Below are 114,568 nucleotides of genomic sequence, written 5' to 3'. Positions count from 1 at the left end.
TTTCGCTTGGTCGGAACGCGACATGAAACCGCTGTATTTTGGAGCCGAGCCTTACTCGAAGGATACATGGACGAACGGCGGGGTGCCGTCGGAGACGTATTTTGATTCTCCGGAAGTGATCGCCGCCTACAATAAACTCTTCGACCTGATCTTCAAAGAGAAGGTGTCGCCGACTTCCGAGTGGAGCAAGAGCGTCGCGGGGCAGAACGGGGACCCGTTTGTGGCCGGCAAAATCGGCATGACGGTTGGGGGCTCCTGGATTCTCGCCGGCTCCAACGACTTTCCGTTTAAGGTCGGCGTGGCGGCCGTACCTTGGGGCGGGAACGACAAGGTTCGCAGCAACCTGTTTGTCGATCCGCTGATGATCCTGAAAGATTCGAAGCATCCGAAGGAAGCGTTTGAGTGGATCAAATATTTGCTGACCGACGAAATCCAGGAGAAGTCGATCGAGCTCAGCGGCGGCAACCCGCCCGTGAATACAAAGGCGGCCGAAGCGTATTATAAGCATTTTGAAGGGATCGAGCCGGAGGATGTCAAAAAGGTGATTGAAGGATCGACAAAGTATGGCTTTGAATCGTATAACCATCTCGTCGTTCATTACTCCCAAATCAACGATATGTTTATAAATGAGATGCAGCCGATCGAAACCGGGCACAAAACCGTGGAGGAAGTGATGCCGGTCATACAGAAGAAAGTAACGGAAATCCTGAACAGGTAGTTCATGGAGCAAAACGAGCCGCCCGGAAGGGCGGCTTTTTTGAGAGCGGGGTTAGCGGAAGATCTGTTGGCAATGTATACTGGGGGTAGACCCTGGGTCGGAATCTGATGCCGCAAGGAGAAATGGGAATGAAAGTTAGCATTTTTGACGTGGCCAAAAAGTCCGGACTTTCCGTAGTCACGGTATCGCGTGTGCTGAACGGGGCGGAAACGGTCCGGGAAAAGAATCGACAAAAGGTGCTGGAAGCCATCCGGGAGCTGGATTATCGCCCGAATGCCGCCGCGAGAAGTCTTGCCCGCGGCAAGACGGGGATCATCGGCTTGATCGTCACAACGCTGCAAGATTCTTTTTTCGATGCCATCGTAAAAGAAATGAATGAAGTGTTGGCCATGCACGGGTATTTTCTGGCGATCTCGGTGTCCGACGGACTCGGCAGCGACGGAAGCCACTACCTGATCCAGGAAGACCGGGTTGACGGTCTGATCCTTCTCTCACCGATGGAAGAGGACAGCTATATAGTTGAAATGAAGCGGCGGGGGATCCCTTACGTCCTGATCGATAACCAGAAGCCGGAGAACGACGCTTTTTCCGTAACGATCAACAATCTGAAGGGGGGGTACGCCGCAGCAGCACATCTGCTGGAACTCGGTCACACTTCCATCGCCCACTTGTGCGGCAACGAAACGTTCCGAAGCACCCGGGAAAGGCGTGCGGGCTTTCTTCAGGCTCTTGAGGAAAGGGGAATCGCCCCTTTTGAAATCGTTAACGGGGATTTTGAAATCGCCTTCGGATATGAGACCGGCAAGCGATGGTTGGAACAAGGGAAGCTGCCGAGTGCTGTTTTTGCGGGCGATGACAATATCGCCTTGGGCGTCGTGAACGCGCTGATGGAAGCGGGAGTCCGGGTTCCCGACCAGGTCGCGGTGGTGGGATATGACGACCAATACATCGCGTCGCAGCTGCACCCCCAGATGACGACCGTTCGCCAGCCTGCCGACAAAATCGGCCTGGCGGCCGCCGAGATGCTGCTGAAACGCATCGAGGGGAAAAACAAAAGAAGCGCGGTGCAGAGGATTGACCCGGAACTCATCGTCCGGGAGTCGACGGTCGGAATAAGCCATAGAGAACGGTGAGCGTTCTCGTTAAATCGTGTCAAGCTGGGAGGCCGCCGATGGAGCGGCCTTTTGAATTGCAGCTATGCGATTTTATTATATAATGAGAAGGTCACATAATATTCAAAATTTCCCCGGCGGAAAAGGTACTCCTTTTAGCTATAATGTTCATAGGATGTTCACTTTTTCGTCAATGATTATGATAATCATCACAGAGGAGAGTTGTTTCATGGGGAAGGCTAGACGGCCTGTTCAAATCATTATATTGGTTTTCATCGTCATTCTCGGGGGATATGCCATCAGTTCGGCCGTATTCGGCGGGGGCACCGGCAAGCCGGAACCGGGAGACAAGCCTCCTGCCGTAAAGCTGCTTGGGCTGGACGGCAAGGTACATACGCTGGAGGAGTACAAAGGGCAAGCCGTGGTCCTCAACTTTTGGGCGACTTGGTGTACCTATTGTGTCAACGAAATGCCTGCCCTGCAAGCGCAGTGGGAGAAATGGCGCGATCAAGGGGTTGTTGTGCTCGGAATCAACACCGGGGAGGATGAGATGACCGTACGGAATTTTACTGAACAATTGGGCATCGATTTTCCGATCCTGCACGATTTCGAGAACGACGCGGTCCGCAATTACGGCGTAGTGCCGATGCCGACGACCTTTTTTGTGAACAAGAAGGGCAGGATCGCCTCTATCCGCGAAGGGGAGCTGGATTTGGAGACGCTGGACGACCAAATCAAGCAACTGGTTAATCCTTAACGACGATAGGGGGCGAAGTAGCCATGATAAAAAACACGAAGTGCGAGTGCGGTCATCAGAACCGGGTCGGAACCGTTCTCTGCGAGGCGTGCGGGAAACCATTGGAAGATAACGGCGATTCCACCGAGCTGCTCGAAATGAGATATGACGGGGCCGCCCGGCGATCGCAGCGGGCCAACCCGAATTGGATCGATAAAGTTTGGAATTTCTTCTCCTCGGTGAAAGTTGCGGTATATCTGATTATATTTACCTTGATCGGGGCCATATTCGGAACGATTTTCGAACAGGAGAGCAATTTCGTCAGTTTCGATCCCTCAACGTTTTATAAAGAAAAATACGGGACGATCGGGGACCTTTATTACAAGCTGGGCCTGTCCCATACGTATGAGTCCTGGTGGTTCGTCACGCTGCTCGTCATGATCGGGGCTTCCCTGGTCATTTGCAGTCTGGACCGGGTGTTGCCGCTTTACAAAGCGCTTTCAAAGCAGAAGATCAAAAAGCATATGCAGTTCCTTACGCGCCAAAAGGTGGTTTACCAGGGACCGGTTTCGGAGAACGGTGCAGCCTGGACGCAGCGGGCGATCGCGCCGTTGAAGAAAAAAGGGTACCGGGTGCATACGGACGGCGATGCGCTGCTGGCGGAGAAGCAGCGGTTCAGCCGCTGGGGGCCTTACGTCATTCATATCGGACTGATCGTCTTCCTGCTGGCCGTGCTGTTCCGCGGTCTTCCGGGACTGCATCTTGACAAGCATTACTGGTTCCCCGAAGGCGAGATTACCAAAATTCCCGATACGAATTTGTATCTTAAAAATGAGAAGTTTACGGTGGAATACTATACGGAAGAGGAAATGTCCAAGGAATTCCGGGAAACCGGTAAAGTCGTTCCCAAGCTGTTTGAGACTAAAGCGGTGCTTTACAAATGTACGGCGAATTGCGACGACCCTTCTAAAGAGCCGGTGCTCACGGAAGTCAAACGGCATGCCATTCGCGTGAATGATCCGCTGAATTACCAGGGCTTTAAAGCCTACCAGTTCGATTTCGATCTTACGCCGAAGCTTCGGTCCGTCAAACCCGTTCTGGTCGATGTAAAAACGGGGAAACAGTACGGCAAGTTCCAATTGGACATGACCGACCCGCAGTTGAAATACGAACTCGGGCCTTACACGCTTGAACTGAAGAACAAGTTTATGGACTTTTCCCTCAATGAAAAAGGGCAGCCGGTCTCCATATCGAACAATCCGAACGCCCCGGCTTTTTTGTTTCTGGTGAAAGGCCCCGATTTGCCGCAAGAAGGGGTCCAATATATTTATTTTCCTAAAGTCATAGACAAAGAGCGGTTTCAACAGGATGCCATTAACGAGAAGCTGGGCGGACTTCAGAACAAACTTGCGCTGGATGTCCTCGGGATGGAGGATGTCGATTTTATCGAGTCTTCCAGTTATCTGAACATTCGCGTCGACCGCGCGATGCCGTTCGTATGGTTGGGTCTCGGCATTGTGATGATCGGTCTGGTTATGGGATTTTACTGGCATCACCGCCGGATCTGGCTGCGCATCGATGACGGTGTACTGACGCTCGGGGCGCATACGTCGAAGAATTGGTTCGGCCTGCGCCGGGAAGTAGCCGCGTTCCTGAAAACGATGGACGTGGATGTGGATGAGAAGGACTTGGAAAACGGAGGGAATCGGTCATGAATTTTTTGGAGATCAGCAGGCTGGCGTTTGTAACTGCCTTTTATCTTTATTGTCTTTCTTTTATCTTTTACGTAATCGCGGTCACCGGAAAAACGTGGAAAAACCGGGATCCCAAGCAGCATGAACGCAAATGGGGGCGGATTTCGTTCGCGACCTCGTCGCTCGGACTTCTGGCCCACTTGATCTATTGCGGAACCCGCTGGGCCTACAGCGGCCATATTCCGGTCAGCAACATGTACGAATTCATGACCTTCTTGTCCATGATGATCATGATCGCTTTTACGGTTGTATTCCTCATCTACCGGAAAATATTGCTCGGCATGTTCGCGCTGCCGGTCGCGATCCTCGTGATGGCGTACGCGGCGGTGTTTCCGCAGGAAGTTCAGCCTTTGATCCCGTCGCTGAGGTCCATTTGGCTATACATTCACGTCACTTTGGCGGCGACGGGCGAATCGTTCTTCGCTGTCGGTTTCGCCGCGGGACTGATGTATTTGCTGCGCACCGTCGACTTTGGCAGCCATGACAAAAGTGCCCGCCGGCAAAAAAGATGGGTTGAATTTACGCTTTTTTCTATTATTATAGTAGTGGGCTTCATTGTCTCTGTATACTCGTTCCGGGCTGCCGGATACGAGGCGGTTTTCACTCAAAATACGACAAATATTGACAGCCAAGTAGAGGAAGATAGTACAATAGGTAAAGAAGTGTACAATTTGCCGCCTATCGTGGCTCCTCATAACAGCACGATTGAATCCGTCCAGCCTTTCCTGGGGATGGATCATGCCTTATTTGAAGCTCCGTCCTGGATGAAGGGCGTGAATGCGGGACGTAAATTTAACACGGTGTTGTGGTCGATATTATCAGGTATAGTGATTTATGCTCTGTTAAGGTTGATTTTGCGCCGGCCGCTCGGTCAGTTGCTGGCTCCTACGGTGAGAGGAATTGACCCGGACGATCTCGACGAGATCAGCTATCGGGCTATCGCGATCGGTTTCCCGATCTTCACGCTGGGGGCGCTGGTCTTTGCCATGATTTGGGCACAGCAGGCTTGGGGGCGGTTTTGGGGCTGGGACCCCAAGGAGGTTTGGGCTTTGATCACGTGGCTGTATTACAGCGCGTACCTGCACCTTCGGTTATCCCGCGGGTTTCAGGGCAAGAAGGCTTCTTGGCTTGCCGTTCTCGGGTTTCTTGTCGTTATGTTTACGCTGGTCGGCGTAAACCTTATTATTGCCGGTCTTCATTCCTATGCGGGAACGGACTGAACCGGCCTAACTTCGAAGTTAGGCCGTTAAGCTGAAATGTAAGATGATGAATAGGGGTTGTTGTCCATGTCAGATCAAGAAAATCGCATCCTGGTAGTCGACGATGAAGAGCGGATTCGCCGCTTGCTTAAGATGTATTTGGAAAAAGAAGGTTATGAAATCGATGAAGCCGAAGACGGCGAAACGGCGCTGAAAAAAGCGACGGCCAATGATTACGGCCTGATTCTTCTCGATGTCATGCTGCCGGGCATCGATGGCGTGGAGGTCTGCAATCGGCTGCGGCAGGTGAAATCCACGCCGGTTCTGATGCTGACGGCCAAGGGGGAGGAAATCAACCGCGTTCAAGGGTTTGAAGTCGGCGCCGACGATTACGTGGTAAAGCCGTTCAGCCCGCGCGAAGTGATTTACCGCGTCAAGGCGATTATGCGCCGCGCTTCGGCAACCGCCTATTTGACCAAGGAAAGCGGGACCAGCAACAACATCGTGTTTCCGCATCTGGTTATCGAGCACGACGCCCACCGGGTAACGGCCAGCGGCCACGAAGTCAGTCTCACGCCGAAGGAATATGAACTTTTGCATTATTTGGCGGTATCCCCGGATAAAGTGTTTTCCCGGGAGGAGCTGTTGAAGGATGTCTGGAATTACGAGTTCTTCGGCGACCTGCGCACGGTCGATACGCATGTCAAGCGTCTTCGTGAAAAGCTGAACAAGGTTTCTCCCGAATCCGCGGCTATGATTACGACGGTGTGGGGCGTGGGGTATAAATTGGAGGTCGCGAAATAAGTGCGCTTCTGGAGAACGCTCGTCGGTAAACTATGGATTACGATCATTTGTCTGGTTGCGTTTATCCTGCTCTCCATGGGCTTGTTTCTGCTCCCGTATATCGACACCAATTTCACGAACCCCGGAGCGGTCAAACAGCTGTTCGTCATCGTAGGGATGATCGGGTTCTCTCTGACTACGTTCTTTGCCTTGTTTCTGTTTACGAAAATAACCCAGCCGATGCAGCGGCTGATCCAGGCGGCCGATTCGGTCCGGAAAGGAAAGTACGATACCCGGTTGTCGCTGCGCACGAGCGATGAAATCGGCGTGCTCTCCAACACGTTCAATCATATGGCCGAGGAACTGGAAAGGACGATCCGCAGCTTGAACCACGAGAAGGAGCATCTCTCGAGCGTGCTTCGCAGCATGAATGACGCGGTGATCACACTGGACGGAAACGGCTATGTCATCCTGACCAATCCCCCCGGGGACCGCATGCTGCAGATGTGGGGGGATTTGCCGGAGGAGGAAGGCGATCCGGCAAAGGGAAGCCCTTCGTCCCCGTCCGATTCGGGGAACGCTTCCAAGGTGCCCCGACCGTTAATGGAGATGTTCCACCGGATTTTGGCGCAGGAAGGCGACCAGAGTATGAACATCCACGTCAAGAAGGGCGTGTGGTCCGTGCATATGGCGCCGCTGACCTCCGACGGAGAGATCCGCGGGGCCGTGGCGGTGCTGAGGGACGTCACCGAGGAGGTCCGGCTGGAGAAAATGCGGCGGGATTTCGTAGCCAACGTGTCCCATGAAATTCGCACGCCGTTGTCGATGATGCAGGGATACAGCGAGGCGCTGCTGGACGGGATGGCGACATCCCCCGAGGAGAGCGCCGAACTGGTGCAGGTCATCCATGACGAGTCGCTGCGGATGGGGAGGTTGGTCCGCGACCTGCTGGACCTGGCGCGCATGGAAGCCGGCCATACCGACATGCCGATGCGCGATGTGGATTTCCGGGAACTGGCCGAAAGGGTATACCGCAAATTTCTGGTACGGGCGAAGGACCATGAAATCGCCTTGCGGCTCGAACTGGGGGAGAGCGGCCTGCTCTTGGCTCATGCGAATGAAGATCGATTGGAGCAAGTGCTGACGAACCTGCTGGATAACGCGTTTCGGCATACGCCGGATGGCGGGGAAATCGTGATCGGCGCACATAGGGAGGCGCGGCGGGAAGGACCCGCGCTTCATGTCAGCGTAAGGGACAGCGGTGTAGGCATCCCGGCGGACGATTTACCCTTCGTCTTCGAGCGGTTTTATAAAGCCGATAAAGCTCGGGTGCGCGGCGAAAGTGGCGGAACGGGGCTTGGTCTGTCCATCGTGAAAAATATTGTGGACGCTCACGGCGGAACCATATATGCCGAAAGCGAGCTCGGCAAAGGTACGGTATTTCATCTGCTTCTTCCTGTCGAGAAACCGCAGGAAAGATAAAAATGTAAAAACACCCTTTAAGAAAAGGGTGTTTTTTTGTTGAACCCGGAAGATTAATCTTGTTCAACGTGAAACATATCGGATTGAATTTTTACGCGAAAGCGATTTGCTGCGCCTTATTGATCTCCGGCAATTTCGTCAATTCGCCGAGGACTTCCTTAGGCGTTTCCTTATCGACGGTGAGGACCATGATCGCTTCGCCGCCGACGATTTTGCGTCCGACCTGCATCGCGGCGATATTGACGTCGTTCTTGCCGAGCAGCGTGCCGACGCTGCCGATGATGCCGGGTTTGTCGTTATGCGAGATGAAGATCAGATGGCCTTCGGGAGCGATGTCCACCGGGAACTTGTCGATCTGTACGATCCGGGCGCCGTAACCGTTCAGCAACGTCCCGGCTACACGGCGTTCCGCCCCGTCCTGGGTTTTCAGGGAGACGCTGATCAGGTTCGTGAACCCTTTGGTGGCCGAAGCCTGGGATACGACGACGTTCACGTCGCGGACCTTGGCCAAATGCAGCGAGTTAACGGTGTTGACGTCGCTGCCGAAATGGCGGGACAGCACCCCTTTAATAATATAGCGGGTCAGCGGCTGAGTATCGACCTCGGCCAGGTCGCCGGCGTAATCCACATGAATTTCCTGAACCGCCTCATTGTTCAGTTGAGCGGCAAATGCGCCGAGTTTCTCGCCGAGTTCGAAGTACGGCTGCAGTTTATTCATGACGCTAGGAGCGACCGGCGGCATATTGACGGCGTTTTTGAACGGTTCGTTGCGCAGGATATGCAGCACCTGCTCCGAAACGTCGATGGCCACATTTTCCTGGGCTTCGACCGTGGAAGCGCCCAAATGCGGGGTCACGATAATTTTCGGGTTATGCAGGAACGGGTGATCCGCTTCGGGCGGTTCTTTCTCGAATACGTCAAAAGCGGCACCGGCCACGATTCCTTGATCGATCGCCTCGACAAGCGCCATCTCGTCAACCACGCCGCCGCGCGCACAGTTGATGATCCGCATGCCTTTCTTCATCACTTCAAATTGCGGACGCGAAATCATATGTTTCGTCTCCGGAGTGAGCGGGGTATGCACCGTAATGAAGTCGGCGTTCCGCACGATATCATCCACCGTCGCGAGCTTGATGCCGAGTTTCTCGGCGCGCTCCTCGGTCAAGAACGGATCATAGCCGAGAATATCCATACCGAACGCTTTGGCGCGTTTGGCGACCTCGCTGCCGATCCGGCCCATACCGAGCACGCCCAATGTTTTGTTGCGCAGCTCAACCCCGAGGAATTTACGGTCCCAAGTGCCTTGAATCGTCTTGGCGTAGGCTTGCGGGATATGGCGGGCGAGGGCCATCATCATCGCGAAAGCATGCTCGCAGGTCGTAATGGTGTTGCCGTCCGGCGCGTTGATAACGACAATCCCGCGCTTCGTGGCGGCCTCCAAGTTAATGTTGTCGACGCCCACACCGGCTCGTCCGATGACCTTCAGGTTCTTGCCGGCTTCCATAATCTTCTCGGTCACTTTCGTCTGGCTGCGAACGAGCAGAGCGTCGTACTCGGGAATGATTTGAACCAGCTCATCTTCGTTGAGTCCCGTCTTTTTGTCTACGACGACGTCGCTGGCGTCCATCAGCTGTTGGATTCCCATGTCACTGATCGGATCCGATACTAACACTTTAAACATGATTTCTTCCTCCTAAGTATTTGTTTATATAGGATTGCTGTTCGAAGAGAGATCATGCCTGACGGATCCCCTTCGAAAGCACTCGCAAACATGAACACTTTTCTCCACTACCGTTATAGTGCGTCAAAGAGCGGAGGTCGGCCAAATCCGCCATTTCAAGCCTACCCGAAAACAGATGATAAAAAAACTCCCGAACCGCATACTACTGCCGTAGTAAGGGACGAGAGTTGTTCGTGGTACCACCCTAATTCGCCGCGCCTTTACAGGTCACAGCCTCAGTGTCGAAATGACGGAATGATAACGGAGTTCATCCGACTGCGCCTACTGACTTGTCGCAAGAGGTTCAACGCAGTGACTCAGGATCGCTAAAGTTGTCTTTCCGCTACCGGTTTGCAGCACCACCGGCTCTCTGAGAGCTTTCGGACGACTTCTTTTCCTTCAACGTGTTTTGCAGATCTAATTTTTCATAATGTATCATGCTGCGTAAGAACGTGTCAATACTCTTTCGGAACCCGAGCAGTCGAAGGCTTGACGGCCTTGAATCGAGGTGGCATTTTAGTTATCATTTTAGGTATGTCGAAAACTCCCGACTGAAGGCGTATGCTCAGTTCTCCATAAAGAAAGGGAGCTCGGGCAGAAGCTCGGATTTATAATACGTCGCTCTCCACTTTTTGAATTCTTTGCTTTGAACGGCTTCCGTTTCTGTGAGGATTTTCACAATGGAAGACACAGAATTTAGTTTCAGGGCGGAAGCCTTGCCGCTAGCGATCATTTGGTCGATTTTAGCCGTCATATCCTGCGGATGATAAGTTACATACAATCTGCTGTTCTGCATGATGTCCGATACCGCCTTGTTTTTCTGAGCGAGCGGGTATGTTTTCCATTGCTTGATTGTCGTGTCGGCCTGGAACGAGTATTGATCCGGAATTTGCCGATCCGTTTTGGCGCTCCATTTCAAAATCGAAGCGTAGAACTTGGTTTGAGCTTTCAATCCGTAATCCATGGCGTTTTGCGTGAATTCGTCGCCGGACAATGCCTTGGCAAGCTCGGGACCGGCTTGGCCGCTCATGAAGGATACGTTTCGGGATATGCCTTCGTCAAACAGTTTCAGGCTCTTTAAAATGTCGTTCTGGGCCTGCTTCAGCAGAGGCGAAGATCCTGAAATCGGATTGGCCGAGATCAGGCCGTATTGGTTTTGCGCGGAATTCTGCGTCTCCTTTAAAATCTTGGCCGCCGCAAGTTTGGAATCCGCTCTTTGCAGGCGATCTTCCATGCTTATGTATTCTTCTTTAAATTGCTGATAGGGTTGATAAACGACATAATAGAAAGTGACCAGATCCTGCTGTCCGTAGGAAGCCTCGGTTTCCGATTCGAGGGCGGAGGCTTTATAATTTAAATACTTGGCCTCCGTCCGGGTAATCCCCATGCTCAGCCCGAGCATGAAAGTGCCGAACGCCGCAATTAGCGTAAACAGGAATCCGAAGGTAAACCAGACCTCAAAACGCGATGATTTCTTACTGTTCATAGAACGAACGCTCCTTATCCATATTTTAGTCCGTGAGTCTGTAAGACTAGGCCGGATGCATCTTCATACCATATTCTAAAGGACAGGGTCTGACATAAACTATGAAAAAATTCAAATTCGGCAACATAAAAATTCAAAAAGTGGATCCGGCTCAGATCGACGATCGACTGCTGCTGATCAACCTGTACTTTACTCAGGGACTTGCTTTATTTATCGGCTTAATCATCCTTTTTTTTCAGAAAAGAAACCCGCTTCCCATCTTAAATTTTCCAAATGATCCAAATTTCCTATATTGGGGCGCAGGCCTGGCGGCCGCCATGTTTCTAATCGATCTGGCGCTCTCCAAATTGATCATGGAGGAAGCGATGGATGACGGCGGGATTAACAACAAGCTGTTCAGGACCCGGCCGGTTTGGCACATCGTGCTGATCGCCCTGGTCGTAGCGGTGTGCGAGGAGCTGTTGTTTCGCGGCGCCATTCAGCACGGAATCGGGCCGTATTGGACCAGCGTGCTTTTCGCGGCCATCCATATCCGTTACTTGAGGCATTGGCTGCCGACGGGCTGGGTTTTTGCCAGCAGCTACGGTCTCGGCTATATCTATGTACAAACAGGGACCCTCTGGGCCCCGATCGTTTGCCATTTTCTCATCGACCTCATCTCTGGGTTAGTGATTAAATATCGGAGGGAACCATGAACGAACGTTTAAGTAGATCGGAACGTCATAAACGGAGTCGCAAAGGAAAAAGCGCGATAGCGGAAGGCGGTGCGCTGCCATCTCGGGCCATGCCGGCGGAGCTAACCGGAGGGGTTGCTCCCGGGAGAATTACCCGCACGGGCGGGGAGGAGTCCGCCGAGGTGGAGGTGAGCAAGCTTCCGACCCGTAGGGAGCTCTACCCCTCGCAGCGCGTCAAGTGGACAAAATGGTTTTTTAATACGCTTCTTTATGTTTTCGTCGCTATCCTGCTCGTCCTGCTATGGTGGGGCCTGAGCGATTCCCCATGGGGGGAGAAGTACGGTCTCTCCGGCGGGGTTGCATTTCCGCTGGGTTTTAGTTAAAATGATAAAAATTTCAAATCCGTACTATGCCGATGAAGAGCATCCAACTCGGAGGCGTATTCGCCAGGAGAGCGTGTTATCTCCAAGTTTACCGGACCGCCCGTTATCGCGGAACCAAGCGATTGCAGTGTTTGGCTTGCTGCAATAAGTTGGGTGGCACCGCGAGCAGAGCGCTCCTCGTCCCAAGGATGAGGGCGCTCTTTGTCTTTTTATCTCAAGGAAAAGAGGCGGTGTGGGTATGTTGGATGTAAGATGGATTCGCGAACACCGGGAAGCGGTCCAATTGGCGGCGGACGCCAAAAAAATCGGCGTCTCGGTCGCGGAGCTGCTGCTATGGGACGACCGGCGGCGAGAGCTGCTGAAGCAAGCGGAGGATTTGAGGCGGCGGAAAAACGAGAGCACGAAAATGATAGCGGAATCCTCTCGGTCGGGGGAGCGGCTGAATGAGAGCGTCGATCATTCGAAAATGCAGGTCAGGCGCTGGAATGAGGCGTTGAAGGAGACCGAAAAGGCGCTGGATAAGGCCCAGCGGGAATTCGACCGGCTGATGGGCCTCATCCCTAACGTGCCATCGCCCGACACGCCGCCGGGGGACAGCGATGCGGATAATGTGGAGCTCCGGAAACATGGGGCGCCGCCAAGTTTTGACTTTCAAACTCGCGACCATGTGGAGCTGGGTCTTATGCACGGCATGCTGGATATTCCACGCGGGGTCAAGGTTGGCGGCAGCCGGAGTTATTTTCTGCGAGGGCCTGGAGTGATGCTTCATCGGGCGGTTCAGCAGCTAGCTCTGGATCTGGTGATGGAGGCTGGGTTCCAGCCGGTGGAGGTCCCCATGCTTGTGAGAGGGGAGCAAATGTGGAACACGGGATTTTTTCCGCTGGGCGCAGACCAGGCCTATCAAATCCATGGGGAAGATTTATGGCTCGCAGGCACTTCGGAGGTTCCGCTTATTTCGTTTTTTCAAAATGAGATCGTGGATGTGAGCGAGCCGATCAAGCTGGCTGCGGTCTCGACTTGCTTCCGTAACGAAGTAGGGTCGGCGGGGCGGGATGTCCGCGGGTTGTATCGGGTTCACCAATTCTCAAAGGTGGAAATGGTCGTAGTGTGCCGACCGGATCCCGCCGTGTCGGAATCGCTTCACCAGGAAATTACCCGGCACGCGGAACGCTTGCTGGAGTTGCTGGAGCTTCCGTATCGGGTTATGGCGGTCTGTGCCGGGGACATGTCGCAGAAAACGTACAAGCAGTATGATATTGAAACCTGGATGCCCAGCCGTGGGGCATACGGCGAGACGCATTCGTCTTCGAATTTGCACGGCTTTCAAGCGCGCAGATCGAACATTCGCTGCCGGAACGAGGCGGGGAAGCTTGAATATTGCCACACCCTCAACAATACGGCCGTCGCGTCGCCGCGAATCCTGATTCCTTTACTCGAGAACCACCAGCGGGAGGACGGTTCGATCCACATCCCGCAGGCATTGCGCAAGTATATGGCCGGGATGGACATATTAAAGCCGAATTTATAAGCTTAAAAAAGGGGCCGACTGAAGGCATGCTTCAGTTCGGCCCCTTTTTTGGATATGTTCCTTTCTTTGGCTCAAAGTTTACTGACCGGCAACCGGCTTGTCTCCGATGCTGCGGGGATCCGCAAAACCGTAGCCCTTGGCCTCCAGCTTCGTCAGCAGTTCGTCGAGGGCTTCCACCGTCCACGGCAGTTCGTGCATAAGGATGTTGCTGCCGGGATGAAGCTGGTCAAGCACATTCTGGATGACCGCCTCCGGTTTGTTCTTGTTTTTGGAATCCCAGTCCAAGGAACCGTTTGACCAGGTCATATAGATCATGTCGTTCTCCTCGACAATTTGATGAAGCCGGTCGTTTCCGGAGCCGAACGGCGGCCGGAAAAAGCGCGGGCGCTCTCCGATCGTTTTCTCCACAATGTCCTGAACGTCCTCCACCTGTTTGCGGGCGCTTGCCGCCGATTCTTTCTTCAGATCGATATGATCCCAGCTGTGGTTCCCGATAATCTGCCCCCGCTCGTGAATCAGGGTTAGAAGCTCCGGATGCGCCTTGACACGATACCCGTTCACGAAAAAGATCGCCTTCGCCTGATGTTTGTCCAGCGTATCGATCAATCCCTCGATCATTTCCTTCTCCTTTGGACCGTCGTCGAAAGTCAGCAATACGACTTTTTTCTCGGTTCCGTCTTCATTCGGCTTCACATTGTAGGCCTTATCGATATGATAAAGCAATGGCGGGAGTTCCGTATCCTTCGTCGGTTCGGCGTTCGGCTTGTCCGAATCGCCGGCTTGCGCCGGGGTCTCTTCTTGCACCGTTTGACTGTCGCTCGTGTCGCCGGCGGATGGAGCGTTTGCCGGAACGGTTTGTGCCTGAGTCGTTTGCTCCGCTTGGGGAGGTTCGTCCTGTTTCTGGGCACACGAGCTTAACAACAGACACAAGGCTGCGATGAGCAGCGCTTTCTTGCTGATCAAGCGTATCAACTCGCTTTCCTGTATTTAAGCCGCATGAGTTTGTTGTAAAGCGCGAACACTACAACTGATTTTAACATATCTAAGGAGGTTGTTTAGGTGAAATCTTCCTCGTTTTTATTTGGCGTTATCCTAGGCGCCGTGGCGACGGGCTTGGCATCCCGGCGAAAAGGCGGTTGGATGTCCATGCTTAGCGAAGCGGGATCCATGATTAAACTGCCGGCGATCCAGGATGGGAACAACGATGACAAAACGTCGCATGCAGCCTCGAATTCAGTTTCGGGAAAAAATGGAGCCGACCCCACGGCCCAGGTGTATCCCAGTTCGGTTTCAAAGGCAGATGCGGGTCATTCGAAAGAATACAGTCTGAAGCAGATCACCGATTTCATTAAAGGGGACGCCGATGTCCGCCGCGAGGTCGAGGCGATCCTCAAAGAAACCCGTTCGGCCATTCCCGGCATCTAATTTCGGCACGCTTAAGAATCATTTTTCGCGTCCTTTGGAGGAATGCGGAAAATGATTCTTTTTTGATTATTTTATTACGTGCATTTAGAGAAAATTAATGATAACATACTTACAAAGAACCATTTCCAGCACATATTACAGCAGGTTTCATAATCTGTTATAACAAGGCATGGAGAGGAGGATCCTGTATGAGGATTGAAAGACTTGGTCAGGATAAAATACGGATTTTCCTCACGTTTGACGATCTGAGCGAACGCGGTATTCAGAAAGAGGATATGTGGCAGGAAATTCCGAAGGTCCACGATCTGTTCACGGAGATGATGGATCAGGCTTACAACGAAGTGGGCTTTGATGCTACGGGTCCTTTGGCGGTCGAAGTGTTCGCGCTTCCTGCTCAAGGTATGGTCGTCATCGTTACACGAGGCAAATACGATCACCATCATTTTGGAGCAAGTTCGCCTTATGAAGACGAACTGCCCGAGGAAGTGTACGAGATGGAAGTGACGCTGGAACAGAGCGATACGATTCTCTACTCTTTCGATGATTTTGAGGTGCTGATTGAAGCGGCTCACGTTCTCCGGCCTATGCTAGACGACGCCGGGAGACTGTATAAATATAACGGGAAATGGGTTCTGAGGCTGGAACCTGACGAGCTTGACGAGACGAAAGTGCCGGCATTGATTGCCGTTCTCGCCGAATTTGGCGAGGCTACCTCCGTAACATCGGCCATGCTGGACGAATACGGAGACGTGATCATGGCGGAGAACGCGATCGGCGTCATCTGCAGCCATTTTAAACGTCAGGATTGAAGATAGCTGTTTCTTGCGTGAACGAGTCACGGGAGAGAAGACGGTCATTGAGGAAGGTAAGGGGGGATACCGTTGCTCTTTTTCTCGATTGCCACAGCAGCGGTTGCTCCCGGTATTGCTCTCTTGACCTATTTTTATTTGAAGGACAAGTATGATGCCGAACCACTGCATATGGTTATTAAAGTGTTTCTGCTCGGTTTTCTGATCGTTCTGCCGGTAATGATCGTGCAGCGCGGCATCGCGATTTGGTTGGGGGAAGGTCCGCTTATTTCGGCCTTCGGTATTTCCGCCGGGGTGGAGGAAACCCTAAAGTGGTTTGTTCTTTTCCATATGATCTACAATCACACCGAATTTGACGAGCCCTATGACGGCATTTTATATGCGGCCGCGATATCCTTGGGTTTTGCCACCGTGGAGAACGTCATTTATGCGTTCGCCAGCCACGCTTCGATCGGCACGTTGATCGTGCGGGCGCTGCTTCCGGTGTCAGGGCATGCGATGTTCGGCGTGATGATGGGATATTACATGGGAAGGGCGAAATTCTCCACCGGGCGGAAGAGCACCAAGTTCTTGATTTATTCCTTGTTGCTCCCGCTTTTGTGGCACGGGGTCTACGACTGGATCCTGGACAATGTGACGCATTATTGGATTTGGTACATCGTCCCTCTGATGGCTTTTTTATGGTACGGAGGGATCGGCAAAATGTACCGCGCCAACAACCGGTCTCCTTTCCGTCTCACGGAAGCCAGGGGACAAGATTAAGATGAATTCAAAGAGGGCATCCTTTATTTTGGAAGCGCGGCTGATGGCCGGTATTCTGAAAGGGGTGCTTTTTTTGTGCGCGTAAAAGTGAAAATTTTATGCAAGAACTGCGGGGAAAGGTTTATTCTCCGCGGGAAGAAAGAGAAGGGACAGATTGATACGGGTTTTAAGCAGTGTGTCTGCGACAACCGCCACGCTTTTGAAATCGAGGAGGAGCACCTCTAGGCGTGAGCAGGATGAACGGTTCTTCTCTTCTGAAGTTATGAATGCATAAACCTCCCAGCTTCTAGTCAAACTACCCTCAGACAGTTGAAGAAGGGAGTCCGATTACCGATGTATAAACGATTGAGTGCTATACTTTTTCCGGTTGCCACGATACTATTGATCGGCGCCCTGGTTTGGGGCTATCAGGAGAACCAGGAAAAAAACGCGATTTTGATCAAGGCGGAAAACCAGTACCAACGGGCGTTTCATGATTTGTCCTTCCATGTGGACAAACTCCACAGGGAGCTCGGGAATACGTTGGCGGTACATACCGCATCCACAGGTTCGCACCGGAAAGGCCTGGTTAACGTATGGCGGATTACGAGCGAAGCCCAGAATGAAATCAATCAACTGCCGCTGACGCTGCTGCCGTTTAACAAAACCGAGGAGTTCCTGTCGCGCATTTCCAAGTTTTCTTATCAGACGGCAATTCGGGATTTAACGAAGCAGCCTTTGACCGACGGCGAGCTTAAAAACCTGAAGGAACTTTATAAAAGTTCCGCTGAGATCTCCAAGAATCTTCAGGAAGTTCAGAACAAGGTTATCAGCAACCGTCTGCGCTGGATGGACGTGGAGACGGCCTTGGCGAGCCAAAGGGAACCTAATGACAACACCATCATCGACGGTTTCAAAACCGTTGACAAGAAGGTGGGCGAATATCCCGAGTTGGATTGGGGTCCATCCGTCTCAAGCATGTACAATAAACGGTCGGTCAAGAAATTGGGGGGAGCCCCGGTGACCGAGCAGAAGATCAAAACGGAAGCCGCCCGCTTTACGGGCACGCCGGATGCGAATTCGTTTAAAGTAGTCGAAAACGGCCGCGGCACCGAGTGGGCTTCGTTTACGGCGCAGCGGCAAGGCAATCAGGGGGAAAGGGTCACCCTGGACTATACCCGAAACGGAGGTTACCTGATTTCCTACGTGCATGACCGAAATATCGGGCCTAAAGCGGTCGGTACCGGCAAAGCCAGAGCGTCCGCGGAAAAATTTCTGCAGGAAAAGGGATATCCGGATCTTACTCCCGTTTCCTATGACGAGTATGACAACATTGGCACCTTTACTTTTGTATCCAAGCAGGATGGCGTGTTGCTGTACCCCGAGAAGTTAACCGTAAGGGTGGGTCTGGATAACGGCCAAGTGACGGGCTTGCAGGCCAGCGATTACGTGTACGAACGGGAAAATCGGGAGCAAGTGCCCAAACCGAAGCTGACGCTGCAGCAAGCGCGGAAATTCCTGAACTCGGAATTTAAGGAGAAATACCATCGTCTGGCCCTGATCGAGAACGACATGTCGGAAAAGGTGCTTACCTACGAATTCGGGGGATCGATCAACGGCTCGGATTATAAGATTTTCATCAATGCGGAAACGGGGACCGAAGAAACCGTTGAAGAAATTCGCAGCCGCGGACAGGGAACCCGTTCATAAGTGAATAACGGTTTAAAGAAGGAGGCCCGGCATCGGGTTCTCCTTTATTGTTTTTTGGGAATAGTCTCAATAAAGGGTTTCTTGTAATTCGCCGGTACAAAACTCTCCTCCATCGACCCGGCTCATGATATAATCGTTTAAGTGACGAAAAGCAGCAAGATGAATAAAGGGGTCGGTGGAAACGTTGTTGCCAAAAGTAAATGATTTGATTTATATCCAGGTCGCCTCTGCGGATAAAAAGGAAGATGACAAGGAATGCAAATCCCGAATCGCGGACCTCGGGGATGAGTTTTACTTGATCGAGGTGCCGATCGAAGTCGGCAGCGGAAGAATAAGAAGGCTATTTGCGGGAGACGAGCTGTCCGTCTATTTTTTAACCGAAGACGGTGTGAAAAATTATTTTAATACATATGTCCTCGGCTACGCGGACGATGTCGTTCAATTGGTCCGGATTCGCAAACCGGAACCGGAGGCGATCACCAAAATTCAACGCCGGCATTATTTGCGGGTCGTTGCCGAGCTGGAAATCGCGGTTCGGGTGCAGGACAACACCCGCTTTGTGGCGCTGACCGAAGATGTTGGCGGCGGTGGGGTTTCGATGATTTGCGACGGTAAGTACAGATTAAAAGAAGGCGACCCTTTATATTGTTGGCTGCTGTTGCCTTATAAGAACGGGAGCATTGAACACGCTCCGTTTGAAGCCGAAGTCGTGCGGACCAAGAAACTGGAAACGGGGAAAGACCTCGTGATGTTGAAATTTGTCAGCATTTCCGATATGGAGCGGCAGAAGATTATCCGCTACTGCTTTGAGCGGCAATTTGATTTCCGAAACCGCTAATTATCGGTATCTCCGGGCGGATGCAAGGTTCTGCCTTTTTTTGGGCAACCTGTTGGGACAGGGTGACTTTTTCGGAAAAAGGTGAAACTTCATGCGCGAAAATAAAGATCGGGAAATTTACGTATCGCTGTTCCTGCAATTTTCGGACAGGGTGGAGCATGGGCTACGCAAGGCGCTGATCGTCCTGCTATGCTGTCTGATTCTGTCTCAGGCGCTCATGTCCTTTCCGGTCATTCGACATCTTTTGGCATCCGCCGAAAAATACGAAGGAACTCCGATTCGCCGCGCGGAAAACCGTTAAAATCTGCCTTTTCGCGCGGAAGGCTTTTGCATCCCATTGCTTTGTGTGGTATAATTTTCACGTCGCAGGCAATGCCTGCTTTTTTCTTGAGACCGTCTTCTGAGGAGGAATCCCCTTTTGGTTAGCGGAGCGTCATCATCATCTGGCAAAATCAACATCGCGATCGACGGACCGGCCGGAGCCGGCAAAAGTACGATCGCCCGCAGGGTTGCAGGCATGCTGTCATACATATACGTCGACACCGGTGCGATGTACCGGGCGGCAACCTGGTATTTTCAGCAGCTTGGAATCGAACCGGAAGACGAAGAAAAAGTGCTTCAAACGGTGCCCAACCTGGTTATTGAATTAATACCCGGAGAAGATGGGCAACGGGTTAGCGTCAACGGGCAAGAGGCGACGGAGGAGATCCGTTCCCTTGCGGTGAACGCCCAGGTGTCCCGATATGCTCAAATCGAGGGGCTGCGAGGCAGGCTTGTCTCTCTGCAGCGGCAAATGGCTTTGCGCAAAGGCGTCGTCATGGACGGTCGCGATATCGGTACAACGGTTCTTCCCGATGCGGAGGTCAAGGTTTTTATGACGGCTAGCGTCGAGGAACGCGCCCGGCGGCGTTACAAAGAGATGAAGGAACGGGATCAGATCACCTTGGATCAGCTCATTCGCGATATAGACGAGCGGGACCGGCTGGATCGGGAAAGGGAAATTTCCCCGCTCCGGCAGGCGGAAGACGCCGTCCTGCTGGATACCACGAACATGACGCCGGACGAGGTGGCCGAGGCCATCGTTTCCATGTGCAGAACTTATGTTAGAAAGAGAGAAACGGAATGATCTACAGTTTTTGCCGGGGTGCGCTGCGCCTCATTTACAAGCTGTTGTTCCGCTTGGAGGCCCACGGCTTGGAACATATTCCGGCCGAAGGGGGAGTGCTGTTGTGCTCCAATCACCTAAGCAATCTTGATCCGCCGACCATAGGCATTTTGCTTCAGCGGAAGGTGCATTTTATGGCCAAGAAAGAGCTGTTCGACATCTTCGGTTTAGGCTGGCTTATCAAGCAGCTCGGAGCTTTCCCGGTTAAACGGGGCGGAGTAAGCAAGGAGTCGATCAAGACCGCGCTCACCCTGCTTCGTGAAGGGCATGTCATGGGGATTTTTCCGGAAGGGACCCGAAACAAAGGGGAAGACGCGAGCATCGGCAAACGAGGAGCCGCTACATTCGCGCTCCGGAGCGACGCTGCCGTTATACCGGTGGCGATTATTGGGAATTACAAGCTTTTTCGCAAAATGAAAGTGGTTTACGGTCCGCCTGTCGATCTGTCGGCCTTCAAGGAAGACAAGGGCGCGGACGCCGCCGAAATGGCCACCGAAGCGATTATGGCGCGTATTGCGGAATTGAAATCACGCGGCTGACCGCCTCCCTTTTCATGCATGAAGGCAGGAGGTATTTGGCAAGCTAGGAATGAATGTTTTGAACTTCGCTTCAGGCGGGTTTAAATAAATGGGTTTTCTGAATTGAGGAGGGTATTCACATGTCGGAAGAAACAAAAAACGAGTTTGAAGCTGCCGAAACGGCAAGCCAGGAAGAAATGGAACAAATCGTATCCTTGAAAAAAGGGGACACCGTAAAAGGAACGATCGTCAAAATTGAAGATAACCAGGCTTATGTAAGCATTGGATATAAATACGACGGCGTTATTCCTATTCGTGAATTGTCCTCGGTTCACCTGGACAACGCAGCCGATGCCGTTCAAGTGGGACAGGAAGTGGAAACCAAAGTTGTCAGCATCGACGACGAGAAAGAGCGTCTGGTTCTGTCCAAGCGCGCGATCGATAGCGAGAATGCTTGGGAAGAGCTGAAGAAGCGCTTCGAAAGTCAAGAGACGTTCGAAGTTACGGTCGCCGATGTCGTAAAAGGCGGAATCGTGGCGGACGTCGGCGTACGCGGATTCATTCCGGCCTCGATGGTAGAGCGTCATTTCGTGGAAGATTTCAGCGACTATAAAGGACGCACTCTGCGTGTTAAAGTCAAGGAAATCGATCCGGAGAACAACAAAGTCATCCTTTCCCAAAAGGATGTGCTGGACGAAGAGTTTGAAGCCAACAAGCTGAAAGTCATGAGCGAACTGAAGGAAGGCGAAGTGCTGGAAGGTACGGTACAACGCTTGACTCAATTCGGCGCATTTGTGGACGTAGGCGGGGTGGACGGACTGGTCCATGTATCTGAAATCGCTTGGAACCATGTCGACAAACCGGCTGATGTTCTCTCCGAAGGCGACAAGGTGAAGGTAAAAGTGTTGAAGGTTGATCCGGAGAAGGGCAAAATCAGCCTTAGCATCAAAGCCGCTACACCGGGACCATGGGAGACGGCTGCCGAGAAGTTCCACACCGGGGACATCGTAAGCGGTGAAGTGAAGCGTCTGGTTAATTTCGGGGCCTTCGTGGAAATCGCGCCTGGGGTTGAAGGACTTGTTCATATCTCTCAAATTTCGCATAAACATATCGGCACGCCTCATGAAGTGCTGAAAGAAGGTCAAACCGTTCAAGTGAAAGTGCTGGATGTTAATCCGGCCGAGAAGCGGGTAAGCCTTAGCATTAAGGAAACCGAAGAAGCTCCTGCTCCGGCTCCTAGAAGCGAGAAGCCTTCCAAAGGCAGCAGCGTGAGAAAAGAAGATTTGGGCGACAACCCGAACGTTTCGCTGAGCAACCAAGGACTGAGCATCACGCTGGGTGAACGTTTCGGCGATAAGCTGAGCAAACTGAAATAAGCGGGATACAGGCAGACGAATGGATCGGCGGACCCTTGCAAGCGGGTTCGCCGATTTTATTTAGGCAAAGGGAAATAGCGAAGTCGGCCCGGTTCGCCAATCGTGGTTTTTTTTGCTATGATGTTCTAGGTATAACGAAAAAAGGACACGAAAAATTAAAATATAGACGAATGGTTAGGGAGGAATGCGTATGGCAAGACCTGTAGTGGCCATTGTGGGCAGGCCGAACGTCGGCAAATCGACGATTTTTAACCGTATTATCGGCGACCGCTTGGCCATCGTGGAAGACAAACCGGGGATTACCCGGGACCGGATTTACGGAGCCGCCGAATGGAACGGTAAAGCTTTCAGCATTATCGATACGGGCGGAATTGAGCTGGATGACGAGGAGCCGATTCTGAAGTCGATCCGGATGCAGGCCGAACTCGCTATTGAAGAAGCGGATGTCATCGTCTTTATGTGCGACGCCAAGGCCGGTGTCATCGGCTCCGATGAAGAGGTGGCCGGAATGCTCTACCGCTCCGGCAAGCCGGTGATCGTGGCCGTAAATAAAGTCGATAATATCGGGCGGATGGACAATATTTACGAGTTCTACAATCTTGGATTCGGCGACCCGATCGGCGTGTCGGGCAGCCATGGCACCGGGGTCGGCGATCTGCTGGACGCCATCGCCGAGAACTTGCCGGAGCTGCCGGACGACGAGTATGAAGACGATGTAATCCGCGTCGCGTTAATCGGTCGCCCGAATGTCGGTAAATCTTCGCTCGTCAACGCCATACTCGGCGAGGAGCGGGTCATCGTCAGCGACATTGCCGGTACGACCCGGGACGCGATCGATACCCCTTTCGAGAAGGACGGGCAGAAGTTCGTGCTGATCGATACGGCGGGGATGCGCAAGCGCGGCAAGGTCTATGAAACGACCGAGAAGTACAGCGTGATGCGGGCGATGAAAGCCATTGAGCGCGCCGATGTCGTCCTGGTCCTCATCAACGGGGAGGAAGGGATTATCGAGCAGGATAAACATATCGCCGGTTACGCTTATGAAGCGGGGAAAGCCTCGGTATTCGTCGTAAACAAATGGGATGTCGTGGAGAAGGACGATAAAACAATGCACCAATTCGAGCAAAAAATCCGCGACCATTTCCTGTTTATGACTTATGCGCCGGTGGTGTTTTTGTCCGCCAAAACCAAGCAGCGCCTGCATAAGTTGCTTCCGGTGGTTCAGCATGTCGCAGACCAGCATACGAAACGTGTGCAGACGCATTTGCTGAACGACGTCGTCTCCGACGCGATTGCGATCAATCCTCCGCCGACCGACAAAGGGCGCCGTCTGCGGATTAATTACGTGACGCAAGTGTCGGTCAAGCCGCCTACCATCGTAGTTTTCGTGAACGATCCGGAGCTGATGCATTTCTCGTACGAACGGTACCTGGAGAACAAAATCAGAGCCGCCTTCGACTTTGAAGGCACGCCGATCCGGTTGTTCACGCGGCGCAAGTCAGATGAAGGTTAGGGGAGTAGAGGCGAAGTGATTTTACCTGTCGTAGCTGTAATTGTGTGTTATCTGCTGGGCTCCGTCAGCTTCAGCGTACTGCTGGCCAAGTCGCTGAAAGGGATCGATATCCGCCAGCACGGGAGCGGGAATGCCGGCGCAACCAATACGCTCCGCGTCCTCGGCAAAGGTCCGGCCATTCTTGTGCTGGCCTTGGACGTGCTCAAGGGGATCGCGGCCGTATGGATCGGACGCTGGCTGGGCGGCGACTCCGCCTGGGTCGCCTCGCTTAGCGGAATCGCCGCGATCATCGGGCATAACTGGCCGGTTTACTTCCGCTTTCGCGGCGGAAAAGGCATCGCCACGACCATCGGGGTCATGGCGACCCTGGTTTTCTTTCCGGCCTTGTATGCCGGAATCATCGCGATTCTTTCGATCGTGTTTACGAGATACGTCTCGTTGGGCTCTTTGATTTTCGTGTTTTTGACGCCGGTTTTTCTTGCGGTGACAGGCGAATTCGGCCCCTATTTCTGGGCAAGTCTGGTCATTTGCGTTTTCGCCTTTTGGAGACACCGCACCAACATCGTGAAAATCGCCCAGGGCAAAGAGAACAAGCTGGGCTCCAAAGGAGGAAAACGCGTTGTCTGACAAAGCTGCTGTGCTGGTGGCAGGGAGTTGGGGAACGGCCCTCGCCAGCGTATTGGCTGACAAGAAAATGGATGTCATGGTATGGACCCGGAACGCAGCGCAACGGGATGAGATCAACGATTTGCACCGTAATGAGCGCTTTTTGCCGGGCGTGGAACTACCGCCCCATCTGCGCGCAACCACGGACATGAAGGAAGCCGTCGAAGGCGCCAAAGCGGTGGTCATTGTGGCACCTTCTTCGGCCGTACGGGAGGTTGCCCGCTCCTTGAAGCCGCATTGGACGGAAGATATGCTGATCGTCCACGCCACCAAAGGGTTTGAAACCGAGAGCTTAAAACGGATCTCCACGGTTATTGCCGAGGAACTCGGCTGCGAGGAGGGCCGGATTGTCGTGCTGTCCGGTCCGAGCCACGCGGAGGAAGTGGTGAAACGATGTCCGACGACGGTGGTCGTAGCCTCGTTGGATGAATCGCAGGCCTCCGCGGCCCAAGACTTATTCATGAATTCCTATTTCCGGGTATATACGAACCGGGATTTGGTCGGCGTTGAACTGGCCGGGGCTTTGAAGAACATTATCGCCCTGGGCGCGGGCATGTCCGACGGACTCGGATATGGGGACAACGCCAAGGCGGCGCTCTTGACCCGGGGCTTGGCCGAAATTACCCGGATCGGGGTGGAGATGGGCGCGAATCCGCTCACCTTCGCCGGATTGGCCGGCATCGGCGACCTTGTGGTAACGGCAACGAGCCGGCACAGCCGGAACTGGCGGGCCGGCTATTTGCTCGGGGAAGGCAAATCGCTGGAGGAGGTGCTGGGCTCGATGGGGATGGTTGTCGAAGGCATACGGACGACGAAAGCGGCCCACACCATCTCCGAGAAATACCAGGTCCAGATGCCGATCGCCAAACAGCTTTTCCACGTGCTGTTCGAAGGAATGGATCCCAGAACCGCGGTGGAGGCGCTGATGGGACGGGACCGCAAAACCGAAATGGAGGTCATGTCGCTGGAAACCTGGGAGCAGTGGCATACCTGAGTTATCTAAAGGGCATCGGGGATCATCCGCTAAGGCCTAGGACCTTTTCCTGCTCCTTCTCATAAACTGTTGGGGAGGACAATGGAGGAGGCGAGAATATGGGCAAAGTTTCCAAGGATGCCTTGGATGCCATCAATAAGAAGACCGGGAAGAAGATTTCGGAAGGCGCGGTCAAAAAGCTGGCCAGCACGGTAAAGCCCTCGACGATGCAGAGCGAGGCCGAACTGAGAAAGCTGATCAAGCAGGTTTCCGCGATGGCCAAGGTCCCCGTCTCGGAGAGCACCGTCAACGAAATTGTCGGTGCTGTCAAGAAAAGCGGCATGAATCCCAACAATATGGAAGCCTTAATGAAAATGATGATAAAGAAATAAATATGAGATGGCTGCCCGAATGGGCAGAGCTGCCGCCTATGGCAGCTTTTTTTATTAGACTCTCGTTTACATAGCCTGTACGCTTCGGAGATGCTATAATAATCATCATAATCATGCCGTGAATTCAGATAGGGAGTGTACCGATCATGGACGCAATGACTAAAATGTGGCTGTCCTTGGCCGCGATTCTTGTCATGGGCTTGTCTGTATTTTTGATTACGTTTGCCCGGACCAAAACGAAAGGGATCCTGCGCGGCGTTCTTTCCTTGGTCGCCTTCGTCATTATGCTGGCGGGTTTTCTAACGGGACTCGTATCGATCACCTAGAATTTCTGGGATAAGAGAAGAGGATTAAATATGGACTTGGATATGAAGGGATTCAATGAAAAATTCCCGGATATCAGCCGCGCTCTCCAGTCGCTTGCGCAGCGGTGTGAGGGAGCGAAGGAAGCTTGGCTGCTTGGGGGAAGCTGCGGACTTTGGCTGCAGGGCGTACCCCTGGATACTTCGCCCCGGGATATCGACATTTATGCGGATATGACCGGAGCGGAGGAACTGCACGGCCTGTTGGCTGAAAGTGCCTTGGACGAACCGCGCCTGGACCAAAGCGGACTTTACGTGTCCCAACTCAGCCATTACCGGCTGAACGAATGGACTTTGGAGCTGGTCGGCGGTTTTCAGGTGAAAACCGAAGGGGCCGTATACCGGACGGAAGTGGACGAAGTTTTGGCGCCCGGCGCGCCGATGGTAAGGTTGGGCGAGTCGGAACTACGCCTGATGCCCTTAAGTCATGAATTTGTGTTCAACCTCTTGAGAGGTCGCCCGGATCGCTATTTGAACATCGCCAGTGTCATGCGCCGGAACGCCGAGGGGCATCTTCCGCTGCTCTATCAACTGCTGCGTCGGAACCGGTGGTCGGCAGAGGTTGTTGCGAGAATGGCGGAGCTTTTGAATCAGCCGCTGCTGTCGGGCCCGTGGGGCGAACTGGAGAACGCCCGCCGATAAGGAGGTATTCCGAGAATGGAGCCGCAAGTCACCTTTTTGCCGGGTAATCGAACGTTAAAAGTACGCTCCGGCACGAATCTCCTGCAGGCGGCCCGAAAAGCCCGGATTCATATTCCGACCCGCTGCGGCGGAAATGCGGGCTGCCTGATGTGTAAAGTGGAGGTTAGGAGCACGGACGGGACGCCGGCTGGACTTACGCCTCCCGGCGAGGCGGAACGCCGCAAGCTGGGCCCCCTGCTGGAACAGGGGATCCGCTTGGCCTGCCAGGCCAAGGTTGTGGGACCCGCCACGGTCAGTTTGCCGGAAAATCCGCTGAAGGCGGCGATCCGCAAGCAGCTGGAAGCTCAAAACGAGGAAGACAGCCTTTGGTGACCCGTCCGGCGAAAGAGTATAAAATGAAGGAGCTTGAATTGAACCATGCAGAATCGAAAACGACGGGGCGGAAGGATGTACCGCCGTTTTGCGTGCGGATTGACGATATTTTTATTATCGGGGTTGCTGTCGGGCTGTTTGTATCGGGGAGAACCGCAGGAAAGGCGGGTTTCGTACATTGAAAGCGTTGACAGGGTGCAAAGGGCCATCGACCGATTCCAAGAAGATCAGGGGATTTTGCCGATTATAACGGCGGGTGAAGAGACGCCAAGATACGAGAAATTCAGAATCAATTTGGACCAGTTGAATCAACAGGGGTATTTGGAGCAAATCCCGCAGGCCGCCTTCGAAAAAGGGGGGAGCGTCTATTTTCTCGTGATCAATGAGGAAATTGATCCCACGGTCAAGGTGATGGATTTGGCTACCGTGCAAAAGGTCAATGACGTACAGCGGGCGGTCGATCTATACCGGAGCAAGCGGGATGGTAAACTTCCCGTTCAGGAGAACGGCGAGATTTCCCCGGGCGTGTACAGGATCGACCTGGAAGCGGCCGGAGCGGAAAACTATAGCCTCAAAAGCGTTTATTCCGGTCAGCCTCTAGACTATCTCGTGGACAAGGCCGGCCGCGTTTATGTAGATTATGCATTCGATATTATGCAAGCGTTGGACCAAACGGGCGCAAAGCCCGGGGAAGATAAAGATTTAAGGGAGATTTTGACCGACCAGTCCTATTTCGTTCCGGTCAAGTCGCTCCCTTACCGCTGGGTCGACGGTACTCCCGTACCGCAAATCGAATAAGTTATCTTCATTTCGCAGCCGCCGGCTGCGGTTTTTTTTGCCCAAAAATACATATTGGAAACGATAGATTCATAACTATTCAATATGGCGGGAGATGGCCCGTCATATTCGCGACGAAGCGAGGCGCGAAAAAAAGCTGGCTCGGACGGTCTAAACCGTCATAATTCCGCATCTGGTACATATGATTTTACTAGTCCAAATGCATGTACGAGTTACGCCGCTTCGTTGCTGTTCTCTCCACCCGGGTTTGCGGCGGCGGACACAGGTACAAAGGAGCTGCCGCTCCTAACCGTAGCTATGATTTCAAATTATTGGCGAATAACGAAGCGGATGCTCGGCGAGCATTTTTCCTTCGGCGAATTTTGAGGAGGGGATATCATTGGTATTGGAGAAAGTGGACATTTTTAAGGACATTGCCGAACGTACCGGAGGGGATATTTATCTGGGTGTCGTCGGAGCTGTCCGCACCGGCAAATCTACATTTATCAAAAGATTTATGGAAACGGTGGTGCTCCCGAACATCGCGAGTGAAGCCGATCGGGCGCGTGCGGTGGATGAACTTCCGCAAAGCGCCGCCGGCAAAACGATCATGACGACCGAACCGAAATTCGTGCCGAACAACGCGGTGCAAATCAAGGTGGCCGAAGGGCTTGAAGTGAATGTCAGACTGGTGGATTGCGTAGGTTACGCCGTGGAAGGCGCCAAGGGATATGAGGATGAAAACGGTCCCCGTATGATTTCGACGCCGTGGTTCGAAGAGCCGATTCCGTTCCAGGAGGCGGCGGAAATCGGAACGCGCAAGGTGATTCAGGAGCATTCCACGCTGGGCGTCGTCGTCACCACGGACGGTACGATCGCGGATATTCCACGCTACTCGTACGTCGAATCGGAAGAGCGGGTCGTGGCCGAACTGAAGGAGGTCGGCAAGCCGTTCGTGCTCGTCATTAACTCGACGCGCCCGAACAGCGAGGAAACGCAGCAGCTCCGGGGCGAACTGGCCGCGAAGTACGACATTCCGGTCATTACTCTCAGCGCGGCTACGATGACCGAGGAGGACGTCACGGGCGTCCTGCGCGAGGTCCTGTACGAGTTCCCGGTGCACGAGGTCAACGTCAATCTCCCGAGCTGGGTCATGGTGCTGAATGAGAACCATTGGCTCCGCAGCAACTATGAAAATTCCGTACGCGACACGGTCAAGGACATCCGCCGTCTGCGCGACGTGGACCGGGTCGTCAGCAACTTCATGGAGTACGACTTTATCGAGCGGGCTGGGCTCAGCGGGTTGAACATGGGGCAAGGCGTCGCCGAGATCGATCTTTACGCGCCGGACGATTTGTACGACCGGATTTTGATGGAAGTGGTCGGCGTGGAAATCCGGGGCAAAGATCATTTGCTTCAGCTCATGCAGGAATTTACGCATGCCAAGAAGGAGTATGACCGATTCGCGGAAGCGCTGGAGATGGTCAAGACGACGGGATACGGGATCGCGGCTCCGTCGCTGGCGGAAATGGCGCTCGACGAGCCGGAACTGATCCGTCAAGGCTCCAGGTTCGGGGTTCGCCTGAAAGCGACCGCGCCTTCGATCCACATGATCCGCGTCGATGTCGAGTCCGAATTCGCGCCGATCATCGGAACGGAGAAGCAGAGCGAGGAACTGGTCCGCTATTTGATGCAGGATTTCGAAAACGATCCGATCAAGATTTGGGAGTCCGATATATTCGGCCGCTCGCTGCATTCGATCGTCCGGGAAGGCATCCAGGGCAAAATCGCCATGATGCCGGATAATGCCCGCTATAAACTGCAAGAGACGCTGGGGAGAATTATTAACGAAGGTTCGGGCGGCTTGATCGCCATCATCCTTTGATCGATAGACATCAAACGCGTTTGGCTGGGAACAAGAGCCAAACGCGTTTTTTGCGTTAAATTAATAAAACCGATTTACATACTTGGTATTTGGCATTATAGTAATCTATAAAGATTTTTACATATCATAATTCAGGGGGAGAAACGATGAAGAAAATCACAGATTTGAAAAAAACGGGCTTCGTCCTGCTGCTGCTTGCGCTTGTGTTGACGATCAGCGCCTGCGGCATCAAGAAAATGCCCGCCGAAAATAGCGGGACCACCGAACCGGCAGCGGCCGCCCAGGCGGAGGGGGAAGGGAATACCGCGGAAGGCAAAGAACTGGCCGGCAAACGGATCGCATTGATCATGGAATTCAATACCGGCACCTTTTCACAGCAGTACGTACAGGGCGTCACGGAAGAAGTGAAAAAATTCGGCGGGGAACTGACGACCTTCGTCGCGGAGAACAATCGGGCCAAAATGGCTGACTTGCTGGAGTCGGCGATCAATCAGAAGTTCGATGTCATTTTGACGGATCACGGTTCGGCGGAATTTTTGGAACCCGGCATCAAGAAGGCGGTCGAGCAGAAGATCGCGGTCGTGGTGTTCGATGCGCTGGTAAACGTTCCGGGGGCCACGGTGCTGTCCCAGGATGACCAGAGTCTCGCGGCGCTTACCCTGGACAAATTGAAACAGGACAGCGGCGGCAAGGGCAACATCGTCAAGGTGTGGGTAGCGGGTTTTGCGCCGATGGAACGGCGCGAGCAGGAGTATAAGAAGTTCCTTGCGGAAAATCCCGAAATCAAGGAAATCGCCGCGTTCGGCAATGCGTCCAATCCGGCGCTGGACAGCCAAACGCAAATGGAAGCGGTGCTGAAGCAGTATCCGAAGGGCGAAATCACCGCGGTATGGGCCGCCTGGGATGAATTCGCCAAAGGCGCGGCCCGGGCGATTCAATTGGCGGGCCGCGATGAGATCAAGGTGTACGGCATGGACCTTAGCGATGAAGATCTGCAGATGATCCAGGATCCGAAGAGCCCGTGGGTCGCATCGGCGGCGGTGGATCCGAAGGATATCGGACGGATTCAGGTCCGCTACGCTTATCAGAAGCTGCATGGCGATGCGACGGACGATCAGGTGGTCTTGAAGGCCGTTCTGGTTACGCGCGAGGCTTTGCCGGAACAGCAGATTTCCACCGATGAACTGTCGCAGTATGTGGAAGGCTGGGGCGGATCGAAGCAAGGGATTCAGGAATGGATGAAGGAATACGGCGTGGAATAACGCGGTAAACCTATAATTTTCGGAGAATACCAAGGCGCGCCGTCCGGCAACGGACGGCGCCGCCTTTTCCCGGTGAAAGGAGGAAGACTTGGAGATGTCATTATCACCGAAGGTGCTGGAGATGCGGGAAATCACGAAATCGTTTGCCGGAGTGACCGCCTTGAACGGAGTGGACTTGACGCTGGAAGGCGGGCAGATCCACGCTTTGCTCGGGGCGAACGGCGCCGGAAAAAGCACGTTGATGAAGATCTTGTCGGGCGCCTATGGGCGGGACGGAGGCAGCATGAAGCTGCTGGGGCAGGAGGTCCGCTTTCAAGGACCCTCCGACGCCAAACTGCACGGCGTCCACTGCGTATATCAGGAGGTGGACGCCGCCCTGGTGCCCCAACTGACGGTGGCGGAGAACGTTATGCTGGACGAGCTCGCCAAGCCCGGGGCGAAAACCTGGATCTCCCCGGGCGAGACCGCCCGCCGGGCCGAAGCTGTGCTGGCGCGGCTTAAGGTCAACGTTCCGGTCAAGCGAAAAGTGGCGGAGCTGAGCATCGCGGAGAAACAGATGATCCTGCTGGCGCGCATTTTGTCCCAGGATGCGAAGGTGATCATCTTTGATGAACCGACAGCGCCGCTCAGCGGAGCGGAGGCGGAGAGCTTCTTCCGGATCCTTCATGAACTGAAGGATCAAGGCGTTGCGTGCGTATTCATTACGCACCGCTTGCAGGAGGTCGTGGATCATGCCGACCGGGTGACGGTCATGCGGGACGGCCGGGTGGTTTATACCGGCCCTCTGGGGGATGCCGGAGGGATCGACGGCCTCATTTCACACATGCTCGGCAAAACCTTTGCCGAGGAATTCCCCAAGGTTCCCGCGGAGATCGGCGACGTGCTGCTGCGCGTCAACGGTTTGAAACGGGGAACCAAGGTGCGCGGCGTCGACCTGGAGGTGCGCCGCGGCCAGATCGTGGCCGTCGTCGGACTGGTCGGCGCCGGAAAGAGCGAGCTGGCCCGCCTTCTGGCTGGCGCGGATCGCCCCGATGCCGGGACGATCGAATTGAAGGGGCGGGCCTTCCGCTTCAGCCAGCCGGCCGACGCGGTCCAAGCCGGCATCGTCAGCATTCCCGAGGAGCGGCGCAAGCAGGGGATCGTCATCCAGGACAGCGTGGAGCGGAATCTCAGCCTGCCGCTGCTCGGCCAATTAAGCCGCCTCGGCGTCATGTCCGCCCGCAGGGAGCGCAGCTTGGCGGAGAGGGTCATCTCCGCGCTCGGCATCAAAACCTCGAGCCCCAAGCTGGAGGTTAAATACTTGAGCGGCGGCAACCAGCAAAAGGTCGCCATCGGCAAATGGCTGGAGCGGGGGGCCGAGGTGCTGGTCTTCGACGAACCCACCAAAGGGGTGGATATCGGCGCGAAAAGCGATATTTTCCGGATCATCGGCAACCTGGCCGCCCAGGGCAAAGGCATCGTTTATTTCACGAGCGAGCTGGATGAAGGCCTCGGGATCGGTGATCGGATCGCCGTCATGGTTGACGGCCGGATCGCGGGCGTGTTCGAGCGGGGAGAAATCACACAGGAACAAGCGTTGTTTTACGCTAGCGGGGGACGGAGGGAACAACTGTCATGAGAGAGAAATTGCTTAACTTGTCGTTTAGATACGGGGCGTTGGTCGTGGTTGTGCTGGTTTTCGCCTTTTTTTCGTTCCGGCTGCCTTACTTTTTCACCTACAGCAATATATCCGATATTTTAAATTCGATCGCCATCGTAACCTTTGTGGCGATCGGGGTTACCTTGTCGCTGGCGGTCGACGGGTTTGATTTGTCCGTAGGCTCCACGGTGTCGCTTAGCACCGTCGTTACGGCCACTCTAATGATCTGGTACCAGATGCCGCTGTACATCGTTCTAATCGTGCCGCTGGCGATCGGGGCGATTATCGGCCTGCTCAATGCGTTTCTCATCGTCAAAATGCGGATTCCCGATCTCCTTGCCACGTTGGCGATGATGTACATCGTGGGCGGAATCCATAAAACATATGCCCAAGGCTACACGATTTATAATCATATGCAATTCCCGGACGGCAGTAAGGCGGCGGGAGAAATGGACAAAACTTTCCTGCTGCTGGGACAGGGGAAATGGCTGGGAATCCCGATTTCCGTCATCCTGCTTCTGATTTTCGTCGTGCTGGTCCACTTTTTCCTCACCCGGACCAAATACGGCCGCCAGATTTATGTAACGGGGGGCAACGAGGAAGCGGCGCGTCTGTCCGGGATCAAAGTCAAAAAAGTGCGGACCCTGGCGTATGTCGCATCCGGCGTATTCGCCGCGATCGGGGGGATTCTGTTCGCTTCCCGGGTAGGTTCAGGGCAGATCGATGCCGGAGCTCCGCTGCTGATGGAGGCCGTAGCGGCGGTTTTTGTCGGTTTTTCGGTTCTCGGGGCAGGGAAACCGAATATCATCGGCACCTTTGTGGGCTCCGTACTGATCGGGGTGCTCGTGAACGGGTTAACGATGATGAATGTCCAGTATTTTGCGCATGACATCGTCAAAGGGGCTGTTCTGGTACTCGCGCTGTCCGTAACTTTCTATGTCCTGAACCGGTCCAAAACTTAAAAAACTTGAAAATATCTTTTGACTGTATTACTATAAGTTTGTTCCGCAGGCCCTAAACCTCGTCAAAACCCGATTTTTTCGGGAAATTCCAAGGTTTATGCGCGGTTCCACGTATATTCTACGGCAAAACGGAAACACAGAATATCAGAATGGTCTATTAAATTTGGTAGGGAGGTGAACCCTGATGAACAAATCCGACTTGATCTCTCAAGTGGCGGAAAGTGCAGAATTGTCCAAGAAAGACGCGACCAAAGCGGTCGACGCGGTTTTTGACGCAATCTCTGAGGCTCTGCAAAACGGAGACAAAGTACAATTGGTAGGTTTCGGAAACTTTGAAGTGCGCGAGCGTTCCGCACGTAAAGGCCGCAACCCGCAAACCGGAGAAGAAATCGAAATCCCTGCGAGCAAAATTCCAGCATTCAAACCAGGCAAAGCGCTCAAAGACGGAATTAAATAAAGATTTCTACATATTTTCCGTGTTGAAAGAGTCCGTGGGCATTTTTGTTCACGGCCTTTTCTTTTAACATCAACAGTGTGCTAATATTTGTCGGGGAGGAATGCCGTTCATGAATCAGGAGCAACAGTCCAAATCCGGCGGAGCCGAACAGGGGACGGGCAGCGGCGATTATTTCGTCGTCAAGGCCAAGGAACAAGGGGTAACGGTCATCGGCTTGACCCGTGGCAAGGATACCCGGTTTCACCATACGGAAAAGCTGGATAAGGGCGAGGTGCTGATCGCCCAGTTCACCGACCATACTTCGGCCGTCAAGGTCAGGGGCAAAGCGGTCGTTTATACGAAGCACGGGATCATCGACACGGACGAATGAATATCAATTTGCAGGCATAGCCTGCTTTTTTCTTTTGTAGAATGGGATATGAACCTTTAAGGATGTCCGGGAGATCCGGTGAAAATCGAAGGGGGATTCCCGTGAAGTCGAATTGGATGATGCGAGCCCTGCTGCTGACCTGCGGCGTGGCCGTCGCTTTGGCTCTGATGACGAGAGAAGGAGGCCCCTTGTACGAACAGGGGCGGCTTGTCGCCGAGGTTTTCTCGGAGACCGGCAAGCCCGTCGAATTGACCGACGACAATCTGGTCGACAGCTTGTCTTCCCTTGAACTGAATGTCCCAATTGCGAAGGTGGATTTGAATGGCGGGATTCTCTCGGTCGATCTCAAGGTGAAGGATGAACGGCTGACTAAAGGTGAATTGTATGCCGGAATGGCGGAGCTGATTTCATTTGCGTTTGCTCGGACGCCCAACATCGACCAACTGCTGCTTCGCCTCATCGCGGAGGACCGGTGGCTCGGAAGCCGGTATTTGCTGGTAGCCGCGGATGTACGCCGCGGGGAATGGCCGGCCGACGCGCCGGAGCGGCTTCGCAAGACCGGAGACGGAGAAATCCCGGCGGATTTGAAGCGGTGGTTCCGTCTGACGGAGACGGCGTTGTGGAGGGATAAAATCCATTAAGCCCCTCCGTGCGCTCCCAAATAACATATGCTATAATAGACAAGATTGTGACATCTTTGTTTCCAGAGTGTAAACGAAGATGTCAGTATTAGCGGCTCGGAGGCAGAGGATGAGACCTGATCGCATAACAGAACTGGCCCAAAAGTATGTCGAATACGACATGATTACGACCCACACGGAGCTACCGGTTTTCCCGGTTACCCGTGTTCGTTTGCTTTATACGTTTTTAAAGGATTCGGCCCGTCTGCCGGAACGCTCGGGGGAAACCTGCGCGCTTGCGGCTTTCCTCGTTCAGTTGGGGCTCGATACGCATGACATGATCGATGTCGGGGATTTCCGGATGGAAGAAAAGGAAATGCGTTCGCGGCAATTGAAGGTGCTGGCCGGTGATTACTTCAGCAGCGTTTTTTATCAGCAGTTGGCGCAGGAGGGGCTGATCGGCATGATCTCCGCTTTGAGTGCGGCGATCTGCGAAGTCAACCGGATCAAAGTCCGGCTTTATATGGGACTTAGGAATATGCGGATTTCCGCGGAGGAGTACATAAAACAGCGCGTTCGGGTGAAAAGCGAGTTATTTCATGCGTTTACCGATCAATTGGACAAGTCGGCGCAGAACATTTGGTCGCTGCTGTTAACCGAATTAAGCCGTTGCGAAGTGGCGCTGGACGAACTGAGTCTCGGTCCGGAAGCTCCGGAGGAACGGAAGGGTTACGCTTATTTGCGGATCTGGGAGACCTGCACCTCGGAAGACAAAGCGAAGCTCGCTCAAAACGCGCTGGAGGCGGGAGAGTGGCACCGGCTGCTTCAGAAATACCGGATTGACAAGCAATTGACCGCCATGCTGCACCAATCTTTGGAGAACGTAAAAAATCTGGTCCCCGAGTGCGGGGGAGAACAAACCCGCACCGAGATCGGCGCGATCCTGGAGCCGATGGTCGCCGTACTGGCGTCCCGGTCTCCCGCAATTCAGGAAGGGTAAGGTGAAGGGCTTAAATGAATAATCCGTCCTCCAAACCGAAGGAAGAGTTCGTACATTCCGTGTTTCAAAGCGTGGCACCGAAGTACGATCTTATGAACGATATTATCAGCTTTGGCCGCCATAGGGCCTGGCGGAAATTCACGATGAACAAGATGAATATGGCGCCGGGGGATACGGCGATCGACTTGTGCTGCGGCACTTGCGATTGGACGATCAGCATGGCGGAGGCGAGCGGGGGCCCGATTACGGGCCTGGATTTCAGCGAAAATATGCTGAAGATCGGCCGCCGCAAAGTCGAGGAGCGCGGGCTGGACCGCTCGATTCGGCTCGTCCAGGGCAACGCGATGGACCTCCCGTTCGAAGACGACACCTTCCATTTTGCCACGATCGGGTTCGGCCTTCGCAATGTACCCGATCCGCGCCGGGTGCTTGCCGAAATGACCAGAGTGGTCAAGCCCGGCGGCAAAGTGGTCTGCCTGGAGCTGTCGAAACCGACCTGGCAGCCGTTTAAAGGGCTGTATTATTTCTATTTCAGATATCTGATGCCGATGCTAGGCAAGCTGATCGCCAAGCGGTACTCGCAATACAAGTGGCTTCCGGAATCGCTGATACAGTTCCCGGGCCGCAAAGAGCTTGCGGGAATTTATACGGAAGTCGGGCTGTCCAACGTCGAAGTGTATCCTTTTTTCGGCGGTATTGCCGCACTGCATATCGGGACGAAGGAGAAGCAAGATGTTTAGGAAAATTGGAATATTTCTACAGATGATTAAGTTTGAACACACGGTATTTGCACTTCCTTTTGCCTTCATGGGGGCTCTGCTCGGCTCCGTGGCGATTCACCAACACCTTCCGTCATGGGCCGAAATCGGTTGGGTGCTGCTGGCGATGTTCGGAGCGCGCAGCGCGGCGATGGGGCTCAACCGGCTGATCGACCGCGTCAGCGACGCCAAAAACCCGCGTACCGCCAACCGGGCGATCCCGGCCGGCCTGCTGAAGATCGGCGAGGTCGTCGTGTTTATTATTTGTTCTTTCGCCTTGCTGTTCTGGGCGGCCGCGGAATTGAACCCGCTGGCGATGAAGCTGCTGCCGATCGCCGTGTTCATGCTTGTGTTTTATTCTTACACCAAACGTTTCACCTGGCTGTGTCATGTGGTACTCGGTATTACGATCGCCTTGGCTCCGCTGGGCGGATGGGTGGCCGTGGCCGGGAAGGTCGACGCTGCGGCTCTGGTCTTTTACGTAACGATTATTTTTTGGATTGCCGGCTTCGATATTATTTATTCTTGTCAGGATGTGGAGTTTGACACCAAAGAAGGGCTCCATTCGATTCCCGTCCGATTCGGGGTCGCGAAATCCCTGAAAATCGCGCAAGCCTTCCATATCGTCACGGCGATCGGATTTATCGCGCTGCTGCTGATGAGCGATTTGGGCTGGTGGTATATCGCGGGCATGATTATCGCATATCTGATCCTTTTCTATGAGCATCATATCGTTTCTCCCGGCGATTTAAGCCGGCTGCAAACGGCATTTTTCACCATGAACGGGGTATTGAGTATCGTTGTCTTTTCCTTCACCCTGATCGATTTGGTGGTGCGCCATTCCTGATGCATGAGAACGCGAAGAAGAACAGGGGACTCGTTGTAGGAATTACCGGGGCCAGCGGCTCCGCTTATGGCGTCAAGCTGGTGCAAACGCTGCTGGATCTCGGTTTCACCGTTCATCTCGTTATTTCAAATGCGGGCTGGCGGGTGTTGAAGGAGGAGCTGGGTTGGGAAACGACGGATCGTGAAGCCGCATTGCGCAAGCATTTGCGCGAGACCGCCGGCAACTGGGTGTACCATCCAATTGCGGATATCGGCGCCTCGATCGCCAGCGGTTCTTTTTTGGCGATGGGAATGATCATTATGCCTTGCTCCATGGGGACGCTCTCCTCGATCGCGAACGGTGCGTCGGACAATCTGATGACCCGGGCGGCCGATGTCATGATGAAGGAAGGGCGCCCGCTGGTGCTGGTTCCCCGCGAAACTCCGCTTCACGCGATCCATCTCGAAAACATGTTGAAGCTGGCCAGGCTCGGCGTACGCTTGATTCCGGCGATGCCCGCTTTTTATTTTGGCCCCAAAACCATTGACGATCTGGTCGCTTTCCTGGTGGGCAAAGTACTGGACAATTTGAACATCGAACATGCGCTATTTAAAAGATGGGGGGATCATGATGAACAACCGGGAGAATGACGACATCCTCATCGGAAAAATCAAATATACGAATGTATGGCCCGTTTTTCATCATTTTGACGCGAAAGGCCTGTCGCGACCCGTCACGATGGTGACGGACGTGCCTTCGGCGCTGAACCGCCGGATGCTGGGCGGCTCGCTTGACCTGTCGCCCGTTTCGTCGTTTGCCTTCGGTTACGGGGCGGAGAATTTGGTGCTTCTGCCCGAGCTATCCGTAAGCTCGGACGGTCCGGTAAACTCGATTCTGCTGTTTTCCCGGAAACCTCCGGAAGAAATTCGCAACGGGGTCATCGCGCTTACGAATACTTCGGCGACCTCGATCAATTTGTTGAAAATCATTATGGAGAAGGCCTATGAAGGCAAGCCGACCTATTGGGAAAGCGAGCCCGTGCTGGATCAGATGATGGAACGCAGCGACGCCGCGCTGCTGATCGGCGACCACGCCATCCAGGCTTCCTGGCGGGATCACGGTTATATCGTTACGGATTTGGGGGAAGTCTGGAAGCAATGGACCGGTTACGGCATGACGTTCGCGGTTTGGGCCGTGCAGCGGACGTTTGCGGATTCCCATCCCGATTTTTTGTCCGAAGTCCTGGGCGCCTTCGCGGCGAGCAAACGTCAAAGCCTGGGGAATTTGACGCCGCTGGTGGACAAAGCCATCGATGAGATCGGAGGCACGAGGGAGTATTGGGAACATTATTTCCGGAACTTGTGTTATGATTTTAGTGAACAGCGGCAGAAGGGACTGGCCTTATACTTTACGTACGCCCACGAAATGGGGCTTCTGCCGAAGGAAGTACGGATGGATATTTGGAGTGAGAATAAGCTGACACGGGTGAAAGAATGAAATTAATGGATATTTTCGGCGCGCTGAAAAGGGATATGGATTTTATTGAGCGGCAGCTGTACCGGAGCATCGAAGGCGATGAGGAGCTGCTGAGCGAAACGTCTCTGCACCTGCTGAAGGCGGGAGGTAAACGGCTGCGCCCGGTTTTCGTTCTGCTCGGCGGGAAATTCGGGACCTACGATTTGGAGAAGCTGCAGCATGTGGCGGTACCCCTGGAGTTGATTCACTCGGCGACGCTCGTCCATGACGATGTCATCGACGATGCCGGAACCCGAAGAGGGAAGCCTACGGTAAAGGCCAAATGGGACAATAAAATCGCGATGTATACCGGCGATTTCCTCTATGCGAAAGCGTTGACGCTGGCCACCCGGCTCCCGATTCCGGAGCTGCACCGCATTCTGGCCAAAGCGATGGTGCAGATGTCGATCGGGGAAATGGAGCAGATCCGCGATTTTTTCAACACGGAGCAGTCGGTCCGGCAATATCTGCTGCGCATTCGCCGCAAGACGGCGCTGTTGATCGCGATCAGCTGTCAGCTCGGCGCTTTGGCCTCGGAAGCTTCGTCCCGAATTCATACCCAGCTCTATCGGTACGGGTACAATGTCGGGATGGCTTTTCAAATCCGGGACGATCTGCTGGATTTGTGCGGTACGGAAAAAAGCTTGGGCAAACCGCCGGGCAGCGACATGCGGCAAGGGAACATCACTTTGCCGGTCATTTATGCGCTGCAGGACCCGGAGATCCGCGAGCCGCTTCTGGCGGAACTCGAAGTGATCCGGTCGAACGGAATGGAGGCGGATGCCGGCCGGGCGATCGGGATGATCCTGTCGAGTCCGGGCATCCGTCGGGCGGAAGAACTGGCGGACCGGTTTATCGGAAAAGCTCTCGACGCCTTGGAAGGGCTTCCGGAAAGCAAATCCAAAACCCATCTCAAAGAGATAGCCCTCTTTGTAAATAAACGCTCCTATTGAGAATCAAGCTTACCAGCACCCCGTTTTTTTGGTAGAATGGTAATAAACTCACCTGTTGAGCCAGATTTTTCATGGATTACCAAGTTGTCGATATCGGGAGGAGAAGCATGGAACGTACTTTTTTGATGGTTAAACCGGACGGCGTTCAGAGAGGTTTGATCGGGCGCATTATCAGCCGTTTTGAGGACAAAGGCTTTAAGCTGGTTGCCGGAAAGTTTGTTCAGGTTACCCCGGAGCAAGCGAAAAGGCATTATGCGGAGCATGAAGGAAAGCCATTCTTTGACAGTCTTGTGAGCTTCATCACCTCCGGGCCGGTGTTTGCCATGGTCTGGGAAGGGGATGACATCGTGGCGTTATCCCGTGCGGTCATCGGGAAGACCAAAGTCACGGAGGCGGCGCCAGGCACGATTCGCGGAGACTTTGCGGCCCATACCCCTTACAATTTGATTCACGGTTCGGACGGCCCCGAAAGCGCGGAGCGGGAGATCGCGAACTTCTTTGAGCCTCACGAAATCGTAGCCTATTCGAAGACGATTACGCCATGGATTTAATCTCGGCAAAAACGCCCATGGGCCAAGAGGAATCGGGCGTTCCGGATCCCGATTACACCGCGTTCATCCTTCATATCAAGAAAAGTACGGGGATCGACCTGGCCCAATATAAAGAAGCGCAGATGAAGCGCCGCTTGACGACCCTCCGCAACAAGAACGGATTTTCATCCTTCGATGCTTTTTATCATGCCATGATGGCAAACAAAACGCTATTCTACGAATTTCTGGACAAGATGACGATTAATGTCTCCGAATTCTGGCGCAATCCGAATCGTTGGGAAGTGTTAAGGGATGTCGTCCTTCCCGGACTTACCGCCGGCAAATCCAAGCTTCGCGTTTGGAGCGCGGCTTGTTCCACCGGTGAGGAGCCGTATACACTCTCCATGATTTTGGCGGATCAAGGGCTGTTGACGAGTACATACTTGCTGGCGAGCGATATCGATGAGGGTGCGCTGGCCAAGGCTGCGGAAGGTCTGTATCTGGAGCGGTCGCTCAAGGACGTTCCGCCGGAGGTGGCGAAACGTTACTTTACTCCCGAAGGGGCCATGTACCGTTTTGACCCCAAACTCAAAAAAGCGGTTACCTTCAAGAAGCAGAATCTGCTGCTCGATCCGTTCGAGGATAATTTCGATTTGATCGTTTGCCGTAACGTCATGATTTATTTTACCGAGGAAGCGAAGCACGGGCTTTATCATAAATTCGCTCAAGCGCTGCGTCCGGGCGGTATTCTGTTCGTCGGCAGCACGGAACAGATCTTTTCACCGTCCCAGTACGGGTTGGAATCGGCGGAAACGTTTTTTTACAGAAAAAAGGCGTGAAATTCGGTATAAACCTTCGGCACTTTCCCCATAATGACTGACAACAGGGTTTAGGGAGGTCGCTGAATGGATAAAAGAAAGGTCATCGACGCCTATCGCCGAGGCTTCCTTACACCGCAGGAATGCGCCCAGGTTCTTGGCGTGGAGAAGGGCCAGTTGATGCGTCTGCTGGAGCAGCCCGGGGGCACCGGAACGGAGAAACGGCATTTGGATAACCAGCCGGCCTCGGGAAACTAATAGCGCGGAAATAAACCGATCCACAACCCAAATCGAAGTTTAAATCAAACGTGCGTTTTTTCGCGTTCAGCGGAGGGGCGCGCGTTTTTTTCATGAAGGGGGATGTGCCCCGATTAAATGAAAAACGGAAGCAAAAATAATCCGGTAATAAAGCGAAGTGGTACGCGTTGCCGGAAAAAGCGTCGGCGTGGAAAAAAGCCTGGGAAGAATCCAAATTGTCTATAAGTCGACGCATTGGCGGGCATTCCGTTCATATGACCGATCATTTCGTTTGAAGGAATTGCAAGAGTAATGTAGTCTTGGTCAACATGTGCAATAAACCCATCGTGAGACTGGCCGTCAGAAGTGGTTATACCAACATATTTATTCATACAGCTCATTGCGACTTGTTGATAATGGGTGTCCATGGATAACGATAACCTCCTAAAATCAAAATATACTCGACAATAGTCTATGGACTACAACCTACTTTGATCGCGGCATCTGCCTATAGGTCAAAAAATTTCATAGCGTTGACGGGGGGATGATCCATGCGTTTGGGGGGGACAATTAAAAATCCAGAAAAAATACGGACGTGACAAGACATTAGTACTAATATTATAATGAGCAAAGAAATCATCGGATTTTAGCTCTTTACAGTTTAACAGTTTAAAGGGGGAACGCATCATGACATTACGTTACTTGACTGCCGGGGAAACGCACGGTCCCCAGCTTACGGCGATTATTGAAGGTTTGCCCAGCAATTTGAAGCTGGATTTCGAGAAGCTTAATTTTGAACTGGCCCGCCGCCAGAAGGGATACGGACGAGGGCGTCGGATGCAAATCGAGAAGGACACGGCGCAAATTGTCGGCGGCGTACGTCACGGAAATACGACCGGCGCGCCGGTGGCGCTGGTTGTCGCCAACAATGACTGGACGCATTGGCGGAACATTATGAATATCGAGCCCATCGAAGGAACGGATGAGGAGAAGCGCCGGGTTCACCGGCCGCGCCCGGGTCATGCGGATCTGAACGGCGGATTGAAATATAACCTCAAAGATTTACGCAACGTGCTGGAACGCTCCAGCGCTCGGGAAACGGCGATTCGCGTCGCCGTCGGTGCGGTGGCGAAGCAGCTTCTGGAGAAATTCGGCATCCGTATCGCCGGTCAGGTGATCCGGATCGGGGAAATCGAAGCCCCTCCGCATAATCTGTCTTTGGAAGAGATGGCCCGCCTTACGGAAGAGTCCTCCGTCCGGGTGGTCGATCCGGAAACGGAGAAGAAGATGGAGGCCTACATCGACAAAATCAAGGAAGAAGGCGACTCCATCGGCGGCATCGTGGAATGCATCGTCGAAGGCGTGCCGGTGGGATTGGGCAGCCATGTGCAGTACGACCGCAAGCTGGACGGCAGAATCGCCCAGGCGGTAATGTCGATCAACGCTTTTAAGGGCGTTGAGATCGGAATCGGTTTTGAAGCCGGAAAATTACCGGGCTCGAAGGTCCATGACGAGATTCTGTACAGCGAGGAACGGGGCTATTACCGGGCGACGAATCGCCTGGGAGGCTTTGAGGGCGGTATGACCAACGGCATGCCGATCGTGGTGCGCGGTGTGATGAAACCGATCCCGACCTTGTACAAGCCGCTCCAAAGCGTGGATATCGATACGAAAGAACCTTTCACGGCTCAAGTGGAACGTTCCGACGCCTGCGCGGTTCCGGCGGCGAGCGTCGTTCTGGAGCATGTGGTGGCTTGGGAAGTGGCCAAGGCGTTCCTGGAGAAATTCGGCGGCGATTCCATCGAGGAAATCGAACGCAATGTGCAGAGCTACAAGGCTCAGTTGGAGAGCTACTGATGCGTACGCTACAAGTGGATTTGGGGGACCGGTCCTATCCGATATATATCGGCAGCGGCCTGCTAAACGAAGCGGGCCTGATCTTCGCCAAGCATCAATTGAGCAAGAAAAGCCCGGTCCTGATCGTTACGGACGACCATGTAGCCCCGCTTTATTTGAAGCGGGTGGAAGAGAACCTGCAAGCCGAAGGCTACCGGACCGTCAGCAAAGTCGTTAAGGCCGGAGAGAAGGCAAAATCCCTGGACGTATTCCATGATGTGATGACGGCCGCCATCGAAGGCGGCCTGGACCGGCGCTCCGCCGTTGTCGCGCTAGGCGGCGGCGTGGTCGGCGATCTGGCGGGATTCGTGGCCGCGACTTATATGCGCGGCGTGCCGTTCGTCCAGATGCCGACGACCATTTTGGCGCACGACAGCAGCGTGGGCGGCAAGGTGGCGATCAACCATCCGCTCGCGAAGAACATGATCGGCGCCTTCCACCAGCCGGAACTCGTCCTGTACGACGTCGATACCCTTCGGACGCTGCCCGAACGTGAAATCCGGGCCGGGCTGTCCGAGATGGTCAAGCACGGTCTGATCTGGGACGCCGAGTTCGCGGCATGGTGCGGGGAGAATACCGACCGACTGCTCGCGCTCGATCCCGAGACATTGAGCTACGGTCTCACGATGGGCTGCTCGATCAAGGCGCAAGTCGTGTCCCAGGACGAGCGGGAGCTGGGATTGCGGGCGATTTTGAATTTGGGTCATACGATCGGTCACGCGCTTGAAGCGATCGGCGGGTATGGCGAATTTTTGCACGGGGAAGCGATCTCCATAGGAATGGCGGCTTCGGCGCTGATCGCCGTCAACCGCGGCGCCGACCGGGCGTTGTACGCGGAGACTGTCCGATTGCTTGGCGGCTTCGGGCTGCCGACGGTCATGCCGGAGCATCTGGATGAAGAACGCATTATCGGCGCGATGATGCATGACAAGAAGTTCAAGGAGCAGCAGCTCGTTTTTGTGCTTCCGGTTGCGATCGGCCAAGTGGAAATCGTATCGGATGTGAAGGTGGAGGAGGTCCGCCGGGTCATTCGGGAATTAAAAAAGGAGGGGCCTCATGTATAACCGGGGAATTCGCGGAGCCACAACGGTAAACCGCAACGAAGAGAAAGAGATTCTGGATGCGACGGCCGAACTTCTTCAGGAAGTCGTTCGACGGAACGAAATCGTACCGGAGGATATTTGCAGCGTTTGGATCACCGTCACGCCCGATCTGGACGCCACTTTTCCGGCTAAAGCCATCCGGGATTTAAACGGCTGGGATATGGTGCCCTTGATGTGTTCGACGGAAATTCCGGTGAAGGGCGGGCTGCCGAAATGCATCCGCCTGCTCCTGCATGTAAACACGACCAAAGGGCAGCGGGAAATGAAGCACATTTACATGAACGAGGCGCAAAGCTTGCGCCCCGATCTGAGCGGATCGGAGTCCTAAGACGGGCTTTCGCGAAATAGAAGTTGCAAGACGGACGTTGTTGCGTTATATTATTTTTAAGATTTTCACGAAAGCGTCGTGAAGAGAAGAGATCATCCTTTCGGATGAAGAGAAGAGCAGTTTGAGACGAAGATTGCAATATGTTTAGAGTTGAGTAGAGCTGAGCTGAGATGAGCAGAGACGAGTTGAGTTTGGAGCGAGGAATTGCTTCGATGTGATCAGAGTATGATGGCGATAGGGATAAGGCGCTCGTAAACACCACGAAAGTCCACAGCGGACACCGGGGTTGCGTTCGGTTTATTTCGCATGAGCCAGTCGTGTACCTGAATCATGGGAGCATCCATAATACCGTTCCTACAACTTTACTGCATGGAAGCAAACCTCTACTTAGGTAGAGGTTTTTTTGTTTTTTTAATATATGTTTTTTCATTTTAAAGCCGAAAAGGAAGGGTGCTATTATGACGACTCCCCACGTTGAACAGGTCATCGCCATGGCCAAGGACTACAATTTGATTCCGATCGTTCGGACGCTGCTGGCCGATTTGGAGACACCGATCCGGATATTCCGGCGGTTCGCCCGGCGCGATCGGGCATTTTTACTTGAAAGCGTGGAGGGCGGCATTCAATGGGCCCGCTATTCCTTTATCGGAACCGATCCTTTTCTGATGATCACGGCCAAAAAAGGCGAGATGGTGATGGAGCGGCAAGGAGAAAAACAGATCTTCGCTTCCCGGAGGCCCGTGGATGAGCTGAAGGCGGTGCTCCGCGGTTACCGCAGCCCCAAGCTCCCGGAGATGCCGCCCTTTACCGGGGGGGCGATCGGATTTTTCGGTTATGACCTTTTGCAGTACTATGAAAAGCTTCCGGCCCATCGGGTGGATGATCTCGGGATGCAGGATATGCAGTTTATGTTTTGCGACCAGGTCATCGTCTTCGACCACGTCAAGCAGCGGATCATGCTGGTGGCCAATGTGCATATCCGTGAGGGTGACCGGGACGAGGATATCCGCAAGGCGTACGAGGCGGCGGAAAAGAAGCTGGACGAAGCGGCGGATCTCCTGCAGCAGGAAGGTCCCGGAGAAAACTTCAACCGCACCCCCATTCCAGGGAACGTGGATCTCGGCGATGTGCGCTCCAACCTGACGAAGGAGCAATTTTTGGCCAACGTGGAGAAGGGGAAAGAGTATATCCGAGCGGGCGACATTTTTCAGGTGGTGCTGTCCCAGCGCTTTCACATCGAAACCGAGGTGGACCCGCTTCATGTGTACCGCGTGCTGCGCACGTTGAATCCTTCGCCGTATATGTATTACCTCAAAATGGACGATGAAATCATCGTCGGTACCTCGCCGGAAGCTTTGGTCAAGGTGGAGGGCGACCGAGTGGAGACGAGGCCGATCGCCGGCACCCGGCCGCGAGGCGCGACGGGCGAGGAGGATGACGCTCTGGAAGCGGAGCTGCTGCAAGATGAGAAAGAGCGGGCGGAGCATTTGATGCTGGTGGATTTGGGCCGCAATGATCTAGGCCGCGTTTCGGAATTCGGTACGGTCAAATGCGATTCGTACATGGAAATTGAACGGTACTCCCATGTCATGCATATGGTCTCCAAGGTTTCCGGCAAGCTTGCGGAGGACAAAGATTTCTTCGACGCCTTTCTGTCCTGTCTGCCGGCGGGGACTGTATCCGGTGCGCCCAAACTGCGGGCGATGGAGATCATCGCCGAGCTGGAGAATGAAGCGCGGGGAACTTATGCCGGAGCCATCGGGTATCTGGGCTTTTCCGGGAACATGGACTCCTGCATTACGATTCGGACGATAGTGTTTAAGCAAGGAAAAGCCTACGTTCAGGCGGGCGGGGGCATCGTATGGGATTCCGTACCGGAAAACGAATACCAGGAATCGGTAAACAAGGCCAAGGCGCTGCTGACGGCGATCCGCACGGCGGAGCAGATGTTTCCGTCGCCGGCCCGGAACGACGGCGTGATTAACCAGGATTATCTTTACGAATACACCCCGCGGGGATAAGGAGGAAACAATCATGAACGGAATGATGGACGGGACGCGGAGCGGACAGGAAGCGGTGCAGTACGGGATCGGCCGTCTCATTGAAGGCCGGAATCTGGAGCGTACGGAAGCCCGCGGCATTATGGAGGCGATCATGAAAGGTGAATCGACGCCCGCCCAGATCGGAGGATTGTTGACCGCTCTCCGGATCAAAGGGGAGACGGTCGAGGAGATCACCGGTTTTGCGGAAGCGATGAGAAGCCATGCGAGCCGTTTGCAAACGGAAAGCCGCCAACTATTGGACACGTGCGGCACAGGCGGATCGGGGATTCATAAATTCAACATCTCCACGACCTCGGCGATCGTGGCGGCTTCGGTCTCCGTGCGGGTCGCCAAGCACGGCAACCGTTCGGCTTCGGGGCGTGCGGGCAGCGCGGACGTGCTGGAGTCGCTGGGGGTAAACATTCATTTGAACGCCGAACAGGCCAAGCGGTGCCTGGATGAAATCGGAATCTGCTTCCTGTTCGCGCAGGTTTACCATCCGTCGATGCGCCATGCGGCCGCGCCGCGCAAAGAACTCGGGGTGAGAACTGTCTTCAATATGCTGGGGCCGCTGACGAATCCGGCCGGGGCGGACCGCCAGGTGCTCGGCATCTATGATGCGGGCAAAACCGAGACGATCGCCAAGGTGCTTAACGAATTGGGCTCCAAGCGGGCGTTGGTCGTGACAAGCCGCGAAGGTTTGGATGAGATCAGCATTTCATCGCCGACCAAGGTGTCCGAACTCAAAAACGGCGTGATTACGACCTATGAATTGCGGCCCGAGGATCTGGGCTTAAGAACTTATCCGTTGAACGAAATGATCGGCGGCGATCCGGCGACGAACGCTGAGATTATCCGCCGCGTGCTGGAAGGTGAGAAAGGGGCCTACCGCGACGTTGTACTGGCAAACGCCGGGGCATGTATTTACGTTTCGGGCCTGGCGGACAGTATGGCCGAAGGCGTAAAAATTGCGGCGGAGTCGATTGATTCCGGACGGGCGATGACGAAGTTGGAGCAATTAATTCAGACGACGGGAGAATTGAGCTATGTATCTTGATCGCATTGTAGAGACGAAAAGAAAAGAGGTCGAACGCTTGGCGGCAAGCTTGTCACGGTCCGCGGCGGAGCGGGACATTGCGGCGCTGCCGCCGACCCGGGGCTTTCATGACGCCTTGATGCGGCGGCGGAAGCGGGAGATCGGGTTGATCGCCGAGGTGAAGAAAGCCTCGCCGTCCAAAGGATTGATCCGTCCGGATTTTCACCCGGTCAGCCTGGCCGACGCTTACGTCAGCGCCGGGGCCGACTGCATTTCGGTGCTGACGGACGAAACGTATTTTCAGGGTAGCGCCGCCTATTTGTCCGCCATTCGCGAAGCGGTTGACGTACCGCTGCTCCGCAAGGACTTCATTATCGACGACCGCCAGGTTTACGAAGCGCGGTTAATGGGCGCGGACGCTGTACTGCTGATCGCCGCCATTCTGACGGATGATCAGCTCGCCAGTTATTCCGTCTTGGCGAAGGACCTTGGGCTCGATGTCCTGCTGGAGGTCCATGATCAAGCGGAGTTGGAACGAGCCCTGGAATTCGGGTCCACCACCCTGATCGGGGTAAATAACCGGAACCTGCGGACCTTCGAAACTTCATTGGAGACCACGGCTTCTCTATCGGAACGCGTACCCGCCAACATTACGCTGATCAGCGAAAGCGGAATTCGAACCCGGGAGGATATCGCTTATTTGTCGGGAGCCGGGGCACGCGGCGTGCTGATCGGTGAAACTTTTATGCGGCGGGAACGAGTGGACGAAGCGGTGTTCGAATTGTTGGGCCCGCTTGGCGGGACCTTGTCGGGTTCGCCCCGCACCGAAGGGAGCAGGATCTGAAATGGGACACACGGCCGTAAAAATTTGTGGACTTCAAAGCGTTGAAGTGCTAAAATCTATGATAAACTTGCCGGTGGATTTCATCGGCTACGTATTTGCGGAGAGCCGCAGAAAGGTCAGTCCGGCCAAGGCCGCCGAGTTGACCGCTGCGCTGAACAGCCTCGGGAACGGCAAGGTTCCGGAGACCGTTGGCGTATTTGTCAATCCGACGCTGGAGGAGCTTGAAGAAGTATTGTCCGAAGCCCGTTTGGATGTGGTTCAGCTGCATGGAACGGAAGCTCCGGAGTTTTGCGGGGAAGTCAAACGGCGTTTTGGCGTAAAGGTGTTCAAAGCGTTTTCCGTCAAACCGGACGGGATTCTGCACGGAGAACTTTCTTTGGAAGCCTATGAAGGCGTTATCGACGGAATTTTACTGGATACTTACGACCCCCGTTATGGGGGCGGTTCGGGGACGGCTTTCGCTTGGGAGTATGCCGCCTATTACCGGGATTGGGCGAGAGAACGCGGGATCTTGTTCCTGGCGGCCGGAGGTTTGCACCCGGAGAATGTCCGGGACGCTATTGCGGAAATGGAGCCCGACGGCGTTGACGTCTCCAGCGGGGTAGAAAGCGAAGGCGTCAAAGACCCCGTGAAAATCGCGGCATTTGTGGAAAGGGTGAAGGGGAACATGACGCAAGAGAATAAGCAGGTACCGGATGAGCACGGCCGCTTCGGTCCTTTCGGCGGCCGTTATGTGCCGGAAACGCTGATGAACGCCTTGATCGAACTCGAGGAATCCTACCGCAAATTTCAGGACGATCCTGAATTTCGGGAGGAGATCGCCTATTTGCTTAAACAATATTCCGGCAGAGAAACGCCGCTGTATTACGCGGAGCGGCTGTCCGAGCATTTGGGCGGGGCCAAGATTTACCTGAAGCGCGAGGATCTGAACCATACGGGGGCGCACAAAATCAACAATGCGATCGGGCAGGGGATTTTGGCCAAACGCATGGGCAAGCGAAAGGTGATTGCCGAAACCGGTGCCGGTCAGCACGGGGTGGCGACAGCCACGGTAGCCGCGCTGCTTGGCCTTGAGTGCAAGGTGTTTATGGGCGAGGAGGATACGAAGCGTCAGCAGCTGAACGTATTCCGGATGAAGCTGCTCGGCGCCGAGGTCGTTCCGGTTCTTTCCGGTACGCGGACGCTGAAGGACGCTTGCAATGAGGCGCTCCGCTATTGGGTTAGCCATGTTCAGGATACATTTTATATTCTCGGCTCCGCGACGGGACCTCATCCTTACCCGATGATGGTCCGCAATTTCCAGCGGATCATCGGCGATGAAACACGCCGGCAAATCCTCGAGACGGAAGGGCGGCTGCCCGATATGCTGATCGCCGCCGTCGGCGGCGGCAGCAACGCGATCGGGATGTTCTATCCTTTCGTGGGGGATGAAAGCGTGAAGCTTGTCGGTGTGGAAGCGGCGGGCAGAGGCGTTGACACGGAGTTCCACGCGGCCACGATGACCAAGGGCACGAAGGGCGTATTCCAGGGAAGCATGAGCTATTTGCTGCAGGACGCCTTCGGTCAGGTTCTGCCCGCGCATTCCATTTCGGCAGGGTTAGACTATCCGGGGATCGGGCCGGAGCATTCGTATCTCAAGGATATCGAGCGCGCGCAATATTATCCGATTACCGACAGGGAAGCGCTCGACGCGCTGCAGCTCTTAAGCCGGCTGGAGGGGATCATTCCCGCCTTGGAATCCGCGCATGCGGTGGCGCAGGCGGTTAAACTGGCGCCGGGCATGAGCCGGGACGAGATCGTCGTCATCTGCCTCTCCGGCCGCGGAGACAAGGATGTCGAGTCGATCATGGCGTACACGGAAGGAGGGGCCGAGCTATGAGCGGCGCTACAACGGTCAATCTGATGGATAAGACATTCGCCGACCTAAAGGCCGCCGGGAAAACCGCGCTTATCCCGTTTATAACGGTGGGCGATCCCGATCCCGACACCACGGTCGATATTATCGTTGAACTGGAGCGGGCGGGAGCCGATATATTGGAGCTCGGCGTTCCGTATTCCGATCCGCTGGCCGACGGCCCCGTGATCCAGCGGGCTTCGGAGCGGGCGCTGGTCCGCCGGATTACGGTGGAGACCTGCATCGACACGGCGCGCAAAGCCAGGGAGCGCGGCGTCAAGATGCCGTTCGTTCTTTTCACGTATTACAATCCGGTGCTTCAGACAGGTTTGGAGCGGTTCTTCCCGCTGCTGCAGGAAGCCGGAATCAGCGGCGTTATTATTCCCGATCTTCCTTATGAGGAGGCCGAAGAGGCCTTGAAGCTGGCCGACGCGGCCGGCGTTCAGCTTGTCCCGCTGGTCGCTCCGACATCGGAAAGCCGGATCGCGAAGATTTTGTTCCGGGCCAGAGGTTTTATTTACTGTGTATCCTCGCTCGGCGTTACCGGAGAGCGGAGCACTTTTCACCGGCAGGTGGACGAATTTATCGCTTCGGTCAAAGCGCAGACCGATTTGCCGGTCGCCGTCGGCTTCGGGATCTCCAATCGCGAACAGGTGCTTCGTTTCTCGGAACTCTGCGATGGGGTCGTCGTCGGAAGCGCCATCGTCCGCAAGATCGAAGAGAGCTTGCCTCTTCTGAAAAATGAGGCCACCCGAGAACAGGGCTTGTTGCAAATCCGCGACTTTGTGGCACAATTAAACATAAAAGACTAGCGAAATGGGTGCTGTACCCGATTTTGCCTGAGAGAGGAAGGTATTACATGCAGCCAAAACCGAACATCGTGGACTTACCGGTGTACCAGCCGGGCAAACCGATTGAAGAAGTAAAGCGTGAGCTGGGTTTGACGGAAGTGATCAAGCTCGCATCGAACGAGAATCCCTTCGGCTGCTCGCCGCGCGTCCGCCAGGCGATCGAAGCGGAGCTGTCCCAAATCAGCCTTTACCCGGACGGCAGCGCCGCCGAATTGAGAGAGGCTTTGGCGGCTTATCACGGAGTGGACCGGGATCAGCTGATCTTCGGATGCGGGTCCGATGAAATTATCGCGCTGATTACCCGCGCTTTTATCGTGCGGGGCGATGAGACCGTCATGGCGGATCAGACGTTTTCGGTGTACAAGACGAACGCCGATATCGAAGGAGCGGTCAGCATCGAAGTGCCGTTGAAGGATGGCGCTCATGATCTGGAAGGCATGTTGGATAAAATCGGCGATAAGACGAAAATTGTCTGGGTCTGCAATCCGAACAATCCGACGGGAACGATCGTTTCCAATGACGCTTTAATCTCCTTCCTGGACCGGGTTCCGGGACATGTGCTGGTTGTTCTGGATGAAGCTTATGCCGAATATGTCACCGATCCTTCGTATACGAATGGAGTTAAGCTGCTGCCGAAATATCCGAACCTGATCGTGCTCCGGACCTTCTCCAAAATTTACGGGCTGGCCTCGCTGCGGATAGGCTACGGAATCGGGCAGCCGAACGTAGTTAAGTTGATTAATCAGGTTCGCGAACCGTTTAATACGTCCCGGATCGGTCAGGCGGCCGCGCTGGCTTCCCTGGGCGACGACAGCTTTGTCGCAGAATGCCGGAGCAGAAACAGCGAAGGGATTCAATACCTCACCGGGCAATTTGAACGGCTGAATTTGTCCCATTTTCCGGCACACGGCAATTTCATCATGGTGGATGTCAAAATGCCGGCGACGGAGATGTTCCAATCGCTGCTGAAGCTGGGCATTATCGTTCGCGCCGGGTTCGGGAAATATCCGGAGCATATTCGGGTTACGGTGGGATCCTCCGAACAGAACGCCAAATTTATCGCAGCTTTGGAGCGAGTTCTCTCCGCGCAGAAGGCCGGAGTCTAGCGCTTGCCGACTATAAAATCAGAAATCGAGTGAATGCATATGACGATGAAAGTTGCTATCTTCGGCGTTGGCTTAATCGGCGGATCGCTGGGGCTTTGCCTTAAAGGCAAGCCCGGCATCACCGTCGTCGGACACAGCCATCGCCCCGGTTCCCTAAACCGGATGATCGAACGCGGGGTCGTGGATGCCGCTACCCTTTCCATGGAGGAAGCGGCCGCCGACGCCGATTTTATATTTTTATGCGTCCCGGTCGGAAATTTGGAAGAATATCTGGAGAAGCTGTACGCCCTGCCTTTAAAGCCGGGCTGCATCATCACGGATGTCGGCAGTACGAAGGCTTCCGTCACGGAGCGCGCACGGAGCTTGTCCGCTTCGGGCGTATATTTTATCGGTGGACATCCTATGGCGGGATCGGAGCGCTCCGGGGTGGATGCGGCGTCGACTTTGCTGTTCGAAAACGCCTATTACGTCCTGACGCCGTCTCCCGACGTTCCGGAAGAGGCCTACTTGCGGCTGGAACGGTTACTTGCCCATACCCGGGCGCAAATCGTACGCGTCGACGCGGTCATGCACGACCGGATCGTCGGGGCGATTAGCCATCTTCCCCACATTATCGCTGTGGCGCTGGTGAACCAGGTGTGCGATTATAACGCCGATAACGGGCTGTACCGGACGCTGGCCGCCGGGGGATTCCGCGATATTACGCGCATCGCTTCGAGCGATCCCCTGATCTGGAGGGATATTCTCCTCAGCAACCAAGAGGTGCTGCTATCGCTGCTACGGGATTGGAACGAGGAAATCGCCGGCTTTATCCGGCTGCTTGAAGCGCAGGACGGGGACGGGATCAAGCAAGCTTTTGAAAAAGCCAACCAGTTCCGCGGCGAATTGCCGGAACGGCGCAAGGGGGCGATTACATCTTTGTTTGATTTGCACATCGACGTTCCCGATCATCCTGGAATCATCGGACAGATCGCCACCCAGCTCGGCGTCAATCAAATCAATTTGAGTAATATGCAAATTATCGAAAGCCGGGAGGATGTGCCGGGCGTGCTGCGGCTGTCGTTCCGTCAAGAAGCGGAGATGGAACGGGCCAAAGACCATTTGCTTACGCTGGGGTATACGGTTTACGTTTGAAATTTGGAGGGGGAAACCCTCTTCCTAACCGTATCATGTAAACGCTTAAAAAAAGTGTTGACAGAATGAAAACGGATACATATAATAAAAGTACAGTATGGTTTCTCTCCACTCCTATCCAATAACTGTATTGCTCTGAAAATGAGCAATGGGCCGCGATCAGCGGCCTTTTTTTTGTTCTTTTTTAGGGATGGGCGATTTATTTGGCACGAGATTGCGATGTGCTGCAACCTAAAGCCAAGAGCGTTCGTCTATGCATATATATGAAGGATGACGGGTAGCTCGTGGTAAGATTCCCTATTTTTTGTTATCATTTAGGAGAAGCTGTGAAGTTGAAGGCTGATCATGATTTGGGTTAACAATGTTTGAAAGTCCGAATATGCTAAGAGCGGATGATACGGACATTTTACATAGTTACTAAGGGGGTTCCGAAATATGGATCTCGGTTTAAAGGGCAAGAAAGCAATCGTTACGGGGGGCAGCAAAGGGATCGGGTTGGCCACGGCGCTGACGTTGGCTTCCGAAGGGGCCGAGGTGGCGATCGTGGCGAGAGATCCGGAAGGGCTGAAAAGCGCCGCGCAATTGATCAAGGAGCGGACGGGTAAGGTTCCGCTCTGGATATCCGCGGACGTTTCACACAAGCAGGAAGCGGAGAAGGCGGTCGAAACGACCGTGGACGGTCTCGGCGGCCTGGATATCCTGGTCAACAATGCGGGGACCTCGGCGGCCCGGCCTTTCCACGAGGTCGATACGGCGGACTGGACGGCGGATTTGGATCTCAAGCTGTTTGCGGCCGTCCATTTTTCCAAGTTTGCCCTGCCTTACCTTCGCCAAGCCCAGGGGGGCGGTGCGATTGTTAATGTCACTTCCGTCGGCGGAAAGTCGCCGGGCGCGTCGTCCCTGCCGACCTCGGTAAGCCGTGCGGCCGGTTTGGCTTTGACCAAAGCGATGAGCAAGGATCTGGCGGGGGACGGGATACGCGTCAACGCGGTATGCATCGGTCTGATTCACAGCGCGCAAATCGAACGGAAATGGAAGAGCGTTGCGCCCGAGCTGTCGTGGGAGGAATTTGCGCGCGATCCGAGGCACGGAATTCCGCTCGGCCGGATCGGGGAAGCCCAGGAAGCTGCCAATGCCATCGCCTTTCTGGTTTCGCAGGCGGCCTCGTATATTACCGGTACCGCGGTCAATATCGACGGAGGGCTTTCGGCCGCTCTTTAAAGCGAATGCGAATCAAGGCGGAAGCTTCTTTGGATTCGGGAAGGTCATGAGTTTTTTTAATTTTTCCAGATTTCATGATATACTAGTCGTTGATTGTTAAAAAGTAATGGCGTTTTGATTATAACTTTGTCGTGACTCTTGAATTTATTGAATTTGTTACATAAGCAGCGCAACTTTTTTCTTTCCGTTCGGTAATAATGTGTGTAGGATCGAACGGGGAAAGCGTATGGATGGGCGAGGAGGATCGCACTCAGATGACGGATTCCCAAATGATTCGTGAAATTAAGGAAGGCAATACGGAGCTGTACTCGGAGTTGATGAGACGCTACCAGCGTAAAATATTGGCCTTTGTCTACCACATGTTGAAGAGCGCCCACCTGGAGCTGCTCGCAGAAGATATATGCTCGGAAACGTTCTATAAAGCATTTCGCAGCTTGCATTCCTTTCGGGAAGTGGATGCTTCCTTTTCGACCTGGCTTTATACCATTGCCAGAAATACGGTGCTCAGCGAGCTGCGCAAGCAGCGTGGCGCCAATGTTCCTTTGGAAGAGAGCGGAATCGTCCCGGTTGCGCCGGGCGATGTTGTGCCGGAGCAGGCCGTTCTCCGGAGCGAGAAGGTCGGCAAGGTCCGCGAAGCGATTAACAATCTTCCGGAGAAACAGCGTTCCGCTTTAATTTTGCGCGAATACGACCAGTTGGACTATCAGGAAATCGCGACGATTCTCGGACAGAGCGTAAGCGCGGTGAAATCCCTTTTGTTCCGGGCGCGGAGTAGCGTAAAGAGTCAGCTTGAACCCTACTTTTACGAACCGATTTACGAGCATTACGAGGGGATGAAAAGCAGATGAATTGTAAAGAGGCCCAAGAATTGTTCGGTGTGATGCCCGATTTGCCGGAGCATCATCCACAGCGCAAAATGCTGGAATGGCATATTTTGGGCTGCGAGTCCTGCGCGGCAGAATATCAGATTTGGACAGAAAGCCTAGACGCCGTTCAGGCCCTGCCTATCGAAGTCAGCGAGGAAGAAGCGGAGGCCGTCAACCGCCGGGTAATGGACCGTATCTATGCGGAGTCGCCTTGGCTTGCGCCCGACATCCGGGATAAAGACTATTCCCGGCGGATCCGCCGCCGCGTAACCCTTTGGTCGGCTTGTTTTCTGGCCGTCTTCCTTGTGAGTACCTTATTGTTCTTTATCGGCGGTACCATGGAGAAGAAGGAAGCCAACAAACCGGCTACCGGCATCGTCCCTGCGGCCGTGGTCACAACGGATACGGAAATTCCGGAGGATTTCACCTTTGAGCTGCCCAGCGTCTCCCGCGGGGTTGTCGAACCGTTTGTCGTTCAACTGGGACCGGCTTATCCGCAATACTGGATGCTGCTGTCCATGGCCGGAATGGTGCTTGCCCTGGTGTCCTGGAAGGGAATCAGGCGGTCCCGAAGATGACCGTTTTCAACTAACGCTTCTTCCGAATTTTTAATCGGATGAGGCGTTTTGTTGTTTGAATGATATAATATGATATACACTAGATCATTACTGACCAAGGAGGGGGAACCATGCTAGTTGGATTGATCCGCCACGGACTTACGGATTGGAACGCGGCAGGGAGAATTCAGGGGCAGAGCGATATCCCGCTGAACGATGAGGGGCGGAGACAAGCGGTCCGGTTGGCTGAGCGTTTGAAGGAGGACAAAGGAATCCGGTGGGATTTCGTCATTACGAGCGGGCTTAAGCGAGCCGAAGAAACGGGCGAGATTATCGCCAATCGCCTGGGTATACCCCTTTATGAACCCGATCCGCGGATCATGGAAAGGTCATTCGGGCAAGCGGAGGGGTTGACCGCCTTGGAGCGAGAGTCTAAATGGGGCAAGGACTGGGATCTTCAGGAGCTGGGCCAGGAGAAAATCGAGGCGATTCGGCAGCGTGCGCTCTCGTTCTTAAGCGAACTCGGGGAACGTTACGGAGATCAAAATGTGCTTGTGGTCAGTCATGGCGGGCTGCTCGCCCAATTGTTCGCGGCGTTGTATCAGGACCAATGTACGGAAAGAATCGGCAACTTATCGTTGACCATCCTGGAAAAGAACGAAACGAGTTGGGATTTGCGTCTCTATAATTGCCTCCGGCATTTGGAAGAGATCATAGAGGAAATGAAATAGGTCATATCGGGCAATCCGGAAGATTCCGGGTTGCTTTTTTTTATCCTCTACGGAATAAATGTTGAAAAAAATCCCATAATGGTAGTAAAACGGCGAGGCGGTATGATATGAATCTGGCGGATATGCTTACTTATGCCGACATCGGACAGCTTAGCAGAATAGCAGACCATTACCATTGCGAATGCAACGGGAATTCCAAACACGAATTAATTCAATCGATCCTGCAAACGATCGGACGAAAGGAATTTATCGAATCCCATGTGGAAGGGATGAGTTTGGAAGATTTGCGCTTTCTGAACGGCCTGATCTTTGAAGGACGCCGTCAGTTCAGTTTGGAAGAATTGATCGCCTGCGCCCAGCAGTCGCGTTATACGGAGGACGCCAGAGAAAGGGAAACTCCGCGGGATGTGATCGCCCGGTTCAGACAACGGGGATGGCTGTTCCCGGGAATGACCCACAACACGAAGTATTTGTTTGAGGTTCCGGAGGATTTGAAGCGCCGTTTCCGAGAAGCGCTGGAGCGCCGTTTCAAGTCCGGAGTCGTGACCCGCTCCGAAGATCCGGCCATGTACCGGGAGGAACCCGATCTACTCTCCGAAGATCTGATTCTGTTTCTGCGCTATGTGGAGAAACAGGAAATCCCTCTGAACAGCGAGGGGGTCATGTATCGCCGGAACCAGCAGCAGATTCTGGAGAGCTTTCATATTTCGGAACCGCTGGTCGGCAAGGGATGGCGATTCGGTTACGGTCGGCGTTTCAAAGATTACCCGAGCCGGTTTGCGTTGTTGTATGATTACGCCTGCCATGCCAAATGGATCCGCGAAGACGGGGACCGCCTCCGATTGACGCCCGCGGGGGAGGCGTTTTTGGCCGAAGAAACACGGGAACCGATGATACAGTTCGTCACGTTTTGGTTAAGACTTTATAAAGGGCCGATCCCTAACTTACTCTCTTTGGTCTACTGGATCGAAAGGTGCAGCAGAGAGTGGGTTACCGCATCCTCGCTGTATGACAGAATGTCGTCCCTGATTAAACCCTTTTACTACGATTCGCCCGAGTCCATCTTTGAGGAACGCATTCTCCGGATGATGCTTCACTTGGGGATGGTGCGAATCGGTGACGACGGCCGGGGGGAAAGGTACGTGCAGACGACTCCTTTTGGGAAATCTGCAGTACATCGGCTTCATAAAGGCTGATCATCGTCCCAGACCAGGATCGGTTGGCCACATGGTTTTTGGTCCACGTCTGTACTTTAGGCCAAGGCACATTAATCGGTATGGGGGCTATCGTCTTAAACGGAGCCGAGATCGGTGAATATGCTTTAGTAGGAGCAGGTTACTTCGATACGGAAAACAAAAAATCCACCCTATACTCTTTCCCCGGGACTTCCGGGAAGGAATATAGGATCACTAAACAGTAGGTTGGAGGTGCATCCTATGGATCAGATGAAGGTTACTTATGAAGCGATGCTCAGTTTAGCGGCGGAAATGGTTTGGGACGAGGCGTTACGCAAACATCGGTCGGAGCAGATTTACACTGAGATCGACAACGCTCTGGCGCAAGGCGATGAGGTGGCCTTCCGGCTTCTGACGGATGAACTGAAGACATTGGAGAAATAAAAGAAATGCCCGCGGGCATTTCTTTTTCATTGCTGCCGAAATGGTCAAGTCCGACTCTTTTCTATATTATAATGGGAGCAGAGAGAAAGGGGCGAATGCAATGAAGTTTAGTGAAATCGAACCGGGGACATGGGAGGAATTGCGTCCCTACTTGGACACCTGCCTGATTCCGGTCACGGGGCTGACGGGGACGGAACAGCCGTACGAAGTGGTGGAAGCTTTGGAGAAGTTGCGGGATGTCATGGATTGGGTGGAGGTCCCTTTTCACGGAAGAGTGGTGACATATCCCTCGTTCCAATATGGCGAAGGGGAAATGATGCCTCATATCAATGAAGTATGCCGTCGTCTGAAACGGTCCGGGTTTGCCTATGCGATCGTCATATCAGACCGGTTGGAATTGCGCCGGGAGCAACTGCCCGATGCGGATTTGTTAATCACCCCGGCGCTGTTTCTCCCTACGGAAGGCAAATTGTCGAAGCAGAGAGTGATGGAGGAGGTTCAGCTGCTTTGGCAAGAAGGAAGCAAGTGATGAATGTGACAAATTATCGACATTTCCAAAGCGATACCAATTTGGTCGGCGGAAAAAATGTGTCTAATTCTTGACGCTCTTGGAAGCCTAATATATTATTAATATGTCTTACACAACGATGTGATAATTGTCATTGAAACGGAGAGAGAATTGGTAGGCAAAGGGGGTTGAAGACTGTATGAGCAATCAGCACGAAGAGCATGAAGCATCGCATAAACCGCCCATTCGTAAGGAAATGTCACGGCGGCAGTTTCTTACATATACATTGGGAGGCGCAACCGCCTTTATGGCAGCAGGTGTGACGCTTCCGATGGTTCGATTTGCCGTGGATCCGATTCTGCAAAAGAAAGGTGAAGGCGCGTTTGTTAAAGTGGTAGAGGTCAGCAAAATCACGAACGAGCCTCAGGAATTTACCTTCGAACTGAAGCAGCAGGACGGCTGGTACCTTAGTACCGCGAATTTGACGGCCTGGATCCGTAAAGACGAGAGCGGAAAAATTTATGCGCTTTCACCGATCTGTAAGCACTTGGGCTGTACGATCGGCTGGAACACCAATGCGAATTTTCCGGACCAATATCATTGCCCTTGTCATGGAGCGCACTACACCAAGGAAGGCAAGCAGCTTGCCGTTGCGTCGAAGCCGCTTGATGAATACAAGGTGATGATCAAGGACGATTGGGTTTATTTGGGTGAGATTATCCCGAATACGATCGTGAAATAAGGAGGCGTAGATTCAGATGTTTAAAAATGTTTACAACTGGATTGACGAACGTCTAGATATCACGCCGATCTGGAGAGATGTTGCGGACCATGAAGTTCCGGAGCACGTAAACCCGGCGCACCATTTCTCGGCATTTGTCTACTGCTTCGGCGGCTTGACGTTTTTTATTACCGTGATCCAGATTTTATCGGGCATGTTTCTGACGATGTATTACGTTCCCGATATCATCAACGCCTACAACAGCGTTGAATTTTTGCAGACCCAGGTCGCTTTCGGGCAAATTGTCCGGGGGATGCATCACTGGGGCGCGAGCCTTGTCATCGTCATGATGTTCCTGCATACGCTCCGCGTATTCTTCACCGGTTCTTACAAAGCGCCGCGTGAGATGAACTGGGTAGTCGGCATGCTGATTTTCTTCGTGATGATTGGACTCGGTTTGACGGGCTATCTGCTTCCTTGGGATAACAAAGCCTACTTTGCAACGAAGGTAACGTTGGAAATCGCAAACTCGGTTCCCGTGCTTGGACCGGTCATCAAGGAACTGCTGCAAGGCGGTACGATCGTCGGCGCCGAGACGCTTACCCGTTTCTTCGCGATTCACGTGTTCTTCCTTCCGGCGGTGCTGCTGATCCTTCTGGTGGGACACTTCATTATGATCCGCAGACAGGGGATTTCGGGCCCGTTGTAAAATCGAACAAAAGGGTTTGCCTTTACAGGCAAACACCATAATTTTGAGAAGGGAGGCAATCATATGGCCCATGGTGACAAATCGAAACAGGAAAAAGTCGTATTTGTCGGCGATTCTCGCGTACGCAAAGGGAACGGCTTCATCACACCTCCCGACTATACGGCGTATCCGGGGAAATCGGAGGCTTTTATTCCGAACTTCCTGCTCAAGGAGTGGATGGTGGGCGTCGTCGTCCTCGTCGGTTTTCTGGTGCTGACGATTTCGGAGCCGGCTCCGCTCGGATTCCCGGCAAATCCCAGCGCATCGGTTATCCCGATGCCTGACTGGTACTTCCTGTTTCTGTACCAATATTTGAAATATCCTTACGCTTCCGGTGATTACGTGGTTCTCGGCACGTTGGGAATCCCGACCGTTGCTTTCGGGGCATTGCTGCTGGCTCCGTTTCTGGACCGCGGCAAGGAGCGGCGTTTTTACAAGCGGCCGATCGCTTCGGCACTGATGTTCCTTTCCCTGGCTTCGCTGGTGTACCTTACGAACTTCGCTTGGACGCACTATAAGCATGAACTGGAAGCTACCGGTACGCAGCCGGAGCATATCCAGCGCGAGGAGAAGGCGCGGGAAAACCGCGAAAAGGGCTTGCCGACTTCAAGCGGGATCAAGCCCAAAGATGTCGCGATTGTCGATAAGGACGATCCGGCAATGGAGACCTACAAAAAGGCGACCTGCGTATCCTGTCATGGCGCCGACTTGAAAGGGGCCAGCGGTCCCGCTCTGCGCGGTGTTGGCGACAAGCACGATAAGGACGCGATCCTTTCCATTATTAAAGAAGGCTATAACGGAAAGATGCCGCCGATGTATGATACGGCGATCAGCGCCGGCCTGACGGACCAAGATATCGACCATTTGGCCGAATGGCTTGCGAAACAAAAAACGGAACAGTAAAATAGCATTAAAAGAAAACCTGATCGTTTCGGCGGTCAGGTTTTTTAGTATCATCGGATCATAAGCCAAATTTGAGGAAATGAGGTCAGTTTTTTGAAATTGTCTTTTTTCTGGAGCCGGGCACTGCTCTCCTCACGACTGCTGCTCTGGCCGCTATTCATTTGCAACTTGCTGGGAACGGTCTACGGATACATATGGTACGATGCGCAGCTTCGGGAAACCTGGCTTACCCATCCGCATTGGCGGATTATTTTTGTGCCCGACAGCCCTACGGCCAGTCTTTTTTTCACGTTATCGCTTCTGTTTTTGTTATTCCCGAAACGATTGGGCCGATTTGGCGGAGTACGCAGGCTGCTTGAGGGACTGGCTGTCGTCACCAGCGTGAAATACGGGGTTTGGGCGGTCAGCATGATCTTTGCCGGAGCGTATCAGGGGGGCGACCTCGGGTGGCAGGATTGGATGCTGGTGGGCTCCCACTTGGCGATGGCGGTGGAGGCCTTGCTGTATGTCCGGTTATTCCGGTTCGGGACGGGTATGCTGATCGCGGCCGGTTGTTGGACATTGTTGAACGATACGGTCGATTACACTTACGAAGTATATCCTTGGCTTCCAAGGACCTTATGGGATGATGTTTCTTCCGTAATGGTATTTACGTTTTGTCTTACATTGGCCAGCGTGGCCGCCGGATGGCTGGCGCTCAAGGGGGCGGGCCGAACGAAAGCCGAGTTCTAACGATGGACAGCCCGCCATACCATGGAGGTAAGGGGGGATTGTCCGTGAAAAGGAGGAAAACCATAGGTTTCATCCTGTTGTTGATGGGGCTGGTCATACTCGTCGGTCTGCCGTCTCCATGGTCCGGAATTGCGAAAGCGGATACCGCTGTGCCGGCGGCTGGCGGATCGGAGAATGGCGGAACGGGGCCGGAAAAGCGCGAGGAGAAGCTTGCCCGGTTCGAGCAGGCGGCGGAGGCCCTGTACAGGAGCATGCAGGAAGGGCATACGCAGAAGGCTTTGGAGGATATGGAAAGGCTGACGGACACGTTGACGGGCCTCTCGTTTAAAGGCCTTACCACGGTAGAAGGAATTCATGCTCTGGCCGAAAGCGTGATGGATGTGCAGCACACCCTCGTCCGTGCGGAGATTTCGCCCGAGGATTGGACATATGTATCGGCGAAGCTCCGGCTGGCGGTCAACAGTCTCATTCATCGCGATAAAGCGCTTTGGCTTCAATATTACAAAGTTATGCGCGAGGAACTGGATAAAATCGAGAGCGGGCGAATTTCGGGCAGCCGGACGGCCGTACGCGAAGCGTTTCTGGCGCTGAAACGGCATTATGATGTGATCCGGCCGGCCGCGGTCATTCGGAGAGAAGCTTGGGAGATCAGCCGGTTCGACTCCTGGATGTCGCATCTGGAAGGACTAAGTGAAGAGGGTGCGCCGAAGGGCGACGCTTTGGGCCGGGCCCTTAAACAGGGGGATAGGTATCTTAAGGAGCTGTTCGGCAAAACGGAAGACCCCGTATTTCTTCCAGTTACCGGATACGGAAAACCGATTTACTGGAGCTTGCTGATCGGCGGATGGATCGTGTTGGCGCTTGCTTACACGGGGCTGCGAAAGTATAGGGCGGATCAAACGGTGATGGCCGCCCATGCGCCGAAAGACCGGGAGGACGGCTACAGGTTTTAAGGCTTGATGAAGCCGTGAGCAAAAAGAAAAGATGCGTGTTGTAACGGAGCCGGGCTCCTTTACAGCACGCATCTTTTTTTGATCGTCAGGGATTCGTGCTAATCCTCCCGGAAGCCTTCGCCATGGACATCGTGAACATCGCTGATAATGATAAACGCCCGAGGGTCGATGGATTTGGCGATTCCATTCAACCTGCGGATTTCCGTGCGGGAAACAACGCAGTAAGCCATATGCTTCGCCTGCTTGGAATAAGCCCCGATCGCGGGGATCAGGGTGACGCCCCGGTCCATCTCTTTTGTGATCGTATCGGCGATTTCCGGCGCTCGGTCGCTTATGATCGTGAACGCCTTGGCCGCGTAGGCCCCTTCCTGGATAAAATCGATGACCCGAGAGGCGATAAAGACCGCGACCAACGTATAAAGGATATTTTCGATCGCCACGTAAAACAGGGAAAGCCCGATGATGATCACATCGATCGTCAGAATGATCTGTCCCATGCTAAACCCGTATTTCTTGCCGAGAATCCGCGCGACAATATCGGAGCCGCCCGTGGTTCCGCCGAACCGGAAGACGATGCCGAGACCGGCCCCGAGCGTTACCCCGGCATATAAAGAGGCCAAGATATAATCGGTGGCGAACGTCTTGATCCAGCCCGATTCCATCATTTTTTCAAAAATCCAGAGAAAGAAAGAGAGCGACCCGATCCCGATGCCTGTATATATGATTTGTCTTCCCCCAAGGATTCTCCACCCGAGAAGAAACAGCGGAATGTTCAGCACCAAGTTGGAAATCGAAGGGGAGATGCCGAACGCATACTTCAGCAAAATCGTTACGCCGGTAACGCCGCCTTCCATGAGTTGATTGGGTATAATGAAATAAAGAAGTCCAAAGGCGTATATGGCGGTCCCCAACAGAATGGGGAGCACGATTTTCATATAGCCTCCCAATTTGCTCGTGCCCATGCGATAATCCCTCACCCATAAATGAAATTTTTTTACGCATTCTTTCTTAGTATACCTTTTTGTGGAGCGATTAAAAAATGATTTGTCATCAAATTGTCTTTACGATAACATAGGTATGATAACTGACCACTGACGGAGGGATGGCCCTTGAAAGAAAAGTCTCTAGCCGAACTGCAGCGGGAAGTGGACCAATACATATCCCAATTTAAAGAAGGTTATTTCAGTCCTCTGTCCATGCTGGCACGGATGAGCGAAGAGGTTGGCGAACTGGCCCGCGAAGTCAATCACCGCTTCGGCGAGAAACCCAAAAAAGCAAGCGAAGCCGATAATTCGATTGAATTGGAGCTTGGCGATATTTTATTCATTACGATCTGCTTTGCGAATTCGCTTGGCATCGACTTGACGGAAGCGCACGACAAAGTGATGCATAAATTCAATACCCGGGATGCAAACCGGTGGACCAAAAAGGACACCGAATAGGTCCTTTCTTCATATGCTGTAGTAATATCAGCCCATCAACGGGGGGAAGGCAGATGAAGGCGGAGGACTGTTTAAAAAAAGCATACCGCAGCATTTATGAGAACGATTTTGAACAAGCGATCCAGTGGTTTGAGCAGGCTCTGGTACTTGCGCCCGATAACGCGGATATTCACTACAGATGCTCGATCACCTGCGCAAGAAGCGGGCGGCTGGAAAAAGCGCTGGCCCACGCCAGGCTGGCTTCCGCTCTCGTACCGGAGCAGGAGGAATATAAGCTTCACTTTGACCGTTTGCAATCCATGGAGTTGACCCTCATGGCCAAACGGTTGTTGGAGGGGGAATCCGCAGGCAGCGCAGTGGGCGCCGGCTCAACCTCTAAGCCCGCGGCCAGTTTGCTGGAGCGGGCGGTCCGGCTGGATCCGCTGTCCGTGGACGCACAGGTTTGGCTGGCGATCGCTTATACCGAATTGGAACAGTATGACCGTGCCTTAAGCGCCGTTCAGGAGGCATCCGTTTTACCGCAGGACGTTGGAATTGCGAAACAGCTGCAAGAGTTGGAACAACGCATCAGAAAACATATGAAATAGCAACTATTCCAGGAAATGTGGGGGATCTGATATGGAGGAGCAAATAAGAGTCGCTGTAGCAGGTGCGGCCGGAAGAATGGGCAGAGAAGTAGTCAAAATGGTTTTGGAGGATCCGTCGCTTCAGTTGGTGGCGGCCATCGGTCTCAAGAATGAAGGTACCGACGCGGCTGTCCTGGTCGGTATGCCCGAGTGCGGGGTACCGATCACCTCGAATCTGGAGCGGGCGCTCACGGAGAGCCGGCCGCACGTCATGGTCGATTTTACGACGCCGGCATCGGTATACGACAACACCGAGACGGCCATCCGTCACGGCGTGGCCCCCGTCGTCGGTACGACAGGGTTTACGCCGGAGCAAATCGACCTTCTGGACAAGCAGTGCCGGGAGAAAGGCATCGGCGGGCTAATCGCCCCGAACTTCTCGATCGGCGCGATCCTGATGATGAAGTTCGCGGCGCAGGCGGCCAAATATTTCCCTCATTTGGAGATCATCGAATATCACGGCGATCAGAAGCTGGACGCCCCTTCGGGCACGGCGATCAAAACGGCCGAGCTCATCGCGATGAACCGCGAAGAAATGAGACAGGGGAACCCGCAGGAGGAAGAGACGATCGAGGGATCGAGAGGCGGTTATTATAACGGATTCCGGATTCACAGCGTCCGCCTTCCCGGCGTTTTTGCCCAGCAGGAAGTCGTGTTCGGCGGCTACGGACAAACGCTCAAGATCCGTCATGATTCCTATGAACGCGCCGGGTATATGCCGGGCGTCAATCTGGCGATCAAGAAAGTGTTGGAATATCAAGGCATGATTTACGGTTTCGATCATTTTGTGGATGCATAAGGGGTGTAAATATGTTGAACATTGCATTTATTGCGCACGACCGGAAGAAAGAAGACATCGTTAATTTTGTCATTGCGTACGAGCATGTATTCAAGGATAAGAAACTATATTCCACGGGAACGACGGGAACCCGAATCATGGAAGCGACAAGCTTGAAGATTCACCGCTTCCTCTCGGGTCCGTTGGGAGGGGATCAACAGATCGGCTCGCTGATTGCCCAAAACGAGATGGATCTCGTTCTGTTCTTCCGCGATCCGTTGATGGCTCAGCCCCATGAACCCGATATTACCGCGCTGCTACGCCTGTGCGATGTGCACGGCATCCCTGTCGCGACCAATCTGGCGACGGCGGAGATTCTGGTCCGCGCGCTGGACCGCGGCGATTTTGCCTGGAGAGAACTGGTGGAATTGAACAAGCCGGGGTTGGGCCAATGAATTTGGATATCCTGATTTTCGGCGCGCATGCCGACGATGCGGAGATCGGCATGGCCGGGACGATCGCCAAGCAGGTTGCCGCGGGGTATAAGGTAGGGCTTTGCGACTTGACCCGGGCCGAGCTGTCCTCCAATGGAAACGTCGAACTTCGATTGCAGGAAGCCGATGCGGCGTCCCGCGTGCTCGGCGTATCCCGGCGCATCAATTTGGGCCTGCCCGACCGCGGGTTAAGCGGAACCCCGGAGCAAATCGTCGCGGTGACGGAAGTGATCCGGGAATACGCGCCCCAAGTGATTTTTGCCCCTTACTGGGAAGATCGCCATCCGGATCATGTCGCTTGCAGCAAATTGGTGGAGGAGGCGGCTTTTAACGCCAAGCTTCGCCGATATATGCCCGACAAACCGGCCGTGTCCGCACCGGAATTGTATTATTATTTTATTAACGATTGGAAAACTCCGGATCTGCTCTTGGATGTTACGGATTTTTACCCCGTCAAGGAAGAGGCCCTGGGGTGCTATAAATCCCAATTCGGACAAGCTGTAGGCGACGAAGATATCGCTCCGACGCCCCTTAACCAGGGGTATGTCGAACGGGTGAAGGCCAGGGACGCGCTGCTCGGCCAGCGCAGACTCATCCCGTATGCGGAAGGATTTGCGGTAAAAACACCCTATCTGGTTCACCTATTCGGATCTGCCCGAACATAGATTAGAAACAGAACGGTTTGAAAAGGAGGCCCCCGCCAGATGGATTCATTTTTGAAAATCGGAATTACCTGCTACCCTTCGTTGGGAGGTTCGGGGGTTGTTGCAACCGAGCTGGGCAAACTGCTTGCGGAAAAGGGTCATGAAGTTCATTTCATCTCCCATAGTGTCCCTTTCCGGCTGGGCAGTTTCCATAAGAACATTAAATACCATGAGGTAGACGTCAGCGATTACTATGTGTTCCGGTACCCGCCGTACGATCTTTCGCTGGCGACAAAAATGGCCCAAGTTGCCAAAGCGCAGAACCTCGACGTGCTGCATGTTCATTATGCGGTGCCGCATGCGGTTTGCGCTTTTTTGGCCAAACAGATGGTGGGAGACAAGCTGAAGATCGTGACGACGCTGCACGGTACCGATATTACGGTGTTGGCCCAAGACGAATCGTTGAAGGATTTGATCCGTCTCGCCATCAACGAGAGCGACGCCGTAACGAGCGTGTCCCGCGATTTGATGCGCGAAACACGCGAGGTATTGGATATTACCCGCGACATCGACCTGACCTACAATTTCGTGGATGAAAGAGTATACTATCCGCGGGAATGCTGTGATTGCAAAGCGGATTTTGCCGATCCGGGGGAAAAGGTGCTGATGCACATTTCCAATTTCCGGCCGGTGAAACGGGTCAGCGACGTGGTGGACGTATTCGAGATGGTCAACCGGAAGGTCCCTTCCAAGCTGCTCTTTGTCGGCGAAGGGCCGGATCTGCCGAAGATCCAGTGGAAGATCAAGGAAATGGGGCTCGAAGACCGCGTCCATTTCCTCGGGAAACAGGATGATATCGCCCAGGTGATTTCCATGGCGGACATCCTGCTGCTGCCGTCGGAAAAAGAGAGTTTCGGCCTTGTGGCTCTGGAGGCGATGGCTTGCGGCGTTCCGACCGTCGGCTCGATCGCCGGCGGGATTCCCGAGCTCGTCGCTCATGGGGAGACCGGGTTTCTGGCGCCGATCGGCGATACCCGCCTGATGGCGGATTACTGCATCTCCCTATTGACGGATGACGAGCTTACGAGCAGGGTACGCGAAGCCTGCTTGCAGCGGGCCAAAACGGAATTCAGCAGCGACATCATTACGGCGGCCTACGAAGCGATTTATTATCGCGTGTTGAATCGCAAGCTGCCCCGCTTAAAACCCGCCTGCGGATAAGCGATTGTAAAGCGGAGACGGAACCGAAATTGCTGCCGTATGGAGGTTTGTGCAGAAATGAGTTTTTGGAGATTGGTTCCCCCCCTGATGCAACGTCAGGGGGAATACGTGCTTAAACGGCTGCAGGAACACGGGCATCAAGCCTACTTCGTCGGAGGATGCGTGCGCGACGAAATCATGGGCCGGCCGGTGCATGACATGGATATAGCTACCTCGGCAAGACCGGAGCAAGTGATCGACATGTTCGAGCACACCGTGCCGACGGGGCTTCAGCATGGCACGGTTACCGTAGTGGCCGAACGGGAAATGTTCGAAGTGACGACCTTCCGCAAGGAGGCGGACTACGAAGATCACCGTCACCCGACCCGGGTGGAATTCGTGGACGGGCTGCTGGAGGATTTGCGCCGGAGGGACTTTACGATGAACGCGATCGCCGGCGATGCGGGTGGAAATCTGATCGATCCCTTTGACGGAAAGCGAGACATCGAGGCACGAATTCTCCGCTGCGTGGGAAACGCCGACGAGAGGTTCGACGAGGACGCGCTGCGGATGATGCGGGCGATTCGATTCGCTTCCGTCTTCGGATTCCGCCCGGTCAAAAGCTTGTGGAAGGCGCTAAAGTTCAGCCGATCCAAAATTTCGTTCATCGCCATCGAACGGATTCGGGTGGAGTTCGAAAAGATGCTGCTTGGGCCCGATCCGCTGCGCGGACTGGCTCTACTGCAGCGAAGCGGTCTACTCCCTTATATCAAGGCCCCGGTGCCGTCCGCCGCGCTCCGTCCGCTTGCCGGAGAAGCGGCGTTAACGGCGATGAGGACGCTGGCCGCGGTGCCGCCGGAAGAGTTTCCCGAACTTAGGTACGCCTTGCTTTTGCAAGGGATCGGCGTCGGGGGCGATGAGGCCGCCGATCTGATGAAGCGGTGGACGTTTCCGAACGCCATCGCCCAGCGGACCGCCGATCTGATCCGGTTTGACGAGCTATGGAAGAACCGGAGAGCCGAAGCGGGCGGAAGCGGCCCGCTTAGGAAACAGTGGGTTGAGCTCCAGCTCCGCTTTGGCAAACAAATGGCGGCGCTATGGCTGAAGCGGGAGCGAACCAGGCTGGCCGTGGAGTTTACGGAAGACCCGGACAAGCTGCAGGCGGAGCTGGAGCTTATGAAGCAATCCGAAGCCCGCTGGCATGAGGAGGTCCCGGTTCACACGCTCAAGGAGCTGGCCATCCGCGGCGAGGACGTCATTCGAAGCATGGGCAGGAAAGGCGGACCGTGGCTCGGAATGCTGATGGGCCGGCTTCTGTTCCTGGTCGCCTCGGGGGAGTTAGCCAATGAGCGGGAAATCTTGCTGGAGCAAGCGAAAGTAGTGGTGAATGAAGATGGAACATCCTAAGTTGTTGGAGATATTCCGGCAAAACGAAGGGAAATACCTGTCGGGGGAAGAGATCAGCAAGCGGCTGTCGATCAGCCGTACGGCGGTGTGGAAACAGATTAACAAGCTGCGCGAGGAAGGCTTTGAGTTCGAAGCCGTCTCCCGCAAGGGTTACCGTTTAATCCACTCGCCGGATAAGCTCGAACCGCAAGCGGTACTGCAGGGCTTGCGCACCCGGTCTTTCGGCCGCAGCCTAAAGATCGTGGAGGTTACAACCTCCACCCAGGAGGAGGTGCGGCTGCTTGCGGAACAGGGGACGCCCTCGGGTGCGCTCGTCCTCGCCGAGGAACAGACGGGAGGCAGGGGCCGACAGGGCCGCAAATGGTTCTCGCCGCCGCGTAAAGGCGTGTGGATGAGCTTGCTTCTGCGGCCGGAACGGCCGCTTTCTTTCGCCCCTCAGCTGACGCTGCTTATCGCGGTGGCGGTCTGCCGGGCGATCCGGAAAACAAGCGGCGTGGATGCGGGCATTAAATGGCCTAACGACCTGCTCGTGCAGGGCAAAAAAGTATGCGGCATTCTTGTGGAATCCGTCAGCGAAGATGAGCGGATTCGTTATTGCATCGCAGGGATCGGCATCGATGTGAATGTCGAGGCCCATGAGCTGCCCGCCGATTTGCAGGCGGTAGCGACCTCGTTGAAGATCGAAAGCGGCAGGAACCAGGATCGGGTTGCCTTGATCACGGCCGTCATGAATGAGCTGGAGGATTTGTACACCCTTTATGAGCAGGAAGGCTTTACGCCGATCAAACATCTCTGGGAGGCGCTGTCGGTTACGCTCGGAAAACGGGTGGCGGTAAAGACGCCCCAAGGGGAGATTTCGGGCGTGGCCGATGCTTTGGACGAGTCCGGTGCGCTGATTCTTTTGGATGACAAAGGGATGCCTTTTCCGCTTTTTTCCGGGGAAGTCCATCTTGCCTGATGAAAAATGTAACGCAATTTGTTATACTGTCCTCATGAGGCGATATCGAGGTTTCGAATTGCACTCATGAGGGCACAATACAGCTGCATGAACATTTAGGGTTCCACAAATGACGTTGGATTCTGCTCTGAGCCGAAGAGGACCGAGACAGAAAGAACGAGCGCTAGTGACTCTTCTTTGGATTTCGGACCTTTTTAGTGCGTAAACTAAAAGGTTTTTTTGTCGTGCCATCCTGCGCGATGTGACGAACGGGAAACCGGAGGAGATGGGGAAAACCATGGCAGTGAAGCAAGCTTTAAACATTGTGAAGTTGAAAAAAATGAAGCAGGAAGGCCAGCCGATCACCATGATCACCGCTTATGATTATCCATCGGCCAAACTGGCCGAGGAGGCGGGGATCGATGTGCTGCTGATCGGGGATTCGCTCGGCAATGTCGTACTCGGTTACGACTCGACGATTCCCGTGACGACGGAGGATATCGTCTACCATACCAGGGCCGTAGCCCGCGGTGCGCAGCACACGTTTATCGTGGCCGACCTGCCTTTTATGACATATCACGGCGGTATTGACGAGACGCTGCGAACGGTGCGGCGGATTATGCAGGAGGGCCATGCCCACGCCGTAAAGATGGAAGGTGGCGCCGAGATCGCGGATACGGTCCGTGCGATCGTCCAAGCCGGCGTGCCGGTGCTGGGGCATATCGGTCTGACGCCGCAGTCCGTTAATCAGATCGGCGGGTACCGCGTCCAGGGGAAGGACGAACGGGATGCCAGACGGTTGCTGGCCGATGCCAAAGCGCTGGAGCAAGCCGGCGTGTTCGGGATCGTCCTGGAACTTGTGACGGAAGAGGTGGCCGGAGCGATCACGTCCGAAATCGGCGTGCCTACCATCGGAATCGGCGCCGGACGGAAGGTGGACGGCCAGGTGCTGGTCTTTCACGATGTGCTGAAATATGACCCCGATTACCGCGAGAAGCGCTTCGTCAAAACGTACGCGGATATCGGATCGGAGATTCGAAAAGGGATCGCCGCTTACGTAAATGAAGTGAAGGATCGCGCTTTTCCGGCGGAGCGGCATGTGTTCGCCGCCGAGGAAGGCGTACTCGAAAGTCTATACGGTCCGGGAAAGGCGGGTTCGCGGTCATGAAAGTGTTTCGAAACATCGGCGAGTTGACCCGCTTTCTGGGCGAAGAGCGTTTTGAAGCGGCGGTAAGGGAAGGCAAAAAGATCAAAACCGGCTTCGTGCCCACGATGGGGTACCTGCATGAAGGCCACGCCAGCCTGCTACGGAGGGCACGCGGAGAGAATGACCTGGTCGTGCTGAGCATCTTCGTCAACCCGATCCAGTTTGGGCCGAACGAGGATTTCGAACGTTATCCCCGTAACGAGAAACAGGATTTAGCCTTGGCTGAACGCGAGGGCGTGGACGCGGTGTTTCTGCCTTCGGTGGAAGAGATGTATCCTAAGCCTACCCGTACGAAAATCAAGGTGGAAGGGTTGACCGACACGCTGTGCGGCGCCTCCCGGCCGGGCCATTTCGACGGAGTCACCACGGTAGTGGGGAAATTGCTGCATATCGTCCAGCCGGACCGGGCCTATTTCGGACAGAAAGACGCCCAGCAGGCCGCCGTTGTAGCGCAGATGGTGGAGGATTTGAATTTTCCCGTCCGCATCGTGCCGTGCCCGATTATCCGGGAAAACGACGGTTTGGCGCTGAGCTCCCGGAATGTTTATTTGAGCCCGGAGGAGCGCCGGGCGGCGTTGGTTCTTTCCAAAAGCCTGCTCAAGCTTCAGGCTGAAGTGGAAGCCGGAGAGCGAAAGACCGCCGCGGAAGCCCAAAGGGCTATCGTCCTGGCGATCGAGGCCGAGCCGCTTGCCTCCATCGATTATGTGGAGATTGTCCGTTTTCCGTCATTGGAACCGCTGGAAGGCGGGGCCGACCTTGGAGAAACCGCGGAGCGGGAAGGCGTACTTGTTGCGCTGGCGGTGAAATTCGGCAAAACGCGCTTGATCGACAACGTGATTTTTATGAATAAGGGGGAGCAGAATGTTTAGAACGATGATGAAGTCGAAGATCCACCGGGCCACCGTAACGGAGGCCAATCTGAATTATGTGGGCAGCATCACGATCGATGAGGATCTTATGGAATCGGCCGATCTCCTTGAGAACGAAAAGGTGCAGATCGTTAATAACAATAACGGCGCTCGTTTGGAAACCTATGTTATCCCGGGGCCGCGCGGCAGCGGGGTCATTTGCCTGAACGGCGCGGCGGCCCGTCTGGTCCAGCCGGGAGACCAGGTGATCATCATTTCCTATGCGATGCTGTCGGCCGAAGAAGTACGGAGCCATAAGCCTACCGTCGTGTTTGTCGACCAGAACAACCGGCCCGTCGAGAAAGCGAACCAGGAACTGCACGCCACGGTACGATAAACGTTTGTAGTCCGCAAGCAATTAATCCCTTCGGGAATGAAATGTCCGCCTTCAACAAAAAATGAACGTAAGGCTCGCACTGACTTCATTTCGTTAGGGGTGGATGGTGATGATGTTTCAGCACATGTTTGCGGAAATGAATGAGATGTTGGATGAGGTTATTCAATTTTATCCAATCGCCCATGGCACCCAGAAACAGGATTTGGCCAAGAAGTGGAATTTGCTTCAACAGATGAGCGACTTAATTATTGAAGAGTGGCTGAATTTTGAAGAGAAAATGGGCGTATTCCGGCAGAGCTCCGCGAGTCCCCAAGGGAGTTCGGCCGCCAACCTGCCCGAATTGGATTGCGACGCGTTTGTCAAAGGACAGGGGTATTACAAACTTATGATGTTCCCGCAGGCGCTTGCCCAGTTTAAGGAGGCCTTGGAGCAATTTCCGGACAGTCCCTCGGCGCGCACGTATCTGGCGATGTGTCATATGCATCTGGAGGAAATGGACGAAGCCATCCCGCACTTTTGGCGCGTGCTTGAAGGCACGGAAAATAAACGGCTCCGGTCGATTATTTACAATGCTCTGGGCTGCATTGAGGCCCAAAGAGGCGGGCGCGCCAAAGCCAAGGAATATTTTACCTTGGCGCACTATCATGACCCTTCGCTGGCCGAACCGCTGTCGAACCTGGAAGCCTGCATGCGGAGCACCGGGAAACTGAAATACGGCAATGAACTGACCTCCCTGCTTTAAACAAGGAACTGATTCGGATTTATCCTATTTTGATCCATTTGGAAGAAACGGTGTGTCCCAAAATCGCGGGAGACATCGTTTTTTTTCTGGAGGGGGGCCTTTGGAGCGCTTCACACAATTTTCAAATCGGGCCACTTCTGTTATGCTGTAAAAGAGACTGGAACGAAAGGGACTTAGGAATCAATGAAATATGCCGTACTCGATTTTGAAACGACAGGAAACCAGTCCTCTGATGAAATTATTCAAGTAGGGCTTGCCATTATAGATGAAGAACAGAATATTTCCCAAGTTTATCGTTCCTTCGTAAAGCCGGGGATTCCGATCCCCCCGTTCATTACGAACCTGACGGGGATTACGGAAGAGGATGTCCAAGACGCGCCGGAACTGGATGAAGTCATGGTGGACCTGGTTCCTCTTTTGAGCGATACCGTGCTCGTCGGGCATAACGTCGCTTTTGATTTTAATTATTTGCAGAGCGCGCTCGATAAAACGGGATATTTACCGTTTACGGGGCGGATTCTCGATACGATGGATTTCTTGAAAATCTTTTTTCCTTCCCTGACCACCTATCAATTGGGGATGGTGGCCGCCGAGTTCGGCGTGGAGCATGAACGCCCGCATCAGGCCGACAGCGACGCCTTGGCGACGGCTCTGATCTTCCTGAAATGCCTGGACGAGCTCAAGGAACTGCCGCTAATCGTGGTGCAGCGTCTGGCGGACCTGTTCGCCGGCGAGGACAGCGATCTCGGCTGGTTCTTCGACGCCATGCTGCAGGAGAAGGAACGGGAGGGGGAAGCGAGTCCGGACGGCTTCGTGTATTACCGCCAGTTTGCGCTGCAGGTCGACGACTGGATGGATATCGAACCGGCCAGAAGTGATCTGGTTCACAACCCGCTCAAGGACGTTTCATTCGAGCAGTTTATGGAACAGGTCCGGGACCGCCTCAAGACGAAGCTGCCGGACTACGAGGAACGCGAAGCGCAGAATATGATGCTGTCCGAAGTCAGCAAGGCGTTTGCCGAGGACAAGCATCTGCTGATCGAAGCCGGGACAGGGACGGGAAAGTCGCTGGGGTACCTTTTGCCGGCCATTTATCACAGTGTAAAGCAGGATGAGAAGGTGATGGTCAGCACGCACACGATCAATCTGCAGGAGCAGCTGAGGGAAAGGGATGTTCCCCTGCTTACCGAAGCGGTTCCGTTCCCATTCCGGGCCGCCGTGTTCAAAGGGCGACAGCACTATTTGTGTTTGCGCAAATTTGAACATAAAATTAATAGAAGAGACTTTGCTTCACCTAAAGAAGAAATCATCACCGCCGCCCAGATGATCGTGTGGTTGGCGCAAACCGAGACGGGCGACGACGAGGAGCTGAACCTCGGAAACCGTGGAGGAGATTTCTGGGAAACCGTGGCGAGCGAGTCGGACTCCTGCCTCGGCCGATCCTGTCCATGGTTTCGCAAGTGCTATTATCACAAAGCGAAGCATGAAGCCGGCGTAGCGGACGTCGTCATCACCAACCATTCCAAACTGTTTACCGATATTCAGGCCGGACACCAGCTGCTTCCGGGTTACGAACGGTTGGTCATCGATGAAGCCCATCATTTGGAGGAAGTCGCCGGGAAACACCTGGGGCTCCAGATGAAGTATTTCACCGTTGTTCACACGCTCACCCGGTTATTCAAGGACAGCAAGACCGGGCAATTCCCGAATTTGCGCATGATGTTGGATCAGTCGGGAAGCGAAAAGTCGGGCGAGTGGTGCTCCGTCATCGACGGGCTGTATCCGACCCTGGTCGATGTGAAGGAAGTCTGGGACCGCCTGGCGGATCAGATGTTCAGCCTAATGCCGGAACGCAGCGACGCGGCGCCTGGAGATCCGGGGCAATTCGTGCTGCGCCTGCTGCCCCAGAAGAGACCGAAGCAATGGGATACGCTGGCTGAGCTGGAGAACCAGATTTATGTCGCTCTGGGCGACGTGATCCGCAAAGCGGAAAGGCTGATCGGCGAGTTGAAGGACGATGAGCATGACTTCGGCTATGACAGCCTGATCACCGATATCGGCGGCTTATTGAAGGACCTTGCCACCGAGCGGGAGGCGCTCCGCTTCTTTATCAAGCTGGAAGACGCGAATACCGTCTACTGGATCGAAGGCAACGGGAATTACCGCAGCAAATCGCTGCAAATTTTTGCGGTGCCGATCGATGTGAGCGCCCAATTGAAGGAATTTTTCTTCAACAAGAAGAAGAGTGTAGTGATGACCTCGGCGACCCTCTCGGTCGACAAGTCTTTCCAGTATATGATCGATCAATTGGGGCTTGCCGAAGCGGCGGAGCAGGATCGGCTCAATACCGCCATGCTCCCGTCCCCGTTCAATTACAGGGAGCAGGCGCTGCTGGTCATTCCGCGGGATTTTCCAAGTGTGAAAGGCAGCGTCGGAGACGACTATTTTGTTTCCACGCTCGTTCGGTCCCTGGCCGATACGGCGACCGCCACCCATGGCAGGATGCTGGTTCTGTTTACGTCCTACCGAATGCTGCGGCAGGTGTATGACCCGCTGAAGGAATTGCTTTCCGAGCGGGGCATCACCGTGATCGGGCAAGGGATGGACAGCGGGAGCCGGACGAAGCTGACCCGCAGGTTCCAAGGGCAGCACGCTTCGGTTTTGCTCGGCACGAGCAGTTTCTGGGAAGGCGTCGATATACCCGGGGAGGCTTTAACGAGTCTAGCCATCGTCCGGCTGCCGTTCCAACCGCCGAACCATCCGCTGGTGGAAGCCAAGAGCGAGCGGCTGCAGCAAGAGAAGAAGAACCCGTTCATGAAGCTATCCGTTCCCCAGGCCGTCATCCGTTTTAAACAAGGTTTCGGCAGATTGGTCCGCTCTTCGCAGGATCGCGGGATCGTGGTGGTTTATGATACTCGGATCTTGGAATCTTATTACGGTAAATACTTTTTATATTCTTTGCCCGGACCGAAAATGGAGCATATGCCGCTGGAGCAGATGGTGCCGCGGATTTCGGAATGGCTCAACGCCGGGGAATCTTAAGTGTTCCTCAAATCGTGTACGTAGGGGGAAATTTGATGAAATCGGAAAAAATCTCGGATGCGGTGGTTCGCCGCCTGCCGGTGTACCTGCGTTTTCTCAATGAACTCAGCCGCCGGGAGGTGCCGACGGTATCCTCGCAGGAGCTTGGGCAGAAGCTGGATCTGAATCCGGCTCAAATCCGCAAAGACCTGGCTTATTTCGGCGATTTCGGCCGCAAAGGGATCGGCTACGACGTATCGTATCTGATCGAGAAAATCCGTCAAATTCTGAATTTGGATCAGCAGATTAACGTCGCTTTAATCGGGGCCGGTAACCTGGGCCAAGCGTTGTCGAATTATAACGCGTACTTGAAAGATAATATGAAGATTGTGGCGGTTTTTGACGCATCCCCTCACAAGATCGGGACGCAGATCAACAATATTACGATTCAGCCGATCGACGAGTTGGTCGATACGGTCCGAAGCAACAACATCCGAATCGGGATCATCACCGTTCCCGATGTGGAGGCGCAGCGGGTTGCCGATCAATTGGTGGCTGCGGGAATCGGAGCGATTCTGAATTTCGCGCCGACCATCTTAAAGGTACCCTCCGAAGTGCGCGTTCATGCGGCGGATTTCACAACCGATTTGATGAGTTTGGCCTATTATCTGGATGCTGGAAAGGAACATACGGAACATGACGCGAAAATGGCTGATTAAAGACGGGACCTTTGCGGTGCAGGATCAGAAGACCCCTGTCATTCGGGGCTATATGCTGGTCGAAGGAGACCGGATCACATATGTCGGAACGGAGCGGCCGCAGGGCGTGGAAGGGGCCGAGACGTTTGACGGCAAGGGCCTGTTGTTTCTCCCCGGCTTGATTAATACGCACGGTCACGCGGCGATGTCGCTTTTGCGCGGCTACGGCGACGACATGGTGCTTCAGGAGTGGCTGCAGGAGAAGATGTGGCCGATGGAAGCGAAATTTACCGGCGAGGATGTTTATTGGGGAACGGCGTTGTCCGTGCTGGAGATGTTGAAAGGCGGGACCACCACCTTTTTGGATATGTACGACCATATGGACCAGGCGGCTGCCGTGGTCGAAAAATCGGGAATCCGCGCCGTTCTAACGCGCGGTGTCATCGGGCTCTGCCCGCCTGAAGTGCAGCAAAGCAAGCTGAACGAGGCGGTCAATTTTGCGCGCGAGTGGCACGGCAAGGCCGACGGGAGAATCACCACGATGATTTCGCCGCATTCTCCATATACTTGTCCTCCGGATTACATTGAAAAAATTGTGCAAGCGGCGCATGATCTCGATTTGCCGATGCACACGCACATGTCGGAGACGAGAGCCGAGGTGGAGCAAAATGTGGCCGACTACGGCGTCCGCCCGGTTCAGCACCTGCTGAATCTCGGCATGTTCAGCCGGCCGACGCTGCTGGCCCATGCCGTCCACTTGACGGACGAGGAAATCGGCGTTTTGGCCGAGCACCGGGTCGCGATATCTCATAATCCCGGAAGCAACCTGAAGCTGGCTAGCGGCGTGGCCCGCGTTCCCGAGCTGCTCAAGGCCGGGGTTACCGTATCGCTGGGTACGGATGGACCTGCCAGCAACAATAACCTCGATATGTTCGAGGAAATTCGTCTGGCGGCACTGATTCATAAAGGCGTATCGGGAGACCCGACGGCAGTTCCGGCGGCTGAGGCGCTGCGCATGGGGACGGAATACGGGGCGAAGTCGTTATTTCTCCAGGATACGGGTCGACTCGCTGCCGGCATGAAGGCGGATTTTATCGCCCTGAACACGGAACAGGCGCATTTTCTGCCTCGTACGGACTATATTTCCCATATCGTGTATTCGGCAGGGCCGAAAGATGTGGAGCATGTTTGGGTGAACGGCAAGCAAGTGGTCAAACATGGCGCTTGTCTCACGCTCGACGAGGAGAAAGTAAGGTTTGAAGCCCAAGCAGCGTTTGAGCGCCTTCTCGGCCGATAAGACGATCTATAGGATGTTGATACTACGCCGATCGGGGAAAGGAAGAGAAGGTTGAGAAACAGAACCAAATGGATCTTGCTCTCCCTTCTGATACTGGGGCTCGTCCTCATCGGGCTTCACCGCTACTATCTTTTTGTTGAGCAGGATTTATGGCGGGGAGAGAAGCAAGCGATTCAGCGGGCGATGCAAGAAACTGGGCTGACGGAGGCCGATGAGGTGTGGAAATCCGTCTGGGATCAGGTATGCTGGGTCGTGCAGGGGAAGGACGAAAACGGCCGGGAAGTGATGGTCTGGCTGCCGGAAAAGGGGACTCCGGAAGTGAAACCCATGGACGAGGGCGTATCGGAAAGTCAGATCCGGAAAATCATTAAAGACAAATTTCCCGGGATCACCCCTGTACGACTGATGCCGGGCATTTACAACGACCAATATGTATGGCAGCTCTTTTACAAAGAGAAAGCTCATCATTATTACCGGTTCTTCCGTTTCAGCGATGGAGAGCCGTTGGAAGAAGTGTTTACTTTGCCCAACCGGTAACATATTATTTCGATTGAACGGATGAATAAATTTGTGTTTTTGCCAAAAAGCAGTCCTTCGGGGCTGTTTTTTTGATAAAATTTAAAATAAATTCACAACTTGATTCGAAATCGTATATACGATGTGATATACTCATCTTTGTAAGTTTATTTTGCATACTCGTCTACTATTCACTGATATACTATTCATTTATATTTTTGTACACCAAGGAGGACATCAACGTGAAATTGCGTGTTGGACCGATTGTGGCTAGTGTGGCCGTATCCGCACTGTTGTTGTTCGGAGGATGGTTTGCATATCGACATTGGGCTGTGGAGAGCCCGTTTGAACATAAAGTCAACGCTATGGAAGGTGTAAGAAGTGTACAAACGAATATTACCCCAAAACAGGTGGAGTTGAAACTCGATTTGGAACCCGGGACGGATTTGGGGAGCCTCGTTCAGCAAATTGAGCGGGAGGGCGGCAAGTGGATCGGGAGCCGCGAGGTGAAGGTGGTCGTGGAAGACAAAGCCTCCGAGAAGCTGAACGATTTGTGGGACAAGGCTTTGTTCCCGATTGCCCAAGCTATGGAAAAGAAGGAGTACACCGATATAACGACTACACTGGATGAACTGCAAAAGCAGGTTAAAGGCGTTTCGGCCAAAGCGGAAATGGACGAGAACAACGTGTACATTACACTGACGGATGGTCAGGCGAGCAAGTTTGTCATCTTGCCTCGCGTACCGCAAACTTTGGGGGTGTGGCCTAATGCGTAAATGGATGATCGAAGTTGCGGTTGGGTTCGTTCCCGTCCTGCTCATATTTTTAGCTTTTGTCGGTTTTAATGTCATTCCGCTGCTCGTCGGCCTCGTGATGGTCGGTGCGCTGCTGACAGCCGTTAAAATGCGCGGCGGAATCGTCGCCACCGCTTCCCAGGAACGCAAGCGGAAGAAGGTGGCGTCGCCCGGTTTGACATTTGAAGAAATCGGCGGCCAAGACAGTGCCAAGCAGGAGCTTCGTGAAGCCCTCGACTTTATGGTGCGTCATGAAGAGATCAAGAAGTTCGGCATCCGCCCGCTGAAAGGGATTCTGCTGACCGGCCCTCCGGGGACGGGGAAAACGCTGATGGCGAAAGCGGCGGCCCAGTACACGAACGCCGTGTTTGTCGCGGCATCGGGCAGTGAATTTGTGGAGATGTATGTAGGCGTGGGGGCCAGCCGGATCCGCGACTTGTTCAAGGACGCCCGCACGCGCGCGGCGAAGGAAAACAAGGAGAATGCCGTCATCTTTATCGATGAAATCGATGTGATCGGCGGCAAACGCGAAGGCGGCCAGCAGCGGGAGTATGATCAAACGCTGAACCAGCTGCTGACGGAAATGGACGGCATTTACACGTCCGACACGCCGCGGATTTTGTTGATCGCCGCCACGAACCGCAAAGAGATGCTGGACAGTGCGCTGCTGCGTCCGGGACGCTTTGACCGCCATATCCAGGTCGATCTGCCGGACAAGAAGGGCCGTCGTCATATACTCGAAATCCACGCGAAGAACAAACCGCTGGCGCCGGAAGTGAATCTGGATAAGGTCGCGGAGGAATCCTACGGCTTCTCCGGGGCACAGCTGGAGAGCGTGATGAACGAAGCGGCGATTTACGCGATGCGCGATCAATTGGAGGAAATCAAGCAGAGCCATCTTTCGATGGCGATCGATAAAGTGATGATGGGCGAAAAGACCGACCGTCAATCGACCGAAGAAGAGAAACGGCGCGTAGCCGTCCATGAGCTTGGCCATGCGGTCGCCGCGGAGGTCGTCGCTCCGGGAAGCGTCAACCAGGTTGCGCTTAGTCCGCGCGGCAGGGCCTTGGGATACGTGCGGCATAATCCCCAGGAGGAAAAGTACCTGTACACCAAGCCGTATATTGAGGGGCAGATTATCATCGCGCTCGCGGGGGCAGCGGCGGAGGAAATTTACTACGGCGGACGCAGTACCGGTTCCAGCAACGACTTCGAACAGGCGCTGAACCTGGTTCAGACGATGATGACGTCCGGGTTGACCTCGCTCGGCATCATAAATATGGACATGGTGACCAAAGAGGTTCTCATGAAGGAAAACGCCAAAATTCTGGACGAGCTTGCGGCTCGGACCAAACAGATTTTGATCGACCATGCGGCCGTGTTCGACCGCTCCCTGGAAATTTTGCTCAAAGAAGAGCGCCTTTCCGGCGATCAGTTCCGTTGTCAATTTCGTGACAGCTTCAATTTACCGGCATGATTTATCATGCCGGTTATTTTTTTTTACTTTTTGCTCGTGCTAAGATATTATTATATGTTGGGTATAAAATGATGTATTATTCGACATCAGGGGTACAATATTATGGAGAGACCATGAAAGGATGGAGCGAGAGAACCATGAACTTCAAAAGAATAGGTGTCATTGGTGGCGGCACGATGGGCCAAGGCATCAGCGAAATGCTGGCGGCCAAGGGTCTGGATGTGCTACTCGTGGAAGAAACGACGGAGAAATTAAACCATGCGTACAGCATGATCGAAACGAGCCTGGACAAGCAGCTTGAGAAATGGGCGATTACCAAGGCGGAGAAGAAGCTGATCTTATCCAAAATTCATAAGGTGACTCATTTTGCCGAACTCGGTACCTGCGATATGGTCATCGAGACCATTTCGGAGGATTTGAATGCCAAGCGGGAGGTATTCAAACAGCTCGATCAAGTTTGTCCAAGCAATATTATTCTGGCCAGCAACACATCGACGCTCAGCTTGACGGAAATCGCCGGTTCGACGATGTATCCGGAGCGCGTGATCGGCATGCACTTTATTTATCCCGTAGCCAAAATCAACCTGGTGGAAATTATCCGCGGCTTGAAAACTTCGGATTCCACGTTTGAAGAAACAAAGCGGTTTGTGGAGGAAGTTGTCGATAAGCGCGGAATTATGGTATACGAATCCCCGGGCTTTGTGACTTCCCGGATTATCTGCCTGATGATCAACGAAGCGCTGCATGTGCTTGGTGAAGGCGTGGCCACCGCCGAGGACATCGATGACTCGATGCGCATCGGGTACCAGTTCCAATATGGTCCGCTCGAAATGGCCGACCGTTTCGGTCTCGATTCCGTCCTTGCCGCTCTGGAGCGGATGTTCCGCGAGTTCGGAGAACTGAAATACCGCCCTTCGTTTGTGCTGAAAAAAATGGTTCGCGCGGGCTCACTCGGTGTGAAGACGGGCGAAGGCTTTTTCAAATACGACAAGGATGGTGACCGGATATGAAAATTCTAGTTATTAACGCGGGAAGCTCCTCGTTGAAATATCAGCTGTACGATATGACGGACGAATCCGTGATGGCCAAGGGGCTTGTGGAACGGATCGGGATGGACTCCTCGATTCTGACGCATAAACCGACGGGCAAAGAAGAAGTAACCGAAGTCAGCGATATTCTGGAGCATACGACGGCGATTCGCAAAGTATTGGATAAACTGACCGATAAAGTACACGGCGTGCTGGAGTCGATCGACGAAATCGATGCCGTCGGCCATCGCGTCGTTCATGGTGGGGAAGCGTTCAAGAGTTCCGCGCTGATTACCGGTGAAGTCAAATCGGAAATCCGCCGGCTGTTCGACCTGGCTCCGCTGCACAATCCGCCAAGCATGATGGGGATCACGGCGGCTGAAGCCAACTTGCCGAATGTACCGCACACCGTCGTATTCGATACGGCTTTCCACCAAACGATGCCGGAGAAAGCTTATCTTTATGCGATTCCGAAGGTGCTTTACAAGAAACATAAAGTGCGCCGGTACGGGTTCCACGGGACGTCGCACGCTTATGTAAGCAAGGCGGCGGCCGAGTTCTTGAACCGTCCGATCGAAGATTTGAAAATCATTACCTGCCACATCGGGAATGGCGCGAGTTTGACAGCCGTCAAGGACGGTGTTTCCGTGGATACGTCCATGGGGATGACCCCGCTGGAAGGTTTGATTATGGGTACGCGCAGCGGTGACCTTGATCCAGCGATCGTCCCTTTTGTCATGAACAAAGAAGAGTTGACCATTAATGAAGTAAACTCCATGCTCAACAAACATAGCGGGCTGCTGGCGATTTCCGGAGCAAGCAGCGATATGCGCGATATTACGGACGGTATGGCGGCGGGCGAGCCGAACGCTACGCTGGCTTTTGAAATGTACGAATACCGTCTGCGCAAATACATCGGTTCGTATGCGGCGGCCATGAACGGGGTCGACGTGATCGTCTTCACGGCGGGTGTCGGCGAGAACTCCGCGGTCGTACGCGAGAAAGTATGCGAGAACCTGACCTATCTCGGCGTGGAAATCGACAAAGCGTTGAACCAGGTCCGTTCGGGTGATCCTCGCCGGATTTCGACGCCGAACTCCAAGGTCGAGGTACTTGTCGTACCGACGAACGAAGAGCTCGTGATCGCCCGCGATACGTTGCGTATCGTCAATGAAATGAAGTAATCTGGGGTAGAGCGTTTTATTATCTGGTGTGTTGGAGGAGATTAGAGCATGGCGATCAAAACAGTGATCCGTCAGGTGAAAGAGCATGTCGGCGAGACCGTCGTCATCGGAAGCTGGCTGAACAACAAACGTTCGAGCGGAAAAATCCAGTTTTTGCAGCTTCGGGACGGAACCGGCTATATTCAAGCGGTTGTCGTAAAGAGTGAGGTGTCGGAGGAAACCTGGAACCATGCCAAGAGCCTGACCCAAGAATCCTCGATGTATGTGACCGGCGTGATCCGTGAGGAGCCGCGCAGTCAATCCGGTTATGAGATGACGGTAACGGATTTGGAGATCATCCATTTGACCGAGAACTACCCGATTACACCGAAAGAGCATGGCGTAGATTTCCTGATGGACCATCGTCATCTCTGGCTGCGTTCGACGAAACAGCGCGCCATTATGGTGATCCGTGCGGAAATTATCCGTGCGGTTCAGGAGTTCTTTGACAAAAACGGGTTTACGCTGGTGGATCCCCCGATTTTGACCCCGACCAGTGCGGAAGGAACGACGAATTTATTCCATACGAAATATTTCGAGGAAGACGCCTACCTGACCCAAAGCGGCCAATTGTATATGGAAGCCGCCGCGATGGCGCTGGGCAAGGTTTATTCCTTTGGCCCGACCTTCCGGGCGGAGAAATCCAAAACGCGCCGTCACCTGATCGAGTTCTGGATGATCGAGCCGGAGATGGCGTTCACGGATCATGAAGAGAGCTTGAAGGTTCAGGAGCAATTCATTACCCATGTCGTACAATCGGTCCTCGCGAATTGTCGGGCCGAGCTGGAAGCGGTGGGACGGGATGTCTCCAAGCTGGAGAACATCCAGGCACCTTTCCCGCGAATTACGTACGATGACGCGATTGAGTTTTTGCACACCCAGGGCTTTGACATCCCTTGGGGCGAAGATTTTGGAGCGCCGCACGAAACGGCGATCGCCGAACGTTACGACAAACCGGTCTTCATTACGCATTATCCCGCAGGAATTAAGGCGTTCTATATGAAACCGGACCCGAATCGTCCGGAAGTAGTGCTGTGCGCCGATATGATCGCGCCGGAGGGCTACGGGGAAATCATCGGCGGTTCGCAGCGGATCGACGACCCGGAGCTGATGTTAGCCCGGTTTAAGGAGCATCATCTTTCCGAGGAAACCTATCAATGGTATCTCGATTTGAGAAAATACGGTTCCGTCCCTCACTCCGGCTTCGGATTGGGGCTGGAGCGGACGGTAGCCTGGATTTGCGGACTGGATCATGTTCGGGAGACGATTCCGTTCCCTCGTATGCTGTACCGCCTTTATCCATAAGAAGGGTGAGAACTAGAAGGGATGACCGATAGCTGGAAAATATGGGCCAGAGGAATATCGTTCGGCCTGGAATCCGGGACGGTGAATGTTCCGCATGCGCTGCTGGCGCATTACCGGGATCTGCGCTTGTCCGACAAAGAGGTCATGCTGCTTCTCCAGCTGCTCGCCTTTAAACAGGAGCGCAACGATTTTCCGACCCTGGATCAATTGGAACGGCGGATGGGGATCGCTCCGGATGAGCTGTCCCAAATGATCCGCAAGCTGCTGAAGGACGGTTGGCTCAGCATTGATGAAGAGGAAGAGACCGCGACCGGTATTCGCTCGGAGTGTTATAACCTGGCCGGCATGTACGAGAAGTTGGGGATGCATCTGGCGCAGCTGCGGGCCGCAGCGGCCAAACAGCAAGCCCAAGAACGCATTTTGCCGGAAGCCGCGAAAGAGGAGCAGGAGCGGAATCTCTTTGTCATTTTTGAGAAAGAGTTCGCCCGTCCTTTGTCTCCGATGGAATGCGAGACCATTTCCGGTTGGGTGGATCAGGACGGCTACGCGGAGGAATTGATCCTGCTGGCATTGAAGGAAGCGGTGTTTGCCGGAAAAGTCCATTTCCGCTATATCGACCGCATCCTGCTGGAATGGAGCCGCAACCGCGTAAAAACGGCGGCGGATGCGAAGGCGTATACGCAGCGATTCCGGGCGGGCGGACGGTAATATAACGAATGTTTCAAGATCGAAAACCTTATTCTGGTGACGAACCGGAATAAGGTTTTTTTATGTCAGATTGATCTCTTAAAAAATAAAATAAAAAAATTTCGATAAGGAATTGTCATCCAATGAAGGAAGTGGTATTATAGTCAATGACCAAATGACCAAAATTACAAAGTGGTCAGTAAGTCCATTTTCTTGTAAGGAGGGGTATTTTTTGGCGGAAGCAGTAAATCGTCGTGACTGGGTAGTGGAGGCGGCCGAACGGTCATTTTCACTATTTGGCTATAAAGCAACGACTATGGACCAGGTAGCCAAAATTGCAAATGTGGCCAAAGGAACTATCTACACTTTTTTTTCGAATAAAGAAGAACTTTTTGATGAAATTCTCAGTTCGATTATTGCGGAGATGAAGCTCATTGTCGATCGAACAGTTAGAGAGGATAAGCCGTTTTTTGAGAACTTGTACCAAAGCATGGATGCCCTATTGGAATACAGAAGCAAGCATGAACTTCTGGCAAAATTGTTCCAAGAGGTCCGTAGTTTTGGGACACAGCAAGCTAAAGAAGGATTGGATAAAGTAGAGAGTGCAATTTTAGGCTACTTGGAGAAACAGATTGCGATCGCCGGCCAAAATGGGGAAATCCAGTCTTTCGATCCGAAAATCGTCTCATTTGTGATGCTGAAGCTATACATAGCCTTGACTGTGGATTGGAACCAAAATAATGAACCTTTAACTAAAGAACAGATAAAGGAATTCGTTGAGGTTTTTCTGGCTGGAGGACTTTCGGTAAAGAATCGTAAATAAAGAGAAATATAATGCGGATGCGGGAGAGAACGAATATGGGAAAAATTAATTTATCATGGATTGCTAAGGCGTCGATTTATGTAGTTATTTGTGCGTTGATCGCGACTGGTATTTGGATAGTAAGTTCAAATCAAATTACAATGGGCAGCGAGCAGGTTAACCGCCCTACCGCTTTTATAGCGGCTGATCAATCCAGTGTTAGCTTTAAAGTAGGTGGACGTATTAAGCAAATTTTGGTCGAAGAAGGCGACCAGGTTAAAAAAGGGGACGTGCTCGCTTATATCGAAAGCGAGGAAATTAATGCCAAGGTTGCTCAAGCTAAGGCTGCTGTGGCAGTGACTGAAGGGCAAATCGGGCAGGCTCAAGCTTCCATCAATGCAGCCAAGACCAAGAAGCAACAAGGGAAAGGTGCGGTTTCGCTCACGTCAGATACCATTGATAAGCAAATCGAGCAAGCCGAGGCCGTCGTTGCAGCGGCTCAAGCTAAGGTGGATGCGCTAAAAGCGGGAGCTCGGCCGCAAGAAATCAATCAGGCTCAAATTCAGGTGGACGCAACAAACAAAGCTTTGGAAGTGGCGAAAGATACTTTGACTCGTACAGAAGACCTCTATGCGCAGGGATTGGTTAGTCAGGCTGATCTGGATAAAGCTAAAGTAGCAAATGTACAAGCGGAAGCTTCTTATAACGCTGCCGTCGAACAGCTTGCATTGGCTAAGGAAGGCGCGCGTACAGAAGAGATCAAAGCGGCCGAGGCAGCACTTCACCAAGCGCAGGCCGCTTTAGGTTTGGCAAAGGCAAACAAGGCACAGGTGGCCATCAAAGAACAGGATGTGGATGCGGCGGATGCGATGGTTCAACAAGCTGAAGCGGCGTTACAGACGGCACAGTCGGGCAAACAACAAGCATCTGCCGCTTTGGCCGAAGCGAAGACGTATCTGAGCTATACTAAATTGTTTGCCCCGGCGGACGGGTATATCGTATCACAATCCGCACAACTGGGCGAAATTGTGGGCTCTGGTTTTCCGGTATTTACGCTGCAGGAAACCAATAGCATCAAAACCGCTAAATTTTATTTGCCGGAAACAGAAATGGTGGGAATCGAAAAGGGAAACATTGTAAAGGTCAAGTTGGTGTCAAGCGGTAAAATGATTAAAGGCAAAGTGGTTTCCGTTGCCCAAGCGGCCACATTCGCTTCGCAGAAGGCAACTCAGAATACGGGCGACTTCGATATTCGTTCTTTTGGTGTCAAAGTGCAGTTGATGGATTTGCCTTCAAGCGTCCCGGTCGGTATGACAGTAGAATGGTACGGCAAGGAAAACGGAACGTCCCAAGGAGAAAAAGCAGGTGAAGTCAAGTGAACAACATTACAGTAGGAAGCGCCCTGTATGATGAATGGAAGAAAATCCTGCGAGATCGGGTTATTTTTGTAATTCTCCTTATCGGGCCAATTTTTTATACGTTTTTCTTTGCATCTCTATATAATCAGCGTGCCGTAACGGAAATTCCTACTATCGTTTATGATGAGGATCACAGTGAGTTAAGCCAGGAAATCATCCAGGCGATGGATGCGCATCAATCGATTAAAATCGTCGGGGAAGTTTATTCGAATAAGGAAGTAAGGGAAGCTATCGACAATGGAAAGGCTAGAGCTGCCGTCGTTATCCCTTATGATTTAGAAGCCAAATTGAAGCATGGAACGGTAACACCGGTCATTACCTTTGTTGACGGGACGAACCTGATGATCACAAACTCCGTGATTAAAGGGGCCAATGAAGTTATCGCTACCTACAGTTTTGGGGCCTCCTCGAAAAAATTGCAGCAACAGGGGCTTCAGGATGAGCAGATCAGCACGACTTTATCAAACATTCCATTTAGCGCCCGGACTTTGTACAATCCAACGTTTGATTATGAGGATTTTCTGGTGATCGGGATGGCGGCCACGACGTTACAGCAGGTGATATTCATGGCCGTCGGGATGTCCGTGGCGAGGGAAAAAGAAGATCAAACTTGGGACAGATTTGCCGTATGGAAAAGAAGTCCTTGGAAGATAGCGTTTGTGAAGATGTTTCCATACTTTATTGTCAGTGTACTAAATGTCTTTGTAGTATTGTCCATCCTTACATCGGTGTTTAAGTTGTCATTCCATGGATCGGTATGGTCTATCCTGTTGGCGGGGGTCGTGTTCTCTTTCACGGTGAGTTCCATTGGTTATTTTCTCAGCCTGGTCGCTCCTAACAAAATTGTGGCCCTGCAGGTTTCGATGCTGGTCGCCCTCCCGTCGTTTTCTTTATCGGGTCATTCTTGGCCGTTGGAAGCCATGCCTAAATTCCTGGCATTCATAGCGCATGGATTGCCGTTAACATATTTTCTCGATTCATTGCGGACAGTTATGTTAAAGGGATTGCCAACCCATCACATTTTGAACAATTGTGTTGCCACTGCTGTAATCGGATTAATCACCTTGTTGACAGCACTGCTTTATTCCCGGTTTATCTCCTTTCGCAAACTGGATGAAGGGCAACAAACGGACATGGCTGACCATGCAGCTCCGCTTACTACACAGTCGTTCAGTGCTGCGCCATCCACAACTACTTCTGTTTAGATGATATGTTTAGGAATAGTCCGAATATAGTTGAGAGGAAGCATTCTAATGAAAAAAGGGATTCTTGTATTTGCAACTTTGCTGCTATTTCTCGGAAATGGTCCGGTTTCAGCAGATAATAATCCGTTAACCGATTTGAAAAAGGTAGACCGTTTGGATTTGGAGACCGCTATTAAAATGACGGTCGATAATTCTTATAATTTGTCTCTTTTGCAGTTGAAATTCAATGCCTTGGATAACAAGCAGGATGATTTGAAGGCTCAAATGAAAGATCTGCCTGAGCCTGGTTCTGTATCTTCCTACAGGCTGCCAACGAGCCCAGCCGATATCGTGAGCGATCCCAAATACGGCATTCCCAATACGGCTAATCCTGAGCAATTGCTTTGGCTAGGTCCCACGATTGAGGCGAATACGGTTATCAACAAAATGATGGACGGGATGGGGGATATCGTTGAAGGGATGAACAAGTTAATACGTTCTCAGCGAAATCAATTGGAAATTGCGATCGAGCAAATGGATACCAACAAAAAGACAACACTGGTGGAGACTGATAAAGCTAAAGAGGCTGCGAAATTACAAATGACTTCGGAGTATGTGACACTGTTGTCCAAAAAGGAACAGATCGAAACAACCAAAGAATATATCGAATTGCTTGAGAATGATGTAGTGAGGGCTCAAAGCCTCGAAAAGTCGGGGGGCGGATCTAAAGAAAACATAGTGAAGACGACCCGGGCTGTTCGCGAGCAAAAGGAGCAACTGGAAATTTTGGAAAAGGCCTATCAAGTCGATTTGGTGCAACTCAGTTTTGATTTGGGCATCGAATACAAGCCGGACTTGATTCTCGAAGAGGTCACCCTGACGGAACCCCAGCCTGTCGAGCGAAAAGAAAGGAACCAGATTCTGGCTAAATCTTACGATATAAAAATAAAATATAATGATATCGAGCAAGCGAGATGGGAAGAAATTCATACGAATACTTCAGGTGAGGACGGGAAGGATTACTTGGATATAAGTACCCGGATTAAGGAGATGCAAGGGGAACAACTGTTGGTAGAACAAGCCAAGAAAATCGATCAAGTCTATAACGAAGCGGAAACCGCGTATCTTCAGGTGTTGTCAGCGACTGAACAGAGCAAGGATGCTCTGGAGGATTACAACAACAATTATATCCGGTTTGAGAAAGGATTTATCTCCGCTTTTGATATGAATAAACTGAAGTTTACTCTTACGCAGGCTCAAACTAAAGAAAAGTTGGCTAAGTTGAAGTACTTTGCTCTGACCCAAAAGGTATCGTCCATGGAGAATGGTCTGATCATTTAGTATGAACCGGGGCCTTAAATGCTATTTTTTACATGAAGTACACATTCGTATCATATATATCTAGAAGTGATATGGTAGATTAAATATATGTAAATCTAGCAAATTCCGAAAGGGGATCGCCGTTTGATAGGCTGGATTATTTACAAGCATTTGCCCCAGGATGTAAAGCCGGAAATGTATGAGATTCGGCGCCTTGTCGAGGAGGCGGAGCGGCAGGGAATCGAAATCCGCGTGCTGGCTCCGGAGCAGTTTGAACTGATCGTGACGCGGGACGACCGCAAGAGCGTGATGGTGGACGGGGAAGTATTGCAACTGCCCGACTTTGTTTTACCTCGGATGGGAGCGGGAACGAACTATTTTGGGCTCGCCTTGATCCGGCATCTCGAGAGGCTCGGCGTGCGGACGTTCAATTCCTCGCAAAGCATCGATACGGTCAAGGATAAGTTGTTTACCCAGCAGATTTTGGCGGAGCATAACTTGCCGGTTCCTAAGACGATGCTGATCCGTTCCAAAGTGGACGTTAACTTGGTGGAGAAACACCTTGGGTTTCCGGTCGTGGTCAAAACGATTTCGGGGTCCCAGGGAAGCGGCGTATTTTTGGCCGAGACGAAATCCAAATTTATCGACCTGCTGGAGATGATCAACGCCTACAAGGAAAATGCGACGATGATTCTGCAGGAATTTGTCGAATCTAGTCGCGGCATGGATTTGCGGGTGCTGACCATCGGAGGGCGGGCCGTGGCTGCGATGAAGCGAAGCTCGGGGAACGACAGCTTTAAGGCGAATTATTCGCGGGGCGGGACTGTGGAGCCCTATGAGATCACGCCCGAAATGGAGTGGCTGGCGTTGGAAACGGCGCGGCTGCTGAATTTGGATATCGCGGGCATCGATCTGCTGTTTGACGGGGATCACTACAAAATCTGCGAAGCGAATTCCTCCCCGGGATTTGAAGGGATCGAATCCTGCTGCAGTGTGAATATCGCGGAGGAGATTTATAATTTTCTGCGCGTTCGCTTGAACCGTTTTGATGAATAACGCGGATGCTGCGATCCGAAGGTATGGATGAAAAAAAGCGGGCCGCCCGGGATAATATCCCGGGCGGCCCGCTTTTCGCGGCTTCTCGCTATGATTTGCGGATGTTTTTGTTACGGCAGCAGCAGGCTCACCAGTTTTGCGGCTTCTGCGCGTGTCGCCGGCATTCCGGGACGCAGGCTGCCATCGACGTATCCTTTTAAGAAGCCGAGCCGCTGTGCCTGGGCAAACGAATCCTTCGCCCAGGCCGGCACTTGATCCGCGTCGCTCGCGTTTAAAGCGGAGGCGGCGGGCAGCCCGTTTGAACGGCTGTTTGCGTAAGCCTGCATGAACAGCGTGAACATTTGAGCGCGGGTAATCGGCTGCGCGGCCGCGGCCGCGTTTGTGTCCCCGCCCTCTTCCGGAAGGCCTTGCGCGCGGGCCAGGGCCGAAACGAAATCGGCGCGCGTGATAGGCTCGGCAGGACTGAATTCGGTGTCCGAGCTCCCGGATAAAAGGCCGTAGGATATGGCTTTTTCGATTTCCGCCTTGGCCCAGTGATGATCCGGCACGTCGAGGAAACGGGTGACGGCCATTTGCGGTTGGCCGGCCGCGGATTGCTGCAAAAATCCGTAGATCGCCTTGGCGATCTCTTGGACCACCGGGTTGCCGATGGCTTGCGCCTCGTCGAAGTCTTCGGTCGTCGTCACCTCCGTCAGCACCGCCACCGCCATTTCGCGGCCCGGAACGAGAAAGTAGCCGGTATCGTGCGTGACATTGGCGTTTTCGCCGGTTTTATGGGCGATTTTCGCGCCTTGGAGGGCGGCCCCGAATTTCGTGTCGACTTCCTGGGCGAGCATCCAGCCGATGATCGTATCCTTTGATTTCTCCGTTAAAAAGCTATGCTTATAAATGCGATCCAGCAAGGTTATCAGATCGGCCGCGTTAATGAAGTTGTCCTGCTCCGGCGTGGGTGCGGCCGCGAACATTTTCCGGCCGAGATGCATGACCTCCAGGTTTAGTTGATCCATCAGTTCCTGTACCCGCTTGAGGCCGACGACGTCGATCAAGACGTTGGTCGCCGTATTGTCGGATTGGGTAATCATCAGGCGGGCCAGCCGTTCCAAGCTGACCTCCTGGGGGAATTTCTCCTTCTGAAGCGAGCCGGTGCCTCCGACCACATCATCGGGTTCGACGGTAACGGTATCTTCCAGTGTGAGGGCGCCCCGGTCCACTTGCTGCATCAAAGCGGCCACCAGTGCCAACTTGATGGTGCTTGCGGGCTTGTAGGCTTCCTTGGACCCGAGGAGCGTCTCCTCGTTCCCGAAATAGCCGCTCAAATCCTTTAACCCGACGGAAACCCGGATGCCTTTGGTCGCCGCTTCATCAATGAGAGCTTGAACCGACCTCTTCAAGTCACTTATGTCAGCTGCCGCGGAGGCGGCGGGAACCGCCCCCGGGGTGATGATCGTCAGCAGCATGGAGAGTGTGAGAGTTGCTGTAATCAGTAACTTTTTGCGCCTCTGTAACGTTTTGTTCATGTAGGCTTCCTCCCGGTAATTAGAATGGGTGTGCGGAGTGTCGAATTATTTAGCCGGGAGTTCGATCTGCCCGTAGCCGTAAGTATCGAACCAGTTTTGAAGGGTCGCGAAATCTTTCGTAAACGACAGACCGAGCAGCAGCATCATTCTGGCATGTTGGGCATTCAGGTTGTCGCCCGCGATGATGCCTTTGCCTTCGGAATAGTTGCTGCCCGAGCCCGTGCGTGTCGTCGTCACGAATACGACGCCTTGCTCGATCGCTTTGGCGCGCTCTTCGCTCATCGCTTTGGAGATGCCTCCGGCGCCCGTGCCGGCCGTGACGATCCCTTTGGCCCCGCCAGCAACAAAAGCGCTGATGGCGCCTGAACCGGCATCCTGATAGGAGTAGGCGATTTCCACTTTGGCCAAATCATTTTTGGTAATTTTGGTGAGGTCAAACGGCGTCGCCCAATCCTTTGCGGCTTTTAGGGCACGGAAGGGAGCACGGTAAACTCGGATGTTGTTTTCGTCGATATAACCTAAAGCGCCGATTTGGGGCGTGACGAAGGTATCGGTCCGGTAAGAATTCGTCTTGGTTACTTCGCGAGCGGCATGAAATTCATCATTCAGCATCAATACGGTGCCGAAATATCGGGTTTTTCCGCTGGCGGCCAATTTAATGGCGTTGTACAGGTTGGCCTGAGCGTCGGATCCGATTACCGTCCATGGACGCATGGACCCGGTTACCACGACCGGTTTCGGACTCCGGACCGTGAGGTCGAGGAAATAGGCGATCTCTTCCATCGTATCCGTTCCGCTGGTCACGACGACGCCGTCCTGGGTTTTTAGCGCTTCATCGACCTTGAGGGACAAGTCGTATAATTGCTGAATCGTATAGGCGCTGGATCCCGAATTTCCGAATTGATGCGTAGTGACTTCGGCGATCTTATCCTTGTTCGGCAGCGCCCGGACCATATCTTCGATCAGAAGGGTTCCCGCTTTGTAATTCGTAAAGCTCGTTTCGTCTACCGATTTCCCGGCCAGCGTACCGCCGGTGGCGATGACCTGAACCTTGGGCAGTGACTTGGCGGTTTGGGCGTTCGCCGCGGATGCGCCCGATTCGGCGGCGGAAGCGCGGGGCAGCGGAATGGCCGGGAGACCGGCGGCCGTGAAAGCGAGACCGGCGGCGAGTATCCATTTCAAGGTATGGGATTTCCAAGTGTTCATAAGATCAACCTCCATGATGTGATTTGTTAACCGTATGTAATATAAACTAACATTGAATTGGTTAACTGACTGGATTATAGAATGATGTGAGGTTTTTTAACAAGTGAGGAATATAGCGAAGTAAGCGTTGTAAACCTAGTTTTCCTGCAAATATCGTTTATATTCATGTAATCACGGCATAGTTTTACGGTTGTGCAGAACCAGGAAGTTCATGTTATATAAAATTACACTACTATCCTTGGGCTCTCAGCTAAGTTTTGCAAGTTAACGGTCAGGGTACTAACCAAATATAACTTATGCTAAAATCGAGAAGAACAAGTTGTGGAGGGATAATATTGTCTGAGGAACCGCCTTTTCACCAAGGCGGTTTTCTTATGGTCGAATATTAAAATTAGAATTTAACATTGCCTAAATAAAAAAAGAACCCGGGTGCAGGGGCAGGGGCGTTTATCATCGTCTATTGTTTTGGAGAGGAGGGGAGAGCTATTGGCGAGGAGTTAATCGAAAAGATGAAAAAGGGCGACCGGTCAGCTTTTCACGAATTTGTGAAGCTTTACGGACAGACGGTGTTCCGTATCGCCTACTCGGTCCTCCATGACGAGAAAGAGGCGGAGGATGCCGCCCAGGAAACTTTTCTTCAAGTCTATAAGTCTCTCTCCGCTTACCGTTCACAGGGAATCAAGTCTTGGTTATCCCGCATCACCGTTAACAAGGCGATTGATTTAAAAAGACGGCGGGACCGGCGGCGCGAGGATCATTGGGATCCCGCCGATGTGGCGGACAAGATTCCCGCCCAGGAAGATGAATTGCTGGAGGACATGCTAAGCCAGGAGCGCAGAAACGAGCTGCAATCCAAACTGTCGGAGCTCCCTCCGGGCCATCGGCAGGTGGTGACCGCTTTTTACTTCGAAGGGAAAAGCCATGAGCAGATCGCCTCGGAGCTTGCGTTGAGCGTCAAGACGATCGAGTCGAAGCTATATCGGGCCAGGGCCTGGATCCGTGAGCACTGGAAGGAGGAGGAATGGCAATGAACGAACCGGAATCGCAGCGGAGGCTGTGGCGGAAGTATATTCTCGGCGAACTCCCGAAAGAGGACGCCGACAAAATGGAAGCGCTGATGCGGGCCGACGATCGGCAGTTTGAACTCTATCTGGAAGTATTTATGTCGGTCGAGTCCGAATTGCCGGCGCTACCCGATGAGGAACGTTTCGCGAGCGACGTCATGGTCCGGCTTCCCGCCCAGCAGGCGAACGGAACTGCGAAAGGAAACAGGAAGAAATGGGGATGGGACCGCCCGGTATTGCATTATGTTATCGCCGCGTCCATCACCTTCCTCTTGCTGGGAGGCGGTGTGTTTGATCTGTTGGCGGCGGGAACCAGCGTGGCCGTAGAAAACCAGGGCAGCGGGTCTCCGTTGAGCGAGCGGCTTATGGAACGGGCCTCGTTGTGGATGGACCGGATCGGTACTCCGACCGGCGGCAACTAGGGAAGACGGGCAAATTCACCTGGAAAGGATGATGACATTGACTTACTATCGCAGCAGAATGCTGGCGTTTATATTGAATGTGATCCCCGGATTGGGGCACTTTTATTGGGGAAAGAAGGGAAGGGGCATCTTCTACCCGCTCTTCTTCTTCGGCGGAATTTTTGGCGGATTTCTGATCGCGATGGCCACGAATGAAGGCGAATTCTTTCTCGCCGTTCTGATCGCGGAGTTGATTCTATGGGCCGTCAGCATGCTGGATCTTCTTATCGTGATGCTGAGGGAGCCGGCGGCTCAGGAAAGGTCGACGCATGATTATATGGCTGCACCGCGCCGCGGGGAAGCCGAGACCGAACGTTTCTTTACCATTCTTCTCTCTTTCGTTCCGGGATTGGGGCATTTCCAAATGGGGTTAATGCAGCGGGGGCTGTCTTTTCTGATCCTGTTCTTCGGGCTGATCACGATGATGTTCTTTTTGACCGGCGTCACGCACGAAACGGTATTTCTGCTGTTTCTGGGTTTATTGCCGATCATCTGGCTTTACTGCATGTTCGACGCCGTCCAGCTTATTCACCGTAAGCAGGCCGGGGAGCCGCTGCAGGACCGGTCGCTCTTGGACGAATGGGAATCGGGCCGGATCGAGGGGCGCCGCAGCAAGGTACTGGCCACGCTCTTGTCCGCTTTTCCCGGTGCGGGTCAAATGTATCTTGGCTTGCAAAAACGCGGCCTGCAAATGATGGTCCTGTTTCTTGGGAGCTTTTATATTATCGATGTGCTTCGTTTGTCCGTATTTCTGTTCGTGGTCCCCGTGATCTGGTTTTACTGTTTTTTTGACGGACTTCAGCAGACGAGCCGGTACGGCATCCTGCCGATGGAGGATATTCCGTTGATCCGAAGCAAGGGGGGCAGCCAGCATTGGCTGGGAATCGCTCTTTTATTGATGGGAGTCTATTATGTGGGTGTGGAATTCATAGTTCCCGCGCTGGACCGTTGGTTCCCTTACCTGCAAATGCGCTATTTGATCGATGAATATTTGAGGCCGGTGCTGGTCGCGGCCATCCTCATCGGAGGGGGTCTCAAACTGCTTTCCGGACGCCGGAAGGAATCGGATTGGGGCGGTAAGGAACAACTATAAACGATCCCCCATTGGGATCGGGCGGAAAGAGGGCTGCAGGAGGTCTGCGGCTCTCTTTTTTTATTTCGGAATCTATTTTTGTTACAATGCAGACAGATGAATCGTTTGATAGAAGGAGAAGACCGGATGTTTAAAATATATGTCGTGGAAGATGATCGGCAGCTTGCCGGATTGCTGGAAAACTATTTGCAGAGGTTCGGCTACGCCACCTGTACGGCTGCGAATTTCGAACGGATCAAGGAGGAATTTGAACGTGAAGCGCCGCATCTGGTGCTGCTTGACGTGAATCTGCCGAAGTTTGACGGGTATTACTGGTGCAGGCAGATCCGCAATTTGTCCACCTGCCCGATTATTTTTATTTCCGCCAGGGAGGGGAAAATGGACCAGGTTATGGCGTTGGAAAACGGAGCGGATGATTACATTACGAAACCCTTCGACTATGATATCGTTTTGGCTAAAATCCGCAGCCAGCTGCGCAGAACTTATGGAGACTACGCCGCGGCCGGCGGGGATCGAGCGGTTCAACTGGAAGGTCTCAAGCTGGACAAAGACCGCTTGTACTTGAGTTTGGGGGACCGGAAGGTCGAACTCAGTCTTACCGAAGTCAAAATGCTGGAGGAACTGATGCGCAGGGGGGAAGAGGTGGTAAGCCGGGATCGCCTGTTGGAGAAAATTTGGGACGACCAGGTTTTTGTCGACGATAACACCTTGAACGTATATGTCACGCGGGTTCGGAAAAAGCTGGCCGCCCTGGGGATTGAGGAAGCCCTTCAAACCGTGCGCGGTCAGGGTTACAGGCTTGTGCCCCGCTGGGAGGAGGCGCGATGAAGCTTTTTCTGAAAGATCACCGGGCACTCGTCGCCGTGTACGCCCTGCAGTTGCTGGCCGTTTCCGGGGTGTACTGGCTGGACGGATACCGCGATGGCTATGTCGTACTGTACGCCGGGCTGCTGAGCGGCTGCTTGCTGGCGGGTTATTTGCTCGTCCGGTTTCTGACCCACCGTTCGTTCTATGCTTGCCTGGAACAGGACGGAGCGATGGACGCATTCAAAGAAGTGGAGCCGAGAACGCCCTTGTCCGAATCGCTCTACCGGCTGTTAAAAAAACAATACCGGGCTTACGTTACTGAAATCAACGCCCAACAATACAAAATTACCCGCCACCTTCAGTTTATCAGCCAGTGGGTGCATCAGATGAAAACCCCGGTTTCGGTTATACATCTTCTGGTGCAGGATAGCGACGACGCGCGTTTCGTCGCGGTGGGGGACGAGGTGGACCGGCTTCGCAAGGGGCTGGACCTCGTGTTGTATACGACGAGGCTGGACGGTTTCGCGCAGGATTTCATGGTTGAGAAACTGGAGCTGGAGGCGTTAGTCCGTTCCGTCGTTTCGGAACAGAAACGGCTATTTATCCGCAGCAAGGTGTTTCCCCGCATGCAGTTCCCTTCCGGCGAACGTCTGTTCATTGCCACCGACGAGAAGTGGCTTTCATTTGCGTTGACCCAAGTATTAACCAACGCGGTCCGGTATACGACCAAAGAAAATGCGAATTTGACACTGAGAGCCTACCGGCGGGACGAAGAAACCGTCCTGGAGATTTCGGATGAGGGGGTGGGCATCCCGGCCAGCGACGTCCCGCGTGTCTTTGAGGCTTATTTTACGGGGGAGAACGGCAGGAACTTCAGGGAGTCCACGGGCATGGGGCTGTATCTCGTCAAGCAGATTTGCGATCAACTCGGCCATCGGGTCGAGATCGAGTCGGCCGTCATGGAAGGGACTACGATTCGGATTCGATTTGGGGGCCGGCGGACGGAAACCTTACAAGGAAGTAAGGAAGTGTAAGATTAAGCCATGGGATTCCGCGGTCGCTCCCAAGTATAATGAAGCTATCCGCGGAAGGAGGGGGAAGGATGCCGATTTTACAAGTGCGGGAAGTATCGAAAATCTACGAGGGCAAAATTTCCACCAAGGCGCTTGACCATGTCAGCTTTCGGATGGAGGAAGGCGAATTCGTCGGGATTATGGGACCCTCCGGCAGCGGGAAAACCTCGCTGCTCAATGTCATCGCCACCATCGACGAACCTACTTCCGGAACCGTATGCATCGCCGGGCAAAATCCGCATGAATTGGATCAGGAGCGGATGGCTCTTTTTCGCCGAAGACGACTGGGCTTTATTTTTCAGCACTTTAACCTGCTCGATACGTTGACCGTCGAAGAAAATATCGTGCTCCCGCTTACGCTCGAAGGTACGCCGGTGCAGGAAATGAAGCGGAATGCGGCGGATTTGGCGGAAAGGCTGGGGATCGCCCGCGTGCTGGACAAATTTCCGCATGAGATTTCCGGGGGACAAATGCAGCGGACCGCGATCGCGCGGGCGATGATCCACCATCCCTCGCTGCTTCTGGCCGACGAGCCCACCGGGAACCTGGATTCCAAGTCCTCCCGGGACGTCATGGAGGCGTTTGCGATGGTCAATGAGGCGAAGCGGGCGGCCATTTTGATGGTGACGCACGACGCTTTTGCCGCGAGCTTTTGCCATCGGGTGATCTTCATCAAGGACGGAAGCATGTACAACGAAATTTACCGGGGCGACAACCGCCAGGCGTTCTTCCAAAAAATCATCGACATGATGTCGCTGCTGGGAGGGGATACGGATCACCTTTCGTCAGCTCGCCTTTAATCATGTATTAAGAAAGAAACGCACTTATGCGGCCTATTTTTTGAGCAGTACGTTTTCCGTAATGGTCTTTTTCGTGTGCGCCGTATTCCTGTTCCATCCGGAGCTGCGGGACCGGGTAGCCTGGCAGTCGGCGCTGCTTGTGCTCGGTCAGGCGGAAGCCATCATGTTCGTCTTCTGCTTCTTGTTTGTCCTTTATTCCGTCGGCTCATTTCTTCGTTCCCGGAAGCGGGAATTCGGGGTGCTGCTGCTGCACGGAATGACCGTAAAACAGCTCCGCAAGATGGTGTTCACGGAGAATATGCTGGTGGGCCTCGGCGCGCTTGGCGCGGGGATTTTGGGAGGTTTGCTGACGGCCAAGCTCTTCCTGATGGCAGGCGCAAATCTGCTGGGGATCGAAGAGCTGTCCTTCCATATTTCGCCCTGGAGCGTGCTCTTGACTTTGGCGGCGTTCCTGCTGCTGTTTCTGTCGATTTCCTCCTTTACGACGATGCTGCTCGGCTCGACCCGGCTGATCGATTTGTTTCAATCCGGCGCAAAAAGGGAAGGCCAGCCCCGGTTCTCCAAAGGGCTGTCCCTGTTGGCGGCCACGCTGCTCATCGCAAGCTATACCTTGGCCGTGACGGCATCGGCGTCGACCGTCAAGCTTCGCGTGGTCCCGGTGACCCTGATGACGATGCTCGGCACCTATTTGTTTTTCTCGCAAGCTGGTCTGGCCGTCATTCACCTATTAAAAAGAAACCTGGCGAGGTACTGGCACAGGACGAACCTGATTCTGATTTCAAATTTATCGTACCGGCTGAAAGAGAACGCCTGGATGTTTTTTCTCGTCGCGATGATCTCGACGATCACGTTTTGCGCGGTCGGCGTATTCGCCTCCGTCAACCGGCTGTCCGCGGAGTTCGACCGGGACCACCCGGCCGAGATCGGCTATGTGGCCAAGCCGGGCGGCAACGTAAGCGCCGGGCATCTTCGTCAGATCCGGGAGGAGCTCGCGGCGCGAGGTCTCGCCTTTCACGAGGAGGAGACGGATTTGCTGCTTGCGGAGGTTGCCTCCACGACGCTGGCGGGGGCGCCGGATCAGTTGGCGCTGCTCTCTTTTTCCGATTATACCAAGCTGGTGGCCGCGGCGGGGATGACGACCCGGGAGGAGCCTCCGGACGCCGACGGGGCTTTGGTGCTCATGAGCTCGCAGCGGGAAAAGCTGCTCTTGCAAGAACGGGAACCGGCAAGCTATACGCTCGGTGCGGGCGGAATACGGCTGGACGAAGAAGGGGTTACACAGCACGTGCCCATCTCCGATTATTTAACACCGGAGCTCGGGGATTTCCGGGGAGGGAATTTTTCCGGACTTGTCGTGAGCGATGCGACGTGGGAGAAGTTGGCCCCGAATTTCGGCCGGGCGGTTTACACGGCGTTTTATTCGGACGCCGGTTTGGAGGCCACCGTCGATATCGCAAAGAATTTGACCGAAAACGGAAAGATGAAGTACGAAACCGGTCTGGATTACGCCATGGCGGTGAGCGGGACTTTGTTCGAGGTTCAACGAACCACCTATGGAGCGCTGTTGTTCTTTGCGCTGCTGGTCGGTACCGTGTTTTTTATGTCGGCGGGGAGCTTCCTGTACTTCCGGTTATACAGCGATCTGGACTACGACCGGCGTCAATATGCCGCGCTGACCAAGCTGGGCGTGACCCGCAGGGAAATGGAGCGGATCGTAACCGCTCAACTGGGGTTGATGTTCTTTTTGCCGGTGGGAGTGGCGCTCGTTCACAGTATCTTCGCGTTCATCGCGCTGCAAAGTTATCTGTTTATCCCGATCGCTTGGGAGGCTTGCTTGATCCTGTTCAGCTTTTGTTTTGTGCAGGGGATGTATTTTTATTTCATTCGCGCGCGATATTTGCGGAATTTGCAAAAAGGTTATCTATAATCGATATGGAGGTATCTCGTGGAAAATTGGATTACGAATATAATGGAGCAATTCGGCTATGCCGGCATCTTGCTGCTGATCGCGCTGGAAAATGTGTTTCCGCCGATTCCGTCGGAGGTGATTCTCACCTTCGGGGGCTTTATGACAACATACACCAGTCTGACGGTCGTGGGGGTCATTATCGCGGCTACGGTAGGCTCGGTGCTCGGCGCGGTCATTTTGTACGGGATCGGCTATTTGATCAATGTCGATAAACTGGAAGGCTGGGTGGACCGGTACGGGAAATTTTTGCGCCTGAAAAAAGAAGATATCCGTAGGGCAGACGCTTGGTTCGACAAATACGGCTATTGGACGGTGCTGTTTTGCCGGATGATTCCGTTGATCCGGAGTCTGATTTCCATTCCCGCGGGGATGTCCAAAATGAAGTTCGGTCTATTCCTCTTGTTTACGACGATCGGTACCTTGATCTGGAACGTCATTCTGGTCTCCGTAGGCGCCGCGGTGGGCGGGTCCTGGGAGAAAATCGTCGAGTTTATGGACGTTTACTCCAACATCGCTTACGCTTTGATCGCGGTTATTGGGATCGGCGGCGTATTTTGGTTTCTGCGGACAAGAAAAAAGGGCTGATCCGAAAAGGCGGCGTTTACTGCCGTACTCCACAATAGACAAAAAGCGGCGTTACGCTGATGAGAAGAGAGGTTTCGCATGGAATTTATCGATTTGATTAAAGCGGTAGTTCTCGGCTTGGTCGAGGGGTTGACGGAATTTGCCCCCGTTTCTTCGACGGGACATATGATCATCGTGGATGATATGTGGTTGAAGACTGAGCAGTTGCTGCATTCCAAATATGTGGCCAACACGTTTAAAGTCGTCGTCCAGTTAGGCTCCATTCTGGCGGTGCTTGTCGTCTTCCGGGAGCGGTTTATGGATCTGCTGGGCATTTCCCGAATGAAGCGGCGCGGGGAGGAAGGGGGCGGAGCTGCGGCTTCCCGTCATGGCGGGGAACCGCGGCTGAAGCTGGCCCAGGTACTGGTCGGCTTGGTCCCGGCGGGAATTCTCGGCGTTTTGCTGGAGGACTATGTCGATGAGTACTTGTTCTCCACCGCCACGGTATTGATCGGTCTGGTTATCGGAGCGCTGCTGATGATCGCGGCGGACCGCTTCGGACCGAAGCGGCCGGCCGTGGAGTCCGTCGACCAGATCACCTACAGGCAGGCGTTTACGATCGGCTTGTTTCAATGCCTTTCGATCTGGCCGGGATTCTCCCGGTCGGGCTCGACGATTTCCGGAGGGGTTCTGCTGGGACTGAGCCATCGGGCGGCGGCCGATTTTACGTTTATTATGGCCGTGCCGATCATGGCGGGGGCCAGCGGGCTGTCCCTGCTGAAAAATTGGGAGTATTTCACGATGGACGCACTCCCGTTCTTTATCGCCGGCTTTATAAGCGCTTTTGTGTTCGCGCTGTTGTCGATCCGCTTTTTCCTCAAGCTGATCAACCGAATCCGGCTTGTCCCGTTTGCGGTTTACCGTTTGGTATTGGCCGCGGTTATCGGGGCGCTGTATTTCTGGTAAGCATGCGAAAGAGCCGTCCGACGGGGTTCTGTCGGGCGGCAGCCCGCCGCTATGGCATCTTTGGGCCAGCGTTTCGCCGTGGGCGCCGCATCTTTCCGTGAAGTGTAATCCATGTCTAACCTCCTCAAAATATGCAAAATGAATGAATCACAATGCAAGTTGAAGAACCCCCGCCCGCCGCGGCTGTCCAGAAACCGGGTGGGTGGGGGCATAGTAGCAAATCACACTTAAGAGTGCGGGCGGGGAGGCAGAAGCAGGGAACGGTAAAGCACTTCGAAAATAAACTCGAAGGCCTCCAAATGGCGCTTGGCCTCAAAGGCGTTGGCTCCCCAGGCATAAATCCCGTGGTTGCGCAGCAGGATGCCGGGGATTTCCGGCTTGAGCGTACCGGGAATCAGCTTGGCGATCGAAGGAATATCCGCGTAATTCGGGAGAACAGGAATCCGGATGGCGGCATTTTCCTCCCAAATGCCGAGACCTTTAATCAGTTCGATGCCTTGAGCCGGTACATATCCTTCGTCACCGTAATACTCGCTGATCAGGTTGTTGTATACGGTATGCACGTGGAAAATGGCGCCGCATCCCGTCATCCGGTAAATTTTGGCGTGAATCAGCGTTTCGGCGCTCGGCTTAAGCGCAGTCGTTTCGCAGGCTTCTCCGTTGGCGTCCACAAAAAGGAAATCCTCCGGAGTATGAACCGATTTATCCTTCCCGCTCGAAGTGACCGCAAAATGAAACCGGTCCGGCGTGAAGGCGCCGACCCGAACGGACAGATTGCCGCTCGTTCCGGGGAACCAGCCCCGGGCGGCAAATTGCTCTTTGATGTTCCGGAGCTCGCCCAGCGCCTTCTGTTTTTCCTCCAGGGAGATGTCTGAAAATGTCATTTAATTCGCTCCTTCCCGCCTCATCAAGTCGGTCTTAATCTCCGTAAACGTTTCAAATGGGGTATGGGAAATACCCAGCTCGCGGCATTTCTCGGTCAGTTTGGACCGGGAGTATACCCGGTCCGCCAGCTTGGCGCCCTCGAAATCGGTCAAGCTGTCCCCGATCAGAATCCGCTCATACTGCTCCGGCGGATACCGGCGCATGACCGCGGCCTTGCACATGCCGCAATCGTTCGTGCAGTGCTCGTCGCAAGGGTGGGGCCATAAGATAGCGATATTCTCCCCGGTAAAGTCCGCGGAATTGCAAAAAATATGATCCTGCGGAATATCGAAGGGGGCGAGCAGCGGCTCAAGAAAAAAATCAATGCCCCCGCTCGTCACGTAAAAAGGAATCGACCGCTGCTTCAAGTAGGCGAGAAATTCCCGGAAGCCCTCGCGGATGCCGGCTTGTCCGACGACGAACGCGGTGATCTCCTCCCGCATCGAAGCCGGGAAGAGGGCGAACATCGCCCCGACGCCTTCCCGGATCGAAATTTCATGGGAGAGGATACGCTGCATAATCGGCTCGTATCCTTCCGGTTCGAAATGCCGCATGATCGCTACGATATTGTCGCTATTGGTAATCGTCCCGTCGAAATCGCAGAAGACGACGGGCTGTTTGCCGCGGTTCATCGCTGCCCTCCCCAAAGGTCAAGGGCAGCTTTCAATTCGGGCAGGCTCGCCGACGCCTGCTCCAGGGAGACGCCGTTCATCGCGGCGTCAATCGCCTGCAGGAAGGCGCGGCCGCCGGCGCTCGCGCCGCCCGGATGCCCGTGAATGCCGCCGCCGGCATTCACGACCACATCGGTGCCGAAGTCGTCCAGAATCCGGGGTACCAGCCCCGGATGGATGCCGGCCGACGGCACCGGGAAGCTGGCGCGCTGCGGCAGCCCCTCGGCGGTGAGCTCGCGGCGGATCGCCAGGTTCTCCTCCCTCGGCATAACGACCGAGCCGTAAGGCGAAGGGAACAGCACGAGGTCGGCCCCGGCGATCCGCATCAGCTTGCCGAGCAGCAGGGAAGCGGCGATGCCGTAATGCGGCGACGGATACAACGCTCCGGCGAGCGAAGGGTGGGCCGCAATCGGTACGGTGATGTCCGGGTCGGAGCTCAGCTCGTGCAGGACATCAAAGCCGTAAGGCAGCACGCTGAACAAGAGGGCGGACGCCCCGGCATCGATGGCGCGCAGCGCTTGCTCTTTCAGCTTCGAAGTCGGCCCCGTGAGATTCGTCGCGTAGAGCAGCTTTTTGCCCGTCACGCGCTCGGCCTCTTCCGCGGCTTCGCGGCAAACGCGCACGCGCTGATCGATCGGTGTCAGCGGATTCTCAAACAGGATCTCGTCATCCTTGATCAAGTCGACGCCGCCGAGCGCCTGGGCCAGAAATTGCTCCTTGAGGCCGTTCAGATCGTAACCGACGACCGATTTGAAGATGCTCATCAAGAGCGGACGGTCCTTGACGCCCAGCAGATCCCTTACGCCGTTCAGGCCGAATTTCGGGCCGGGAAAGGCGCTGAGAAACGAATCCGAAAATTCCAGGTCCAGCAGTTTGATTTTACCGTCCATCGATATTTTGCCGAACACGGTGATCAGCAGGGCGGGGAGATCCCGGGTAAAATTGACGTCGGGATATGAAATCGACACATCCGCGTAACGTTCGGTTTCGGACCCGGTTTCCGGCTCGTGAACCTGGATTCGTTCCACCCGGCCCAAATGACGGCGCATTTCCTCCTGTTTGATTTGGGGCAGCTCGGTCCAAGTCCCGACCGTCATGCCGATGGCGATGGACTGGGCCTTGCGCTCAAAATCGGCTTTAGGATCATAAATCCGGTAAGTTGCAGTACAATAACTCACGATAATGCCTCCTTTACCGCCTCGCCCATTTCGCGAGAGCGTTCCGCACAGCGGTGAACGGCCGCTTTGACGGCCGCCTCAAAACCACGGTCGGCCAAAACCTCCAGTGCGGCCTGGGTCGATCCGTTGGGCGAAGTGATGTCTTTACGCAGTTTTTCCGGCGCTTCGCCGGTTTCCTTCATCATTACCGCCGCGCCCAGCACGGTTTGCACCGTCAGCTCGCGGGCCTGCTCGGGGGTGAGTCCGCCTTCGATGCCGGCGGCGATCATCGCTTCCATCATGTAGTAGAAATAAGCGGGGCCGCTGCCGGAAATTCCGGTCAAAATGTCCATTCTCTCCTCGGGGATCACCTGGACGGTACCGACCGCTTCAAACATCGAGAGCACCTGGCGACGCTGCTCTTCGGCGGTCTCGGCGGAGAAGGAGATGCCGGTGGCGCCTTGACCGATCGAGCTCGACGTATTCGGCATCGTTCTCGCCACCGGCGCGTTGACGCCCAGCAGCCCCTGAATCGTGGCGATGGACAGGCCGGCGATCACGGAGATGATGAGCTGGCCATCACGCCATTTCGGGCCCAGTGCTTTCAAGGCCTCGCCGGCATCCTTCGGCTTCATGGCCAGGACGATGACGGACGCTTCGTTCAAGTATTTCGCGGTTTTCTCTTCGCCGTTTCCGGTAACTACGCCGTACTGTTCCTCCAGGTATGCCAGCCGTTCGGCGCTGCTCCGGTTCAGCATGACGATCTGTTCCGGTGCGGCTACCTGTTTATGAATCAAGCCGCGGACGATCGCTTCGGCCATGGAACCGGCGCCGTAAAAACAGATGGCCGGTCTGCTAGCGTTGGATTCGTTTAGCATGGATTTTCGCCTCCTCTAGAGCTGCTTTTTACTTCCGGATTTGTCCGTTTCCGTGGATGATATATTTGCTGGAAGTCAGTGCGGGCAATCCCATCGGACCGCGGGCATGCAGTTTTTGCGTGCTGATTCCGATTTCCGCGCCGAAGCCGAATTCAAACCCGTCCGTAAAGCGGGTCGATGCGTTATGATACACGGCCGCGGCATCGACTTCCTGCTGAAAGCGGGCGGCGTTCCCGCCGTTTTCCGTTACGATACACTCGGAATGCTTTGTGCCGAAGCGGGCGATATGGGCAAGAGCCTCGTCCAGATCGTCCACGATTTTCACATTCAAAATATAGTCATTGTACTCGGTCGCATAGTCTTCCTCGGTGGCCGGATTGGCCCAAGCGACGAGTTTGCGGGTAGTTTCGCAGCCACGCAGTTCCACGCCCGCCTCCCGGAATTTTTCCGCGAGATCGGCCAAATGGCGATTTGCGTAGGAGCGGTGGACCAGCAGCGTTTCCATCGAGTTGCAAACGGAGGGGCGCTGCACCTTGGCGTTTAAGGCGATCTCTTCCGCCATGGCCGGATCGGCCGTTTCATCCAGAAACGTGTGGCAGATCCCGGCGCCCGTTTCGATCACCGGCACGGTGGCATTTTGCACAACGGTTTGGATCAACGAGCTGCCCCCCCGGGGGATTACCACATCCAGCAACCCGTTTAATTTCAACATCTCGTCCACGGAGGAACGGTTCGGATCTTCGATCAACTGAACGGCGTTCTTCGGAACGGTCGTTTGCTCAAGCGTCCGGTGGATGATTTCGACGATTTTCCGGTTGGAGGAGAGGGCGGAGGAGCCTCCGCGCAGGACGACGGCATTGCCGGTTTTCAGGCAAAGGCCGACGGCATCCACCGTGACGTTGGGACGGGCTTCGTAAATGATGCCGATGACGCCGAGGGGAACGCGCTGTTGAACGATATGCAACCCGTTCGGCCGATCGATCGTAGCGAGCACATCGCCAACGGGATCGGGGAGTTCCACGATTTGGCGCAGCCCTTCCGCGATGCCGGCGATCCGGCTTTCGTTCAGGGCGAGGCGGTCGAGCAGCGATTCGGACGTGCCGTTTTGCCGGCCGCGTTCCAAATCCTCGCGATTCGCGGCGATGATCTCCGCGGCTTGTTCCTCAAGGGCCTTGGCCGCGGCGAGCAGGGCCTCGTTTTTGGCCTCCGTTCCGAGCCCGCCCAGGATGGCTGCCGTTTTGCCGGCTAATACCGCTTTTTCTCTTACTTCACTCATGGTTTAACCTCCTTATGGATTCCAGTATATTTAAGATTTTAAGGAAATCCATTCGTCCCGATGAATGACCTCTAGACGGTGGACTTCGTTTAACCGTTTCATCACTTCCGTACTGGGCAAGCCCAGTACGTCCCGGAGCTGAGCGGCGTCATAGTTGACGATGCCTCTCCCGAGCACTTCCCCCTGGCCGTTCAGCACTTCAACCACATCTCCGGTTTGGAAGTGGCCTTCGGCCCCGCGGACGCCGACGGGGAGCAGGCTGCGCCCGCCGTGGATCAGCGCCTCTTCGGCCCCCGCGTCGACGATCAAAGCGCCGATCGGGGTGGACATAAATCCGAGCCATTGTTTTTTGCGCGGCAAGGCGGAACTGTGCGTTTCAAAATAGGTTCCCCGGCCGCGGTCTTCCAGCGTTTGGCGTAGGTCGCCGGGGCGGTCGGCCTTGCCGACGAAGACGGGGATACCGCCGCGTGAGGCGATTTTGGCCGCGTCGATTTTGGAGCGCATGCCGCCCGTCCCCACGCTGGAGCCCGCTCCGCCGGCGATGGCGTACAGATCCTTATTGATCTCCGCGACCCGTTCGATGCGGACGGCCGCGGGGTTGATCCGCGGGTCGGCGGTGTACAGGCCGTCCGTATCGGTGAGAATGATGAGCTGATCGGCTTTGATCAGATTGGCGACCAGCGCGGATAACGTATCGTTATCCCCGAATTTCAATTCATCGACCGAGACGGTGTCGTTTTCATTAATGATCGGGAGGACGCCGCGGCTCAGCAGTTCTTCCAGCGCCATGCTGGCGTTGCCCATCCGGCTTCTGTTCTGGAAGTCGGAGCGGGTGAGGAGGATTTGCGCCGCGGAAATGCCGTGTTCGGCCAGTTCCTCGCGGTAGGTTTGCATCAGCAGCGCCTGCCCGACGGCGGCGGAGGCTTGTTTTTCATGAAGCAGCTTCGGCCGTTCCGGGTATCCGATTTCCCGAAAACCCGCGGCGACGGCGCCGGAGGAGACGAGCAGGACCTGGGTGTCCGCCGAACGTAAAGCGGCGAGCTCGAAGGCAAAATATCGGATCGCTTCCCGGTTTAATCCGCCCTCGGGCGAGGTTAGCGAACTGCTTCCGATTTTAACGACAATGCGGCGTTGCATGGAGACCACTCCTTAAAAAATCATAGCGTAAATTTTTCGTAAAACAAAAAAACTCCCGCCTTTGCATGCAAAGGACGAAAGTTTCACTTCCGCGGTACCACCTTTATTGATGATTCATCATCCGACTTGGGTTGCCCGGTAACAGGGGCGCTGTCCGGTTTATGGCCGGCCGTTCGGGGATAGGGTTCAAAGCGGGCGGGCCGCAAATTCTCACAGCCGAAGGAATCTGCTCTCTGGGGGCCGCACCGGTCTTCTACTGGTCCCGTCATTACGTTTAATGATAGAAAGGTTGTTATGAATCGTATCAGATAACGAACTGTTTGTTGAATTACTGATAGAATACCATGCGAATCCTGCCTTTGCAAAAGAAAATGACCTTACGGCCTCAAAAGAGGCCGAGCTTGCCGATCCGATGGACGGCTTCCGTAAGCCGGTCCTCGTCGGTAAGCAGTCCGAGCCGCACGTATCCTTCGCCATGCCGGCCAAAGCCGATACCGGGCGCAACCGCAACTTTGGCCCGCTCCAGCAGCAGCTGGGCGAAAGCGGAAGAGTCCGTACCCTTCGGCACCGGAAGCCAGGTAAAGAAGGAACCTGACGGTTTGCGGGCTTCCCAGCCGATTTCGCCCAGAGCTTTAAACAAGGCGTTTCTTCTGGACTCATAGACGGACACCAAATCGGCCACACACTGCTGCGAATCGGATAAGGCAACCTTGGCCGCTTCCTGAACCGCGCCGAACAGGCTGACATAAATGTGGTCCTGGAGCAGGTTGATCAGGGAGATGATCTCCTTGTTGCCAAGGGCGAATCCGACCCGCCAGCCGGCCATATTATACGTTTTGGACATGGTGTAGTACTCGACGCCGACTTCTTTGGCGCCTTCCGCTTGCAGGAAGCTTACGGGGCGCCGCCCGTCAAAGCCGATCGCGCCGTAGGCGAAATCGCTGGCGACGACGATGCCGTGGGTCGCTGCGAATTTCACCGTATCCTCATAAAAGGACAGCGGGGCCGTGGCTGCCGTCGGGTTGTTCGGATAGTTCAGAAACATCAGCTTGGCCCGCTTTTTATCGCGATCGGAAATGGCGTCGTAGTCGGGCAGGAAGTCATTCTCTTCCCGCAGGGGCATGAACGACATTTCCGCGCCGGCCAGCGCGGTCCCCGACCAGTAGTCCGGGTAACCCGGATCGGGCACCAGGCAGAGGTCGCCCGGGTTCAGCAAAATTTGGCTGATCTGAACAAGCCCGGTTTTGCCGCCGAACAGGATGGCTACCTCGGTTTCCGGGTCCAGGCTGACGCCGTAGTCCTCGAGGTATCGCTGGGCCGCGGCTTCTTTCAAGAAATGATAACCCCGAAACGGGGAGTATTTGTGATACTGGGGATTCGCCACGGCGGCCTGGGCGGCGCGCACAATATGCTCCGGCGTGGGACGATCCGGATTGCCCTGGCCGAGATTGATGACATCGTGCCCCGCGGCGATCTCCCGGTTTACGCTGGCGACCAGCGAAGCGAAGAACTGCTTGGGCAGGTTATTCATGATATCGGCCGGGCGGATCGAAAAAGGAACCGTCCCCCGGTTAGGTTGATTTGATTTCATAGGTCGCACTCTCCGGTCTGTGAACGCCACTAAACAACGATATTACTGCGCTGAGCGGCACTTCAAAAATAATATGTTTTAATTTAACACGATTTAACCTAGCTGCATAGATGGAATTTCACGGGGGAAAGCCTTGCGCGTCACTACCCGACCGATTATGATGAGAGTCAAGTACAGTCGGCCGGCTGAAGGTTGCCGCCCGATGCGAAAGGGAGGATAAATGACCATGAGCGATAAAACAAAGGCTTGGAACGTGGCTTTGATTCAAAGCGATATCGTCCTGGGGCAGCCGGCGCAAAACCGCGAAAGAATGGAAACAAGAATGGAGCAGGCGGTATCCGCTCCGGAAAAGCCCGATGTGATCGTCCTGCCGGAAATGTGGAACACGGGCTATGACCTGAACCAGATCGGAAGTCTGGCCGACCCCGACGGGAAAGAGTCCAGAGCCTGGCTCGCCTCCTTTGCCCGCACGCATGGCGTTCACATCGTCGCGGGATCGATCGCGGAGAAAAGAGGGGACAAGGTGTATAACACCATGCTTGTCTTCGATCGGACGGGACGGGAGGTCGCATCCTATTCCAAAATCCATCTGTTTCGGCTGATGGAGGAGGAGAAGCATCTTGCTCCGGGCGATCGGGCCGTTAAATTCGAGCTGGACGGTATCCCGTCCGGTGCGTCGATTTGCTACGATATCCGGTTTCCGGAGCTTGCGCGCACGCTGTCGTTGAACGGAACCGAAGTGCTGTTCGTTCCGGCGGAATGGCCGCATCCCCGCCTTCATCATTGGCGGACGCTGCTCATGGCCCGGGCGATCGAAAACCAAATGTACGTCATCGCCTGCAACCGGACGGGAACCGGCGGCCGCGACGTGTTCTTCGGCCATTCCCTCATCATCGACCCTTGGGGAGAAATCGTGGCCGAGGGCGGGGAAGAGGAGGAAATCGTCACCGGCCGCGTGGACCTGGGACTTGTCGCCGAGGTTCGCGGGCGGATTCCGGTCTTCAGCGACCGCCGTCCGTCCCTCTACGAACTTTAGCGCTCCGCCAGCGTCGCTTTGAAGGTGTCGATGAAGGCTTCGGCCGCCTTGGACAGGTATCTGCCTTTCCGGTAGGCGATAACGAGGGTACGGCTCGGTGAAGAGGCCAGCGGAACGTAAACCGGGATCAGCTCGCTCCGTTTGGCCCGGGCGATAAATCTGGGCACAAGGGTGATTCCCATGCCGGCCGCCACCAAAGACTGCACGGTCTCGATATTGTTGCTTTCAAATACGACGTTCGGCTCGAACCCGGCGCTTTTGCACAAGTCGATGGTCAATTTGCGGAATCCCTGTCCTTTTTTTAGAACGATAAACGGCTCGTCTTTCAGTTCCTCGAGCGAAACGCCGCCCGGCTTGTCTTCAAGCGCGGCCAGCCGGTGATCGGGCGGAACGGCCAGGTCGATAATCTCTTCGCCGATCGGTTCATAGGTGAGCGTCGGTTCCTGCAGCGGAAGCGAAAGCAGGCTAAGATCGGTTCCGCCGCCGGCGGTCAGCTTTTCCAGATTCAGCGACGTATCCTCCAGAAGGGTGATCTGGATTTCGGGGTAGGCCGCCTTAAAGGCCGGCAGCACGTACGGGAGCAAATGCGAGCCGGTGATCGGCATGCTCCCGATCACGACGCGTCCCGCTCTAAGTTGGGAGATATCGTCCATCTCCTGGCGAAGCTGCTCCACCGCGTCCATGATTTTTCGGGCATGCTCGATAAAGCTCGCTCCCGCATGCGTCAGCTCGACGGTGCTCGTGTTCCGTTGAAACAATTTGACGCCCAGTTCTTGCTCCAGCTTGGACAGCTGCTGGCTTAAGGAAGGCTGGGCGATATGAAGTTTGTCCGCCGCGCGGGAGAAATTCCGTTCCTCGGCAATTTGCAGCGTATATTGTAGTTGTCGAAGCTCCACAGGGTTCACCTCTTCTGCTGTTTTCTTATAAGCCAAACCTATTAATATTATATACTATAATAGGTTTGGCTTGATGCTGTTTTCAAGGTATAATAATAGAAAAAGTTGTTGTGGAGGTTTGAGTCTTGAAAAAGGTTTGGAAAGAGATTCAGGGATGGGGAATTTCGATCATCATCGGCTTCGTACTCAGTATGTTCATCGGCATATTCGTTATTCAACCATACAGAGTGGACGGTCATTCCATGGAACCGACGCTGAACGACAACCAGCGGATCTATGCGTGGAAGCTGGTTCATTCCTTCGACAAGCTGCCGAAGTACGGCGATATCGTCATTATCGACAGCCGGGTCGACCGGGAGAGATCGTTTATGGATGACGTTAAGGAACATCCGCTAATCCGGCTGCTTTCGGGCGCCGAAGAACAGGAGATTTTTTATGTGAAGCGGGTGATCGGCCTGCCGGGCGATACGATTGAAATCAAGGATGGGCAGGTGTACCGAAACGGGGAAGCGCTCCATGAACCTTACATCAAGGAAGCGATGAACGCGGGAATGAACCAGTCCTGGGAAATCCCCGCCGGCCATGTGTTTGTAATGGGCGACAATCGCAACAACAGTAATGACAGCAGAAATATCGGCCCCGTCCCCCAGGACCATGTGATGGGGATCGACTCTTTCTGATTGATTATCGCATCTGACTTAAGGAGAGAAGAGAATGACGGATGTCTGGGAACGCTGTCCCAAATGCAAATCCGACCAGGTCGTTACGCGGGGCAAGCTCTTTTATTTTCTAATCTGGTTTGCGGCGGGCGGTTGCCTGTTGTGGCTGGGATTATTGTTCTTCTGGCCCCTGCTGGTCGTGGGATTTATTCCGATCGTCGTTTCCCTGTTCAGTTTTATGAAGGCCAAGGTTAACCGATGCACGGCCTGCGGTCATAAATGGAAACCATAGCATAGTGTCAATGTTCGGACATCAGACAGATCAAGCGATTGATCTGTTTTTTTGTTAGTGGCTTTAGCCAGTTGGGCACGCGAAGCGTGAAAAAACAACAAACCACCTGCTATGCGGGTGGTGTAGTGATGCTTATAGCAAAAACACCTGAAGGGTTCGTTATCAAAGGAGTGTTCAAGCTACGATGTATAACGAAAGGAAAAGGTGGCTTTATGGCTAATCGAAGTGATATGTCACATCCAAAGAGGCGCCTAGCGTTCTTCCAAGCTTCGAACTCCAAAAAGATGCAAATCTGCAGGTATTTAAGCCGATTCCCGAGGGAATGCGAAAAAAGATGCAAATCTGCAGGTATTTCCAGAGATTTTAGAGAAACCGAGCAGCAATCTTGCAAAAAAAATGACATAACAAGTAAGAAGAATAATTTACAAAAAAAGGAGACCCCAGTTATCGTAGAATTGTACAGATACATACGAAAGGAGGTCTCCTTGAATACAAAGATACCTA

Annotated in this window: 120 protein-coding genes, 2 pseudogenes and 1 other annotated feature (1 of these 123 cut by a window edge); of the genes and pseudogenes, 107 read left to right on the top strand and 15 right to left on the bottom strand. The window is 54.0% G+C overall.

Going from position 1 to position 114,568, the window contains the following annotated elements; all coding sequences use genetic code 11:
• The 7 genes from LBW89_RS17115 to LBW89_RS17085 all read left to right on the top strand — a co-directional run.
• Positions 1-718 carry the 3' portion of an ABC transporter substrate-binding protein gene (locus tag LBW89_RS17115; protein ID WP_148451868.1) on the top strand. It extends 662 nt beyond the left edge of the window, so the window shows 718 of its 1,380 coding nt (coding positions 663-1,380); its start codon lies off the left edge, out of view; the stop codon is at positions 716-718.
• Between the two features lie 128 nt (positions 719-846).
• Entirely contained in the window at positions 847-1,851 is a 1,005-nt protein-coding gene (locus LBW89_RS17110; RefSeq protein WP_148451869.1) for a LacI family DNA-binding transcriptional regulator, read from the top strand.
• A 208-nt stretch (positions 1,852-2,059) separates the two neighbouring features.
• Entirely contained in the window at positions 2,060-2,587 is a 528-nt protein-coding gene (locus LBW89_RS17105) for a peroxiredoxin family protein (protein ID WP_148451870.1), read from the top strand.
• Between the two features lie 23 nt (positions 2,588-2,610).
• The gene (locus LBW89_RS17100) at positions 2,611-4,281 is read left to right on the top strand and encodes a cytochrome c biogenesis protein ResB (RefSeq protein ID WP_148451871.1); all 1,671 of its coding nucleotides are present in this window, start codon (positions 2,611-2,613) and stop codon (positions 4,279-4,281) included.
• Positions 4,278-5,540, top strand: coding sequence for a cytochrome c biogenesis protein CcsA (gene ccsA / locus LBW89_RS17095; RefSeq protein ID WP_225039624.1), 1,263 nt, complete (start codon positions 4,278-4,280; stop codon positions 5,538-5,540). Before LBW89_RS17100 ends, ccsA begins: the two co-directional genes overlap by 4 nt.
• A gap of 66 nt (positions 5,541-5,606) precedes the next feature.
• Positions 5,607-6,323 carry a response regulator transcription factor gene (locus tag LBW89_RS17090; protein ID WP_148451873.1) on the top strand — a complete coding sequence of 239 codons (717 nt, stop codon included), beginning with the start codon at positions 5,607-5,609 and terminating at the stop codon, positions 6,321-6,323.
• A complete protein-coding gene (locus LBW89_RS17085) occupies positions 6,324-7,784 on the top strand; it encodes an ATP-binding protein (protein ID WP_213504613.1) in 1,461 nt (486 codons plus the stop codon).
• 91 nt (positions 7,785-7,875) lie between these two features.
• Here LBW89_RS17085 and serA read toward each other — a convergent pair whose 3' ends face one another.
• Entirely contained in the window at positions 7,876-9,465 is a 1,590-nt protein-coding gene (gene serA / locus LBW89_RS17080) for a phosphoglycerate dehydrogenase (protein WP_148451875.1), read from the bottom strand.
• 213 nt (positions 9,466-9,678) lie between these two features.
• Positions 9,679-9,916: a binding site (T-box leader), on the bottom strand.
• 153 nt (positions 9,917-10,069) lie between these two features.
• The gene (locus LBW89_RS17075) at positions 10,070-10,990 is read right to left on the bottom strand and encodes a hypothetical protein (protein ID WP_148451876.1); all 921 of its coding nucleotides are present in this window, start codon (positions 10,988-10,990) and stop codon (positions 10,070-10,072) included.
• Between the two features lie 101 nt (positions 10,991-11,091).
• Here LBW89_RS17075 and LBW89_RS17070 point away from each other — a divergent pair, with 101 nt between their 5' ends.
• The 3 genes from LBW89_RS17070 to serS all read left to right on the top strand — a co-directional run bounded on the left by LBW89_RS17070 (position 11,092) and on the right by serS (position 13,575).
• Positions 11,092-11,685, top strand: a complete 594-nt coding sequence (locus tag LBW89_RS17070; protein ID WP_225039622.1) for a CPBP family intramembrane glutamic endopeptidase — start codon at positions 11,092-11,094, stop codon at positions 11,683-11,685.
• Positions 11,682-12,047, top strand: a complete 366-nt coding sequence (locus LBW89_RS17065) for a hypothetical protein (RefSeq protein ID WP_148451878.1) — start codon at positions 11,682-11,684, stop codon at positions 12,045-12,047. The genes LBW89_RS17070 and LBW89_RS17065 overlap by 4 nt, the downstream gene beginning before the upstream one ends.
• A 238-nt stretch (positions 12,048-12,285) precedes the next feature.
• Positions 12,286-13,575, top strand: a complete 1,290-nt coding sequence (gene serS / locus LBW89_RS17060) for a serine--tRNA ligase (protein WP_148451879.1) — start codon at positions 12,286-12,288, stop codon at positions 13,573-13,575.
• Positions 13,576-13,653: 78 nt separating this feature from the next.
• On the opposite strand, the gene LBW89_RS17055 is transcribed toward serS, so the two are convergent.
• Positions 13,654-14,538, bottom strand: coding sequence for a polysaccharide deacetylase family protein (locus LBW89_RS17055; protein WP_148451880.1), 885 nt, complete (start codon positions 14,536-14,538; stop codon positions 13,654-13,656).
• A 96-nt stretch (positions 14,539-14,634) separates the two neighbouring features.
• Between LBW89_RS17055 and LBW89_RS17050 the strand changes: the two genes are divergently transcribed.
• The 33 genes from LBW89_RS17050 (at position 14,635) to LBW89_RS16890 (ending at position 41,707) form a co-directional block, all read left to right on the top strand.
• Positions 14,635-15,000: a hypothetical protein gene (locus tag LBW89_RS17050; protein ID WP_148451881.1), complete on the top strand. Its 366-nt coding sequence runs from the start codon at positions 14,635-14,637 to the stop codon at positions 14,998-15,000.
• 188 nt (positions 15,001-15,188) lie between these two features.
• Positions 15,189-15,809: a genetic competence negative regulator gene (locus LBW89_RS17045; RefSeq protein WP_148451882.1), complete on the top strand. Its 621-nt coding sequence runs from the start codon at positions 15,189-15,191 to the stop codon at positions 15,807-15,809.
• Positions 15,810-15,881: 72 nt separating this feature from the next.
• Positions 15,882-16,571, top strand: a complete 690-nt coding sequence (gene prsW / locus LBW89_RS17040) for a glutamic-type intramembrane protease PrsW (RefSeq protein WP_148451883.1) — start codon at positions 15,882-15,884, stop codon at positions 16,569-16,571.
• A gap of 333 nt (positions 16,572-16,904) precedes the next feature.
• The gene (gene ypeB / locus LBW89_RS17035; protein WP_148451884.1) at positions 16,905-18,260 is read left to right on the top strand and encodes a germination protein YpeB; all 1,356 of its coding nucleotides are present in this window, start codon (positions 16,905-16,907) and stop codon (positions 18,258-18,260) included.
• A gap of 184 nt (positions 18,261-18,444) precedes the next feature.
• On the top strand, positions 18,445-19,098 hold the full coding sequence (locus LBW89_RS17030) for a flagellar brake protein (protein ID WP_211373283.1): 654 nt from the start codon (positions 18,445-18,447) through the stop codon (positions 19,096-19,098).
• A 91-nt stretch (positions 19,099-19,189) separates the two neighbouring features.
• On the top strand, positions 19,190-19,399 hold the full coding sequence (locus LBW89_RS17025) for a hypothetical protein (protein WP_148451886.1): 210 nt from the start codon (positions 19,190-19,192) through the stop codon (positions 19,397-19,399).
• A gap of 117 nt (positions 19,400-19,516) precedes the next feature.
• The gene (gene cmk, locus LBW89_RS17020) at positions 19,517-20,224 is read left to right on the top strand and encodes a (d)CMP kinase (RefSeq protein WP_148451887.1); all 708 of its coding nucleotides are present in this window, start codon (positions 19,517-19,519) and stop codon (positions 20,222-20,224) included.
• Entirely contained in the window at positions 20,221-20,802 is a 582-nt protein-coding gene (locus LBW89_RS17015) for a lysophospholipid acyltransferase family protein (RefSeq protein ID WP_148451888.1), read from the top strand. Before cmk ends, LBW89_RS17015 begins: the two co-directional genes overlap by 4 nt.
• A 119-nt stretch (positions 20,803-20,921) precedes the next feature.
• The gene (rpsA, locus tag LBW89_RS17010) at positions 20,922-22,157 is read left to right on the top strand and encodes a 30S ribosomal protein S1 (protein WP_148451889.1); all 1,236 of its coding nucleotides are present in this window, start codon (positions 20,922-20,924) and stop codon (positions 22,155-22,157) included.
• Between the two features lie 190 nt (positions 22,158-22,347).
• The gene (gene der, locus LBW89_RS17005; protein ID WP_148451890.1) at positions 22,348-23,670 is read left to right on the top strand and encodes a ribosome biogenesis GTPase Der; all 1,323 of its coding nucleotides are present in this window, start codon (positions 22,348-22,350) and stop codon (positions 23,668-23,670) included.
• A 15-nt stretch (positions 23,671-23,685) separates the two neighbouring features.
• On the top strand, positions 23,686-24,297 hold the full coding sequence (gene plsY, locus LBW89_RS17000) for a glycerol-3-phosphate 1-O-acyltransferase PlsY (protein ID WP_148451891.1): 612 nt from the start codon (positions 23,686-23,688) through the stop codon (positions 24,295-24,297).
• Positions 24,290-25,330 carry an NAD(P)H-dependent glycerol-3-phosphate dehydrogenase gene (locus LBW89_RS16995; RefSeq protein WP_148451892.1) on the top strand — a complete coding sequence of 347 codons (1,041 nt, stop codon included), beginning with the start codon at positions 24,290-24,292 and terminating at the stop codon, positions 25,328-25,330. Before plsY ends, LBW89_RS16995 begins: the two co-directional genes overlap by 8 nt.
• A 98-nt stretch (positions 25,331-25,428) precedes the next feature.
• Positions 25,429-25,701 carry a stage VI sporulation protein F gene (locus LBW89_RS16990; protein WP_148451893.1) on the top strand — a complete coding sequence of 91 codons (273 nt, stop codon included), beginning with the start codon at positions 25,429-25,431 and terminating at the stop codon, positions 25,699-25,701.
• A gap of 146 nt (positions 25,702-25,847) precedes the next feature.
• Entirely contained in the window at positions 25,848-26,027 is a 180-nt protein-coding gene (locus tag LBW89_RS16985; RefSeq protein ID WP_148451894.1) for a DUF2768 family protein, read from the top strand.
• Positions 26,028-26,057: 30 nt separating this feature from the next.
• Entirely contained in the window at positions 26,058-26,705 is a 648-nt protein-coding gene (locus tag LBW89_RS16980) for a hypothetical protein (protein WP_225039621.1), read from the top strand.
• A 15-nt stretch (positions 26,706-26,720) separates the two neighbouring features.
• Entirely contained in the window at positions 26,721-27,077 is a 357-nt protein-coding gene (locus tag LBW89_RS16975) for a 2Fe-2S iron-sulfur cluster-binding protein (RefSeq protein ID WP_148451895.1), read from the top strand.
• Between the two features lie 45 nt (positions 27,078-27,122).
• Positions 27,123-27,875: a DUF3939 domain-containing protein gene (locus LBW89_RS16970; RefSeq protein ID WP_225039619.1), complete on the top strand. Its 753-nt coding sequence runs from the start codon at positions 27,123-27,125 to the stop codon at positions 27,873-27,875.
• A gap of 385 nt (positions 27,876-28,260) precedes the next feature.
• Positions 28,261-29,739: a stage IV sporulation protein A gene (gene spoIVA / locus LBW89_RS16965; RefSeq protein ID WP_148452687.1), complete on the top strand. Its 1,479-nt coding sequence runs from the start codon at positions 28,261-28,263 to the stop codon at positions 29,737-29,739.
• 146 nt (positions 29,740-29,885) lie between these two features.
• On the top strand, positions 29,886-31,001 hold the full coding sequence (locus tag LBW89_RS16960; RefSeq protein ID WP_225039617.1) for a sugar ABC transporter substrate-binding protein: 1,116 nt from the start codon (positions 29,886-29,888) through the stop codon (positions 30,999-31,001).
• 94 nt (positions 31,002-31,095) lie between these two features.
• Positions 31,096-32,619, top strand: a complete 1,524-nt coding sequence (locus LBW89_RS16955) for a sugar ABC transporter ATP-binding protein (protein ID WP_225039615.1) — start codon at positions 31,096-31,098, stop codon at positions 32,617-32,619.
• A complete protein-coding gene (locus tag LBW89_RS16950) occupies positions 32,616-33,602 on the top strand; it encodes an ABC transporter permease (protein WP_225039613.1) in 987 nt (328 codons plus the stop codon). The genes LBW89_RS16955 and LBW89_RS16950 overlap by 4 nt, the downstream gene beginning before the upstream one ends.
• A 184-nt stretch (positions 33,603-33,786) precedes the next feature.
• Positions 33,787-34,059, top strand: a complete 273-nt coding sequence (locus LBW89_RS16945; RefSeq protein ID WP_148451900.1) for an HU family DNA-binding protein — start codon at positions 33,787-33,789, stop codon at positions 34,057-34,059.
• A 109-nt stretch (positions 34,060-34,168) separates the two neighbouring features.
• The gene (gene mtrB, locus LBW89_RS16940; RefSeq protein WP_148451901.1) at positions 34,169-34,429 is read left to right on the top strand and encodes a trp RNA-binding attenuation protein MtrB; all 261 of its coding nucleotides are present in this window, start codon (positions 34,169-34,171) and stop codon (positions 34,427-34,429) included.
• A 101-nt stretch (positions 34,430-34,530) separates the two neighbouring features.
• The gene (locus tag LBW89_RS16935; RefSeq protein WP_225039611.1) at positions 34,531-35,070 is read left to right on the top strand and encodes a hypothetical protein; all 540 of its coding nucleotides are present in this window, start codon (positions 34,531-34,533) and stop codon (positions 35,068-35,070) included.
• A gap of 109 nt (positions 35,071-35,179) precedes the next feature.
• Positions 35,180-36,049: a heptaprenyl diphosphate synthase component 1 gene (locus LBW89_RS16930; RefSeq protein WP_225039609.1), complete on the top strand. Its 870-nt coding sequence runs from the start codon at positions 35,180-35,182 to the stop codon at positions 36,047-36,049.
• Between the two features lie 14 nt (positions 36,050-36,063).
• Complete coding sequence (locus tag LBW89_RS16925; RefSeq protein WP_225039607.1) at positions 36,064-36,789, top strand: demethylmenaquinone methyltransferase; 726 nt, start codon at positions 36,064-36,066, stop codon at positions 36,787-36,789.
• Entirely contained in the window at positions 36,782-37,654 is an 873-nt protein-coding gene (locus tag LBW89_RS16920) for a UbiA-like polyprenyltransferase (protein ID WP_148451905.1), read from the top strand. The genes LBW89_RS16925 and LBW89_RS16920 overlap by 8 nt, the downstream gene beginning before the upstream one ends.
• Positions 37,654-38,283, top strand: a complete 630-nt coding sequence (locus LBW89_RS16915) for a UbiX family flavin prenyltransferase (protein ID WP_148451906.1) — start codon at positions 37,654-37,656, stop codon at positions 38,281-38,283. The genes LBW89_RS16920 and LBW89_RS16915 overlap by 1 nt, the downstream gene beginning before the upstream one ends.
• On the top strand, positions 38,264-39,130 hold the full coding sequence (locus LBW89_RS16910; RefSeq protein ID WP_148451907.1) for a menaquinone biosynthesis protein: 867 nt from the start codon (positions 38,264-38,266) through the stop codon (positions 39,128-39,130). Before LBW89_RS16915 ends, LBW89_RS16910 begins: the two co-directional genes overlap by 20 nt.
• Entirely contained in the window at positions 39,127-40,101 is a 975-nt protein-coding gene (locus LBW89_RS16905; RefSeq protein WP_148451908.1) for a polyprenyl synthetase family protein, read from the top strand. The genes LBW89_RS16910 and LBW89_RS16905 overlap by 4 nt, the downstream gene beginning before the upstream one ends.
• 107 nt (positions 40,102-40,208) lie before the next feature.
• Entirely contained in the window at positions 40,209-40,652 is a 444-nt protein-coding gene (gene ndk, locus LBW89_RS16900) for a nucleoside-diphosphate kinase (protein WP_148451909.1), read from the top strand.
• Positions 40,643-41,470 (top strand): CheR family methyltransferase, encoded by an 828-nt coding sequence (locus LBW89_RS16895; RefSeq protein ID WP_276508689.1) that lies wholly within the window; start codon positions 40,643-40,645, stop codon positions 41,468-41,470. Before ndk ends, LBW89_RS16895 begins: the two co-directional genes overlap by 10 nt.
• Before the next feature lie 66 nt (positions 41,471-41,536).
• Positions 41,537-41,707 (top strand): hypothetical protein, encoded by a 171-nt coding sequence (locus LBW89_RS16890; RefSeq protein WP_170287075.1) that lies wholly within the window; start codon positions 41,537-41,539, stop codon positions 41,705-41,707.
• 113 nt (positions 41,708-41,820) lie between these two features.
• On the opposite strand, the gene LBW89_RS16885 is transcribed toward LBW89_RS16890, so the two are convergent.
• Positions 41,821-42,114 (bottom strand): phosphatidylinositol kinase, encoded by a 294-nt coding sequence (locus tag LBW89_RS16885; RefSeq protein WP_225039605.1) that lies wholly within the window; start codon positions 42,112-42,114, stop codon positions 41,821-41,823.
• 259 nt (positions 42,115-42,373) lie between these two features.
• Here LBW89_RS16885 and aroC point away from each other — a divergent pair, with 259 nt between their 5' ends.
• The 24 genes and pseudogenes from aroC (at position 42,374) to LBW89_RS16765 (ending at position 63,479) form a co-directional block, all read left to right on the top strand.
• Positions 42,374-43,543 carry a chorismate synthase gene (aroC, locus tag LBW89_RS16880; RefSeq protein WP_213504569.1) on the top strand — a complete coding sequence of 390 codons (1,170 nt, stop codon included), beginning with the start codon at positions 42,374-42,376 and terminating at the stop codon, positions 43,541-43,543.
• A complete protein-coding gene (gene aroB, locus LBW89_RS16875) occupies positions 43,543-44,646 on the top strand; it encodes a 3-dehydroquinate synthase (RefSeq protein ID WP_148451912.1) in 1,104 nt (367 codons plus the stop codon). The genes aroC and aroB overlap by 1 nt, the downstream gene beginning before the upstream one ends.
• Positions 44,639-45,013, top strand: a complete 375-nt coding sequence (gene aroH, locus LBW89_RS16870; RefSeq protein ID WP_225039604.1) for a chorismate mutase — start codon at positions 44,639-44,641, stop codon at positions 45,011-45,013. Before aroB ends, aroH begins: the two co-directional genes overlap by 8 nt.
• Positions 45,014-45,471: 458 nt before the next feature.
• Complete coding sequence (trpE, locus tag LBW89_RS16865) at positions 45,472-47,034, top strand: anthranilate synthase component I (protein WP_225039602.1); 1,563 nt, start codon at positions 45,472-45,474, stop codon at positions 47,032-47,034.
• Positions 47,035-47,056: 22 nt separating this feature from the next.
• Positions 47,057-48,112, top strand: coding sequence for an anthranilate phosphoribosyltransferase (gene trpD / locus LBW89_RS16860; protein WP_225039666.1), 1,056 nt, complete (start codon positions 47,057-47,059; stop codon positions 48,110-48,112).
• Complete coding sequence (gene trpC / locus LBW89_RS16855) at positions 48,102-48,935, top strand: indole-3-glycerol phosphate synthase TrpC (RefSeq protein WP_225039600.1); 834 nt, start codon at positions 48,102-48,104, stop codon at positions 48,933-48,935. The genes trpD and trpC overlap by 11 nt, the downstream gene beginning before the upstream one ends.
• A gap of 1 nt (position 48,936) precedes the next feature.
• Positions 48,937-49,575, top strand: a pseudogene (locus LBW89_RS16850) (phosphoribosylanthranilate isomerase); the annotation flags it as partial.
• 27 nt (positions 49,576-49,602) lie between these two features.
• Positions 49,603-50,814: a tryptophan synthase subunit beta gene (gene trpB / locus LBW89_RS16845; RefSeq protein WP_225039664.1), complete on the top strand. Its 1,212-nt coding sequence runs from the start codon at positions 49,603-49,605 to the stop codon at positions 50,812-50,814.
• Entirely contained in the window at positions 50,811-51,641 is an 831-nt protein-coding gene (trpA, locus tag LBW89_RS16840; RefSeq protein WP_225039598.1) for a tryptophan synthase subunit alpha, read from the top strand. The genes trpB and trpA overlap by 4 nt, the downstream gene beginning before the upstream one ends.
• Positions 51,642-51,688: 47 nt before the next feature.
• Positions 51,689-52,786, top strand: coding sequence for a histidinol-phosphate transaminase (hisC, locus tag LBW89_RS16835; protein WP_225039596.1), 1,098 nt, complete (start codon positions 51,689-51,691; stop codon positions 52,784-52,786).
• Between the two features lie 45 nt (positions 52,787-52,831).
• Positions 52,832-53,920, top strand: coding sequence for a prephenate dehydrogenase (locus tag LBW89_RS16830; protein WP_213504766.1), 1,089 nt, complete (start codon positions 52,832-52,834; stop codon positions 53,918-53,920).
• A gap of 435 nt (positions 53,921-54,355) precedes the next feature.
• Positions 54,356-55,141 carry an SDR family NAD(P)-dependent oxidoreductase gene (locus LBW89_RS16825; protein WP_225039593.1) on the top strand — a complete coding sequence of 262 codons (786 nt, stop codon included), beginning with the start codon at positions 54,356-54,358 and terminating at the stop codon, positions 55,139-55,141.
• A gap of 254 nt (positions 55,142-55,395) precedes the next feature.
• Complete coding sequence (locus LBW89_RS16820) at positions 55,396-55,989, top strand: RNA polymerase sigma factor (protein ID WP_148451919.1); 594 nt, start codon at positions 55,396-55,398, stop codon at positions 55,987-55,989.
• Entirely contained in the window at positions 55,986-56,585 is a 600-nt protein-coding gene (locus tag LBW89_RS16815) for a zf-HC2 domain-containing protein (protein ID WP_148451920.1), read from the top strand. The genes LBW89_RS16820 and LBW89_RS16815 overlap by 4 nt, the downstream gene beginning before the upstream one ends.
• 110 nt (positions 56,586-56,695) lie before the next feature.
• The gene (locus LBW89_RS16810) at positions 56,696-57,295 is read left to right on the top strand and encodes a histidine phosphatase family protein (RefSeq protein WP_148451921.1); all 600 of its coding nucleotides are present in this window, start codon (positions 56,696-56,698) and stop codon (positions 57,293-57,295) included.
• Between the two features lie 107 nt (positions 57,296-57,402).
• Positions 57,403-58,491 (top strand): DUF5302 domain-containing protein, encoded by a 1,089-nt coding sequence (locus LBW89_RS16805; RefSeq protein ID WP_225039591.1) that lies wholly within the window; start codon positions 57,403-57,405, stop codon positions 58,489-58,491.
• Between the two features lie 38 nt (positions 58,492-58,529).
• Positions 58,530-58,687: pseudogene (locus tag LBW89_RS16800) on the top strand (gamma carbonic anhydrase family protein); the annotation flags it as partial.
• Positions 58,688-58,731: 44 nt separating this feature from the next.
• A complete protein-coding gene (locus LBW89_RS16795; protein WP_148451923.1) occupies positions 58,732-58,914 on the top strand; it encodes an IDEAL domain-containing protein in 183 nt (60 codons plus the stop codon).
• 100 nt (positions 58,915-59,014) lie between these two features.
• A complete protein-coding gene (locus tag LBW89_RS16790) occupies positions 59,015-59,443 on the top strand; it encodes a DUF2487 family protein (RefSeq protein ID WP_148451924.1) in 429 nt (142 codons plus the stop codon).
• A 178-nt stretch (positions 59,444-59,621) separates the two neighbouring features.
• Entirely contained in the window at positions 59,622-60,164 is a 543-nt protein-coding gene (locus tag LBW89_RS16785) for a ubiquinol-cytochrome c reductase iron-sulfur subunit (protein WP_148451925.1), read from the top strand.
• 16 nt (positions 60,165-60,180) lie between these two features.
• The gene (gene qcrB / locus LBW89_RS16780) at positions 60,181-60,852 is read left to right on the top strand and encodes a menaquinol-cytochrome c reductase cytochrome b subunit (RefSeq protein WP_148451926.1); all 672 of its coding nucleotides are present in this window, start codon (positions 60,181-60,183) and stop codon (positions 60,850-60,852) included.
• A gap of 63 nt (positions 60,853-60,915) precedes the next feature.
• Positions 60,916-61,794: a menaquinol-cytochrome c reductase cytochrome b/c subunit gene (locus LBW89_RS16775; protein WP_213504434.1), complete on the top strand. Its 879-nt coding sequence runs from the start codon at positions 60,916-60,918 to the stop codon at positions 61,792-61,794.
• A gap of 93 nt (positions 61,795-61,887) precedes the next feature.
• Complete coding sequence (locus LBW89_RS16770; RefSeq protein WP_148451928.1) at positions 61,888-62,526, top strand: DUF1405 domain-containing protein; 639 nt, start codon at positions 61,888-61,890, stop codon at positions 62,524-62,526.
• A gap of 44 nt (positions 62,527-62,570) precedes the next feature.
• Positions 62,571-63,479 carry a sporulation protein YpjB gene (locus LBW89_RS16765; RefSeq protein ID WP_225039589.1) on the top strand — a complete coding sequence of 303 codons (909 nt, stop codon included), beginning with the start codon at positions 62,571-62,573 and terminating at the stop codon, positions 63,477-63,479.
• Between the two features lie 98 nt (positions 63,480-63,577).
• Here the strand turns inward: LBW89_RS16765 and LBW89_RS16760 are convergent, their stop codons facing one another.
• Positions 63,578-64,441 carry a YitT family protein gene (locus tag LBW89_RS16760; RefSeq protein WP_148451929.1) on the bottom strand — a complete coding sequence of 288 codons (864 nt, stop codon included), beginning with the start codon at positions 64,439-64,441 and terminating at the stop codon, positions 63,578-63,580.
• Positions 64,442-64,588: 147 nt separating this feature from the next.
• Here LBW89_RS16760 and LBW89_RS16755 point away from each other — a divergent pair, with 147 nt between their 5' ends.
• The 27 genes from LBW89_RS16755 (at position 64,589) to LBW89_RS16625 (ending at position 92,027) form a co-directional block, all read left to right on the top strand.
• Positions 64,589-64,921 (top strand): nucleotide pyrophosphohydrolase, encoded by a 333-nt coding sequence (locus LBW89_RS16755; protein WP_148451930.1) that lies wholly within the window; start codon positions 64,589-64,591, stop codon positions 64,919-64,921.
• 53 nt (positions 64,922-64,974) lie between these two features.
• Entirely contained in the window at positions 64,975-65,508 is a 534-nt protein-coding gene (locus LBW89_RS16750) for a tetratricopeptide repeat protein (RefSeq protein WP_148451931.1), read from the top strand.
• A gap of 31 nt (positions 65,509-65,539) precedes the next feature.
• Positions 65,540-66,346: a 4-hydroxy-tetrahydrodipicolinate reductase gene (gene dapB / locus LBW89_RS16745; protein ID WP_148451932.1), complete on the top strand. Its 807-nt coding sequence runs from the start codon at positions 65,540-65,542 to the stop codon at positions 66,344-66,346.
• A gap of 11 nt (positions 66,347-66,357) precedes the next feature.
• Positions 66,358-66,780 carry a methylglyoxal synthase gene (gene mgsA, locus LBW89_RS16740; RefSeq protein WP_148451933.1) on the top strand — a complete coding sequence of 141 codons (423 nt, stop codon included), beginning with the start codon at positions 66,358-66,360 and terminating at the stop codon, positions 66,778-66,780.
• Entirely contained in the window at positions 66,777-67,484 is a 708-nt protein-coding gene (bshB1, locus tag LBW89_RS16735; RefSeq protein ID WP_148451934.1) for a bacillithiol biosynthesis deacetylase BshB1, read from the top strand. The genes mgsA and bshB1 overlap by 4 nt, the downstream gene beginning before the upstream one ends.
• 39 nt (positions 67,485-67,523) lie before the next feature.
• Positions 67,524-68,684, top strand: a complete 1,161-nt coding sequence (bshA, locus tag LBW89_RS16730; RefSeq protein WP_148451935.1) for an N-acetyl-alpha-D-glucosaminyl L-malate synthase BshA — start codon at positions 67,524-67,526, stop codon at positions 68,682-68,684.
• Between the two features lie 57 nt (positions 68,685-68,741).
• Entirely contained in the window at positions 68,742-70,070 is a 1,329-nt protein-coding gene (locus LBW89_RS16725) for a CCA tRNA nucleotidyltransferase (RefSeq protein ID WP_148451936.1), read from the top strand.
• A complete protein-coding gene (locus tag LBW89_RS16720; RefSeq protein ID WP_148451937.1) occupies positions 70,057-71,028 on the top strand; it encodes a biotin--[acetyl-CoA-carboxylase] ligase in 972 nt (323 codons plus the stop codon). The genes LBW89_RS16725 and LBW89_RS16720 overlap by 14 nt, the downstream gene beginning before the upstream one ends.
• Positions 71,029-71,305: 277 nt before the next feature.
• Positions 71,306-72,175 (top strand): 3-methyl-2-oxobutanoate hydroxymethyltransferase, encoded by an 870-nt coding sequence (panB, locus tag LBW89_RS16715; protein ID WP_148451938.1) that lies wholly within the window; start codon positions 71,306-71,308, stop codon positions 72,173-72,175.
• Positions 72,172-73,083: a pantoate--beta-alanine ligase gene (panC, locus tag LBW89_RS16710; protein ID WP_148451939.1), complete on the top strand. Its 912-nt coding sequence runs from the start codon at positions 72,172-72,174 to the stop codon at positions 73,081-73,083. The genes panB and panC overlap by 4 nt, the downstream gene beginning before the upstream one ends.
• Positions 73,076-73,459 (top strand): aspartate 1-decarboxylase, encoded by a 384-nt coding sequence (gene panD, locus LBW89_RS16705; protein WP_148451940.1) that lies wholly within the window; start codon positions 73,076-73,078, stop codon positions 73,457-73,459. The genes panC and panD overlap by 8 nt, the downstream gene beginning before the upstream one ends.
• Before the next feature lie 109 nt (positions 73,460-73,568).
• Entirely contained in the window at positions 73,569-74,201 is a 633-nt protein-coding gene (locus LBW89_RS16700) for a tetratricopeptide repeat protein (protein ID WP_225039588.1), read from the top strand.
• A 183-nt stretch (positions 74,202-74,384) separates the two neighbouring features.
• Complete coding sequence (dinG, locus tag LBW89_RS16695) at positions 74,385-77,243, top strand: ATP-dependent DNA helicase DinG (protein ID WP_148451941.1); 2,859 nt, start codon at positions 74,385-74,387, stop codon at positions 77,241-77,243.
• 35 nt (positions 77,244-77,278) lie between these two features.
• Positions 77,279-77,941: a redox-sensing transcriptional repressor Rex gene (locus tag LBW89_RS16690; protein ID WP_148451942.1), complete on the top strand. Its 663-nt coding sequence runs from the start codon at positions 77,279-77,281 to the stop codon at positions 77,939-77,941.
• A complete protein-coding gene (locus tag LBW89_RS16685; RefSeq protein ID WP_225039586.1) occupies positions 77,919-79,217 on the top strand; it encodes an amidohydrolase in 1,299 nt (432 codons plus the stop codon). Before LBW89_RS16690 ends, LBW89_RS16685 begins: the two co-directional genes overlap by 23 nt.
• Positions 79,218-79,268: 51 nt before the next feature.
• Positions 79,269-79,754 (top strand): DUF5590 domain-containing protein, encoded by a 486-nt coding sequence (locus tag LBW89_RS16680; RefSeq protein ID WP_148451944.1) that lies wholly within the window; start codon positions 79,269-79,271, stop codon positions 79,752-79,754.
• A gap of 221 nt (positions 79,755-79,975) precedes the next feature.
• Positions 79,976-80,509, top strand: coding sequence for a hypothetical protein (locus LBW89_RS16675; RefSeq protein ID WP_148451945.1), 534 nt, complete (start codon positions 79,976-79,978; stop codon positions 80,507-80,509).
• Positions 80,502-82,004: an AAA family ATPase gene (locus LBW89_RS16670; RefSeq protein WP_148451946.1), complete on the top strand. Its 1,503-nt coding sequence runs from the start codon at positions 80,502-80,504 to the stop codon at positions 82,002-82,004. Before LBW89_RS16675 ends, LBW89_RS16670 begins: the two co-directional genes overlap by 8 nt.
• Positions 82,005-82,141: 137 nt before the next feature.
• Positions 82,142-83,014 carry a 3-hydroxyacyl-CoA dehydrogenase family protein gene (locus LBW89_RS16665; protein WP_148451947.1) on the top strand — a complete coding sequence of 291 codons (873 nt, stop codon included), beginning with the start codon at positions 82,142-82,144 and terminating at the stop codon, positions 83,012-83,014.
• Positions 83,011-84,216 carry an acetate/propionate family kinase gene (locus tag LBW89_RS16660; RefSeq protein WP_148451948.1) on the top strand — a complete coding sequence of 402 codons (1,206 nt, stop codon included), beginning with the start codon at positions 83,011-83,013 and terminating at the stop codon, positions 84,214-84,216. The genes LBW89_RS16665 and LBW89_RS16660 overlap by 4 nt, the downstream gene beginning before the upstream one ends.
• A 48-nt stretch (positions 84,217-84,264) precedes the next feature.
• Entirely contained in the window at positions 84,265-85,560 is a 1,296-nt protein-coding gene (asnS, locus tag LBW89_RS16655) for an asparagine--tRNA ligase (RefSeq protein ID WP_148451949.1), read from the top strand.
• 21 nt (positions 85,561-85,581) lie between these two features.
• The gene (locus tag LBW89_RS16650; protein WP_148451950.1) at positions 85,582-86,268 is read left to right on the top strand and encodes a DnaD domain-containing protein; all 687 of its coding nucleotides are present in this window, start codon (positions 85,582-85,584) and stop codon (positions 86,266-86,268) included.
• A 211-nt stretch (positions 86,269-86,479) separates the two neighbouring features.
• On the top strand, positions 86,480-87,070 hold the full coding sequence (locus LBW89_RS16645; RefSeq protein ID WP_225039585.1) for a TetR/AcrR family transcriptional regulator: 591 nt from the start codon (positions 86,480-86,482) through the stop codon (positions 87,068-87,070).
• A 35-nt stretch (positions 87,071-87,105) separates the two neighbouring features.
• The gene (locus LBW89_RS16640; RefSeq protein ID WP_148451951.1) at positions 87,106-88,428 is read left to right on the top strand and encodes an HlyD family secretion protein; all 1,323 of its coding nucleotides are present in this window, start codon (positions 87,106-87,108) and stop codon (positions 88,426-88,428) included.
• Complete coding sequence (locus LBW89_RS16635) at positions 88,425-89,672, top strand: ABC transporter permease (protein WP_148451952.1); 1,248 nt, start codon at positions 88,425-88,427, stop codon at positions 89,670-89,672. Before LBW89_RS16640 ends, LBW89_RS16635 begins: the two co-directional genes overlap by 4 nt.
• A 48-nt stretch (positions 89,673-89,720) precedes the next feature.
• On the top strand, positions 89,721-90,992 hold the full coding sequence (locus LBW89_RS16630) for a TolC family protein (protein ID WP_148451953.1): 1,272 nt from the start codon (positions 89,721-89,723) through the stop codon (positions 90,990-90,992).
• A gap of 123 nt (positions 90,993-91,115) precedes the next feature.
• The gene (locus LBW89_RS16625) at positions 91,116-92,027 is read left to right on the top strand and encodes an ATP-grasp domain-containing protein (RefSeq protein ID WP_148451954.1); all 912 of its coding nucleotides are present in this window, start codon (positions 91,116-91,118) and stop codon (positions 92,025-92,027) included.
• A gap of 110 nt (positions 92,028-92,137) precedes the next feature.
• Here the strand turns inward: LBW89_RS16625 and LBW89_RS16620 are convergent, their stop codons facing one another.
• Positions 92,138-93,544: a serine hydrolase gene (locus LBW89_RS16620; protein WP_148451955.1), complete on the bottom strand. Its 1,407-nt coding sequence runs from the start codon at positions 93,542-93,544 to the stop codon at positions 92,138-92,140.
• Positions 93,545-93,589: 45 nt separating this feature from the next.
• Positions 93,590-94,750, bottom strand: coding sequence for an asparaginase (locus LBW89_RS16615; RefSeq protein ID WP_148451956.1), 1,161 nt, complete (start codon positions 94,748-94,750; stop codon positions 93,590-93,592).
• A gap of 509 nt (positions 94,751-95,259) precedes the next feature.
• Here LBW89_RS16615 and LBW89_RS16610 point away from each other — a divergent pair.
• The 9 genes from LBW89_RS16610 to LBW89_RS16570 all read left to right on the top strand — a co-directional run bounded on the left by LBW89_RS16610 (position 95,260) and on the right by LBW89_RS16570 (position 103,547).
• Positions 95,260-95,781, top strand: coding sequence for an RNA polymerase sigma factor (locus tag LBW89_RS16610; RefSeq protein ID WP_148451958.1), 522 nt, complete (start codon positions 95,260-95,262; stop codon positions 95,779-95,781).
• Positions 95,778-96,236, top strand: a complete 459-nt coding sequence (locus tag LBW89_RS16605; RefSeq protein WP_148451960.1) for a hypothetical protein — start codon at positions 95,778-95,780, stop codon at positions 96,234-96,236. The genes LBW89_RS16610 and LBW89_RS16605 overlap by 4 nt, the downstream gene beginning before the upstream one ends.
• A 37-nt stretch (positions 96,237-96,273) precedes the next feature.
• Positions 96,274-97,368 (top strand): hypothetical protein, encoded by a 1,095-nt coding sequence (locus LBW89_RS16600; RefSeq protein WP_225039583.1) that lies wholly within the window; start codon positions 96,274-96,276, stop codon positions 97,366-97,368.
• Positions 97,369-97,494: 126 nt separating this feature from the next.
• On the top strand, positions 97,495-98,196 hold the full coding sequence (locus LBW89_RS16595) for a response regulator transcription factor (protein ID WP_148451964.1): 702 nt from the start codon (positions 97,495-97,497) through the stop codon (positions 98,194-98,196).
• Positions 98,193-99,209: a HAMP domain-containing histidine kinase gene (locus tag LBW89_RS16590; RefSeq protein ID WP_225039582.1), complete on the top strand. Its 1,017-nt coding sequence runs from the start codon at positions 98,193-98,195 to the stop codon at positions 99,207-99,209. Before LBW89_RS16595 ends, LBW89_RS16590 begins: the two co-directional genes overlap by 4 nt.
• 68 nt (positions 99,210-99,277) lie before the next feature.
• Positions 99,278-100,048 (top strand): ABC transporter ATP-binding protein, encoded by a 771-nt coding sequence (locus LBW89_RS16585; RefSeq protein ID WP_213504380.1) that lies wholly within the window; start codon positions 99,278-99,280, stop codon positions 100,046-100,048.
• Positions 100,049-100,088: 40 nt separating this feature from the next.
• Entirely contained in the window at positions 100,089-101,975 is a 1,887-nt protein-coding gene (locus LBW89_RS16580; protein WP_225039580.1) for an ABC transporter permease, read from the top strand.
• An 18-nt stretch (positions 101,976-101,993) separates the two neighbouring features.
• Positions 101,994-102,602, top strand: coding sequence for a DedA family protein (locus tag LBW89_RS16575; RefSeq protein ID WP_148451972.1), 609 nt, complete (start codon positions 101,994-101,996; stop codon positions 102,600-102,602).
• A gap of 78 nt (positions 102,603-102,680) precedes the next feature.
• The gene (locus LBW89_RS16570) at positions 102,681-103,547 is read left to right on the top strand and encodes an undecaprenyl-diphosphate phosphatase (RefSeq protein ID WP_148451975.1); all 867 of its coding nucleotides are present in this window, start codon (positions 102,681-102,683) and stop codon (positions 103,545-103,547) included.
• Positions 103,548-103,774: 227 nt separating this feature from the next.
• Here LBW89_RS16570 and mtnB read toward each other — a convergent pair whose 3' ends face one another.
• The 7 genes from mtnB to LBW89_RS16535 all read right to left on the bottom strand — a co-directional run bounded on the left by mtnB (position 103,775) and on the right by LBW89_RS16535 (position 111,181).
• Positions 103,775-104,431 carry a methylthioribulose 1-phosphate dehydratase gene (gene mtnB / locus LBW89_RS16565; RefSeq protein ID WP_148451979.1) on the bottom strand — a complete coding sequence of 219 codons (657 nt, stop codon included), beginning with the start codon at positions 104,429-104,431 and terminating at the stop codon, positions 103,775-103,777.
• Positions 104,432-105,103, bottom strand: a complete 672-nt coding sequence (locus LBW89_RS16560; protein ID WP_148451981.1) for a 2-hydroxy-3-keto-5-methylthiopentenyl-1-phosphate phosphatase — start codon at positions 105,101-105,103, stop codon at positions 104,432-104,434.
• Positions 105,100-106,320, bottom strand: coding sequence for a 2,3-diketo-5-methylthiopentyl-1-phosphate enolase (locus LBW89_RS16555; RefSeq protein ID WP_213504372.1), 1,221 nt, complete (start codon positions 106,318-106,320; stop codon positions 105,100-105,102). Before LBW89_RS16555 ends, LBW89_RS16560 begins: the two co-directional genes overlap by 4 nt.
• Positions 106,317-107,177 (bottom strand): pyrroline-5-carboxylate reductase, encoded by an 861-nt coding sequence (proC, locus tag LBW89_RS16550; RefSeq protein ID WP_225039578.1) that lies wholly within the window; start codon positions 107,175-107,177, stop codon positions 106,317-106,319. Before proC ends, LBW89_RS16555 begins: the two co-directional genes overlap by 4 nt.
• 28 nt (positions 107,178-107,205) lie before the next feature.
• Positions 107,206-108,453, bottom strand: a complete 1,248-nt coding sequence (locus LBW89_RS16545; RefSeq protein ID WP_225039577.1) for a glutamate-5-semialdehyde dehydrogenase — start codon at positions 108,451-108,453, stop codon at positions 107,206-107,208.
• A gap of 30 nt (positions 108,454-108,483) precedes the next feature.
• Complete coding sequence (proB, locus tag LBW89_RS16540) at positions 108,484-109,590, bottom strand: glutamate 5-kinase (protein ID WP_148451989.1); 1,107 nt, start codon at positions 109,588-109,590, stop codon at positions 108,484-108,486.
• Positions 109,591-109,975: 385 nt separating this feature from the next.
• Positions 109,976-111,181, bottom strand: coding sequence for a pyridoxal phosphate-dependent aminotransferase (locus tag LBW89_RS16535; RefSeq protein WP_225039576.1), 1,206 nt, complete (start codon positions 111,179-111,181; stop codon positions 109,976-109,978).
• Between the two features lie 226 nt (positions 111,182-111,407).
• Here LBW89_RS16535 and LBW89_RS16530 point away from each other — a divergent pair, with 226 nt between their 5' ends.
• Complete coding sequence (locus tag LBW89_RS16530) at positions 111,408-112,217, top strand: carbon-nitrogen family hydrolase (RefSeq protein WP_412067007.1); 810 nt, start codon at positions 111,408-111,410, stop codon at positions 112,215-112,217.
• Here LBW89_RS16530 and LBW89_RS16525 read toward each other — a convergent pair.
• The gene (locus LBW89_RS16525) at positions 112,214-113,113 is read right to left on the bottom strand and encodes a LysR family transcriptional regulator (protein ID WP_225039573.1); all 900 of its coding nucleotides are present in this window, start codon (positions 113,111-113,113) and stop codon (positions 112,214-112,216) included. The genes LBW89_RS16530 and LBW89_RS16525 overlap by 4 nt on opposite strands.
• Before the next feature lie 125 nt (positions 113,114-113,238).
• Here LBW89_RS16525 and lepB point away from each other — a divergent pair, with 125 nt between their 5' ends.
• The 3 genes from lepB to LBW89_RS16510 form a co-directional block, all read left to right on the top strand.
• Complete coding sequence (lepB, locus tag LBW89_RS16520) at positions 113,239-113,793, top strand: signal peptidase I (RefSeq protein WP_148451997.1); 555 nt, start codon at positions 113,239-113,241, stop codon at positions 113,791-113,793.
• Positions 113,794-113,827: 34 nt separating this feature from the next.
• Positions 113,828-114,064, top strand: a complete 237-nt coding sequence (locus tag LBW89_RS16515; RefSeq protein WP_148451999.1) for a hypothetical protein — start codon at positions 113,828-113,830, stop codon at positions 114,062-114,064.
• A gap of 86 nt (positions 114,065-114,150) precedes the next feature.
• Positions 114,151-114,568 (top strand): hypothetical protein (locus LBW89_RS16510; RefSeq protein ID WP_225039571.1); only part of this gene is annotated, 418 nt, incomplete at its 3' end.

The organism is Paenibacillus sp. alder61, assembly GCF_020179875.1.
Taxonomy (GTDB): Bacteria; Bacillota; Bacilli; order Paenibacillales; family Paenibacillaceae; genus Fontibacillus; species Fontibacillus faecis.
This window is presented reverse-complemented; position numbering and strand designations above follow the sequence as displayed.

Coding starts and splice junctions, on each gene's coding strand:
- LBW89_RS17110 (WP_148451869.1), top strand. CDS start 847: ATGAAAGTTAGCATTTTTGACGTGGCCAAAAAGTCCGGACTTTCCGTA.
- LBW89_RS17105 (WP_148451870.1), top strand. CDS start 2,060: ATGGGGAAGGCTAGACGGCCTGTTCAAATCATTATATTGGTTTTCATC.
- LBW89_RS17100 (WP_148451871.1), top strand. CDS start 2,611: ATGATAAAAAACACGAAGTGCGAGTGCGGTCATCAGAACCGGGTCGGA.
- ccsA (WP_225039624.1), top strand. CDS start 4,278: ATGAATTTTTTGGAGATCAGCAGGCTGGCGTTTGTAACTGCCTTTTAT.
- LBW89_RS17090 (WP_148451873.1), top strand. CDS start 5,607: ATGTCAGATCAAGAAAATCGCATCCTGGTAGTCGACGATGAAGAGCGG.
- serA (WP_148451875.1), bottom strand. CDS start 9,465: ATGTTTAAAGTGTTAGTATCGGATCCGATCAGTGACATGGGAATCCAA.
- LBW89_RS17075 (WP_148451876.1), bottom strand. CDS start 10,990: ATGAACAGTAAGAAATCATCGCGTTTTGAGGTCTGGTTTACCTTCGGA.
- LBW89_RS17070 (WP_225039622.1), top strand. CDS start 11,092: ATGAAAAAATTCAAATTCGGCAACATAAAAATTCAAAAAGTGGATCCG.
- LBW89_RS17065 (WP_148451878.1), top strand. CDS start 11,682: ATGAACGAACGTTTAAGTAGATCGGAACGTCATAAACGGAGTCGCAAA.
- serS (WP_148451879.1), top strand. CDS start 12,286: ATGTTGGATGTAAGATGGATTCGCGAACACCGGGAAGCGGTCCAATTG.
- LBW89_RS17045 (WP_148451882.1), top strand. CDS start 15,189: ATGAGGATTGAAAGACTTGGTCAGGATAAAATACGGATTTTCCTCACG.
- ypeB (WP_148451884.1), top strand. CDS start 16,905: ATGTATAAACGATTGAGTGCTATACTTTTTCCGGTTGCCACGATACTA.
- LBW89_RS17025 (WP_148451886.1), top strand. CDS start 19,190: ATGCGCGAAAATAAAGATCGGGAAATTTACGTATCGCTGTTCCTGCAA.
- LBW89_RS17015 (WP_148451888.1), top strand. CDS start 20,221: ATGATCTACAGTTTTTGCCGGGGTGCGCTGCGCCTCATTTACAAGCTG.
- rpsA (WP_148451889.1), top strand. CDS start 20,922: ATGTCGGAAGAAACAAAAAACGAGTTTGAAGCTGCCGAAACGGCAAGC.
- der (WP_148451890.1), top strand. CDS start 22,348: ATGGCAAGACCTGTAGTGGCCATTGTGGGCAGGCCGAACGTCGGCAAA.
- LBW89_RS16990 (WP_148451893.1), top strand. CDS start 25,429: ATGGGCAAAGTTTCCAAGGATGCCTTGGATGCCATCAATAAGAAGACC.
- LBW89_RS16985 (WP_148451894.1), top strand. CDS start 25,848: ATGGACGCAATGACTAAAATGTGGCTGTCCTTGGCCGCGATTCTTGTC.
- LBW89_RS16980 (WP_225039621.1), top strand. CDS start 26,058: ATGGACTTGGATATGAAGGGATTCAATGAAAAATTCCCGGATATCAGC.
- LBW89_RS16975 (WP_148451895.1), top strand. CDS start 26,721: ATGGAGCCGCAAGTCACCTTTTTGCCGGGTAATCGAACGTTAAAAGTA.
- LBW89_RS16970 (WP_225039619.1), top strand. CDS start 27,123: ATGCAGAATCGAAAACGACGGGGCGGAAGGATGTACCGCCGTTTTGCG.
- LBW89_RS16960 (WP_225039617.1), top strand. CDS start 29,886: ATGAAGAAAATCACAGATTTGAAAAAAACGGGCTTCGTCCTGCTGCTG.
- LBW89_RS16955 (WP_225039615.1), top strand. CDS start 31,096: ATGTCATTATCACCGAAGGTGCTGGAGATGCGGGAAATCACGAAATCG.
- LBW89_RS16950 (WP_225039613.1), top strand. CDS start 32,616: ATGAGAGAGAAATTGCTTAACTTGTCGTTTAGATACGGGGCGTTGGTC.
- LBW89_RS16945 (WP_148451900.1), top strand. CDS start 33,787: ATGAACAAATCCGACTTGATCTCTCAAGTGGCGGAAAGTGCAGAATTG.
- mtrB (WP_148451901.1), top strand. CDS start 34,169: ATGAATCAGGAGCAACAGTCCAAATCCGGCGGAGCCGAACAGGGGACG.
- LBW89_RS16930 (WP_225039609.1), top strand. CDS start 35,180: ATGAGACCTGATCGCATAACAGAACTGGCCCAAAAGTATGTCGAATAC.
- LBW89_RS16925 (WP_225039607.1), top strand. CDS start 36,064: ATGAATAATCCGTCCTCCAAACCGAAGGAAGAGTTCGTACATTCCGTG.
- LBW89_RS16920 (WP_148451905.1), top strand. CDS start 36,782: ATGTTTAGGAAAATTGGAATATTTCTACAGATGATTAAGTTTGAACAC.
- LBW89_RS16915 (WP_148451906.1), top strand. CDS start 37,654: ATGCATGAGAACGCGAAGAAGAACAGGGGACTCGTTGTAGGAATTACC.
- LBW89_RS16910 (WP_148451907.1), top strand. CDS start 38,264: ATGAACAACCGGGAGAATGACGACATCCTCATCGGAAAAATCAAATAT.
- LBW89_RS16905 (WP_148451908.1), top strand. CDS start 39,127: ATGAAATTAATGGATATTTTCGGCGCGCTGAAAAGGGATATGGATTTT.
- ndk (WP_148451909.1), top strand. CDS start 40,209: ATGGAACGTACTTTTTTGATGGTTAAACCGGACGGCGTTCAGAGAGGT.
- LBW89_RS16895 (WP_276508689.1), top strand. CDS start 40,643: ATGGATTTAATCTCGGCAAAAACGCCCATGGGCCAAGAGGAATCGGGC.
- LBW89_RS16890 (WP_170287075.1), top strand. CDS start 41,537: ATGGATAAAAGAAAGGTCATCGACGCCTATCGCCGAGGCTTCCTTACA.
- LBW89_RS16885 (WP_225039605.1), bottom strand. CDS start 42,114: ATGGACACCCATTATCAACAAGTCGCAATGAGCTGTATGAATAAATAT.
- aroC (WP_213504569.1), top strand. CDS start 42,374: ATGACATTACGTTACTTGACTGCCGGGGAAACGCACGGTCCCCAGCTT.
- aroB (WP_148451912.1), top strand. CDS start 43,543: ATGCGTACGCTACAAGTGGATTTGGGGGACCGGTCCTATCCGATATAT.
- aroH (WP_225039604.1), top strand. CDS start 44,639: ATGTATAACCGGGGAATTCGCGGAGCCACAACGGTAAACCGCAACGAA.
- trpE (WP_225039602.1), top strand. CDS start 45,472: ATGACGACTCCCCACGTTGAACAGGTCATCGCCATGGCCAAGGACTAC.
- trpD (WP_225039666.1), top strand. CDS start 47,057: ATGATGGACGGGACGCGGAGCGGACAGGAAGCGGTGCAGTACGGGATC.
- trpC (WP_225039600.1), top strand. CDS start 48,102: ATGTATCTTGATCGCATTGTAGAGACGAAAAGAAAAGAGGTCGAACGC.
- trpB (WP_225039664.1), top strand. CDS start 49,603: ATGACGCAAGAGAATAAGCAGGTACCGGATGAGCACGGCCGCTTCGGT.
- trpA (WP_225039598.1), top strand. CDS start 50,811: ATGAGCGGCGCTACAACGGTCAATCTGATGGATAAGACATTCGCCGAC.
- hisC (WP_225039596.1), top strand. CDS start 51,689: ATGCAGCCAAAACCGAACATCGTGGACTTACCGGTGTACCAGCCGGGC.
- LBW89_RS16830 (WP_213504766.1), top strand. CDS start 52,832: ATGAAAGTTGCTATCTTCGGCGTTGGCTTAATCGGCGGATCGCTGGGG.
- LBW89_RS16825 (WP_225039593.1), top strand. CDS start 54,356: ATGGATCTCGGTTTAAAGGGCAAGAAAGCAATCGTTACGGGGGGCAGC.
- LBW89_RS16820 (WP_148451919.1), top strand. CDS start 55,396: ATGACGGATTCCCAAATGATTCGTGAAATTAAGGAAGGCAATACGGAG.
- LBW89_RS16815 (WP_148451920.1), top strand. CDS start 55,986: ATGAATTGTAAAGAGGCCCAAGAATTGTTCGGTGTGATGCCCGATTTG.
- LBW89_RS16810 (WP_148451921.1), top strand. CDS start 56,696: ATGCTAGTTGGATTGATCCGCCACGGACTTACGGATTGGAACGCGGCA.
- LBW89_RS16805 (WP_225039591.1), top strand. CDS start 57,403: ATGAATCTGGCGGATATGCTTACTTATGCCGACATCGGACAGCTTAGC.
- LBW89_RS16795 (WP_148451923.1), top strand. CDS start 58,732: ATGGATCAGATGAAGGTTACTTATGAAGCGATGCTCAGTTTAGCGGCG.
- LBW89_RS16790 (WP_148451924.1), top strand. CDS start 59,015: ATGAAGTTTAGTGAAATCGAACCGGGGACATGGGAGGAATTGCGTCCC.
- LBW89_RS16785 (WP_148451925.1), top strand. CDS start 59,622: ATGAGCAATCAGCACGAAGAGCATGAAGCATCGCATAAACCGCCCATT.
- qcrB (WP_148451926.1), top strand. CDS start 60,181: ATGTTTAAAAATGTTTACAACTGGATTGACGAACGTCTAGATATCACG.
- LBW89_RS16775 (WP_213504434.1), top strand. CDS start 60,916: ATGGCCCATGGTGACAAATCGAAACAGGAAAAAGTCGTATTTGTCGGC.
- LBW89_RS16760 (WP_148451929.1), bottom strand. CDS start 64,441: ATGGGCACGAGCAAATTGGGAGGCTATATGAAAATCGTGCTCCCCATT.
- LBW89_RS16750 (WP_148451931.1), top strand. CDS start 64,975: ATGAAGGCGGAGGACTGTTTAAAAAAAGCATACCGCAGCATTTATGAG.
- dapB (WP_148451932.1), top strand. CDS start 65,540: ATGGAGGAGCAAATAAGAGTCGCTGTAGCAGGTGCGGCCGGAAGAATG.
- mgsA (WP_148451933.1), top strand. CDS start 66,358: ATGTTGAACATTGCATTTATTGCGCACGACCGGAAGAAAGAAGACATC.
- bshB1 (WP_148451934.1), top strand. CDS start 66,777: ATGAATTTGGATATCCTGATTTTCGGCGCGCATGCCGACGATGCGGAG.
- bshA (WP_148451935.1), top strand. CDS start 67,524: ATGGATTCATTTTTGAAAATCGGAATTACCTGCTACCCTTCGTTGGGA.
- LBW89_RS16725 (WP_148451936.1), top strand. CDS start 68,742: ATGAGTTTTTGGAGATTGGTTCCCCCCCTGATGCAACGTCAGGGGGAA.
- LBW89_RS16720 (WP_148451937.1), top strand. CDS start 70,057: ATGGAACATCCTAAGTTGTTGGAGATATTCCGGCAAAACGAAGGGAAA.
- panB (WP_148451938.1), top strand. CDS start 71,306: ATGGCAGTGAAGCAAGCTTTAAACATTGTGAAGTTGAAAAAAATGAAG.
- panC (WP_148451939.1), top strand. CDS start 72,172: ATGAAAGTGTTTCGAAACATCGGCGAGTTGACCCGCTTTCTGGGCGAA.
- panD (WP_148451940.1), top strand. CDS start 73,076: ATGTTTAGAACGATGATGAAGTCGAAGATCCACCGGGCCACCGTAACG.
- LBW89_RS16700 (WP_225039588.1), top strand. CDS start 73,569: ATGATGTTTCAGCACATGTTTGCGGAAATGAATGAGATGTTGGATGAG.
- dinG (WP_148451941.1), top strand. CDS start 74,385: ATGAAATATGCCGTACTCGATTTTGAAACGACAGGAAACCAGTCCTCT.
- LBW89_RS16690 (WP_148451942.1), top strand. CDS start 77,279: ATGAAATCGGAAAAAATCTCGGATGCGGTGGTTCGCCGCCTGCCGGTG.
- LBW89_RS16685 (WP_225039586.1), top strand. CDS start 77,919: ATGACGCGAAAATGGCTGATTAAAGACGGGACCTTTGCGGTGCAGGAT.
- LBW89_RS16670 (WP_148451946.1), top strand. CDS start 80,502: ATGCGTAAATGGATGATCGAAGTTGCGGTTGGGTTCGTTCCCGTCCTG.
- LBW89_RS16665 (WP_148451947.1), top strand. CDS start 82,142: ATGAACTTCAAAAGAATAGGTGTCATTGGTGGCGGCACGATGGGCCAA.
- LBW89_RS16660 (WP_148451948.1), top strand. CDS start 83,011: ATGAAAATTCTAGTTATTAACGCGGGAAGCTCCTCGTTGAAATATCAG.
- asnS (WP_148451949.1), top strand. CDS start 84,265: ATGGCGATCAAAACAGTGATCCGTCAGGTGAAAGAGCATGTCGGCGAG.
- LBW89_RS16650 (WP_148451950.1), top strand. CDS start 85,582: ATGACCGATAGCTGGAAAATATGGGCCAGAGGAATATCGTTCGGCCTG.
- LBW89_RS16640 (WP_148451951.1), top strand. CDS start 87,106: ATGGGAAAAATTAATTTATCATGGATTGCTAAGGCGTCGATTTATGTA.
- LBW89_RS16630 (WP_148451953.1), top strand. CDS start 89,721: ATGAAAAAAGGGATTCTTGTATTTGCAACTTTGCTGCTATTTCTCGGA.
- LBW89_RS16620 (WP_148451955.1), bottom strand. CDS start 93,544: ATGAACAAAACGTTACAGAGGCGCAAAAAGTTACTGATTACAGCAACT.
- LBW89_RS16615 (WP_148451956.1), bottom strand. CDS start 94,750: ATGAACACTTGGAAATCCCATACCTTGAAATGGATACTCGCCGCCGGT.
- LBW89_RS16610 (WP_148451958.1), top strand. CDS start 95,260: ATGAAAAAGGGCGACCGGTCAGCTTTTCACGAATTTGTGAAGCTTTAC.
- LBW89_RS16605 (WP_148451960.1), top strand. CDS start 95,778: ATGAACGAACCGGAATCGCAGCGGAGGCTGTGGCGGAAGTATATTCTC.
- LBW89_RS16595 (WP_148451964.1), top strand. CDS start 97,495: ATGTTTAAAATATATGTCGTGGAAGATGATCGGCAGCTTGCCGGATTG.
- LBW89_RS16590 (WP_225039582.1), top strand. CDS start 98,193: ATGAAGCTTTTTCTGAAAGATCACCGGGCACTCGTCGCCGTGTACGCC.
- LBW89_RS16585 (WP_213504380.1), top strand. CDS start 99,278: ATGCCGATTTTACAAGTGCGGGAAGTATCGAAAATCTACGAGGGCAAA.
- LBW89_RS16570 (WP_148451975.1), top strand. CDS start 102,681: ATGGAATTTATCGATTTGATTAAAGCGGTAGTTCTCGGCTTGGTCGAG.
- mtnB (WP_148451979.1), bottom strand. CDS start 104,431: ATGACATTTTCAGACATCTCCCTGGAGGAAAAACAGAAGGCGCTGGGC.
- LBW89_RS16560 (WP_148451981.1), bottom strand. CDS start 105,103: ATGAACCGCGGCAAACAGCCCGTCGTCTTCTGCGATTTCGACGGGACG.
- proC (WP_225039578.1), bottom strand. CDS start 107,177: ATGCTAAACGAATCCAACGCTAGCAGACCGGCCATCTGTTTTTACGGC.
- LBW89_RS16545 (WP_225039577.1), bottom strand. CDS start 108,453: ATGAGTGAAGTAAGAGAAAAAGCGGTATTAGCCGGCAAAACGGCAGCC.
- proB (WP_148451989.1), bottom strand. CDS start 109,590: ATGCAACGCCGCATTGTCGTTAAAATCGGAAGCAGTTCGCTAACCTCG.
- LBW89_RS16535 (WP_225039576.1), bottom strand. CDS start 111,181: ATGAAATCAAATCAACCTAACCGGGGGACGGTTCCTTTTTCGATCCGC.
- LBW89_RS16530 (WP_412067007.1), top strand. CDS start 111,408: ATGAGCGATAAAACAAAGGCTTGGAACGTGGCTTTGATTCAAAGCGAT.
- LBW89_RS16515 (WP_148451999.1), top strand. CDS start 113,828: ATGACGGATGTCTGGGAACGCTGTCCCAAATGCAAATCCGACCAGGTC.